The organism is Caulobacter sp. P4_E5, from assembly GCF_056401555.1.
This window is the reverse complement of the sequence record NZ_JBFUJD010000001.1, coordinates 1-114,821: the sequence shown is the minus strand read 5'-3', so window position 1 is coordinate 114,821 and position 114,821 is coordinate 1. Positions and strand designations below refer to the sequence as shown.

Genomic DNA, 114,821 nt, shown 5'->3' with positions numbered 1-114,821 from the left:
GGTGATGTCTTCCTCGTCCGGCAGGAACCGCGCGATCTGCAGCGTCGTGGTGCCGGAATCCAGCATGATCGAGTCACCGGCCTTGACCATGCCGGCGGCCAGCTTGCCGATGCGTTCTTTTTCCTCGGTGTGGCTGACGCGTTTGGTCTCGATGGCCGGCTCGACACTGGCGTTGACCACCTCCGAGGAGATTGCGCCGCCGTAGGCGCGCGTCGCCACGCCGCGCTCTTCGAGGTAATGCAGATCCTTGCGGATGGTCTGCATCGACACTCCGAACTGTTCGGACAAGGGCGTGACTTGGACGCTGCCGCGGGCTCGGAGCATGGCCGTGATTTCGCGCCGGCGTTCGGAGGTGTCGCGCATCACCTTTACGGAGCCATCCGCCATAAACTGCATCTCCTGACCGGCCGCTGCTAAGCGGAGGGGCTTTCGTTATATCGCGCAACGGCACGCCGTTTAAGCACTTCATCGTCAATAGTAGGACAAAGCTGTCGATCTCGCCTCACAGCACGGCCATTTCAACGCTGCCCGGTTTCGATTCGATAGGACCAAAGGAGAACAGGTCCGCAAATCCTCCGGCGGCCCAGCCCTTTTGTGAGCCCGTCTACCGCGCCTCGCCATCGTCGACGCCCGCCTCGCCGCACGGTCAGGCCACGATATGCGACCGAGGAGGATATCCCTTCCTCCTGCGGCAATGTCAAAGCCGCGCCATCTAACGACGGCGCCGAGGACGAAACTGCGCCACCCCGAACCAGTCCGATCACTCGGCGAGCAACTGGAAGACGGCCTTCAGCAAGATCTCGGCCCGGTACGGCTTGGACACGTGAAGGTCGCCGCCAGCGGCCAGGCAGGCCTGCGTTTCGATCGCGCTGGTGTTAGCGGTCAGGCAGATGATCGGCGTGCGCACGCCGTTCTCCTGTTCGGCCCGTCGGATTAGGGCCATCGCCTCAAGACCGTCCATGACCGGCATCTGGATGTCCATCAGGATCAGGTCGAAGGTCCCTGCCCGGGCGGCCTCCACCGCCGCTTGGCCGTTGTCGACGATCGTCAGATCCGCGCCGATCGGCTCTAGGATCATCGCGACCACCTTCTGGTTGGTGGGATGGTCCTCGGCGAGCAGAATCCGGGGCGACCGCTCAGCCTGGGCGACCCGGGGCGCCGCCTTGGCGACGTCGTCTGAACACACCTGGCCCGAGGACGTCAGCGGCACGAAGACCACGAAGGCCGAGCCCCGGCCGATCCTGGACCGCACCGAGACCCGTCCGCCCATCAGCTCGAGCAACGACTGGCAGATCGCCAGGCCAAGGCCGGTTCCGCCATGCCGGCGGGTCGTGGAGGCGTCGGCCTGTTCGAAGGGGCGAAACAGCCGCAGCGCCTCCCGCTCGTCGAACCCCGCGCCGGTGTCGGAAACGACGAACCGCAGGCCGTGCTCCGCCGGTCGCGCGGTGAGGCGCACCTGGCCTCGCGCCGTGAACTTCACCGCGTTGCTCAGCAGGTTCGACAGCACCTGCGTCAGCCGCGTCTGGTCGCCGAGATAGAGAGCGGCGGCCGCGGGGCTGACCCGCCAGCTCAGGGCGATGTCCTTGGCCGCGGCGGTCGCGGCGTGCAATTCGGCGACGTCGCGAACCAGGTCGCGCAAGACGAAAGGCTCCGCCTCCAGGCGCATCTGGCCTGCCTCGATCTTGGCGGTGTCGAGCACGTCGTTGACCAGGCGCTCCAGCACGCGGGCCGAGGACACGATCAGCTCGGCCATATCGCGGCTCTGGTCGGTGGCCTGGCGGTCGCGCAAGACCTCGCCGACGGCGATAACCCCGTTCAGCGGCGTGCGCAGCTCGTGGCTCATATTGGCCAGGAACCGGGCCTTGGCCGCAGCGGCTTCCTCGGCCTTGGCCAAAGCCGCATCGCGCGCCGCCTCGTTGCGGTCGAGCCGTTCGATCAGGCTGATCACGCGCCAGTAGCCGAACACACACACCGCCATCAGCAAACCGCCGATCAGCAAGAGCAAGGGTGCGGCATGGGCCAGGATGGTCAGTCCCGGCTTGGCCGGCCGCCAACGGATCACCGCCAGCGCGCGGCCATCAGGGCCGCTGAGCGAGACATAGGGCTGGACCGGATCTTGCGCCGAGGCCAGCCGCGCATCGGCGATCAGCAGGTCACGGCCAAGCTCGTCCACCACGGCGGCGACCTTGCGACCGGAAACCACGACAGGATCGAAGCGCCCAGGCGTGACGTGGACGAGATCTTCCGGAACGATGGTCGCCGCCGACACGGCGTAGAGCACGCCACCCGCCTCGACGAAGGCCTGACGGGTCGCGACCGCGTCCAAGCCGATCTGCGCAGCGCCCTCCCTGGCCTTGGCCGCCGCGCCCCGCGCGCGAACCTCGGCGACCAAGGGGGCGACCGCGTTGGCGAAAGGCCGCTCGCGCTCGAGCGACACCGGCTCGCTGTCGCGCGAGGCATAGGCCAGGACGCCGTCAGCGCCATAAGCCAGAGTGACATTGTGCTTCATGTAGTCGGCGTAGTAGTCGCCGAAATTGACTTGCGCCCAGGCCCAGTCCTTCCTGGCCATGGCTACGCAGGCGTCGTTCCAGACGCTGGCGGAGACGACGTTCTCGCGCAGCAGCTCCAAGGTGCGTTCCGCGCGGCGCGCCACCAGGCGCGTCTCGGTCTGCTGGTGCGCCGCGTCGATGGCGCGCACCGCATACGCCGCCAGCGCGGCGACTCCGGCCAGGACGATAAGCGCCGCCAAGAAGCCGCCCGCGACAATTCGTCTCAGCTGCGCGCGGTTATTTACTGAACTTGGCGCCATTCTCCCCCCGGAGACGCAGTCAAACACGGACTATGTAACAAGACTCTAAACCTTTTGACCACTGGAGACTTTTATCGACGCCACAACGATACTTTAAGAGCTCCCATCCCTATTGGCGTCGAGGAGGATTTTTGCATGTCACTGAAGCATTGGTGTGCGGCTGGCGCCGTCCTTTTGGCGAGTCTGGTCGGCAATACAACCAAAGCCGCACCGGTTGGCCTGGAGGCCAACCTGACGGCGACGTCGGACTATCGCTTTCGGGGATTGTCGCTCTCGGACCGAAAGCCGGCCCTGCAGGCGGACTTGACGGTGAGTCACAAGAGCGGCGCCTACGCCTCCATCTTCGCCTCGACGATCGATGAATACGGCCAGGACGCCGACGGCAAGGGCGCGACCGTCGAGCTGGACTACACGGCTGGCTGGACCTTCTCCGGCGCGGGCCTGGACTTCGATATCGCCGCCTCGGCCTATACCTACCCTGGCGGCGTGGGCGTCAACTATGTCGAGCTGCCGGTGCAAGCCTCCAAGACGGTCGGGGCCTGGACCGGGTCGACGGGGTTCGCCTACGCGCCCGAACAGCACGCGCTCGATCACGACAATCGCTACTTGTGGATCGGTCTCGATTACGAAAGCCCCGCCCTGCCCGTGGCCCTGTCCGCCCGGCTCGGGCGAGAGGATGGCGCCTTCGCCGACCAAAAGACGGATTGGTCGCTCTCGGCGAGTCGGACATTGGGCCGTCTGCAGGCCTCGGCGACCTATGTCGACAGCGATCAAGGCGGCGGCGGCGTTGTGCTGTCGCTCGCGGGCCGGTTCTAAGACGCGCCCCCGGGCGGTTCCAACAAGTCGAAGTCGCGCCATGAGCGAGCAAACCGGACGCGCGTCCGTGAGCTCTGGGACGGGCTTCAGCGAGCGGTCGGTTCGGCCATGAGCGCAGACTTGCGACGCCGCTCGAACGGCGCTGAGACCATCGCGCGCCTTACGCGTTCCTGCGTCAGGCGTGCGGCGAGGCCAAGGTAACAGATAGCCATGCAAAAGATCGTTTTCGGGGTCCTGATCGCCTTCGTCTTGGCCCCCTTTCCCGCCATGGCCCAAGGCGTGTTCAATATGGGCGTATTGACCAACAGCCTTTCCCAGGGTGCGAACACACAGTCCGAGACCGCTCGTGCCCGAACCAGCCAGATCTTCCGCCCCAAGGCCCAAGGTCCTCAGAACCATGCCTCCGATCCTGCGGCGCTCGTCTATCGGCCCAGCATGGCTGTGCGAAAGCGCAACATGGCGCAGATCGTCGAGCGACTTCGCCGGGTGGATCCGGTCACCGCAGCCGACATGCAGCGCACCTTCGCCAGCCGCGATCCGATCGCCGAAATGGGCCGTCTGATGCAGCCCGTGGGGCTCAATCCCGACAATGTCGCCGACGCCGTCGCCACCTATCTGGTCACCGCCTATTATGGCGTGCGCGGATCGACCGAGGGGGAGCCCGCCGAGTTTAAGGCGGTGAGCGACCAAGTCGGCCGCGCACTCAGCGCCGATCCGGCGTTCACGGGCGCCAGCGACGCCTTCAAACAGGAGATCGCCGAATCCATGCTCGTGCAGGCGGTGCTCGCCAACCAGGCCGTCCAGGCGGCGCAAAAGCAGCCTTCGGCGATGCCGGCGATCAAGGCGGCGATCGGCCAAGGAACTCGTGCAAGCTTTGGAATGGACCTGACGCGAGTTCGCCTTGGGCCGCACGGCCTTCGATAGGAAACCCAGAGAACCTCACGGTTCGCCATGCGCCATAATCGGACCTTCGCTCGTCTCCGAGAAACGGACCTTGCCGAGCGTGACTAGCGGCTACGTCTTTCGAAACACGAGTAGCAGGTTGTTCGCGGGCATGGTGAGACGCTCGGAAAGGCCAAGGCCATGGGTAGCCGCCAAGGCGACCAGATGGTCCAGGTGGCGAATTCCCCACTCGACATTGCGTCGCCTCAGACTCTGATCGAACTCGATGTTGCTGGGCGCTGTCGGCGTGTCGCCCTCGATGAAGGGGCCGTACAGGAACAGGCCGGCGCTCGGATGCAGCACCCGCGCAGCGCCCGCCATCAGGCCGGCCGTGGCCGTCCACGGCGAGATATGGATCATGTTGATGGCGAGGACGGCGTCGGCTCGTTCGACGGGCCAGGTGTCCGGTCGCGACGCATCCAGCATCAGCGGACACAGGAGGTTGCCTAGACCGGCATGCTTGCGCCAGGCGGCTATGCTATCCAGAGCCCCGGGATCAGCGTCGGTCGGCTGGTATTGCAGCGTGGGCAGCGCTGCAGCGAAGTGAACTGCGTGCTCGCCAGCGCCCGCCGCAACCTCCAGCACCAGACCGTTCTCTGGCAGGCGCGTCCGCAGGATCTCCAGAATGGGATCGCGGTTTCGGGCCGTGGAGGGGGACGCACGCGCGGCGGGAAACAGGGGATCGGACATGCCGACAATCTGAAGGCTTCGGCGGCTTGGCGCCAGAAGCGGACGCTGGCGCTCCTCCAGGAAGAAGACGCTAGCAAGAGACCGTCGCCCCTTCGCCCGAGCCTAAGCCAGTGACCTGGCCCCTTTAGAGGTCGATTTGCTCGGACAGCCGCTGGCTGGCGTGATCAGAACCGGCTTCGCCGGCTGCGCGCGCGACGCGGGGCGCCGGCTAGCTTGGCGCGGTGCTGACCGGCTTGCGCCCTCGCCCCGACCCAGGGATTCGCGACGATCACCAATGACCAAGGCCGCATGGGCTGTCCGCATCTACGCCTGACGATCGAGCCGCCCGATCAGCAAAAGTTGGCGGAAAAGGCGGAGGTCACTCGTCCCAATAAAGAGGGGCCAGATGTCGGTTTGCCCCATGAGACGAGTTGGGCGAATGGGCGAGACTGTCAGAATAGACCGCCGAGGCTTCCTATTGTCGGCATCCGCCGTCGCAGGGGCCACGGCAGTAGGTTTCGGAGGTCTTGGCGCGCAAGGTCTGGCGGCGACACCGGTCGCCACCCGCTATAATGCGACCTCTGAAGGGATCGTAACGCGGGGCGGGCCTCGGTTTGGCAACCGTCCGCTTTATGGCGATCATCGCGCCTTCACACTCATGGCCGGAGACAGGCCGCTATTGCGCCTGATGCAGCCGCCCCACCCGCTCGGCGCTTTGCTGATCGGTTGGCGTGCGGCGGACAACACCGCCTGGCTGCACGATTTTGCCACGATTGACGCGATTTATGACGCTGGCTTGATGCGGTGGCGCTTGAGCGACCCACGCTTCCCCGGCACGCGCATAACTGTGACCGCCGTCACCCTTTCGGGCCGTGATGGCATGATCATCGAGATCACCGCCGACGGCGCAGCGCCTGACGCAGAGGCGGTTTTGATGCACGGCGCGCTGATGACGTTCAGCCATCCCAATCTCTTGTGGGCGGCAGATCCAGGGCTGCATCCCTCAGTGCAGGTGGCGACCGACAATCACCAGACTGACAGCGGCGTTCCGCCCGAACTCAACGACCTCGAGGCCGCATTCCATCCCGCTAACGCCGCCGGAAACCGGGTCGATGTAGCGGCTACGGAAAACTTTGCGGTGTCGCACAGCGAAAAACGCATCGGCACACGGGGCGTGACGAGCCGCCCCGGTCGCTTCGACGCTCGAAACGCCGACGCGTGGCGAGATCCCGACGCGCTGCTCGCTTCTGWGGCCGGACCGCGCCCGGTCGTCGCGGGCGCCGTTCCGATGGCGGAGGGGCCTCTTTATGTGGTCATCGAGGCCGCTCAGGCCGGTGCAGCCCCCGCGGGCGTGCCCACAAAAGGTTCTCCCACCAAGGCCGTGGTCGCTACGGAGCCGCAACCAGCGCCGCTGGCGCCTGAAACATTGCCAGCGGTGTTCGAGCGGGCGCGCGACCGTGTGGAGACCGTTGCGCGCCGCGTGACTTGCAGGACGCCTGACGCACAGATCGACGCCATGCTGCCCGCGGCGGCCGCCGCCATAAACGCCATCTTCTACGACCCCCAGATGGTCCACGGCGCTATGGCGTGGAACGTCCCGCTCATCGGCTGGCGTAGCTTCTATGGTTCGACATGCCTTGGCTGGCACGAACGACTCCTCGCCGTCGCCCGCTACTACCTTCCGACGCAGAAAACCGACGGACCGGACGCCGTCCTTCAGGATCCCGAACGCCGGCTGTCACTGCCTGCCGAGAACAGCCGCTTCTACGGTCGCGGGCGGGTGTCACAGGACCAGAACTTCTACAACATGCAGTCCGTTTTCTTCGACCAACTCATCTATGGTTGGCATGCTTCGGGTGATCCAGAGCTCGAAAGGCTGCTGCGCCCGGCGCTCGACCTGCACTTAGAATGGATGGGAGCCTGTTTCGACCCTGATGGAGACGGGCTCTACGAAAGCGCCCTCGACATCTGGGCAAGCGACTCGATCTGGTATTCGGGTGGTCCGACGCCCTATGCATCGGCCTACACGTGCCGCGCTTTCGACGCCGCCGCAGTCCTGGCGGATCGCGCCGGCGATAGGGGGCGGGCTGAGGCGCATCGGGCCAGCGCCGCGAAAATTCGGGCCGCGATACGCGACCGATTGTGGAACGCGGCTGCTGGCTGCGTCGGCGAGTATATCGAAGCCCTAGGCCATAGGCGTCGGCATGACGACACCAGCCTCTATTCAATCGCCACATCGATCGACAGCGACGTGGTCGATGCCGACATGGCCGCGCAAATGATAGATTACTCACAGTGGGCGCTTGAACGCGTGCCCATGCCGGCCGGCGGTGAACAGTGCTACACGACCAACTTCGTGCCCCACGTCTGGTCCGTTCGCGAAGCCGATACTGCGGACACCCTGCACCTGGCGCTCGCGGCTTGGAAAGCGGGCATCGATGACGACGGCTGGCGGCTGTATCAGGGCGGTTTTCGCCAGTCTGCCTTCGCCGCCTCGACGCCAGGCGCAATCATGTGCGAGCCGCCTGGCAAAAAGTACGCCTCGGTCGACTTCTCCGATTCGACAAATATGTTCGTGCGCGCGACCATTGAGGGACTGTTTGGCTATCGCGCCAATCGCGCCGAGGGCGCCGTCGCGGTCGCTCCGCGCTTCCCGGCAGAATGGGACCATGCCACGCTCGATCACCCTGATGCGAAGATTCACTTCGAGCGTAGGGGCGGAGTCGACCGTTACACGGTGACGCTGCCGCAGCCTGCGCGAATTACTCTCAGCGTCCCGGTTCGATCCACCCAGGCCGTTTCTGCTCGCTATCTCGCGCACGGCCATATGGAAGCGAGCTTCGGCGCGCCGCGGCTAGTCTCCACCTCTCCCACAGCGGTGTCGCGCTGGCGCGTTGAGGTTCCGCACGCCTCAACGTTCGAGGGTTCTATAGGGACATTGACCCAAGCGAGCGAAACAGGACTGGTCAAGCTATCAGCTCAGGGCGGACGGATTATCCGGTTTGAAGATCCGCAAGGTGTGCTCGAAGGCGCGCGCCTCGCGAACGGAACCATCGTCGCACGGGTGCGCCCCGGAGTGACCGGCCGCCACGCTGTTCTGGCGGAGGTTGCTGAGGGCGGCGCACATTGGCGTCAGATGCTGCGGCTCGATATCCCCGCGGCAAAGACTCCGCCCGCCACATTGCCCAAAGCTGATGCATGGCAACCAGTGTCTATCGAACTCGACGCTGATCTTCGTGCGATTTATCAGCAGAAGTATCTTTCTCCGCGACCTGACGTCATCTCCGCGCAGATCGGCGTAGACGGTTTTTCCTGGTGGACYGCGACCTTCTGGGACATCAATCCACCCAAGATCGGGGTGGGGCGCATCCCCGCCGATGGTCGAATGACCGCAAGCAACGGCGTACCGTTCATCTTGCGCCCTGGCAAACACAACATTGCCTTTACTTCATTTTGGGACAATTGGCCGACCCGGCGCGCCTTTCCTGTCGGACAAGGTGGGAGCCACATCGCGCTATTGCTATCGGGCGCCACGAACCAGATGCAAACAGGTATCGCCAATGGTCGGGTGGTCATCCGTTACGCCGATGGCGAGGAAGACCGCCACGATATCCACCATCCCAACGACTTCTGGGACGTTGGCGGCGATTACAACTACGAAGTCGATAGCTTCTCCCTGCCGAAAACGCCGCCGCCAACGCTGGCGCTGGACGAAGGTAGTCGCGCCGTGGCGTTCGTTAGACCCCTGCGTAAGGGCACGGTTCGTGAGATCGAGATTGAAACGCTCTCGATGGAAGTCATTATTGGCCTAATGGCGCTCTCAATCGCCACCTAGGACCGAGAAGACCCATCGTCACGCCGTTTACGGCGCTCATAGTGAAGCAGGGCGGGTTGCGGCCGCGAAAGCAGGCCCTTTCGCAGCAATCGGCAGCGCGGCCGCTCGCTGATCGCCGCACGATTGGTCATCTCTGGCGAGCGGGTCATATCTGATGGCCAGTATTGGCACATCGAAGTTTAGAGCCCCTCCCCGTCCGCAGAAGTCGTCTTCAGAAGTTGCTTCACCCTAGCCCCAATCGTCGCCGTTCCTACTCGGAGGCGAAATAGGTTCCCGCTCCCTGCTTGCGCTGGATGATCCCCTCACGCTCCAAATCCGCCAGAGCTTTGCGGACCGTCACGCGCGCCATCCTGAGCTCTTGCGCCAAGCGCCGCTCGGTCGGCAGCCGAACCCCGCAATGGGGCGCTTCGATCTTGCGGATGATGTCCGCCAGCTGCCGATAGAGCGGACGCAGGCGATCAGATCGCACCAGGCCCGCGCGCGCGAACGCCAAGTCGATGACGACGGAGGTGTCAGTGGGGGCGGCCTCTGCAAGGACCGCCTCCGCCAAAGTGCTTCCATCTTCGGCTCCGAGCGCTTCGACCCGCTTGGGGGTCAATCGACCAAGATGGATCACGGAGGGCTTCCCCCGGAGCCTTGCTTGCGCGCGCCCCGGACCATCACCGACCCGGCCAGCCGTGAAAATCCGCCATCGGCGAAGAGGGTCAGGTTCGACTTGTCGACGCCGTAGTACCGGAAGCTCAGGGCGCGAAAGCGATTGATGTAAAGAACCCCCAAGCCCAGTTTCGGGTCGATCACCAGGTCAACCACGTAGCGGCCGTCGGCCGTTCTCGGAAAGGCCACCCGCGGCGCGTTGGCGCCTTGCCCGCGATAGAGGAACGCGGCCTCGCCCTTGGCGGTGTCCAGTTCCAAGACGCTCTTGCCGCTCTTCCCCGCGTCAAAGCTGACGCCGAAGCGGTCCCCCGGCTTGACCGTGATATCGGCCCTGGCCACCAGCGCCTGGTCGGCGGGACCGATCAGCGTTTGCGTCGAAGAGATCTTGGCGCGTTCGGTGGAGAACTGGCCGGCCACGGCGTCGGGCAAGCTGACGGCCAGGACGCCAGGTCCTGCCCGACGGACCGCATGAGCGACCAGATCGCCGCCCCAGACCAGGTCTCGGCTGTCCTTGTGCAGCTCCTTGTGCGCCACCCAGCCGAACAGCAGCCGCTCACGGCCCGTGCCAGCCGTACGGCCCGCATAGAAGGCCCGCCCATCCAGGCCGTTGAAGCGTCCGTACTCATATTTGCCATCACTTTTCGGCGCGGTGAGATAACGGACCAGTCGATATTCTTCGCGTTGATCGGAGAAGACGATGAACCAGTCATCGCCCTCGGAAAAAAGGTCGGGCACTTCCAGATTGAGCGGCGAGCGTTCCGAATAGAGCGGCGCGGCGGCGGTCCATTTGATGAGGTCGGGCGAGGTATAGAGGGCGATGACCGCATCGAACTTCTGGCGCGACGCCAGGACCATCCAATAGGCCCTGGCCTGGGGATTCCAGAACACGAACGGGTCGCGAAAGTCCCGCTGATCATAGGTCGGCTTGCCGGCGAACGTCGCCTGCGGATCCTTGACCCATGGTCCGGCCAGGCTGGCCGCCCTGGCCACCATGGTCACCTCCATGGGCGCGCCGTTCGGATCGTGCCCAGTGTAGAAGAGGCGATAGCCGCCGGCCGGGTCGGCGATGACGCTGCCGCTGCCGGTCCAGACGTCGGGCGAGCCCTGCTCGCCGACCTTGACCGCCTCGATCGGCTTGGACCAGGTGCTCAGGTCGGAGGTCTGCGACATCCACCAGGGATGACGCCCCTCGTTCTTGAGGTAGAAAATCGAATAGACGCCGTTCTCGTAGTAGGGATTGGGATCACCGATCCCCTCCGGCCCGCCGGCGAAATAGACCGCGCCGTCCTGGGCGGTCTGTGCTGCGGGCGTTTGAGCTTGAACGGCCGCCGGCGTCACGGCCAACAGGGCCACGCCGAGCATTGACGCGAGCATCGCGACGCTCCTTGGCTGATCAGAAATGCAAATCCGCCGCCTTCAAGGCTAAGCGGTCATGGCGGCCACTTGGAGACGGGGAGCGCCTTGGCGCGCTCCCCGTTCAGACCGCCCAGGCGGCCGTCGCGCCTACATCTTGAAACGCAGGCCCAGGCTGATGTAGCGGCCCTCGACGCGCAGATCGCGGCCGAAGGATTGGGTTTCGCTGTAGTTGCGGTAGGTCTTGAAGGGCGTGCCGAGAATGTTGCTGACGTTGCCGACCAGCGTGAAGCCCTTCGAAAGCTCATACGACGTCGACAGGTCCAGACGATTCACGGCCCGCGTGAGCTGGCCGGCATAGAGCTCTTCGTTGGTGTTGCGGTTGTAGTTGTCCACGTACTCGGAACGATGATTGTAGGAGAGGCGCGCGGCGAACGGGCCCTTCTCGTAGAAGCCAGTGAGATTATAGGCCCACTTGGACACGCCGGGGATCTTCACCTGGCGCGCGGACTCGCCCAGCGTCTGGGGCAAGGCATAGGTCCCGTCCAGATAGGTCAGGTTGGTCTGGACGCCAAAGCCCGACCACCAGCCCGGCAGGAAGGTGAAGAAGGTCTGGAAGTTGGCTTCCGCCCCCAGCACCCGGCCCTTGCCAGCGTTCTCCGGCCGGCTCAGCTGGATCAGGCCGTAGGTCGGATCGGTGACGTCGCGGGTGTAGTAGCTGATGAAGCCGTCCAGATCGTGGTAGAACAACGCCAGCGTCGCCGAGCCGCTCTTGGCGAAATAATACTCGAACGAGGCGTCGTAGTTGATCGATGTGAGCGGCTTGAGGTCAGGATTGCCGCCGCTGCCGGTGGCGGTGTAGTGCGGAGCAGCGCCGTCCAGACCGGTGCTGTTGATGGTGATGTTGAGCGAGGGGTTCAGCTGCCCGAAGCTTGGCCGGGTTCGCGTCTTGTTGACCGCCAGGCGCAGCTGGAGCTCGGGCGTAAATCGGATGCGCGACTGGATAGACGGCAAGACGTCGACATAGTTTTGCGACACTGACCGCGGGACGATCTGGGCCGCGCCGTTGGCCCCGGTGACATTGGAGAAGCCGGAATACTGGCCGTCGGTGTTGACGACGCGAACCCCGACCGTGCCGTCCACCGGATAGACGCCCAGATCGAACTGGTACTTGCCCTGCACATAGGCTGCGTAGGTGGCCTCCTTGGCCGTGAAGCCGCCCAGCGGGTTGTTGGGAATCTCCGCGGTGGCGTAGTTGGCTTGGCCCGTCAGGTCGAAGGCGCGCTGGCGCAACGCCTCGTCATTGTCGCGCATGGCGTCCCAGGTCGGCATCAACCACTGCCTGAACTGTTGGCCGTCGTCGCCAAAGCCGTTGGAGATCATCTCCAGCGCCCCGGTCGGTAGGCTCGCCAAGGGAATGTTCAGCGGCGCGGTGTAGGCGTAGCGGTCGTTGTTCTGGGAGCTTGCGTCGCGGTCGCTGGCGCGCACCCCGACCTTGATGGTCGGCAGCCAGGAACTGTGGGTGTCCCAGTCCAGGTCCAGCCGTCCTTGGACGCCGTCGCCCTTTTCGACATAGTCGCGCTGGTAGAGGCCGCGCCAGACATAGTTGGCGGGATTGGCGATGTCATAGTCGCCCAGATTGAAGATGGCAGTCCCGGCGACGTCGAACTGGACGTTGATGGTCGGCGCGCTGGCCAACTGGGCGTCGATATTGACCTGGTTGGACTGGTATTTGCTGGAGGTGTAGGCCAAATCGCCCGACACCACGGCGCGCTCGCCCTTCCATTTGAAGCCGAGCGCGCCCTGGTAGGTGTTGGTCTTGTCTTCCTGGGCCTTGCGCCAGAATTCCGGCACATAGCCGCCGGTCTTGGTGAAGCTGGCCGCCTTCAGCGGCTCGCCTTCGACCAGGACCACGTTGCTCAGGGTCGGTGAAACGCCAGCCAGGTCGGGTCGCTCGAAATTGACGTTAAACGCGTCGGTGGTGACGTCGCCCCGGTAGGCTTGCCAGAGCCCTTCGGCGTAGAGCTCCAGCTTGTCGTTGGGGCGCCATTGCAGAGTGCCATTGAAAGCGGGGCGATCGCGCACGCCCTTTTCATAGAAGTTGCCGGCATTGGCCGGGAAATTGAACATTCCCACGCCCGGCGTCGCCACCTTGACGGGATTGCTGGGGTTCCAGGCCATCGGCGTGATGATCGCGGAGTCGGCGTAGCGGTCCGCGTTGCGGTAGGTCATGCGAACGAAGCTGACATTGGCCAGGGCGCCGATCTCGCCAATGGCGGTGTCCCAGCGCTTGGTCACGACGAGGTTGGCCGAGGGGTCATAGGCCTTGGATTGGGTGTTGTACGACCCGCGCACTTCGCCCGCGATCTCGGTGTCCTTGACGTCGAAGGGCCGGCGCGAGCGCAGGTTGATCAGCCCGCCAAGGCCCGGCTCGATCAGGTCCGAGGTGCCGGACTTGTAGACCTCGATGCCGGCGATCACGCCGGCCGGAAAGTCCTGCATGTGCAGCGAGCGGTCGTTGGTCGTGAAGAACTCACGGCCATTGAAGGTGGTGGCGACGTCGGGAAGGCCGCGCACCAGCACCGTGCCGGCCTCGTCGTTGTAGCGGGTGACCTGCACGCCGACGACGCGCGAGAGGGCTTCAGAGGCGTTGTTGTCCGGCAGCTTGCCGATGTCCTCGGAAACGATCGCATCGACCATGGCGTCGGAATTGCGCTTGACCTCCTGGGCCGAGCCGAGGGCGGCGCGGAAGCCGGTGACCACGACCTCCTCGACCGTGGAGTCGTCGACCGGCTTGGCGGGCTTGTCGTCGGCCTGCTGGGCGAAGGCCGGCGAGACGRCCAGCAACGTCACCAGCGACGCGGAACAGAACAGGCCGCGAATGGTCCTAGGCATAGTGTTTCCCCTCTTTGTTTGATTGTTTTGGTCGATATCGCGAGCGCTGGAGCGCGAACCGGCGCCTGAAGGCTGCGAGACTGGCGGCTGCATGTTCGGCGCGGCCAAGATCGCCGTGAGCGTCCGGCGCGGCCGCTGGCGAACAGCGCAAATCCTTCGTCGGACGGACGACTTCACCGGTTTCATCCCCTGGATCACAGCGTGCTTTCACGCTTGCGGCCAAGCATCGCCCGGCCACTAAATCTAGAAAGGTGATTTAGTTCGGTCAAGACGAAATCGTCGCTTCCAACTGGCCCTTCGGTAGAATTTTCACCACAAAAACAAAGGCTTGATGGAGTCGCACGACAAAGCGGATCGGGCGTGCAGGACGCCCGATCCGTAATCGGGAAGGAAGCCGCTCAAACAGCTGGACGAGCGCTGTCCGACGGCTGGTCGGCTCTCGCCGAGGGATGGAGCCTGGCGAGAGCCGCCAAGCGCGATGGGGTTGCGTCTCCTGAGGGGGATTAGGCCCGCCAGGAGGATCGCGTCATTTCTTGCGCGGATCCGAAAGCGTCCATGCATCGAGCGTCTCGACCGTCGCCTCGCCGCCGCGCGCCGAGATCGACCAGGAAAGCTCGCCGCCGCCGCGGAAAAAGCGGTCGGTGATCGTGCGCGCGCCGTCGTTCACGTAGAGCTCGATGATCGATTCATCGACGAACAGGTGAAGCTTGACCTTGCGCCCCTTGAGGTYCACCGGCGCGATATGGCGGTCGGGGAAGCCCTCATGGAAACTGGGGCCCGAACGGGTCCGGTCGACATAGACCTCGCCCGTCGGCGCGGTGACGCCGACCAGGGTCTGATAGCCTTGAGCGTCCTTGATCGCGATCTCGACCTGCTCGCTGGAGCCGGTGTCCAGATCGATCACCAGTTCAGCCCGGCCGCCCTTGACGGGCAGCGGCTGGGACGCCTCGCCTAGCTTGAGGCTCTTGGCGCTGCTGTGATCACGCCTTAGCGCCTCCGCCTCCGCCACCGGGGCCTGGTAGAGCCGGTAGCCCTCGGGCGTTTTGCGTAGGGACAGCGAGCGCGGGAGGCTCATCAGGCCGCGATTGGGATAGGTCGGGATCAGATTGGCGTAGCGCCAGTTGTTGGCCCAGCCGATCGCGATCTTCCGCGGGTCCGACTTGGGCAGGTCGTTGTAGGTGACCGCCGCATAGTAGTCGGCGCCCCAGTCGAGCCATTGCGGATCACCGGTCCAGCTGGGGTCCAGGGTGAAACGCTGGCCGTCGAAGTCGCCGACGAAATACTGCATCCCCGACCCGCCGTTGACCGAACTGTCGCCCAGGCTGATGGCCAACACCCAGCGCTTCTCGCCGGGCTTGCCGCCCTCGACCGGCAATTCGAAGATGTCCGGACATTCCCAGTTCTTGCCGCGCGCGCCGGTGGGCCCAAAGCTGCTGGCCATCGTCCAGCTCTTCAGGTCGCCGGACGTCCAGACCAGCACCCGGTTCTCCGCGGCGATGACGGTCAGCATCACCCAGCGCTTGGTGACTTCGTGCCAGAAGATCTTCGGGTCGCGAAACTCCGTCGAGCCGATGTCGAGCACCTTGCCGTGGGTGGTCCAGGTGCGGCCCTTGTCGTTGCTGTAGGCCAGATACTGCGACTGGATCCGGGTCTTGGTGTTGTGGCCCGTGAAGAGGGCCACCAAGGGCGGCTGACCATCCTTGCCAAAGCCGCTGGTGTTGTTCCAGTCGACCACCACCCCGCCCGAGAAGACCTGGACGTCGGTCTCAGGTATCGCCACCGGCAGTTCCTGCCAGGTGACCAGGTCGCGGCTGACCGCGTGGCCCCAGCTCATATGGCCCCAGCGGTCGCCATAGGGATTGTACTGGTAGAACAGGTGGTACTCGCCCTCGTAGTAGACGAGGCCATTGGGATCGTTGTTCCAGTTGCGCGCCGGCGCGAAGTGGTAGCCTGGGCGGGCCTCCTCGGCGCGGACGGACGGGGCCAGGGGCGCGGTGCAAAGGGCGGCGAGCGCGACGGCGAAAAGTTGACGGCGCATCAGTGGCCCCTCCGAACGTCCATGTCCTCGAGTGCGACGCCGTTGGTCTCAGGCATCACCTTCCAAACCCAGAAAAACTGCAGGAGCATCATCGCGCCGAAGAAGGCGAAGACCCAGCCGCCGACACGGGCGGCGAAGACCGGGAACGCCCAGGTGATCGCCGCGGCCATCACCCAATGGGTTGTGCTGCCCAGCGCCTGGCCCTTGCCGCGCACGGCGCTGGGAAAGACTTCCGAGATGAACACCCAGATCACCGCGCCTTGCGAGATGGCGAAGGCGGCGATGAAGCCCAGCAGGCCCAGAAGCACCAGCGCGCCGTTGGGATGGGCGCTCTCCAGTTGCAGCCCCACGAGGATCAAAGCCACGGCGGTGGCGACCGAGCCGAAATAGAGCAGCGGCTTGCGGCCGAAGCGATCGATCAGGAACAGCGCCAGGATGGTGAAAACGAGGTTGGTCCCGCCCACGGCCACCGACTGCAGGAGGGCGCTGTCGGCCCCTGCCCCGCCCAGTTCGAAGATGCGCGGCGCGTAGTAGAGCAGCGCGTTGATGCCCGAGAGCTGATTGAACATGGCGATGGCGATGGCGCAGCCCACTGGCGCAGAATAGGCCGCCTGGAAGAGGCTCGGCTTGACCTTGCCCGCGTCGCGATCGGCCGCCACGCGCATCTGCACCACCTCGCCGGCCGGATCGTGGAAACCCAGCCGGGCCATGACGCGGCGCGCTTCCTCATCGCGGTCTTGCACCACCAGCCAACGCGGGCTGTCGGGCAGGACGAAGGTGACCAAGAGGAAGAGCACAGAGGGAACCGCCACGATGCCGAACATCCAGCGCCAGGCGACATCAGGCGGCGCGAGGCTGGCGATCGCGTAGTTGGACAGGAACGCCAGCAGGATGCCCAGGACGATGTTGAGCTGGTTGAGCGCCACCAGGCGACCACGCACATGGGCGGGCGAGACCTCGGCGATGTAGATCGGCGTGACGACCGAGGCCGCGCCGATAGCCAGGCCGCCCAGGAAGCGGAAGCCGATCAGGCTGTACCAGTCAAAAGCCAGGCCCGTGCCCAGCGACGAGATCACGTAGCAGATCGCCACCGCCAGCAGCATGGGCTTGCGGCCAAAGCGGTCGGCCGGGGCGCCGGCGATCAGCGAACCGATCACCGTGCCGATCAAGGCCGAGGCGACGGTGAAGCCCAGCGCACCATCGCTCAGGGCAAAGCGGCTCTGCAAGGCTGCGGTCGCGCCGGAGATGACGGCGGTGTCGAACCCGAAAAGCAGGCCGCCCAGGGCCGCCCCCAAAGCGGAGAAAACCATCACCAGGGAGACCCTGGATCGAAGAGGCGGCGCAAGCGCGGTGTCGGTGGTCGTCATGGTCAGGAGACCTTCGCGAGGGTGGAAGCGGCGTTCTGTTGCGCGCCAATGGCCCAGTGCATGGGCCATTGGCGGGTGATCGTACGATAGGCGATGGCCAGGGCTCCGGTCAGGCCCGCCGAGTCGCCGGCGCTGGGCGCGGCGACATAGGTGTTCATGTCCAGGCCCGCGACGCTGGAGTCGTAGCCGGCTAGTTGGCGCTCCAGCGACGCGCGAACCTGTTCATGCATGTTGACCGGCTGCATGACGCCGCCGCCGATGATGATGCGATCTGGACGGACGATATAGGTCAGGCTGGCGCACAGGCCGGCGACGTAGTCGGCGATGATGCCCCAGGCCGGGTGGCCAGGCGCAAGCTGCTCGGCCGGCACGCCCCATCGCGCGTGAATGGCCGGCCCGCTGGCCAAGCCTTCCAGGCAGTCGCCGTGAAACGGACAGATGCCGTCGAAGGCCTGGTCTCCCACAGCCCGCGGCAGACGAATGTGACCCGCCTCCGGATGGTTGGCCCCGCCATGCGGCGCCCCGCCGATCAACAGACCCACCCCGATACCGGTGCCGATCGTCACGTAGCAGAAGGTGTCCAGGCCGCGCCCGCTGCCGAACAACAGCTCGCCGACCGCGGCGCAGTTGACGTCGGTGTCCAGCGCCATGGGCACATCGAGGGTTTGGCGAAAATGACCAAGCAGATCGACCTGACTCCAGCCGACCTTGGGGGTGGAAGTGATGGAGCCGTAGTCGGGCGCCGTGGCGCGAAGGGAAAGCGGCCCGAAGCTGCCGATCGAAAGCGCCGCCAACGGGCCATGTCGCCCTTGGGCCCGGCCGAAGAAGGCGCTGGCCGCGCCMAGCGTCTCCTCTGGGGTCGTCGTCAGTATGCGGATCTGATCGAGCACGACGCCATTCTCGTCGGCCACGCCGCACAAGAACTTGGTGCCGCCCGCTTCGATGCCGCCGAACAGATTGGGTTCCGCCATGGACTGCTACTCTTGGAAAAAGATCGGATTGGTCGACGGCAGCGCCAGCGCCCCGCGCAGGACGCGCCGGCGCGGGCGAATGCATCGTCAGCGCTGGACGCCGAGCAAGGTCAGGCCTTGGGGCGACGTCGCGCTGGAAGGCAATGGTCGGCAGGTCGCAGCGGGGTACGCCGCGCCGCGCATCGGGACGTGTCGAGAGCCATCATTTCCTCCCAGGCGCCTTGGCGACGCACTGCGTCGCATGGCGACGTTATGAGACTAAATCTAGTTATGTGATTTAGTCTGTCAACGAGGAAATCGCCGAGCTTAGTTTCCGTCGCCTTTCAGCAGCGATCCGAGGTTGGGACTGTAGCTCGCATAAAGCGGCAGGAGCCCTGCCCCCACCGCCGGCGCGGCTTCGCGGAGAGCCCCGATCAGAAGTTGGGGCTTGAAGAAGTCTATCGGCGCAGTCGCGGCGATGTTGGCCTTAACCCGGTCGGCGAGCGCCTCAAGCATGCCGGCGTCCAGCGCGCCGCTGAGAATGATCGCGTCGAGATCCAAAAGGCTGTTGGTGCTCAGAACGACGAAGGCGAGCGCCTCCGCGCAGGTCGCCAGCCACGTCTCGCGGGCCACCTCGTCGTTTCCCGAACCCAGGGCGGCCTCCAGGCTGTAGAGGGACGCCCGATGCAGCAGGAAGTCCTGCCCGTTTTCGCCCGGGACCGGCATCGACGCCAGGGCCGCAGCGTTGCCGTGGCGTCCTTGGTGGATCTGGCCACCGATCACCAGCCCGCCACCGACGAAGGCGCCGATGTGAAAGTAGAGATAATTTTCGACCCCCAATCCGACGCCGCAGAGCAGTTCGGCGAGGGCCGCGGCATTGCCGTCGTTCTCGAAAAACACAGGGCAGTTCAGGTTCGAGCGGAAGGCGTGCTCGACGTCATCGCCGCTCCAGTCGCGGGCCTGAGCCACCGAAACCCCGATCTCCTCGCGCCAGGCGCCGATGAACCAGGGCATGGCGATGCCCACCCCTAGGAAAGCGTCTCGTTGTTCCGACTTCAAGGCCGCCAACTGGGCCCGCGCGAACTCGGCGACTTCGTCGATGACCACCGATCGGTCGGGAAAGGCCATGGCCCGCGATTGGGTGGCCAAAACCACGCCGTCGAAATTCAGCAGGACGCAGGTGAGCCGGTCGCGGCCGATCTCCACGCCGATTGTGTAGCCGTTTTCGCCATTGATCTTGTAGATCGTGGAGGGCTGTCCCATGCCGCCCGTGCGGCGGCCGGCGACCACGAGCAGGCCATCGGCTTCCAAATCCTCCACGATGCGAAGCGCCGCTTGCGGAGACAGGCCGGTTATCCTGGCGAGCTCGGCCTTCGAAGCTCCATTCAACCGGCGGATCGTGGAGAGCACCAGACGCTCGTTGTAGCGGCGTACGCCATTGGAATTGCTGCCGCGCGCCATGAAAACGGATGCTCTCTACAATCTAGTGAGTGACGATCGGCGGGCTATCTTTGGGCGCCGGCACATCAAACGAGTGGAACACCATATCGGGCTGGCCGTCGGTTTCTCCATCCTCCCGGCTCGCCCGTCATAGTATTTCGAGATTCGAGCCGACCGAAAGCGCAGTCTTGTCCGGCTAAGCCGCGTTATCTCTGCATTCGGCTACCCCCTGCCCCGATCCTGGCGCGGCGACGTCGCGCCAACTGCTGCCGTTGCCCCACCTCCAAGAACTAGACGTTCGGGGCCTGGGCGAGGAGATCGTCTCTAGTCTCGGTGTGGAAATCACGCTCCGGCGATTGAACGTATGTGCTTCGCTCGATTACCTTGTCTCGTGGTGAAACGGTGCGTGCATTTTGACGCCAGCCAGGCAGGCACGTGATCGAAAGGAAACGCGGGTGGATTGGAGTGCAGAAGTCGAGAAGCTTCGCATCGCAACCATCGCAGCGGTCGACGCGCTGGTTCCATTGCTCAAGGGCCAGAGTCTCTACGCGATCTGTCTTCAGACCGCGGATGACGGAATGAGCGTTGGGCTTTGCGCCAATACCGAAGAGGGGTACGCCGAGAAGTGCTCCTCCGAGGCCGAGATCGAAGACATGACGCCGGAATACTCGGCCTATCTACGCTGGGCGCCCGCCGAATGGAGGTATGAGATTTTCGGCGACGAGTTTTTTGTGGATATCAATCGCGACCTACGGGCATCGAGTGCGAGTTCGAACAAAGAGTTCAGCAGCTATTTCGACCACCTGATCGAGGCGATGGCCGATGCGCTCGCCTACCTACGAGCCCAGCGGGCTCAGGTTCTCGAGGGCGTTACGCTATTCGTGACGATCTCCGACAGCGACGAGTCTGCAGCGGTCGAGCAGAGGTCAGTCCAGGGCCTGAATCCACCGCCCCTCGCCTACCAATTTGGCCGGCCCGTGGAATAGGCGGCGTTACAACACGCTACCTCAGGCGTCGGCACACAAGCGCCATGTGCGGACGTTGGCTCACCTCCAGGAACGCGACGCTCAACATGCACGGCCGACGCGATGATGAGAGCGCTATCGAGACCGTTCCGCCCGGTCGTCGATCCATTGGAGGATGAGATCCGCGATCTGCAGGTTGTTCCTGTCCTGCATCAGCATGTGGCTATTGCCTGCGATACCCTGCTCGGCCGTCGCGGTGATGTCGACCTGCCCGCTGGCCGCCTTGATGCGCGTGGCGTCTTCATGGCGGCCTCGGCGCTCGGATCACCGATCAATTGGTTCTTTGAAGGCCTGCCGCACGACGACACACCCGCGCGGAAGCCCCTTGCCAACGTCCTGGCCATGGATGAATTCCTGACGAGCCGGGAGGGTCTCGAATTGGCAAGCCTGCTGTCGCGCGTGCCGGCCGCCCAGCACCGGCGGCTGCTTCAGCTCATCCATCTCCTAGTGGCCGCACCAGAGGCTGAGGCTGAGGCCGTCTACAGTCGCCGGGATACATAAACCTCGTCGCGCGCCGGCTCGGTGGTGAAAACCTCGGCGCCAAGCAAGGCGTTGCGGCATCCAGCAGCGCTTCTGGGTTGCAGCAACACGGGAACACTCGCAAGCTGACGCTTGAGGAGGCGATACTAATGGACCCACTCAGCGCAGCGGCCCTAGCGGCGCTCCTCTCCCTAAGCCGGGCCGTGCTTCGGCGGGTCGATGTCTCGGCGCTGCTAGAGCAGTTACCATTGGATGCGTTGCCGTTCGAGACGCCTCTCGACCTCGATAAGCTAGTGGATACCGCAGCGGGCGGGGTCATCGGAAACCGGGCAGATGGGCTTCTGGTCAAGGTCTTTGGCGGCGCGGCGAACAGCTTCATCGGCAACCTGCGTGAGCCGAAGAACCACGATTTGTTGATCGGCCTAGCCAACGCCCACGCTCGCGCCTTTCGCTACTACACCCGCACGCTACGCCAAGAGGCGACAACGGCTCCGCAGCGCGCCATCGCCTTGAAGGTCAGTACGCTCAATCCAAAGGGCCTGCTGAACGCTGAAACAGTCTGTCGGCAAGTCGCCGAGTTCGTCCCGTCGTTGATCGCTCAAGCCGGCCCCATGGGCGAGGATATTCGCCAGCGCCAGATGCTTAGGGCGGTCGTGGGACAGATCACGACCTGGATCGAGACTGAAATCGGTGAGGCGCTGCCGGTCACCTTCGCTGCCTGGTTAACCGAGACGAGTCCACGCGGGCGCTCCTCGTGGCGCGACAAGTTCCAGCTCTATCTCAGCGAAAGCCTCAAGACCGAACCCCGGTACGAGCGGATCTTCTTGGCTAGCAACCTATCGGAGCTCCTCCAGCGCACCATTACCTTGCAAGAGATCGCCAACGACTTGCACGAGGGCATGCAAGCCACGCTCAAGTCGGTGCATCGGGCCGAGCGGGAGATGCAGCGGACGGGGGTGGCGATACGCCTTGCCAGTGTCGAGATGCGCGAGGCGAATGCGGAAGTTCGCCTGGTTGGCGCGCGGATGGACGCGGAAAGCCACGCCAATGACCAGCGACACGAAGCGCTAATGGAGGAAATCAGCAAGCTGCAACGCATGGTGCAAGTCGGAGTATTGTCGACTGCACCAGATCCTACGCCGATTTCGGACTCAGCGTCCGAGGCGCACTTGGAGCGCGTGCGGGGTATTGTTCGCCTCGCCAGCAGCGGATCTGATCGCCTGGACGCAGCGCCGATGGACGAACTGCTCAACTGGCTATGGATCTGGCTTCCAGGTGCGCTGGCTGCGATCGATCGCACATCGGGCGAGGGCCGTGTCGTACGGAGACAGCGTCTCGACTGGCTCGACGCCTATGTCGCCGACCGGCGGTCGCGGTCCAACAACCCCTACAAGGGACTGGCGGCCTATGGGCTCGACGACTGCGACCATTTCTATGGCCGCGACGACGAGGTCCGTGCGGCACAACGCGCCCTGCAGGACATGCTAGACCACGGGAACACGCCGGCCGGCCTCTGCGTCACCGGCCGGGCGGGAAGCGGAAAATCCTCCTTCATGCGCGCCGGGGTCCTGGGCAACCTGGCCAGTATTCGCGCCGATGTGCGCATTGTCCTGCTCAGCCCCGGCGTATTGCTGGAGCAGCGTGACCTGGCCAGCCTACTGCTCGACGCCGTCATCGATCAGACTGACCTTCCAATCCTGGCCCAGGCGGTCAAACGCTGCGCGCGCGAAAGCGGCCCCGCAGCCGTTATCCTGGTCTGCGATGCGATCGCCCTGGCCTTGAAGACGACCGGCCACCGCCTTGTCTTCGCGTTTGACCAGCTTGAGGAAGTGGTCGACCACTGGGCAAGCGACGGTGACGATCATCTCGCCGGCCGGCAACGGTGGGCGACTCTATTCGAGTTCATGGCGACACTCGCGGTCCGACGCCTGGGCGCGGTCGTCTATACTCTCGAGACCAATCGCCTTTCCTTTATCCGTCGTTGCAGCCTGGCGCCTGAGTTCACTCCCGGGCGGGTAGCGACATTGGACATGGACGCCAGCAGCGAGGCGCTGTTTACACAGATCATCGAGGGACCGTTCCGGGCGGCTAACTACCCCCTGGCGCCTAGCCTGGGCCAAGCGCTGCGGGACGAGATCGCAAAGCTCAACGCCGATGCGCCGGCCTCCCGACACTTAGCAGTCTTGCCCTTGTTGTCCCTAAAGCTCGCCAAGCTCTTTGAGCAAGTCGACAGCTGCCTAGCGCCGACGGCGCCGCAAGCGCTGATGACCACGACCCCTGAAGACGACAAAAGCGGCTACCTTCGCTTCGCAGACCTTGGGCAGTTAGGCCGCGATGGCGGCGCCTTCGACCTGTCGCTGAGCCATGAGATCTCCGACCTGGCCCGTGAAGCCTGGCGTCGGGCTACCAAGGGACGGCCGCCCAGCGCCAACGACCTGGACTTCTTCCTGCCTTTCGTGGGCCTTGCTGGACCTCGCGACAATCCACTCGTGCGCCTGAAGCTCGTTCCCGAAGGCATGCTCAAGTACGCCGGGCACAAGTTACAGGCCTTCATCCGGGCGCGGCTGATCACCGTCACCAACGGCCACTGCCGGCTCGCGCACGAGGCGGTAATCCGGAGTTGGGACCAAACCCGCGACTGGCTCGTGCGGCGCGAACCGTTGTTGCGTTCCGAAGAAACCCTTCGTGAGCGGGCTAGGCTCTGGGACAATCAAGGATGCCCCGCGGTCGGCGAAGCCACGCCCGAGGCGCTCTCGCAGGCGGGCGAGGCGTTGGCGGCGTACCGCCATTTTTGGACGCATCCGGAGACCCCGCTTAGCACTGAGGATAGGCTGCTCAGGAACTATTGCGCCGCCCACTTCGCGTCGGCGCCGCATGCGCGCGCTCAGTTCGGGTCCACGATCGGGATTGTCCTGGCGGTGACCTATGGCCTGGCGGAGACGGTGGAGCGCATGCTCGACACAGACTCTCAGGCGGTAAATGCGCTGTGGGGGCCGGCGGAAAGCACACCGCTGCACGCAGCGGTGTCGGCCGATCCTTCGATCTTTTCCTTGTTGCTGGCCCGTGGCGCGGACCCAACCGCCAAGGACCGCGACGGCTGGACCCCAGCGGCAACCACGGTCTGGTGGGGTACGAAAGAAAACTTCGAGCTCCTGTTAGCCTTGGCGCGAGATGACCTCCTGGACAGCCAGGGGGGCACCCTGCTCCACGACTGTGCGAGCGCGGGACGCGTTGATCTCGCGCGAAGGATGATAGAGTCGGGCCGGCTATCGCCAACCAAGCCTCGTGGCGAGAGCGGCTTGCTGCCTGTTCATTTGGCGGCCTATTTCGGCCACCTCGCCGCGTTTCGCTACTTCGCCACATTTGGCGACCCCATGACTCCCGACGCGGATGGACGTAACGCGCTCCACCTCGCCGCCGCCAACGATCAAGTCGCGATCGTCGAGTTCATTCTCAAGAACGAGAGCTATGCGGCGCGGGCGGGTGAAACCGACTGCCAAGGCTACAACCCGCTGCACCTCGCCTCAACTCAGCACGCGACGCGGACTGTAGCGCGCCTGTTGCGCGAAACGGATCTCAACATCCCCGTCGCGGAGCCTGGCACGCCTCCTGGCGCGACCCCGCTGATGCTCGCCATCGCCCAGTCCAGCTTGGCCGACCGGCAAGACGATATCGATCTGCTCGAGACCGTGACCTTGCTGCTGGCCAGCAACGAGACCGACGTCAACGCGCAAGATCGACTGGGAGAAACCGCCTTGAGCATGGCGGCAAAGCTACCCCGGGTCGAGCAGCTGGTCCTCAAGGATGACCGGCTTGATTGGACAACTTCAGGGAAAGACGATGAGACGCCGATCGAGATCGCCATCCGCCGTCGTCTGTGGCAAGTCGTTCGCGCCATGCTGGCGCGCAGGCAGGCGCCCCCGCTGGCGCGCAGCCCGCTGGCGGCGCTAGCGGCGTTGCGCTCGCCGCCAGAAGATGTCGTCGAGACGATGCTGGCCAACTGGCCGCCAACGCGCGAAGTTGCCGAGGCCCTGCTGGCAGAGGCTGTGGAGCAAAACAATGTGCGCTTTGGCAGCCGGCTTCTCGACTGGGCGCCGGGCGCAGACAAAGCCGCCGAGTTGCTCTGGAAGGCGGCAAGCCAAGCCTATCCATGCGACGTGGTCGAGAAGATCAAGAGCCATACCCCGCGCGGCTGGGCCACCCCGTACTGGGCTGGATGGACAGTCTTTCACCGTCTCTGCGCGGCTCAACTTACCGGCGCGCTCCTACAATATGGCCTCTGGCCGCCCCGTCGCGCCCGAACGCTCTGGCGTAGCCGCGACCTATTCGGCCAACCGCCAAGCCGCCTGTTGTCGCCTGCGTCGCGGGCGCAACTGGGCGCGCGCCCCGCACGGCGCGATCAGCCAGTCGCAGGCGGCTGGGATAGGCGCTTAGGTTGGCGGAAGGCTCGGCCGGGTAGTGTTGTCGATCGATCGGCCCGCGAGCAGGATTGGTGGGACCGGCCTGGCACGCGCATTGAGGTCGCGACCTTGCCCTTCTATCCGGCGCGACAGGCGTGCGTGGCGCGCGTCACCGAAGTCGCCGACGGGACAAGAGAGCAGACCCATTACATCGTCGCCGGCCGGGAATGGCGACGATTGGCCAGCAATATTGCGTTGGTTCACCAGACCAACCAAGATGTGAGCCTAGACTTGTACAGTCTCGACCTTGACGCGGCGCGCGACTACCTGCGCTTCTTCTGCTTCTTTCTCCGCGGCCCCGAGGGACCATTCTTGTTCTTGGAAGCGGCGGCGTTGGTCATGCCGCCGGGCCTGCCGACAGACGAGAAGGCGCTGATCGCACGCCTCGTAGCCCCGCCGTTGGTGATCCGTGATGAAGCCAACAAGCGCTTCGTGGCGGCCGTAAACCTCGTCTATGACGACGTCGTCTTCGCCTGCGACTTCGCGGTCACAGCCAACGGGAAGGTCAAGATGTGCCATAATAGCATTATCGCCTCGAGCCTGTCGGGCTCGTTTTGGCGGCTCTGCGAAGAAGACACCCAGCGCCTGCGCGCTATTCGCGAAAATAGCTCCCTTGATCCAAGGCAGACAAGCCAAAGCGCCGCAAGTTCGTCATATTGAGGCCGACCGCCTAGGCAGTACAGGCCGCGATGCCAATGGCGAGACGATGGATGCCCAGCTATCGCAACGCCGCGATCTCCAGTTCGTGCATCGTTCGTCCCGCTCAACACTGCAGGCGATCGGGACGCCCCTGCCTAGTCCAAGAAGAGTCATCTCCGGTCGTTGTCGGAACGGCGCGTCGTGGATTGATCCCGCGCATATTCAAATCAATCGTGACGGATTGAAAATCTACGCTCGACAAAGCCGGGCGTCCAAAGCCGCGCRAGATACCGTCAGTTCGGTGGCTCTAGCGGTCACACCTGGGCGTAGCTCAGGTGATCGGCAAGCGTCTTTAAGTATTCAGCGACATGATCGCCTCATTGATGATCCGTGCCGGATCATCAATAATCTCAACAAGATATTGTTTTTAGGCCTCTTTTTTCACCCTTCACTCCCATTCGATCGTGCCAGGCGGCTTGGACGTGACGTCGTAGACCACGCGATTGACGCCGCGCACCTCGTTGATGATGCGCGTGGCGGTCTTGCCCAGGATCGGCCAGGGGAACTCGAAGAAGTCGGCCGTCATACCGTCGGTCGAGGTGACCGCGCGCAAGGCCAGGACGTTCTCATAGGTGCGGGCGTCGCCCATGACGCCGACCGTCTTGACGGGCAGCAACACGGCGAAGGCCTGCCAGATCTGGTCATAGAGGCCGGCGTTGCGGATCTCTTCCAGATAGATGGCGTCGGCGTCCTGCAGGACCTTGACCTTCTCGGGCGTGATTTCGCCCGGGATGCGGATGGCCAGGCCCGGACCGGGGAACGGGTGGCGGCCGACGAAAGCCGGGGCCAGGCCAAGCTCGACGCCCAGGGCGCGGACCTCGTCCTTGAACAACTCGCGCAGCGGCTCGACCAGCTTCAGCTTCATGTAGTCCGGCAGACCACCGACATTGTGGTGGCTCTTGATCACCGCCGAGGGACCGCCGCGGGCCGAAACGCTCTCGACAACGTCGGGATAGAGCGTGCCCTGGGCCAGGAACTGCGCACCATCGATCTTGGCGGCTTCCTTGTCGAAGACCTCGATGAACAGGCGGCCGATGGTCTTGCGCTTGGTCTCCGGATCGCTGACGCCCGCGAGCTCGCCCAGGAACAGGTCGCCAGCGTCCACGTGGACTAGCGGGATGTTGTAGTGGTCGCGGAATAGAGTCACGACCTGGTCGGCCTCGTTCTTGCGCAGCAGGCCCGTGTCAACGAACACACAGGTCAGTTGGTCGCCGATGGCTTCGTGGATCAGGACGGCGGCCACCGAGCTGTCGACGCCGCCCGACAGGCCGCAGATCACCTTGCCAGTCCCGACCTGGTCGCGGATCTTCTGGACCATCTCCTGGCGGAACGCCGCCATGGTCCAGTCGCCCTTCAGCCCGGCCAGGGCCAGGAAGTTCCTGTAGATCCGCGAGCCGTTGACGGTGTGGACCACCTCGGGGTGGAACTGGACGGCGTAGATCTTCTTGGCGTCATTGGCGATGGCCGCGAACGGCGCGCCGGTCGAGGTGGCGACGACCTCGAAACCTTCGGGAATAGCGGTGACGCGGTCGCCGTGGCTCATCCAGACGGTTTCCAGCTCGCCGACGCCGGCCAGGCCCTGGAACAGCGGATTGACCTTGCCGATGGTCAGTTCGGCGCGGCCGAACTCACCCGCGTGACCACCCTCGACCTTGCCGCCCAGCACGTCGCATAGCAGCTGCTGGCCATAGCAGATGGCCAGCAGGGGCACGCCCAGGTCGAACAGCTTGCGGCCGATGCGGGGGCTGTCTTCCTCAAGCACGCTGGCCGGACCGCCCGACAGAATGATCGCCGACGGCTTGTAGTCGTCGACCAGAGCCTCGGCCTTGTCGAACGGATGGATCTCGCAATAAACGCCCGCCTCGCGCACCCGGCGCGCGATCAGCTGGGTCACTTGGCTGCCGAAGTCGACGATCAGGACGCGCTGGTGGTGGGTTTCGGTGGTCATCGGCGGGTCTCCAGCGGTCGGTCGGTTATTGCGATCAAGGCGTGTACGAGGCGCGCTCCAGCACGGCGGCGAAGAAGCCGTCGGTCCCAGCGCGATAAGGGGTCAGGCGCAGATAGCCTTCGGAGGTGACGTGCTCGACGCCCGCGAGAGCGATCGGCTTCACGGAGAATTCGGGATGCCGCTCGAGGAAGCCGGCGACGCGGTCCTCGTTCTCGTCGACCAGCAGCGAGCAGGTCACATAGACCATGCGCCCCCCGGYCTTCACGAAGGTCGAGGCGTCCTCCAGTACGCTGTCCTGCTCGATCTGGCGCTTGGCCAGTTGGTCGGGCGACAAACGCCATTTCGCGTCGGGGTGGCGGCGCCAGGTGCCCGAACCGGTGCACGGCGCGTCGACGAACACGACGTCGATCTTGCCTTCCAGGCCTTTCAGCGGCTGGGCCTCGATCGGCGAGCGGATCTGCAGGTTGCGGACCCCTGCCCTCTGGCCGCGCCGGATGGTGTCGGCCAAGCGCCGGGCGTCGCTGTCGTGAGCAAATATCTGGCCGGTGTTGCCCATGGCGGCGGCCAAGGCGAGGGTCTTGCCGCCCCCGCCAGCGCAGAAGTCCAGCACCTGCTTGCCCTTGACCTCGCCCGCCACGGCGGCGGCGATCTGGGAGCCCAGGTCCTGCACCTCGAACCAGCCCTTGGAAAAGGCCGGCACGGCCTCGACGGAGGGCGTGCGGTCGGCCGCGGCAGGCGCGGGGATGCGGAAGGCGGTCGGCAGGATCCCGGCTGGCGCCGCGTGGATCGGCGCCAAGGCCTTGGCGGCGCGCTCGGCGTCGGTCTTCAGGGTGTTGACGCGAAGATCGACCGGCGCGCGTTCGGTCAGGGCCGCCATCTCGACGGCATGATCGGGGCCCAGGGCGCGGGCCAGGCGATCTTCCAGCCAGTCCGGATAGTCACCGGCCACCGGAGCCGGGGCGCCGTCCAGCGTGACGGGAGCGGCCAGGCGCTCGTGCTCGGCGTCGGTCAGGGCGCCGAAACCGTGCTCTTCCGAAGCCGCTTCGGCGATGCGCTCGGGCGTCCATTTCCAGCTGAAGGCCAGCACGCCCAGCATCACGCCGCGCGGGCTGGCATCCCCCATCATCCAGCCCAGCGAGCGCTTGCGGCGCAAGCCGTCCAGGACCAGGCCCGAGACAAAGGCGCGATCCTTCGAACCGGCGTAGCGCGCGGCCTCGCCCCAACGCTTAAGGGCCATCTTCGCCGGAAAATGCCGCGCCTCGATCTCGGCCAGAACCTCGATCGCCGCTGAAACCCGCCCTCCGTCGCGCATCAGACCACCAGGGCCGCGAGCAGCAGCAGGATCCCGACCAGGGAGGCCAACCAGACAAGGCTGCGCGCCATCGGCACGCCAAACGCATAGAGCGGGACATAGACCGCGCGCGCCACGACATAGATCACCGAACCATACGCCGTCAGCGCTCCGAGCCGGCCGCCCAAATAGTCGATGACCACCAGGGCCACGAAGAACGGAAAGGTCTCGCGGAAGTTAGCGAAGGCCCGTTCTAGCCGGCCGGCGACGCCGGTCAGCACGACCGGCTCGTCGCGCGGGCTGATGTTCCACTTCAAGCCGCGCTGCGGCTGGGCGGCCGCGGCCGCCCACAGGAGGTGGATGATCCCGATGATCACCGCCACCGCCACCATCTGCAGCTCGAAGGCCATTCGCATCGACTAGACCGCGCTCGGGTAGTTGGGCGCTTCCCGGGTGATCATCACGTCATGGACGTGGCTTTCACGCAGTCCGGCGCCGGTGATGCGCACGAATTTCGCGCGCTTCTGCAGCTCGAGGATGGTCGACGCACCGACATAGCCCATGGCCGCTCGCAGACCGCCGACCAATTGGTGCAGCACCGGCGAGATCGGGCCCTTGAACGGGGTCTGGCCCTCGATGCCTTCGGGCACGAGCTTGAAGCTGTCCGTCACTTCCTTCTGGAAGTAACGGTCGGCCGAGCCCCGGGCCATGGCGCCCACCGAGCCCATGCCGCGATAGCTCTTGTACGAGCGGCCCTGGTACAGGAACACCTCGCCGGGCGCCTCTTCGGTGCCCGCGAACATCGAGCCCATCATCGCGGTCGAGGCCCCGGCCGCGATGGCCTTGGCCAAGTCGCCCGAATATTTGATGCCGCCGTCGGCGATAACCGGCACGCCGCTCTCGCGACCGGCGCGCACGGCTTCCATGATCGCAGTCAACTGCGGCACGCCCACGCCCGCGACGATCCGGGTGGTGCAGATCGAGCCTGGGCCGATGCCGACCTTCACCGCGTCAGCGCCGGCATCGATCAGGGCGCGAGCGGCGTCGTAGGTGGCGATGTTGCCGGCTACGATCTGGACGCGGTTGGCTTCGCGCTTCAGGCGCGAGACCGCCTGGGCGACCTGGCTGGAGTGGCCGTGGGCGGTGTCGATGACGACGACGTCGACGCCAGCGTCCACCAGGCCCATCGAGCGCTCGAAGCCGGCGTCGCCGACGGTCGAGGCCGCGCCGACCAGCAGGCGACCCTTGTCGTCCTTGGCGGCCAGGGGGTGAGCCTGGGCCTTTTCGATGTCCTTCACCGTGATCAGACCGACGGCGCGGTAGGCGTCGTCGACGACGATCAGGCGCTCGATCTTGTGCTTGCGCAGCAGTTCGCGGGCCTCGCGCTGATCGACGCCTTCGGCGACGACGATCAGGTTGTCGCGGGTCATGATCGCCGAGGCCGGGACGTTGGCGTCGCTCTCGAAGCGCATGTCGCGGTTGGTGACGATGCCGACCAGCTTGCCACTGCCGCGCTCGACCACCGGGAAGCCCGAGATCTTGCGACGGGCCGTGATCTCGCGGATCTCGGCCAGGGTGGTGTCGGGATGGATGGTCAGCGGATTGATGACCATGCCGCTTTCGTAACGCTTGACCTCGCGGACCTGGTCGGCCTGCTCCTCGTTGGTGAGGTTGCGGTGCAGGACGCCCAGACCACCGGCTTGCGCCATGGCGATGGCGAGGCGGCTTTCGGTCACCGTGTCCATCGCGGCGGACACAAGCGGAATGTTCAGACTGATTTCACGCGTGAACCGAGTCTCGGTCGTCACCTGGGTAGGCATGACGTCGGACGGGCCGGGTTCGAGCAAAACGTCGTCGAAGGTAAGCCCTTCGCGAATCTCCATCGGAGTCTCCATTTTGCGGCGCGGGTATAGCGGCGGGAGACCCGAATGGGAAGGGCCAAAAGCGGCGCTCGGCCGACGATCAGTTCGCGCTGGGATCGGCGGCCACCGCTTGACCGGAAAGGGCGCGGTCGGGCCGGACCCCTTCGATCGTTCGCCTCAGCCAGGCGCTGAAAGGCTTTTCGAACCATCGATAGCTGGCATAGCCCGCCGCGCACGAGGCGACGACCACCGCGAGACAGAAGGCGACCGGCGAGAGGCCGCCAACCAGCTTGAACAACAGTGACACGACCAGGCCGTGCAGGAGGTAGATCGAATAGGACGCATCGCCCAGGATCTTGAGCACGGGGATCTCGGCAAGACTCCCCCTCGCCTCCAGCATCACCGCGCCGGCGACCGTGGCCAGGGCCGGCAGCCCCCAGAGCAGTGGGCGCGTCAGGGGCGAAACCTCCGCCCGCAGCAGGTGTTCGACGACCAGCGCGCCGGCGCCTAACGCCAGCATCGTCGCCGAAACGGGAGTCGGCGCGACCAGGCCGCGCCGCCAGACCTCGGCCAGCACCGCCCCGGCCAGGAACTCCAGTATCAGAGGATCGGTATAGGCGACCAAGACCGGATTTCCCCAGACGACCACCGCCCGCGACGCGACCAGCCCGATCATCGCCAACGCCATGACCGGCAAGCGCCAGGATCGCCGGAGCAGCAGGCATCCCGCGAACAGGACGTAGAACGCCATCTCGTAGTTCAGGGTCCAGCCCGGGACCAGCACCGGAAAGATCCCGCCGTGCGGATTGCGATACGGGATGAATAGCAGGGATCGAACGACCGAAGCCGCATCCACGATCAGGTTGGGGAACACCTTGCCCGGCAGCAGGACCGCGCAGGCCGCCATGAACAGCGTGACCAGCCAATAGAGCGGCGCGATGCGGATCGCCCGCCGCAACAGGAACCGCCCCGGCGCGCTCTCGCGGTCCGAGATCGTCCACATGATGAAACCGGAAATGACGAAGAATATGTCCACGCCGGCCGCGCCGATCCCGAACGGAACATCCTGGCGCGACAGGGCGTGGTGCAGCACCACCATCAGGGCGGCGACGCCGCGCAAGGCCTGCACCGATCGCAGGGTTCGCAATCCACGCGCTCCGAAATAGCGCCCCCGTCCTCAGTTCGCGAGCGCGGCGCGGTCGAAGTCAAGCGGAGCCATGACGAGTTTCTCCCGGCGCCGCTTTGATCAACGTCCCCGGAACCCCGTCGCCACCAGAAACACCTCGGAGCTATCCGCGCGGCTGGCCTTGGGCTTGTAGTGGACGACCTTGTCGAAGTTCTTTTTCAACCGGGCGATGACGTCGGCCGTCTCGCCGCCCTGGAAGGCCTTGGCGACGAAGGCGCCGCCGGGTTTCAGCACGTCGATCGCGAACTCGGCTCCGATCTCGATCAGGCCGACGATGCGCAGGTGGTCCGTCTCGCGGTGCCCCACGGTGTTCGGCGCCATGTCGGACATCACCAAGTCCGGCGCGCCGCCCAGCAGCTCCAGCAGTTTCGGCGGGCAGTCGTCGTCGGTGAAATCCATCTCCAGGATGTGGGCCGGGGCCACCGGATCGACCGGCAACAGGTCGACGCCCACCAGGTCGGTCACACCGCGCTCGACGGCGATCTGCAGCCAGCCGCCCGGCGCGCAGCCCAGGTCGATGACCTTTGCGCCCTTCTTGAAGAAGCGGAATTTCTCGTCGATCTCGCTGATCTTGAAGGCCGCGCGGCTGCGATAGCCCAGCGCGCGGGCCTTGGCCGAGAACGGGTCGTTGATCTGGCGCTCCAGCCAGGCCTGCTGGCTGGGCGTGCGGCCGTAGGCGGTCTTCAGCCGGGCTGGCTTGGCGCGCCCGCCTTCGTTGCCCCCGGACGGCGGCTTGACCATACGCTTGCGGGGCGGTTCTTCGTCGCTCATGCGGCTTCCGGCTTCTTCGAGGCGCCGCCGCGACGACGCCGGCGCGGGCGTCGCTGCTGATCGGACATCAGGGACATCAGGAGCCCCTCTCTAAGCCCTCGGTCGGCGACACGCACGCGCGAACATGGCCACAGCTCCTGCACGGCCCGCAGGATCGCCGCGCCCGCTAGTACGAGATCGGCCCTGTCCGCGCCGATGCACGGCTCCTGCGCTCGCTCGACGGCGGTGAGGCCCAGCAGCCGATCGGACGCCGCGTCACAATCGGTCCGGTCCATCCAGAGGCCGTCGACGACGTTGCGGTCGTAGCGCGGCAGGCCCAGGTGCAGGCCGGCCAGGCTGGTGATGGCGCCCGAGGTTCCAACCAGATGCGCCCTGCCCTCGGCGAAGATCTGGCGCATCGGCTCGGCGTGCGGAAAGGCCTCGATCCTTGCCTTGACGTCGTCGACCATGGCTCGGAACCAGCGCTCGTCGGCCCGCTCGCCCTCCGGAAAGCGCTCGGCCAGGGTGACGACACCCACGGGGATCGACAGCCAGGCCTTGATCGGCAGTTTCCAGGCGGCGAATTGGCGCGGCTTGGCGTCGAGGCCGCCGCCCTTCAGGTCGACCCAAGAGAGCTCGGTCGAGYCGCCGCCGACATCGACCACCAGGGCGGCGTCCTGCTCGCGGTCGAACAAGCTCATGCAGCCGGCGACGGAGAGCTGGGCCTCCTCGCGCGGACTGATGATCTGCAGCTTGAGGCCGGTCTCCTCGTGGACCCGGCGCACAAAATCGGGGCCATTGGTCGCACCCCGACAGGCCTGAGTGGCCACGGCCTTGACCCGCAGCACCTTGCGGCGGCGGATCTTCTCGGCGCAGACCTTCAGGGCGGCCAGCGAACGGTCCATGGCCGCTTCGGACAGCTGGCCGGTCTGCGATAACCCTTCACCCAAACGCACAATGCGGGAATAGGCCTCGACGACGCGGAATCCTCGCGGCGTGGGCGTGGCCACCAGCAGGCGGCAGTTGTTGGTCCCCAGGTCGAGCGCCGCGTAACACGCAGACTCTTCCGGAGACCGCCGGCGCCGACTCAGGGAGGCGCCGGGCGCGCGCGGCGCCTCCGACATGGTCTCTACTACCTGTCTCGCAGACGCCGCAAACGCGCGACGCCTCACTTCGAGTCGACCATAGCATGGTGTTCGCGCGCCGGAAGGCGCCCGCTTGTCTTCCGGGTTCGGAGGTCTATCCGTTCAGGTTTCAGTCAGGTGCGCCTGCTATCCTTAACGCCATGGATTCGAGACTCGCCAAATTCGCGATCGGACAGGTCGTCAGGCACCGCATCTTCCCGTTCCGGGGCGTGGTGTTCGACGTCGACCCCGTGTTCGCCAATACGGAAGAGTGGTGGCAGTCGATCCCCGAGGACATCCGGCCCAAGAAGGATCAGCCCTTCTACCATCTGCTGGCCGAGAACGACGACAACAGCTACGTCGCCTACGTCTCCGAGCAGAACCTGCTGCCCGACGACAGCGGCGAGCCGGTCGGACACCCGCAGACCGCGGTGATCTTCGAGTCGTTCGATCACGGGCAGTACAGGCTTCGCCCCCGGATCTCCCACTAGCTAGAACGTTCATCCGCCGATCCGCCCTTTTGGCGCAAACTCCGAACAGCTTTTGCGAAATTCGGGGCGTAGCGTCGTTGCATGAGCGGAGATGATTTTAGCAACGGGCCGCCCCCGGGCGCTCGCCCCGATTGGACGATCGACCAAGGCTGGGAAAGCTATTCCCAGGCCGAGCACGACGTCTGGATCACCCTGTACGAGCGTCAGGCCGACATGCTGCATGGCCGCGCCTGCGACGCGTTCCTGCGCGGCTTGGACGCGCTGGACCTGCACCGCACGGGCATCCCCGACTTCAATCGCATCAACGAAGAGCTCCAGCGCCTGACCGGCTGGACCGTGGTGGCGGTGCCAGGCCTGGTGCCCGACGACGTATTCTTCGACCACCTGGCCAATCGCCGCTTTCCCGCCGGCCAGTTCATCCGCAAGCCGGACCAGTTGGACTACCTGCAGGAACCGGACATCTTCCACGACGTCTTCGGCCACGTGCCGATGCTGACCGACCCGACGTTCGCCGACTACATGCAGGCCTACGGCCAAGGCGGCCAGCGTGCCTTGGGTCTGGGCCGCCTGGCCAACCTCGCTCGGCTCTACTGGTATACGGTGGAGTTCGGCCTGATGAACACGCCGGCCGGCCTGCGCATCTACGGAGCCGGCATCGTTTCGTCGCGCGCGGAGTCGATCTTCGCGCTGGACGATCCCTCCCCCAACCGCATCGGCTTCGACCTGGAGCGGGTGATGCGCACTCTCTACCGGATCGACGACTTCCAGCAGGTCTATTTCGTGATCGATTCGATCCAGACCCTGCAGCAGGTCACTCTGCGTGATTTCGGCGCCCTCTACGCGCGGCTGGCCGGCGCGACGGACATCGGCGTCGCCGAGATTGCTCCCGGCGACGCCGTCATCACGCGTGGCACCCAGGCCTATGCGAAAGCCGGCGGACGGCTGGCGACCTTCTCGGCCGGCTGACCTTTCAGGCCGAACAGGATCCGCACGCCCGGGATGCGCCGCACGATCTCGTAGGTCGCGAAGCAGCCGGCGAAGGTGGCCACGACCAGGATGGCGCCCTCCAGCCCCTGGGGCAGGCCCAGCTTGGCCAGGTGATGGGCCATGACCACGATCAGGGTCTGGTGCACCAGGTAGAACGGGAACACGCCCAAGGTCAGGTAGCGCAGCGCCGGTCCGCCCTTGTTGGCCAGGTGCTTGGCGCCGAAGCCCAGGATGGCGATGATGGCGCACCAGGTGTCGGCGGCGAAGACGAAGCGCATGGCGAGCTTCAATTGCGGCGCCGGGATCGGCGTGTCGTTGCGATAGGTCCAGACATAGGCCGACCAGCCAACCCAGGCGACGACGGCGACGGCCAGGGCCGGCCAGCGGGCGGCGGTCAGGCGGTCACGCAACGCTTCCGACTTGGCTAGGCCAAAGCCCAGTAGGAAGGCGCTGAACGAGACGGCGTGGACATAGTGGTCGCCGACCAGGGCGTGGGTCTCGCCGAACTTGGCGTAGAGCGTGGCCCGCAGCATGCCCAGGAACAGCACCGGCCAGACGAACAGGCCAACGCCCTTCAGCAGCCACTCGGCGGCGGCCTGGATGTGCTGGCCGGCCTTCTTCCAGACCAGCAGCATGACGGCCAGGACCAAGGTGTAGAACAGCAGATAGGCCACGAACCACATGTGGTTCCAAGTCGGCGTGATCAAGCACTCGCCGTCGGTCCAGCACCAATGGCCCGAGGCCGTGACATAGCGGAGCCAGAAATGATCGACGGTCAGGGCCGTGCCCGGGTGAGCGGCGATATATTCGGCGACCTGATAGTACGACTGCGGCGGCACGATCACGAACATCGCGAACAGCAGCGGCGGCAGCAGTCGCGCGATCCGCGACACCGTCAGCTTCCCGACCGGGGTCTTGTCGGCCATGAACCGCGTCGCCGCGCCCGAGACCAGGAAGAGCAAGGTCAGGCGCCAGGGATTGGTCATCAGCATGAAGGGCATCAGGCCCTCCACGATATGCGGGGTCTTCACGTGCCATTCCCACGGCACATAGAACATGCCGGTGTGATAGAGGATCAGCAGGAAGAATGTGCCGACCCGAATCCAGTCGAGGTCGTAGCGGCGGTCGAGGGGTAAGGCGGTCGTGGTCATGAAGAGGCGTCCGGCTTGAAAAGCGATGCTGACGACGTGCCCCACGCCGCGCCGAGCGGCCAGGCGCCCCGGGATCAGCGGCCGCTGCCTGGGACGACCGGAAAACCACCAGGGACGAACGGCGGTCTTTTCGGGATGACCGGCGAAGAGCGCCTTTGGCTGGGCCGGGCCTGGATTCTCGGCGCGTGCCTGATCAGCTCGATCGCGGTCGTCAATGTCCTGACCATCCAACACGATGCGCCCAAGTTGGGTGTTCTGCCGCCGACGATCTGGGAATCCAGCAGCGCGTTCGTCACCCTGGCGATCTTCGCCCTTCCCGCCGGAATGGCGCTGTGGATGATCCGAGCGCGGCCACGTTGGTGGGTCGCGATACCGGCGCACCTACTGGCGGTGTTCGTATACTCGGTGCTGCATGTCTCGGGTTTCGTGGCCCTGCGCAAGCTGGCCTATGTCGCCTTGCTGCACGAGCGTTATGTGTTTGGACCCCTGTCCACCGAGTTCCCTTACGAATTCCGCAAGGACATGATGGCCTACGGGCTGGCCTCGATCATCTATTGGCTGGCGCTGCATAGGGGCGGCCAAAAGGCCGCGCCCCAGACTACGGCGACCCTGCCGCCCACCTTCGACATCCAGGACGGCGGGCGAATGATCCGCGTCCCCGTAGCCGATATCCTCGCCGTGCGCTCGGCGGGCAACTATGTCGAATTCGTCTTGGCCGAGGAGCGCCGGCCGCTGATGCGCTCGTCGTTGAGCGCGGTGTCGGAGCAGTTGACCGCCCACGGCTTCGTGCGCAGCCATAAATCCTGGCTGGTCAACAAGGCCCGGGTCACGGGTCTGAAGCCGGAAGGCTCGGGCGACTACGCCGTGGAGCTCGGCGATCTGGAAGTCCCGCTATCGCGACGTTTTCCCGAGGCGCTCGCGGCCCTGAGAGGCTAGAGCAGCAGCCCCATCAAAATGTCGTCCTCGAACCGGCCGTCCGGCAGTCGCCCGCGCGCCAACTGCCTCCCCTCATGCTGGAAGCCGAGTCGCTCATACAGCCGCACGGCGCCGGGATTGCCCGCGCCGGCCGCGAGCTCGATGCGCAGGATCGGCGGATCCATTGTCCGCGCCTTGGCGATCAGCGCCTCGAACAGCTTGGAGCCGATCCCCTGCCCCTGCCGCTCCGGATGAACGGCCACCGTTAGCCCGCCGAGCACGTGGGCGAAGATCGCCGGACTCTCGCGCCTGGCGTGGATCTCGCCGCAGACGAAGCCATCGGGTTCAACCGCGACCAGACAGATGTCGGCCGCGATCGCGCCCTCGGCGTAGGCGGGTGTGACCTCCTCGGGCGCGCGGGCCAAGGCGCCCGGCGTGATCGCGGCGGCCTTGTGCAGCGCGACGATGGCGTCGCGGTCGCCGGAAGCGGCGGGGCGGATCGAGAAGCTCACGCATCCCTCTGGAACGGATAGAAGTCGCCGCCAAGGTCAAGGATCCGGGTCAGCTCGTCCAGGGCCTCGCGACTCTCGATCAGCAGATCGGGATCGGCCAAGTCGGCCGGGGCCAGGCGGTCGCGGTAGCGGCGCGTGATCCAATCGGCCAGCAGGGTGTGCAGGCCAGGCAAGAATCGTTGAGCTGGGTTGACGGCCGCCAGCTCGGCCTCGGTCAGCACCACGCGCAAGCGCAGGCAGGCTGGGCCGCCGCCATTGCGCATGCTCTGGCGGACATCGACATACTCGACCCGACCGATCGGACCATTCGACGTGGTCAGGCTCTCGGCCACCGCGAAGGCGCGCGGGTTGTCGCGCGTCTCGGCCGGCGCCAGCAACAGCAGGCGATCTTCGCCGGGTACGACCAGCAGTTGCGAGTTGAACAGATAGCTGGCCACCAGGTCGGCCATCGGCAGGTCGGCTTCCGAGACCTCGACGAAGACCGGCTCGAACAGGCCGTCGGCCGCGGCGCGGACCTGACGCTCCATCAAGGCCCGGTCCTCGAAGGCGCGTTCGTGGAGGAACAGGCATTCGCGCGTGCCGACGCAGACCACGTCGTTGTGAAAGGCCCCGCCCTCGATCGCCGCCTTGGCCTGCTGAGGAAAGACCGGCCTGGCCGCGCCATGGCGGCGCTGGATCGCCTCGAACGCCTCGCGGGTCTGACGCGCCGGAAATCGGCCGTCCCAATGGACCCAGGCTTCACGGCCCCAGACGAACAGATTGACGCCTGGGTCTCCATGTTCGCCACAGAGCCTCACATGGTTGGCCGCGCCCTCGTCGGCAAAGTGGGGCTGGGCCGGTAGCGAGTCGTGAACGGCGAAACGGGCCTCGTCCGGGAACAGGCGGCGCAGGGCCCGCGTGGTCTGTGGGCCCTCCAGGCTGCGATGCAGGTTGGTCAGCAGGTTGGCCGGTGTGAAATGGACCCGACCGTCGGCCGTATCGGCGCTGGGGGTCACGGTGGCGGCGTTGGCGGCCCACATCGACGAGGCCGAAAAGGCGGCGGCGGCCAGGGCCGGCGCGTCCTTCCAGGCCTGTTCGATCACCGCCTCTTCGGAACCGGAAAAGCCCAACGACTTCAAGAGACCTACAGCCGGACGCTCATGCGGCGGCAGCACGAACTGCGCAATGCCCAGGTCAGAGAGCCGGCGCATCTTGGAGAGGCCCTCCAGCGCCGCGTCGCGCGGGTTGGAAACCTCGCCGGCGTTCCGGGTGCTGGCCAGATTGCCAGGCGAGAGGCCCACATACGAATGGGTCGGCCCGACCAGGCCGTCGCAATTGGCCTCAACGGCCAAACTCATGACCGCAGTCCCTTGATATCCTTCAGGGTATCGGTCACTGCCTCGGCCTCGAAACTGGCGACCGGATAGGCGCAGTAGTCAGCGGCGTAGTACGCGCTGGGCCGATGATTGCCCGAGGCCCCAAGGCCGCCGAATGGCATCGAACCGGCCGCGCCGGTGGTAGGCCGGTTCCAATTCACGACTCCCGCGCGGATGCGGTTCACGAACTGGTCCCAACGCCCCGCCTCGTTGGAAATGAGGCCCGCCGACAGGCCGTAACGGGTGGCGTTGGCCGCCTTCAAGGCGTCGTCGAAGCTGGCGACACGCCGCACCTGCAGCCAGGGCGCGAACAGCTCCTCGTCGGGCGTGTCGACGCCGGTGACATCGACCAAGCCCGGGGTCACGAACGCCTCGCCTAGCCCCCCGACCGAGCCCAGCGGCCGGATGCGTTCTCCACCCATGGTGTCGGCGATCGCGCGCGCGGCGTTGGCGGCGCGAGCCGAGATCAGCGGCCCCATGAAGACCTCACCCTCGCCGTTCCAGGGACCGATCGTCAAGCGGTCGGCTAGGGCCGCCGTCGCCTCGATCACCGCGCGGCCCGAGGCGTCGTCCGACACGATCAGCCGCCGCGCGCACGAGCAACGCTGGCCAGTGGTGATGAAGGCCGACTGCACGACCAGGGCCGCGACCGCCTCGGGATCGCCCGCGTCCCAGACCACCAGCGGATTGTTGCCGCCCAGCTCCAGGGCCAGGATCACGTCGGGGCGATCGGCGAAGTGGCGGCGGAAGAACGTCCCCGCTGCGGCCGAACCGGTGAACAGCAGGCCGTCGATCTCTTGATTGATCAGCGCCTGTCCGGCCTCGCGGCCGCCCTGGACCAGATTGATCACGCCCGCCGGAACACCCGCCCCCTCGAAGGCTTCGACCATCAGTTGGCCGGCCAGGGGCGTCTCCTCCGACGGCTTGAACACCACCGTGTCGCCCGCCAGCAGGGCGGGCACGATGTGACCGTTGGGCAGATGGCCCGGGAAGTTGAACGGTCCCAAGACCGCCATCACCCCATGGGCGCGGTGGCGCAGCACGGCGCGGCCGAACGGCATGGCGTTTTCGGTGACGCCGGTGCGCTCGTCATAGGCCTTGATCGACAGGTCGACCTTGCCGGCCATCGAGCCCAGCTCCGCCTTGGTCTCCCACAGCGCCTTGCCAGTCTCGCGGCTCATGGCCTCGGCGAAGGCGGCGGTGCGCTCGACCAGGATCTCCTTGTAGCGGCGAAGAACGGCGATCCGCGCCTCGCGAGGTTGATCCGCCCATCCCGGGAAGGCCCTGCGCGCGGCCTCGACGGCCTCGGCGACGTCGGCTTCGCTGGCTGTCGCCTCGCGCCAGACGACTTCGCCGGTGGCCGGATCGGTCGAAACCAGCTCCGCGCCCCGGCCCGAGCGCCATTTCCCGTCGATATAGAGACCGTCGCTCATGCCTTCACCCGCACCATGTCGCCTTCCGTGAGCCGCAGGGCTTGCGCCGCCTCGCGTCCCACGATCGCCATATCGCCATCGATCAGCACCGGCGCCCGGACGGCCCGGAAGGCGCTGATCGCGCCGGTGGAGATCAGCGCTTCCTCGCCAAAGGCGTCTTCGCCGAGTTTCAAACGTAGGCGCCGGGCCTCACGCACCGTCTTGATGTCGTCGCGCCGGGCCGCGACCGTCGGGCCGGCGTCGAAGATGTCGATCAGGCCCTCGTAGCGGAAACCTTCGGTCTCCAGCATGGCGCGCGCCGCCTCGCCCTCGCGGTGTACGCGGCCCAGCGCCTCGCGCGCCTCGCGCGGCAACAGCTCGGCATAGATCGGATGCCGAGGGGCCAGGTCCAGGATGAACTGCCCGTCGGTCGAGGCGCTCATCCGGTCGGCCTCGTCGAATTCGAGGCGGAAGAATTTGCTGGCGACATGGTCCCAGAACGGACACGAGCCGTCCTCGTCGAACCAGCCCCGCAGCTCGGCCAGCACCATCTCGGCGAAGCGCTGCGGCTCGAGGCCGATCAGCATGTAGCGCGACTGGGCCAGCAGCCGCCCTGCCCCGCCCTTGCGCCGTTCGGGCCGCAGGAACAGCGACCCGACCTCCGACCAGCCCGCGCACTCGTTGACCAGAACGAGGGCTCGGTGGTCGAAGCGTTTCTCCAGGGTCGGAGAAGACTGGGCGAGCGTCACCACGCGGAACGAAAAGTGCGGCCGCTTGAGTCCCACCCCCGCCTTGACCCCCGCGACGCCGATAACGTCGCCGGCGTCCAGGTCCTCGAGCATCAGGGTGTACCAGGCCTCCGGCGCGGCGACGCCGGCCTGGAAGCTGGCCTCGGACAGCGCCAGCCGCGATCGCAGGGTCGGCTCGTCCTCCGGCAGGCTGGTGAAGCCGCGCCCAGACAGGACGGCCAGCTCCATCAGGGCGTTGAAGTCAGCGGAGCCAGCGGGACGGACGACGAGCATTCAGCGGGACTCCTCAAGAGCGCCCATCTGGGCGCGGATCGCTCTGGCGTCGATCTCGCCGCTAGCCAGCTTCATCAGGATCAAGGCCGAGAGCTGGGCGCGTTCGACGAAGCTTTCGGGCCAGGCGTGCTCGGCCTCACTATGGATATCGCCGCCGCGCACGCCCAGGGTGTCGACATTCGGCAGGCCCGAGGCGAACAGGTTGTTGCCCTCGCAGACGCCTCCGGAGGGCTTCCAGGCGATGTCCTGGCCCAGCAAGGCGCCGACATCCTTGACCGCCCCGAACAATCGCTGCTGAGCAGCGTTGAACGGCTTGGCTCCGCGCGTGATCAGGCCGTGCAGGTGAGCGTGGAGGTCGTCGCCGACCTCCGACACGATGCGCGCGACCCCGGCCTGGAACCAGGCGGCGGCCTCGGCGTCAGGGAAACGGACGTTGAAACGGACCACCGCCACGTCCGGCACCATGTTCAGCGGCGCGCCGCCGTCGATGCGGGCGACATTGACGGTAACGCCGTCGCGCTGACCGTTCAGGGCGTGGAGCTTCTCGGCCGTACGCGCCGCGCCGATCACGGCGTTGCGCCCGGCGGCGAAGTCGCGCCCGGCGTGGGCGGCGCGCCCGTGGATGACAATGTGGAAGTTGCCCGAGCCCTTGCGCGCCGAGGCCAGGGCCCCGTCGGCCAAGGCCGGCTCATAGGTCAGACCCACGTGCCCTTGGCGAGCGAAGTCGGCCAGGATCGGCCCGGAGGCGATCGAACCGATTTCCTCGTCCGGCGACAGCAGCACGCGGTAGCCCAGGTTCGCCGCTTCAGGACAACGCTCGAAGGCCTCCAGGGCGGCCAGCATCACTGAGATCCCGCCCTTCATGTCGGCGATGCCCGGTCCATGCAGCGCGCCATCGGGGCGCGTGCGGACGACCTGGAACGGGCTCGTCTCGGGATAGACGGTGTCGTAGTGGCCGGTCAGCACGACCTGGACCGGAGCCTCGGGGCGCACGACCACGGCCAGGGACGGCGGATGGTGAAACTCGCTCTCGCGGCCGTCGGCGCCGACCTCGCGCGATGGCGACAGTGGGATCTCAATCGGCGCGGCGGGCAAGGGCGCGGCGGCGTCGAGCAAAATTCGCCTCTGACGCTCCAACCCGGCCAAGTGCCGGCTGCCGGAGTTTACGGCGCACCAATCCACGGCGCGGTCGACGATCTGGCCGCCGTCGCGCGCGATACGATCCAGAACCGCGCGATCTTCCGAATTGAGACGCATGATAGGCTGGTCCTCCCTCAGTCATGATAACCAAGGGCCGCGGGTAAATCGTGCTCACCTCGGAGGAGGTAACCGGGGGCCCGCGCAACAGCCTTGCTTCCTTAGTAGTCCTTTCGCCAACGGACGGAAAGCTTGGCGTCGTTCTGACCGCCGATCCGCGAGACCAGCGACAAGGTCCGGCGAACTCGCCATTCGACCTGAGCCGCAGGGCCTTCACGGCCGCCGCCGATGATCTCGACATAGACGTCGTCGGTCACGTACTTGCCGCCCGACACGGTCATGCCCGTGGCGCTTTCGGCGAAAGCCAAGCGGTCGAGGCGCGCGAAGCTCCGCAAGTTGCCGATCACGTCGAAGCCTCCGCCGCCCGCCATCGAGGCCAGGGCCGAGGCTAGCTGGGCGGCCTCGATCGGCGACAGCTGGGCGGCCGATGAGCCGAACAACACCTGGCTAAGCACCTCGTCGCTGGGCAGCTCGGGCTTGGAGGTCAGGGTGATTTCGGGCTTGGCGGCCGTCCCCTGGATCCTGACCACCGCCGTCAGCGAGGCGTCCTCCCGGCTCGCCGACAGATCCAGGCGGATGCGGTCGAGCTGGCTGGACAGATAGACCGTCCCGTTCTGGTCGAATTCGAACCGCTTGCCGGCGAAGTCGTATTCGCCGCGCACCACCCGCGCGACGCCGCTGAGCGCCGGGGCCAAGGATGTGCCGCCGACGTGGGCGTCCAGCGACAGCTCGACGTCCAGGCCTCGTCCGCGCACGAACACCCGACGCGACGCCTTCAGGTCGAGGTCGAGGATCATGCCGCCGGTGGTCGGGCGGCGCTGTAGCCCCTGGTCCAGGTCCTGCGGGCGGTTGCGCTCGACCACGTCCATGGCGACGACGCCGACCGGCGTCTTGCTCTGGGCCGAGACGTCGGCGCGGTCGATGGTCACCGCGCCCGTCAGCTTGATCTTGCCGTCGGCGGAGCGGTTGATGCTGGTCTGGCCGGTGGCGACGGCCGAGGCTAGGTCGTTGTCGATCAGGCGGAAGCTCTTCAGGTCCAGCTTGAAACTGCCGACGCCGTCGCGGGCCAGGCTGATCCGCCCCGCGCCCGAAACCGAGCCGCCCTGCCCGTCCTCGCCGATGGCCTGGCTGACGTCGATGGCGTTGTCGGCCAGGGCCGCGCGCAGGGTGACATTGCGCAGGCGAAGGCCGCTTTGGCCGTCCTCGAAGCCGCCGTTGTCCAGGGTCGCTTGGCCGATCAGGCGCGGATCGGCCAGGGTGCCGCCCAAACTGGCCTGCAGATTGATACGGCCCGACAGCGACCGCTCGGGGCCTAGCAGCAGGTCCCACAGCGGCTTGATCTCGCCCTGGGCCGAGAACTGACCTTGAACGCCACGCTTCTTGTCGACCATCAGACGCAGCGGCCGGGCAGAGGCCTCCACGGGAAGCACCAGATTGGCTTCGGCTTTCAGACCCTGACGGTTGTCTCCATCGGCGATGATCGTCAGCTGCCTGTCGGTCAGCTCGCCATGCACCTTGGCGTTCAGGGATTGCTCGACCTTGGAGCCCCGTTCGCGAGCGTTCGACAGCCGCATGGTGAAGTCGCCGCCCAGGGTCTCGCCCTGGCCGTGGAGATTGAACGAACCGTCGATGTCGCCGTCGAGATCCGGATCGAAGGCGGTCAGGGTCACCCCGGCCAGCTCGGCCTTCAACATGGCTGTAGCCCCGCCGATATCGGCGTCGATATCCGCGCGGCCCTGGTCGATCGCCAGGCGCAGGCGGGCCTGGGTCGGACCGTCACCAAACCGGACCTTGGCCGCCTCGCGGGTCTTGACCTCGGTGCGTCCCATGCGGCCGGCGGCGTTCAGGGTCAGGTCGTAGAGCTTGCCCGTCTGGGCCAGTTCGCCGGTCCCGCCGAAGCGCCAGCGTCCTCCAGGGGCCTCGCCGCGCGCGTCGATCGAAAGCGGCAGGCGCGACAGCGGCCCGTCGGCCTTGATCCGCGCCGAACGGACCTTCCAGGCGCCGGTGGCGACGTCCTCGGCGGTCAGGTCCAGCGTGGCTGTGGCCGCGCCACCGCCGGGCGCATCGACCAGCTTGGCCGAGCCCTTGACCTGGCCTTGAGGGAGGAAGGCGCCGGGACCGATCGCGACGGTCAGATCGGCGGTGGCCGGCAACCCGTCCCGCAGGCTCATCGCGCCCTTGGCCTTGGCTCCGCCGGCGTCGACGTCCAGCTCAGTGAGCTCAATGCCGCCCGGCGAGAACCGGAAGGCCGTCCGTCCGCGCGCCGGACCGTAACCGCTATTGGCCTGCAGCGCCGCGACGCCATCCGTGGCATTGGGGCCATGGGCGAAGGTCAGGGTCAGGTGCGCCTTGGTCAGGGGCAGCCTGGGCAGGTCGATGGAATCGAAGTCGGCGTTCAGCTCGGCCTTCGGCGCCGACAGCGTACCGCCGACGTGACCATCGCCCGCCGCCTTACCGGCGATCTCCACCGGGCCGGCGCTGAACGGACCGGACGCCGTCCAATCGAGCTTGAAGTCCAGACCAAGGCCCTGGGCGACCATCTTGCCCGCGCTTCTGAGGCTGGCGGCGCTGCCGTCCAGCTTGGCGTCAGCGACCGTCAGCACGCCGTTGTTCCAGCTGGCCTTGCCGTTCAGACGCGGCGTCGCGCCCAACAGGCGGTCGATCTCGGCGTAGCCGGTGGCGAAACCCGCCGCCCGGCTGTCGACAGTGAAGCTCCAGGGACTGTTGGCGAAGCTGGAGGCGGTCCACTTGGCCGTGACCGAGCCCTTGGCCCCGGGCCGCACCGGACCCAGGCTGGCCACCCTCATTTCGCCGTCGAACGACAGGCCGCCCAGCACACCGCGCTCGCCCTTGCCGGTGACGACGAGGTTGGGCGCGTCGACGCGGGCCGAGCGGATCAGGAACCGGCCACCCTTGATCCGCGCGCCCTCGAAGCTGGCCTTGGGACTGGAGCCCAGCACGGCCAGCAGACCCGTCCCGCCGCCGCCCGAGGTGGCGGCCTGGGCCTTGATCTCCAGTTCGCCCTTGGCCCAGCGGACCATCGCCGGTCCCTTGGCGCGCTTGAGGCGATAACCCAGCAACTCCATGTCGACGACGTCGATGTTGCCGTCGATCGAGAAACCGCCCTCCTCCAGACGGAAGACGCCATCGGCCAGGCCGCGTCCCATCTGGGGGATGGTGACGATCCGCTTCAAGGCGCCGACTTGGGCGCTGAAGGCGATGCCGTCCGGACCGGTCCGCTTCTTGGCGAGATCCGCGAGACCATGGCCGTGCAGCGTCAGGTTCTGGGCTATGATCGCCAAGTTCAGGTCCGACAGTCCCTCCCTGCTCGTCTTCTTCCCATCGAGGGTGAAGTCAGCTTGCGGCCCGAACATTTGGGCCAAACGCCGGGTCAGGGTCGAGGCCTCGAGGTCGATGCGGCCGCGCGCGGAGCCGCCTTCCGGCGTCCAGGCCCCGTCGGCTTGCAACGGGGTCGTGTTTCCGGTGCGCGCCAGGACGTTGAACGACGCGCGGCTGGTCGTGCCGTTCGCCTTGGCCTTCAGATCGAACGGACGATCCGCCGGCAGACCCAACGCGCCGGCGATAGCGCCGCCGTTCGCCTCGGTGGCGTCGGCCATCAGGCGTAGGCTCTTCGAACGACCCAGGTCGAAGTCGACGTTCAGGTGGTCGCCCACATGCAGGCGCGAGGCCACCGCCAGCTTGCCCTTCTGACCGCCCTGCCTCGCCATTTCATAGTCGCCCGTGACGTCGAAGTCGCCGTCCTTGCCGCTGAACGCGGGTCGGGTGATCAGGCGCAGGGTGAAGGCGTCGAGATCGACTGACACTGGCGCCGCGCTGGACTTCGGTCCCTTGGGCGCCATGGTCGGCCGGCGCAGCACCAGGACATCGCGGGCGTCGACCCGCTCGGCGTGGAAGCGGCGGCCGAACAGCTCGGTGGGTCGCCAGGCGACGCGGATGTCGTGCGCCTCCAGCCAGACGCCCTTCTCGTCCGAGATGGTCAGGCGGCGAACGCCGAAATCCTTCCAGATATCGCCCGACAGGCCTTCGATGTGCAGTTTGCCGATCCGGCCCAGCTTCAGGCCGGAGGCGCGCGCCTCGAGGAACATGCGGCCCTGCGGGGTGATTGGGGCGAAGCGCAGGCCGCCCGCCATGACGATCAGAATCCCCGCCAAGATCGCCGAGACGATCAGCAGCCAGCCGCCCCACCCGACCTTCTTGGCGGCCTGAACGGCCGTTTCGCCCGCCGCTTCGGCGGCATGAACGACCGTTTCGGTCAGGTCAGGCTTGTCGTGCTCCCCGCTCAAAAGCTTTGCCCGATGCTGAGATAGATCTGAAAGGCCGGGTCGCCCGACCGCTTGCCCAGCGGCACGGCGATGTCGGCGCGGATAGGGCCGAAGCCTAGGTCATAGCGGACGCCGAAGCCCGCGCCCGCCCGGAAGTCCTCGCCCCTGGGCGTCTTGTCGGTTCCGATGGCGCCGGCATCGATGAAAGCGACGCCGCTCCAGTGATCGGTGACCCTCTGACGTAGCTCGAACGACGTCTCGACCAGCGAAACGCCGCCTTGGGGCGTGTTGTCCGACAAACGCGGACCAATGGCCTGATAGGAATAGCCCCGCACCGARCCCCCGCCGCCGGCGTAGAACCGCCGCGAGGCCGGCACCTCGGGGATGCCCCCGCCGACGATCGCGCCTAGTTTCACCCGCGCCGCCAGCACGGTGCTGGCGAGCTTGCCGAACGGCAGATAGGCCGAACCCTGGGTGGTCAGCTTCAGATACGGCAGGGTCGTGTCCCCGACGACATAGGTCGGCTCGCCCCGAGCCTCGAGGCGCCAGCCGCGTTTGGGATCGAGGATGTTGTCCGAGAAGTCCCAAGCGTAGGCCGCCAGACCCGCGACGGTCGCCAGGTTCAGTTTGCGCCCCGCGACCAGCCCGTTGCGGCCGACCTGCTCCTTGGTCTGCGACAGGTCCAGCGACACGCCGAAGGTGCGGTAGGCCGTCGTCTGGCGTCGCTTGGTCAGGTCCACCCCGACCGTGGCGCCGGTTTCATTGTAGGCGTCGGTGTCGTTGCGGAAGATCGAAGAGTTGAGCTTCAGGGTCTGCTGCGGCCGCCGCCAATGCGGCAGCGAGATTTCCCCGCCCAGGCGCTGCTCCAGCTTGGCGAACTTCAGAGCGTAGGTCGTGGTGTCGGCGCGCTTGAACCGATTGTAGCGGCTCCACCGCAGATCGACGCCGCCGCCCTCGCTGGTGGAGTAGCCGACGCTGGTTTCGATCGTCCGCGACCGGCGATCGGACAGGGTGATCACGACCGGTCGCAGCCCCTCGGGCGTGGCCTTGTCGGGTCCGGCCAATGAGACGGAGATCGAATCGTAGACGGCGGTGTCGCGCAGGCGGCGCTCCAGTTCCGCGACGTCCTCGGGGTCGTAGACATCGCCCGAGCGCCAGGGGGCCAGGTGATTCACCCAGGCGGAATTGGTTCGCCCCTTGGTGACCACCTCGATCCCGTCGAGATGGACCAGCTCGCCGGCGACGATCTTGAAAGCCGGACGGACGGTGTGGTCTCCGTGATCGACGATGACCTCACGCGGCTCGGCCGCCGCGTCGGCATAGCCCAGCTTGGCGACCTGGGCGACAATGCGCCCCTCTGCGCCGACCACGTCGGCGGCGCGGCCCGGCTCGCCCTCGGTCAGGCGCATGGCCGCGGCGGCGCGCTGGCGGACGCCTTCGTCGGGCGGCGCGCCGGACCAGTCGATGCGGGGATCGGCGATGACGAACACGGGGCCAGGCGTGACCTTGACGACCGCCCGCGGCGGCTCGCCATCCAACACGTCGGGCTCGACGGTGTAGGCGTAATAGCCCTCGGCGCGCAGCACGGCGATCGAATCCTCGCCAGCCTGACGGGCTCGGCGACGAGCCTCGGCGCGGCTTTGGGGGGGATGCTTGGACTGGGTCAGAGCGCGCTGGATGGCCTCGCGCAGAGCCCTGTCCTCGACGCCCTGGATCTGAGCCATCGGCTCGTCGGCCCAGGCGGCCGAGGCCGTCAGGAGAGTCGCCGCTGTCAACGCCAGGGAAGTCCGCCCAAGCACCAAATCACGTTCCCCGCGCGAAGCGCCCCCGCCCCTGCTGTAGTCTGGGGTTTGGCCTCTGTCACGACCGGAATTGCAACGACCCGAGAGCAAGCGGCGCTTCTCAAAGCAGGCGAAAGGCGCCCAAATGCTGGGCAGCCGTGCGCATCTACGCGGCGAATGTCGAATTCGGCGCGCGGGCCCTGCGCGACGTTCTAGAGTTGGGACGGCGCGGCCCCCTCGGCATGGCGTCCAAAGCGAAGAGAAACGTGGAAAAAAGCGTGGCGGCGAAGACCCAGACCCTTGTGGATGCCCCGACCCTGCCGATGACGGAGGCGGCTTACCTGCCGGGCGTCGCCTATGACGAGATGTTCACGCCCGAGGGCGAGGTTCGTTCGCACTACGATCCGCTGCACGCCCGCATGTCGACCCTGGGCGCCGAGGAACTGGCGGGCCGCCAGCGGACCCTCGAGCGGTCCTTCCTGCTGCAGGGCATCACCTTCACCGTCTACGGGGCCGAGAACACCACCGAGCGGATCATCCCGACCGACCTCTTCCCACGCATCATTCCCGCCGACGAATGGAAGCGAATCGAAGCGGGCCTAACCCAGCGCCTGCAGGCGCTGAACCTGTTCCTGGCGGATATCTACGGCGACCAGCAGATCCTGATGGATGGCGTGGTGCCGCGCGAGCTGGTGCTGGGCGCGCCGTCGTACCGGCGCGAAATGCAGCACATCTACGTGCCCCACAAGGCCTACGCCAACGTCTGCGGCAGCGACCTGATCCGCTGCCAGGACGGCCAGTTCGCGGTGCTGGAAGACAATCTGCGCGTCCCGTCCGGCGTCTCGTACATGCTGGCCAATCGTGACGCCGCCAAGCGGACCTTCCCCGGCACCTATCGCGCCGCCGGCGTGCGGCCTGTCGAGCGCTATCCCGACCTGCTGCTGGCGACGCTGAAGAGCATGGCGGCCGACTGGCGCGGCGATCCTCAGGTCGTGGTGCTGACGCCCGGCGTCTACAACAGCGCCTATTACGAGCACGCCTATCTCGCGCGCCTGATGGGCGTGCCGTTGGTCGAGGGCCGCGACCTCGTGGTGCACGAGAACATGGTCTACATGCGCACCACGACCGGGATCCGTCGGGTGGATGTGATCTATCGCCGGGTCGACGACGACTTCATCGACCCCCTCACCTTCCGGCGGGACTCTTCGCTGGGCGCGGCGGGCCTGTTCAACGCCTATCGCGCCGGCAATGTGGTGATCTGCAACGCCCCCGGCACCGGCGTCGCCGACGACAAGGCCGTCTACGCCTACGTCCCCGACATCATCCGCTACTATCTGGGCGAGGACGCGATCCTGCCCAATATCGAGACCTTCCTGTGCCGCGAGTCCCGGCAGTTGGGCCATGTGCTCGACAACCTCGACAAGTTCGTGGTCAAGGCCGTCGGCGCCTCGGGCGGCTACGGCATGCTGGTCGGGCCGCACGCCAGCCAGAAAGAACGCGACGACTTCGCCGAGGCCATCAAGGCCGATCCCGACAACTACATCGCCCAGCCGACGATCCAGCTGTCGACCGCCCCTTGCCTGGTCGACGGCCGCATCGAACCGCGCCACGTCGACCTGCGGCCGTTCATCCTGTCCGGCGAGAAGACCATCGTCACGCCCGGCGCCCTGACGCGTGTGGCCCTGAAGCGTGGGTCGCTGGTGGTCAATTCCAGCCAAGGTGGTGGTTCCAAGGACACCTGGGTTCTGGCCGAGGAGAACGGCTCTAACGGACACTCGAATGGCAACGGGAGCGTCCGCCCATGATGCTCGCTCGCGTTGCTGACAGCCTCTACTGGCTGGGCCGCTATATCGAACGGGCCGAGCACCTCTCGCGCCTGTCCAGCGTCATGCTGAACGCCACCCTGGACCAGACGGACTCCGGGACCCACGCCGTGCAGATCGCGTTGGCCGCCGTCGGTGAGCCGAGCGACGGCGCCGACGTCGGCTCGTTCGAGGCCGCCCACGCCCTGGTGCTGAACCGCGGGGATCCCAACTCGGTGGTCTCGTCCCTGGCCCGCGCCCGCGAAAACGCGCGCCAGGTTCGCGACCAGATCACCACCGAAACCTGGGAACGCCTGAACCTGTTGTACCTGAAGGTCACCGACGCGAAGGCCGCCAAGGACTTTTCCCACGGCTCGGACACGTTCCTGCACGACGTCATCGCCGACCTGCACCTGTTCAAGGGCGCGGCCGACACCACCATGAGCCACGGCGAGAGCTGGCGGTTCATGATGCTGGGCATCTACATGGAGCGCGCCCAGCTGCTGTCGCGCCTGCTGGAGGTATGCTTCGCGGAGTCGCCGATCCATGGCCGGATCGACGATCACGTCGCCCTGGTCAGCGTGCTGCGCATGGCGTGCGCTCTGGAACCCTATCTGCGCGTCTACACCGCCGAGATCGAGCCCCGGCACATCCTGGAGTTCCTGGTCTTCGACGAGGACTTCCCACGCTCGATCCGTTTCGCCACCGCCCAGATCGAGCAACACCTTTCCGCCCTGGCTCGCCGCGTCGCGACCAGCGAGCGCGCCGGTCCGGAACGGCTGGCCGGCCGGCTCAAGGCTCGTTTGCAGTTCGCCGATGTCGACGAGCTGGAAGCCATTGGCGCCGGGCCGCTGCTGACCACTGTCGTCAACGAATGCGCGCGCATTCACGAGGCGATCTACGAAACCTTCGTGGCCTATCCGCTCGAAATGCGCCTCCCGGCCTAGGACGAAAAACAGTGCTGCTCGAAATCCGCCACGTCACCCAGTACCACTACGAGCGCCCCGTCCGGGAAAGCCTGATGGAGCTGTGGATGCAGCCCCAAAAGACCGCCCGCCAGCGCCTGGTCAGTTTCGAGCTGGACCTGGAACCGGCGGCTCAGGTGTTCTCCTACGCCGACAGCTTCGGCAACGCCGTCTACCACTTCGACGTCCCCCAGCCGCACGACAAGCTGACCATCATCGCGCGCTCGGCGGTCGAGACCGAGCCGACCGGGGAGCGACCCGAGCAGCTGGACATGGGCGAATGGGACCGCCTGCGGAGCGAGTTCGTCCGCGGCGAATGCTTCGATTTCCTGAGGCCGCACGGATTCGTCCAGACGACCGACGCGCTGCGGACCTTCATCAACGAGCACGACCTGGACGCCCTCAAGCGCAAGGATCCGCTGACCGCGGTCCGCGCCCTGTCGGAAGCGATCTATCGCGCGTTCGAGTACCAGCCTGGCGTGACCGACGCCGACAGCCCGATCGACCTGGCGCTGAGCGCGGGGCGCGGGGTTTGTCAGGACTTCGCCCACATCATGTTGGCGGTATGCCGCGCGTGGGGCATCCCCGCGCGTTACATCTCCGGCTACCTGTTTACCGACCGCGACGCCGGTGACCGCTCCGATCCCGACGCCACCCACGCCTGGGTCGAGGTCTTCCTGCCCAGCTTGCGCTGGGTCGGCCTGGACCCGACCAACAACATGATGACCTGCGAGCGGCACGTGGCCGTGGCGGTCGGCCGCGACTATGCCGACGTCACCCCGTCACGCGGGGTCTACAAGGGCGACGCCGAGAGCCAGCTGGCCGTGGGCGTCACCGTGCGCCGAGCCCGCGCCGCCTTGGCCGAGCCAGAATTCCTGCGCATGGCCCGTCCCAGCTTCGCCGGCGGCCGCCGTCGTCCCGACGCCGCCTTGAAGCAAGAGCTGCATCAGCAGCAGCAGCAGCAGCAGCAGCAATAGATCTACTGCAGGATCTCCGGAGGCAGCGTCGCGGCGAACCGCCGCGCGATGTCCAACGCCCCAGCCGCGCCGCCGGCCCGGGGGCCGATGCGCTCGGTCTGCAGGAACTGCACGCCGGCTTCGCTGCCCGAACGCCAGACCACATGGGCCAGGTGCACCCGACGGCCGCCGGCGTCGACGAAGACGAACTTGTCCGGCGGCGCGGCGATGCCGGCCGTCGACAGCCGAGCGCCGCGTTCGGCGACGTCCAGCAGCGAACACTTCCACGAGCGCGGATCATCCACGATGTAGATCTTGCGCGCCGCCGGCATCCGAGGATGCGAGCGACGCTCCGCGCCCGAAGGCTCGACCATGGACATAGGCCTCTAGAACTCCCGCCGAGTCGGAACCGATTTTAGCGCAAGCGAAGGGGGTTCGCCCCAACGCCAAGCGCTGTTCGTCCGGAACCGGTTTAACGGACAGAAGCTTAGGCGGCGTAAACGTGAGCCTTACGAGCGGCGATCTTCACCGTGCCCTGGAAACGAGCGGCCTCGGCGCGGGAGGCGCTGATCTCGATGTGGCGTCCGTCGGCGGCGGTGGCGTTGACGGTGGTCAAGGCCCCCTGCACGTGGGCGCGGTTGATCCGCACCTCGAACCCGCCATCGTCCAGCACGAAATCGTGCGGCCGGACATAGGCCGTCGCCGAACCCTCGCGGACGTCCGAGGCCGGCAAGCCCAGGATCCCGGCGCTGAACCGGCCGCCGCTGACCTGGCCCTCGAAGCAGTTGGCTTCGCCGACGAAGCCGCAGACGAAGGCCGTCTCGGGCTGATCATGAACCTGGTCGGGTGTGYCGATCTGCTCGATCTCGCCCTTGTTGAGGATGGCCACGCGATCGGCCAGTTCCAGGGCTTCTTCCTGATCGTGGGTCACGAAAATGGTGGTGACGCCGGTGGCGTCGTGCACCCGGCGCAGCTCACGGCGCAGCGATTTGCGGACCGTGGCGTCCAAGGCGCCGAACGGCTCGTCCAGCAGCAGCACGCTGGGCTGCACCGCCAGGGCCCGCGACAGGGCCACGCGCTGGCGTTGGCCGCCCGAGAGCTGCGAGGGGTAGCGCTTGCCCAGGCCGTCAAGCTCGACCAGCTTCAAGAGATCCTCGACCCGCTGGGCGATTTCGGCCTTGGACGGCTTGTCCTTGCCCTTCCGGACATCGAGGCCGAACGCGATGTTCTTGGCCACGGTCATGTGCTTGAACAGAGCGTATTGCTGGAACACGAAGCCCACGCGGCGCGCGGCGGCCGAGGCGAAGGTCACGTCCTCGCCGTCGAACAGCACCTGGCCAGCGTCAGGGAATTCCAGGCCGGCGATCGTGCGCAGCAGCGTCGTCTTGCCCGAGCCCGATGGGCCCAGCAGGGCCAGCAGCTCGCCGTCGGCGATCTCGAGGTCGACCTTGTTCAGCGCCGGATAGCGCCCGAACTTCTTTTCGACGGAGCGGATGGTGATGGTCATGGCCGTTTAGTCCGTTCAGTGTCCGCCGCGCCCGCGCATGCCGGGCGCGCCGACTTCGAGCGCCGTCTTCAGCACCAGGGTCACCACGGCCAGAAGGCACAGCAGGGCCGCGACGGCGAAGGCGCCGACGAAGTCGTACTCGTTGTAAAGGATCTCGACGTGCAGCGGCATGGTGTTGGTCAAGCCGCGGATGTGGCCGCTGACCACCGACACCGCGCCGAACTCGCCCATGGCGCGGGCGTTGCACAGCAGAACGCCGTACATCAGGCCCCAGCGCACGTTGGGGGCGGTCACCCGCCAGAAGGTGTAGAGGCCGGAGGCGCCCATCGAGACGGCCGCCTCTTCCTCACTGGTCCCCTGCTCCTGCATCAGCGGGATCAACTCGCGGGCCACGAACGGGAAGGTCACGAACACGGTGGCCAGCACGATGCCGGGCACGGCGAAGATGACCTTGATGTCGTTGTCGACCAGATATTCGCCGAACCACCCCTGCAGACCGAAGATCAGCACGTAGATCAGGCCAGCCACCACGGGCGACACCGAGAACGGCAGGTCGATCAGCGTGATCAGCAGCGCCTTGCCCGGGAATTCGTACTTGGCGATCGCCCAGGCCGCGCAGAGGCCGAACACCGCGTTGAACGGCACGGCGATCGCGGCCGTGATCAGGGTCAGCTTCACGGCCGCCAGTGCGTCAGGGTTGTTGACGGCCTCGAGGGCCGGACCAAGCCCCTTGCGCAGGGCTTCGACGAACACGGCCGCCAGCGGCAGGATCAAGACCAGGGCCAGGAAGGCCATCACCACGCCGACGATCAGGACCTTGGCCCAGGTCGGATCATCGACGGCGCGGCGATGCCCTTTCATCGAATTCTGGACGGCAGCCATCAGTCGAACCTCCGCGCCCAGGCCTGGATGGCGTTGATGACCAGCAGCATCGTGAAGGAGACGGCCAGCATCACGACAGCGATCGTGGCGGCGCGGGCGTATTCGAACTGCTCCAGCTGGATGATGATCAGCAGCGGCGCGATCTCGGACTTATAGGGCATGTTGCCGGCAATGAAGATCACCGAACCGTACTCGCCCACCCCGCGCGCGAACGCCATGGCGAAGCCGGTCAGCCAGGCCGGAGCCAGAGCCGGCAACACGATCCGCAAGATGGTGTCGATGCGGTTGGCGCCCAGGCTAGCGGCGGCCTCCTCGACATCCTCGGCCGCGTCGCGCAGCACCGGCTCGATGGTGCGCACCACGAACGGCAGGCCAATGAAGATCAGGGCGATGGTGACGCCGACCGGGTTGTAGGCGGCCTTGATGCCGAGCGGCGTCAGGAACTGCCCGACCCAGCCGGTGGGCGCGTAGAGGGTCGCCAAGGCGATGCCGGCCACGGCGGTCGGCAGGGCGAACGGCAGATCGACCAGGGCGTTGACCACGGTCTTGCCCGGAAAGTCGTAGCGGACCAGGGCCCAGGCGGTCAGCACCCCGAACACCCCATTGATCACCGCCGCCACGAAGGCGGCGCCGAACGTCAGGCGATAGGCGGCCATCGAGCGCTGGGAAGTCGCCACGGCCCAGAAGTCGGCCGGCGATTGGTGGGCGGCCTTCAGGACCACGGCGCTCAGCGGGATGAGGACGATCAGCGACAGCACCGTCAGCGTCACGCCCATGGTCAGGCCGAAGCCCGGAATGGCCGAACGCCTACGGAAAAAGGGCCGCTTGCCCGTGGGCGGCGGCGCGGACGACCGGCGCACGGCGGTGTCGGCGGTCATCGTCTGATCGTCGTCCAGGGTCCGGGCTCGCCACATAGCTCAAGGCAAAGATGAACGCGCGAGACCGGATCGAGGTCCCGACGACGTCGTGGAAACTGAGCCGCTTAAATCTCTACCGGGGCAATGGGGCAAACGAGAAAAGGCGGATGGGGGTGGGAGAAAAACTGGCCGACCAACCGCGCGCCGCGCATATCCCTAGCGGTCGCATTTCCAGACGAAGTTGGTCGACTTCTCGGCCATGGTCGCCTCGCACGTCAGCGTAACGTTCTTTTCGCCGTTATAGCCAAGCTTTGAAACCTTGGCGAAGCCCGTCAGTTTGCGGCGTTCCGTCCTTACGAGTTGCACCTCGTGCACTTCCAGCCCCCGGGCCGACAGCTCGTTCGTGATCGTCTGTTTGACGCCAGCCACGCCCTCCTCGGTGAACTGCGGGCCGCATCCGGCCAGGCACAGGCACGCCAACAATATCATTCGTTTCAAGATCACCCCCGGGGAAACCAAGCTCGACGGACTCGAGCGACGTCGGCCCGGGAGCGCCGCGATCTTCTCTAGAAAGGCATGTGAATGGCAAGTAGCTCGGCCGACTGCCGCGACGGAGGGCGCAGCTCATGGTCAACGATACTTGGAGAATTGGTAGGCCGGGTGGGGTTCGAACCCACGACCATTCGATTAAAAGTCGAATGCTCTACCACTGAGCTACCGGCCCGCTCACGATCCGGCGGGGACCGGGGGAAGCGGCGCGGACCATAGTCGGGGGTCTTCCGCGTCGCAAGCATGGTTTCGCCGTTTTTCCGGTGGATGACGCCTAAGCTGTGGGCGGGTTAGGGTGAGTCATGCGTGGAACCTTGCTTTTGGCGGCCTTTTGCGGCCTGGGCCTGGCCGGAACGGCCCTGGCGCGGCAGCAGGAATCGCCGCCGCTGCTCGGCGCGACGCCTGCGAACGCGCCTCAGGATTCGCCCGTCCAGCCGATCGACCCGGGCCGAATCAGATCGACGTCCGAGGCCAACCGCGAAGGCATCACCGGCGCCATGCAGGCGCCGCTGCGCGACGTGAACATCGTCCGCACCAAGATCCCTCGCGTGCTGCTGGAGGCGATGGACGATCCCTATCAACGGCCAGCGAGGGCAAGTTGCGAGGCCCTGATCGCCCTGGTCCAACCATTGGACGTGGCTCTGGGCGAGGACATCGACCGCAATCCGCCGGGCGAGAACGAGGACCTGATGGACCGGGGCCGCAAGGCGGCCGGCGGCGCGGCCCTGGGCGCGGTGGCCAGCGCCGCGCAGGACATGATCCCGATGCGCGGCTGGGTCCGCAAGCTGACCGGGGCCGAGCGCCACGATCGCCTGGTGCAGAGCGCCATCGCCTCGGGCGCGGTGCGGCGGGCCTATCTGAAGGGCCTGGGCGAGGCGCGCGGCTGCAATCCACCGGCCACGCCCCAGCACAAGCCGCCAGCCGAACCGCCAGTCGTCGATCCCGGCATGCCGCCGCCGCGTGATCCCTATGGCCCGCGCAAGCCGCGCTTCCCGATCAACAAGCAGGAAGCGCCGACCGTGCCGCAAGGGCCTCGCTACTGAGGCAGGTGCCGGGCCGCGAAGTCGCGGCGGAACTGCTCGAAGCGCCCCTCGGCGATCGCCGCGCGCATGGCGGCCGTCAAGGCCTGGAAGAAGGCGATGTTGTGCCAGGACAGCAGCACCTGGCCCAGGATCTCCTCGGCCTTGAACAGGTGCCGCAGATAGGCCTTCGAATAGTCGCGGCTGGCCGGGCAGGCGCTGTCAGGGTCCAGCGGCGTGTCGTCCTCGGCGTACTTGGCGTTCTTCAGATTGATCGCCCCATCCCAGGTCCAGGCCTGGCCGTGGCGACCCGAGCGGGTGGGCAGCACGCAGTCGAACATGTCGACGCCACGCGCCACGGCTTCCACCAGGTCGATCGGCTTGCCGACGCCCATCAGGTAGCGCGGGCGATCCTCGGGCAGCAGGCCGGGCGCGTAGTCCAGAACCTCGCACATGGCCGCATGACCTTCGCCAACCGCGAGGCCGCCAATCGCGTAGCCGTCGAAGCCGATTTCGCGCAGCCGATCGGAGGACTCGCGACGCAGGTTTTCGAAGGTCGAGCCTTGCTGGATGCCGAACAGCACCTGACTGTCGCGGGTCCCGAAGGCGTTCTTCGAGCGCTGGGCCCAGCGCGCCGACAGCTCCATGCCCTTACGCGCCCTCGCCTCTTCGGCCGGCCAGGCCACGCACTCGTCCAGTTGCATGACGATGTCGCTGCCCAGCAGGTCGGCCTGGATCTCGATCGAGCGCTCGGGCGTCAGCACGTGCTTGGAGCCGTCGATGTGGCTGGAGAAGGTCACGGCCTCCTCGGACAGCTTGCTGATGCCCGACAGGCTCATGACCTGGAAGCCGCCGCTGTCGGTCAGGATCGGCTTGTCCCAGCGCATGAACCTGTGCAGCCCACCCAGGCGCTTCACCCGCTCAGCCGAGGGCCGCAGCATCAGGTGATAGGTATTGCCCAGAATGATGTCGGCGCCGGTGTCCTTAACCTGGTCGACGGTCAGGGCCTTGACGGTCGCGGCGGTGCCGACCGGCATGAAGGCGGGGGTGCGAATGTCGCCGCGTAGCGTCTTCAGGACGCCCGTGCGGGCCTTGCCGTCCGTGGCGTTGATCTCGAAGGGAAAGGCGGCCATCAGGAAGTCTCGTCTTTGAACAGCAGGCTGCCGTCCCCGTAGGAATAGAAGCGATAGCCCGTCGATATGGCGTGTTCGTAGGCCGCGCGCATCGTCGCCCGGCCGGCGAAGGCGCTGACCAACATGAACAGGGTCGACTTGGGCAGGTGGAAGTTGGTCATCAGCACGTCGGCGGCCCGGAAACGATAGCCGGGCGTAATGAAGATGGCGGTCTCGTCGGCGAACGGCCGCACGATTCCGTCCTCGCCCGTGGCGCTCTCCAGCAAGCGCAAGCTGGTGGTGCCGACACAGACGATCCGGCCGCCGGCGGCGCGGACGGCGTTCAGGGCGTCGGCGACCTCAGCGGTCACCTCGCCGAACTCGGCGTGCATCTTGTGTTCGGAGAGGTCGTCGGTCTTGACCGGCAGGAAGGTGCCCGCGCCCACGTGCAGGGTCACAAAGTGTAGCGACACGCCCTTGGCCTTCAGGCGCTCCAGCAGGTCGGGGGTGAAGTGCAGGCCGGCGGTCGGGGCGGCCACCGAGCCGTCCTCGCGGGCGTAGACGGTCTGATAGTCGGCGCGGTCGCGCTCGTCCTCGCCCCGCTTGGCGGCGATGTAGGGCGGCAGCGGCATGTCGCCATGGCGGGCGATGCCGATGTCGAGGTCGGGACCGGACAGGTCGAAGGCTAGCAGCACCTCGCCGCCCTCGTGCTTCTCAGCGACCGTGGCGTCCAGACGATCGAGTTCGCAAGCCCGGTCATCCCGTGATCCGAATACCACCCGATCGCCGACCTTCAACCGCTTGCCCGGGCGCATGAAGGCGCTCCAGCGGCTGGGCGAGACGCGCCGGTGCAAAGTAGCCTCGACCGCCACGGGCGTACCGTCAGCGCCGCCGGTCGTGCGGCCCTCGCGTAGGCCGGACAGGCGCGCGGGGATCACCCGGGTGTCGTTGAAGACCAGGGCGTCGCCAGGGCGCAGGAAGTCGGGAAGCTCGCGAACGACATGGTCGGCGAGCGCTTGCCCGGGACGCACCACCAGTAGGCGCGCGGCGTCGCGGGGCTCGGCCGGGCGCAAGGCGATGCGGTCCTCGGGGAGGTCGAAATCGAAGTCGGATAGGCGCATGGGCGGGCTTCAAGCGCACGATGGACCTGGAACGTCAAGACATACGCCGTCGCGCGAGCCCGGTGGACAACCTGGGCGGGACTATCACATGGTTCAGGATAACGAGATTCTTCGGGGGAAGACCGCCATGAAACGCCTGCTTATCCCGGCGCTCGCGCCGTTGCTGATGCTCGCCGCCTGCGAACAAAAGGCTGCCGCGCCGGCCGCGCCCGCGAAACCCGCCGAAGAGCGGACCGTGGCCACTTCGATCACTCCGCCGGGCGCGGACGCGCCAGCCGCCAACTTCCAGCACGATCCTAAGCTTGACCTGACTGGCTTCTATTTCACCGAGACGCCGGTCCAGCAGGGCAATTGGAAGCTGACGGCGCTCAGCATCGGCGGCCCGTCGGACTTCGCGGCTTGGGAAGGGGGCAAGCGCGCCGAGCACTACGGCCCGATTTTCCTCACCTTCGAGGATGTCACCAGTCCGAGCGCCGAGAACGAGCTGGGCCAGGTCAACCATACCGTTGAACTGCGCCTGATGCCGAACAGCTATCGGGTCGACAGCCACGAGATCCTCTATCGCGCCAACGACCCACGTCTGGGCGAAGTGGTGCTATCCGGGACAATGGACGTCGCGAAACTGAACGCCGCCAAGACCGCTGGGCCCAACGGCGGTGCGCAGATCGTTCTGACGGGCGGCCTGCAGGTCGGCGCTCAGCGGATCCGCAACATCAGCTTCTTCTATCATCCTGGCGAGTGATCCCTCTTTTCCGGCGTTGAGGCGTGCTATGGGCGGCTCATGCGCCTGATCGTCCAGCTTCTCAGCCTTCTCGTTCGCGGCACGGCCTTGATGCTGGGCCTGGTCGGGGCCGGCATGGCCATCGCCTGCCTGGGCGGGGCGTTCAGCGACCGTCTGGACGCCTTCACCCACGCCGCGCCGCTGTGGCTGGCCATGGGCGTCGGCGCGGTGGTGCTGGGCGGTCTGTTCGCGCGCGATGGCGAACGCTGGGTCATGGTCGGACTGGGTGCGACGACCCTGGCGGCCTGCGCGGTGCTGATGTTGCCCGAAGTGATCGCCGCCTGGCGCTTCAAGCCCGCGACCGTCGCGGCCAGCGACCTGAAGATCGTGCAGTTCAACGTCTGGCACGAGAACCGCACGCCGGAAAAGAGCCTCGACTGGATCCTGGCGCAGGACGCCGACGTCGTGGTCCTGGAGGAAGGCGGCGGCGAAGCGTTGGCGATCGTAAAGGCCTTGCGCGCCGCCTATCCATTCGGGTCTTGCGACAAGGGGGCCAACTGCGAAACCTGGATCTTCTCGCGCAAGAAGATGACCGCGCGCGGCGGCATCCAGCCGGATAAACCCTATCTCTCAGCGGCCTGGGCGACGCTGGCGGATCCGAGGGGACCGTTCACGGTCGTGGGCGTGCATTACACTTGGCCCATTCCCGCCGGACCTCAGCAGGCTCAGGGCCGCAAGCTGGCGCAGTTGGTCGGCAGGTTCGACGGCAAGAACACGATCCTGACCGGCGACTTCAACTCCACGCCGTGGTCGTTCACTTTGAAGCGTCAAGACAAGACTCTGGGTCTGAAACGCTGGACCCGCGCCCTGCCCTCGTGGCCGGCCGGCAAGTTCTCACGCGTGATGGCCGCTCCCTCCCCGTTCCTGCCGATCGACCACGTCTATGCGGGCGATGAGTGGCGCGCGGTGAAGATCGAGCGAGGTCCAGCCCTGGGCTCGGACCACCGTCCGGTGGTGGTAACTCTGCGGCGAACCCAGAAATAAAAAAGCCCCGGATCACTCCGGGGCCTTTCTGATCTTATCGTCGAGTCTTTAGGCGTCGGCGGCGATCTTGGCGCTGACGATCTTGCCCGGTTGACGCGGCGGCTCGCCCTTCGGCAGGGCGTCGACATTTTCCATGCCTTCGACCACCTGGCCCCATACGGTGTACTGACGGTCCAGGAAGGTGGCGTCGTCGAACACGATGAAGAACTGGCTGTTGGCCGAGTTGGGATCGGGCGTGCGCGCCATCGAGCAGACGCCGCGCACGTGCGGCTCGTCGCTGAACTCGGCCTTCAGGTCCGGCTTGTCCGAACCGCCGCGGCCGCTGCCCGAAGGATCGCCGCCCTGGGCCATGAAGCCCGGAATCACCCGGTGGAAGACGACGCCGTCGTAGAAGCCCTCGCGCACCAGTTCCTTGATCCGGGCGACGTGGCCCGGCGCCAGGTCGTGGCGAAGCTTGATCGTGACCGGGCCGGTCTCGAGGGTCAGGATCAGGGTGTTTTCGAGGTCGGCCGACATGGTCTTCCTTTAGGGTGCGGAATGATTGATCGCGCTTCTAGCGCGGATTACGCCCACCTGTGAACCAAGTCGCGTCCGAAAACGGGAAATGCTCAGCGAATCTCGACCGGCAGGTCGATATCGCACACCGAGAAGTCCGCGCCTTTCAAGGCCCGCAGGCGCTTGGTTTCGGCGGCGAACCAAGGCCCCCTCGGATCGACGACGCGAACCTTGGGACGTTCAGATTCCGGAATATCCGATAGAAGGCGAACCTTCTGCATCAAGTCCTGCGGCGTCAGGAMTGGCTCGCCGGTCTTGATGGCCCGCACGACGTCCAGGCCGCTGATCACGCGACCGAAGGCCGTGTAGCGCTTGTCCAGCGACGGATAAGGCTGGCGCATCAGGAAGAACTGGCTGTTGGCCGAGTTGTTGTCCTCGTCCCGCGCCATGCCGAGCACACCAGGGCAATAGGTTCCCCAGGCCGAAACCTTCTTGTCGCTGGTCATGTCGCTCCAGCTCCAGGCCTGGCTGACGACGGGCAGCGATTTTAGATAGCCGACCTCCAGACCAGCGGGCGCGGCCATCGGCACGAACCCCGTCTCGGCGGAGCGGCGGAACGTAAACTCGGCTTTCAGGTTAGGCTTTTCCGACCCGCCCTCGCCCGTATTGCTCGGATCACCGGTCTGGGCCATGAACTTGTCGATGACCCTGAAGAAGGTGCGGCCGTCATAGACGCCAGTCCGGGTCAGTTCCAGCAGGCGCGCCACGTGGTTCGGCGCGACCTCCGGGATCAGCTCGACCAGCACGCGGCCCTTGTTGGTGTCGATCACCATCATCGTCTCGGGCGCTGGCGTCCGCCAACCCTGCTCGGAAGGCTTGGCCGCAGCCGTCGCCGCGAACGCGGGAGCCGAAATCGCCGCCAGGCAGAGCCCAGCCAGAAGCGCGCGCGAGCGGATCATGTCACTTCACCTGCCGTCATTTCACCTGAACCGGGACGTCGACATCGCAGTTGGTAAAGCCGGCGCCCAGCTCCCCCTGACGCTTGGTCACCAGCGCCTTGAAGGCGGCCGAGCGGGTGTCCATGACCTGAACCGAGGGGCGCTTGTCGGCCGGCAGGTCGGCCAGCAGTTTAACGCTCAGCATCTTGTCCTGAGGATCAGGCACGGGCTCGCCGACCTTGATAGCGCGCGCCACGTCGACGCCCTGCAGTACGCGGCCGAAGGCGGTGTAGGTCTTGTCCAGCGAGGCGTTGGCCTGGCGCATGAAGAAGAACTGGCTGTTGGCGCTGTCGGGATCGCCGGCGCGAGCCATGCCCAGCACGCCGGAGCAGAAGTTGCCCCAGGTCGCCACCTTGCGGTCGGCGGTCATCACCGCCAGGGCCGAGGGTTGGCTGGTCACCGGTAGGACGCCGACCCAGCCGGACTCGTTGGTTCCGGCCTTGAAGCTGGCGCCCAGCGGGGTATCCGCGCCGCGGCGGAAGGTGAACTCGGCGGTCAGGTTCGGCTGGTCCGAACCGCCGACGCCGGTGTTCTGAGGGTCGCCCGTCTGGGCCATGAAGTCGCTGATGACGCGGAAAAAGGTCAGGCCGTCGTAGAAGCCACTCTTGACCAGCCCCCGCACGCGCTCGACGTGGTTTGGCGCGGCCTGCGGATAGAGCTCGGCGATGATCCGGCCCTTGTTCGTTTCGACGACGATGACGTTGTTCGGGTCCGGCGTGCGCCAATCCGAGACGGTCTGGGCCGAGGCCGCCTGAACGGAGGCCGTCATAGCGGCGAGCGCCAGGGCGGCGGCGGTCGTGGCGAGCTTCATCGAATTCCCCGAACAAATAGGTCGGGGTCGGGCGTAGAACGCCACGGCCTCCCCGACAAGTGCGGCGATGTTGAAGCGCAGGATTTCGGCCGGATAACGGCGGCGGTTCGGGATGCGACTTCGAGAACGACGCCACATTGTAAACTTCAAACGTGGCGACACCTCTCCTTGGCCGGGAAAGGCAGCTGGACGGCCGCTGCGGGGATGCTGATGGGTGGGTTTGGAGAAAATATAGTTTTCACTCGCAATTCATTGATCGACGTGAGAGTATCCCTTATCGACTTGCGCTTTGGCTTCGGTTGCTCTCCACGCTTGATCTTCGGATTGAGTGCCGGGCCCACCAAGAACCTCTCCGACATTTTGATCTCACGCGCCGTTCGGTGCGCGCGAGCCTTCGTGATAAAAGAGATATTCCTATGAATACCGGCACCGTGAAGTGGTTCAATTCGACCAAGGGCTTCGGCTTCATCCAACCCGACAATGGCGGCCCGGACGTGTTCGTCCACATTTCGGCGGTTGAGCGTTCGACCCTGGGCTCGCTCCAAGAAGGTCAGAAGCTCAGCTACGAGCTGGAGCGCGATCAGCGCAGCGGCAAGATGTCGGCGGGCCAGCTCCAAGCCGCGTAAGACCAAGGCTAACGTCGGAGCCAGCGGCTCAGGACGTAGCTTAGGATAGGGGGCGGCGGGCCTGGCTCGCCGCCTTTTTTCACATTTCGAGGAAGGCGATGACCCCATCGACCATCGAGCGCGCCTATGCGCTCGCCCGCTCCGGCAAGTACGCGACCGTGGCCCAGCTCCAACAGCGACTGAAGGAAGACGGCTGTCACGCCGTCGAAGCGCTTCTCGCGCCGCGTTCCATCAAGAGCCATCTGGAGGCCATCTGCGCGGCGTCCTCGAGGGCATTGCTCGTTCAGGGCTGAACGACGCGCTCACCCGCGACCATAGAGGCGAGGCGAACGGACGGAGAGCGCTCGGCGCCTGTCCGCCGCCGACGCCGAGATAGCGGGATGCGCGATACGCCGCGCGAAGCGCGAAAGTTAGAGTCCTAAGCGGAGAAGAGCCCTCGGGCGAAAATCATGACCGTTCAGAACGATCTCGACCTCCCTCACCTCATCGCCGATCTTCAAGCCCGGTCGATCATCCACCACCACATCATCATGCAGCTGGTGCGTCGCGAAGCGGCGGCCTCCGGGGACACGCGCAAGTATCTTTCGGATCTCACGGACGATCTGACGAGGATCACCGACGAAACCCTCCCGCTCGACGACACGCGCGCCGCGGCGATGAGCATGCGTGACTATCTCGATGACTTCCTCGTCAGGGCCGGGACCTGAACCTGGTCGGCGCTCAGCGGGTCTCCTGGCCAGCCTGATCCGAGAGCGTCACGAGCCGCTCAGCCCCGCTTCACCTTGACCAGCAACTGCTCGGCCACGCCGGCCGGCACGAACTTGGAAATGTCGCCGCCCAAGGCGGCGATCTCCTTGACCAGACGCGAGGCGATCGCCTGGTGTCGCGGATCGGCCATCAGGAAGACGGTCTCGATCTCACGATCCAGTTGCTGGTTCATCGCCGTCATCTGGAATTCGTATTCGAAGTCGGCCACGGCTCGCAGGCCGCGCACGATCATCTGGGCGTTCACGTCCCGCGCGAAGTGCATCAGCAGGCTCTCGAACGGCCTGACCTCGATCTGCGCGATGTTGGTCAGGTGCGCCGTCTCGCGCTCCAGGATGGCCACCCGCTCGTCCAGCGAGAACAACGGCCCTTTGCCGATGTTCACCGCCACCCCGATCACCAGCTTGTCGACCAGCTTCACGGCCCGCCCGATGATGTCGAGGTGGCCATTGGTGACAGGATCAAAAGTCCCCGGATAAAGCCCGACCCGCATGCAACCCCCTGCTCTAAGGTTCGAGGGTTACAGGGTCTCTTCCGCCCCGCTGTCCTCGCCCTGGTTATCGTCCCCGCCGGAATCGGCGAGTCGCTCGACGCTGACGACATGCTCGTCCTGCGCAGTGCGGAAGATGGTTACGCCTTGAGTATTCCGCGCCGCAACACGAATTTGCGAAACCGGCACCCGGATCAGCTGCCCCTGGTCCGTCACCAGAAGGATCTGGTCGCTTTCGTCGATCGGGAACGAGCCCACCAGACGACCACCGCGCTTGCTGAGATCCTGAGCGGCGAGCCCTTGACCGCCACGGCCCGTGCGGCGGAAATCATAGGCGCTGGTGCGCTTGCCGAAGCCTTCCGACGACACGGTCAGCAGGATTTCCTCCGCCGCGCCCAGTTCGGCGATGCGTTCCGGCGTCAGAGTGGTTTCGTCGCCGTCTTCCTCGCCCTCCTCCGCCGCCACTGGGGCGTCATCACCCTCCTCGCCGACCGCGCGCAGCATGGCGCGCTGGTGCTTGAGATAGGCAGCGCGTTCGGCCGGGGTGGCGTCGACGCTGCGCAGCACGGCCATCGAGATGACCTGATCCTCGCCCGCCAGCCTCACACCCCGCACGCCGGTCGAATCGCGGCTTGCGAACACGCGAACCTCGTCGACCGAGAAGCGGATGCAGCGGCCCGCCGCCGTGGTCAGCAGCACGTCCTGGTCGGCATTGCAGACGGCAACGCCGACGATCCCGTCGCGCCCCCCAAGTTCATTGGGATCCAGCTTCATGGCGATCTTGCCGTTGCGGCGGACGTCGACGAAGTCGCTAAGCTTGTTGCGACGCACGCTGCCCGAGCGGGTGGCGAACATCACGTCCAGGCCGCTCCAGGTGGCCTCATCCTCTGGCAGGGCCAGGATCGAGGTGATGGTCTCGCCCGGCTCGATCGGCAGCAGATTGACGAACGCCTTGCCGCGCGAATTGGCGACGCCCTGCGGCAGGCGCCACACCTTCATCTTGTAGACCTTGCCGCCCGAGGTGAAGAACAGCAGTGGGGCGTGAGTCGAGGCCGAGAACACGCGGGTGACGGCGTCCTCGGTCTTGGTCGCCATGCCCGACTTGCCCTTACCGCCCCGATGCTGGGTGCGGTAGGCGGCCAGCGGCGTGCGCTTGACGTAGCCGCTCATGGTGACGGTGATCACCATGTCCTCGCGGACAATCAGGTCCTCGTCTTCCATGTCCGCGTCGCCGTCCACGATCTGGCAACGGCGCGGAATGGCGAACTTCTCGCGGACCTCGACTAGCTCTTCGCGGACCACGGCCATGATGTTGGAGCGGTCGGACAGCAGCTCGAGGTAGCCGCGGATGGCCTCGGCCAAAGCGGTGGCCTCGTTGCCGATTTCGTCGCGGCCCAGGCCGGTCAGACGCGACAGAGTCAGGGCCAGAATGGCGCGGGCCTGCTCGTCGGTCAGGCGGATCAGGCCGCCGTCTTCCTTGAGGGTGCGCGGGTCGGCGATCAGCTCGACCAGCGGCAGCATGTCGCCGGCCGGCCAGGACTTGGCCACCAGGCGTTCGCGGGCCTCGGTCGGATCCTTGGACGAGCGGATGATGTGGATGAACTCGTCGATATTGGCGACGGCGATGGTCAGGCCGACCAGCACGTGGCCGCGGTCACGAGCCTTGCCCAGCTCGAACTTGGTCCGCCGGACGACGACTTCCTCGCGGAAGTCGATGAACAGCTTGACCAGCTGGTGCAGACCCATCTGCTCGGGACGACCGCGGTTCAGGGCCAGCATGTTGACGCCGAACGAGCTCTGCAGCGCCGTGAAGCGGTAGAGCTGGTTCAAGATCACTTCGCCCGAGGCGTCGCGCTTCAACTCGACCACGATGCGCATGCCGTCGCGGTTGGACTCGTCGCGGATGTCGGCGATGCCCTCGATCCGCTTCTCGCGGACCAGCTCGGCGATGTGCTCGACCAGGTTGGCCTTGTTCACCTGATACGGGATTTCGGTGATGATGATGGCTTCGCGGCCGGCCCGGATTTCGTCGACGCTGGCCACGCCGCGCATGATGACCGAGCCACGGCCCGTCAGCAGCGCCTGGCGCGGGCCGGCGCGGCCGATGATCTCGCCACCGGTCGGGAAGTCGGGGCCGGGCACTATATCCAGGAGTTGGTCGGTGGTGACATTCGGGTCATCGATCACCAGCAGGCAGGCGTCGATGATTTCGCCGAGATTGTGCGGCGGGATGTTGGTGGCCATGCCGACGGCGATGCCGCCCGCGCCGTTGACCAGCAGGTTCGGGATCCGCGCCGGCAGAACGGTCGGTTCCTGCTCCTTGCCGTCGTAGTTGTCGGCGAAGTCGACCGTGTTCTTGTCGAGGTCAGCTAGCAACGACATGGCCGGCGGGGCCATGCGGCATTCCGTGTAGCGCATGGCCGCGGGCATATCGCCGTCGACCGAGCCGAAGTTGCCTTGGCCGTCGATCAGGACAAGCCCCATCGAGAACGACTGGGTCATCCGGACCAGGGTGAAGTAGATCGAGGCGTCGCCGTGCGGGTGGTACTTACCCATCACGTCACCGACCACGCGGGCCGACTTCACGTATGGACGCTCCGGCGTCTGGCCCTGCTCGTGCATCGAGAACAGCACCCGCCGGTGCACGGGTTTCAGACCGTCGCGCGCGTCCGGCAGGGCGCGGCTGACGATCACGCTCATCGCGTAGTCGAGATAGGAACGGCGGAGTTCGTCCTCGATATTAATCGGGGCTACATCCCCGCGAGAACCGTCGGCGGGGATCGTGGTGTGTTCGTCGCTCAAGGGAATTTTTCGCCGTCAGAATCGGACACGGAACAGTCTGAAACTGTTAGCATTGGGACGTGGAAGGCGCCACCTTTCCGGCCGCTTCATCCCCTGCTGTTGGCTTGAATCCGAAGGAAAAACGCATGATCCGCCTCCCCGCCGCGACCGCGCTTAGCCTCGCCGCCCTGATCGCCGCCTCGCCCGCCCTGGCCCAGACCTCCGCGACCGCCGTGGTGAAGACCGGCGACGGCAAGGACGCCGGCGTGGTGACGCTGACCGAGGCCCCGCACGGCGTGCTGCTGAAACTGGAACTGAAGGGCCTGACGCCCGGCTGGCATGCGACCCACTTCCACGAAAAGGGCGACTGCGGCGCGCCGGACTTCAAGTCGGCCGGCGCCCACGTTCACACGGCGGCCACCACGGTCCATGGCCTACTGAACCCGGCCTCGAACGACAGCGGCGATCTGCCGAACGTGTTCGCGGGCGCCGACGGCGCGGCCACGGCCGAGGCCTATTCGACCCTGGTGTCGTTGAAGGGCGCCGGCGGCCGCCCCGCCCTGCTGGACGCCGACGGCTCGGCGATCGTCGTCCACGCCAGCCCCGACGACCACAAGAGCCAGCCGATCGGCGGCGCCGGCGCCCGAGCCGCCTGCGGCGTGATCAAATAGCCTAGACGGTTTCGGCCAAGGCCGCCTCGGCCTTGGCCCTTTTCTCGGTCAGGGCGACCAGGGCCACGCCGACCATGGTCGCCGCGCCGCCGATCAGGAGCTGGGTCGATAGCTTGTCACCCAGGAACAGCACCCCGATCGTGCAGGAGACCAGCGGGGTGAGCAGGAAATACGGCGTCACGCGCCCGGCCTCGCGCCGCTGGACCAGCCAGAAAAGCAGGGCGCTGGCCCCGATCGTCGAGACCACCCCGGCGAACACCACGCAGGCCCAGGCGATCGGCGGCGCGGCCTGGACCCTGGCGACGACGTTCTTCTCGAAGGCGAAGGACATCGCCATCAGGGTGGGCGCAGCCATCAAGGCCGTGATCGCCTGCACCTTGAGCGGCTTGGCGCCTGGCGTCATGCGCACCAGGACGGTAGCCAGGGCCCAGCAGGCGCTGGCGGCCACCACCAGGACGATGGCGGGCAGATCGCCGGCGGTGTGCGGGTCCAGGCTCATCCAGGCCACGCCGACGAAGGCGACCACCAGGCCCAGTACGGCCGGGATCCGCATGGTTTCGCCGATCAGCCGCCAGGCGAACAGCGCCGTGAGCGGGATCCATAGCTGGCTGGCCACCACCAGCGGGCTCAGCGACTTGCCCATGCCGAACGCCACATAGATCAGGCCGAAGTGGATGGGACCGGTCAGAACGACGATCGCCGCCAGCTTCTTCGGTTCGGGGAACGGCGGACGGATGAACGGGAACAGGAAAACCAGCGCCGCCAGGAAGCGCAGCCCGCCGACCGTCATCGCCGGCAGATAGTGGGTCGCCACCTTGGCGGCGGCGTTGTTGATCCCCCAGGTCAGGATGATCGCCAGGATGGCGAGATATTCCAGGACCGTGAGCGGAGACGACTTGGAGGACATGGCCGTGCTTGGACCAGACCCGGCCCCTCGGGTCAATCGACGCCGACCACCTTGCGGACAGCGGCTGTCAGCAGATCGAGATCGGTGTCCGGCGTCGTGAAAGCCGGGGTCAGATAGACGACCTTGCCCATCGGCCGGATCCAGGCGCCTAGCTCGGCGAAACGGGCGCAGAAGTCGCTCACCGGCACGGGCCCGTCGAACTCCACGACCCCGATCGCGCCCAGGCTCCGCACGTCGACCACGCCCTTCCCCGCCCGGCACGGTTCCAATCCGCCGGACAGCGCCGCCGAGACCCGCGCCACGTTCGCAGCCCACGTTCCGTCCTCGAACAGGTCCAGCGAGGCATTGGCAGCTGCGCAGGCCAGCGGGTTGGCCATGTAGGTGGGGCCGTGCATCAAGGCCGCGCCCGGGTCGTCGGACCAGAAGGCTTCGAACACCTTGCGCGACGCCACCGCCGCCGACAGCGGCAGGGTCCCGCCGGTAAGGGCCTTGGACAGGGTGACGATGTCGGGCTCGATCCCCGCCGCCTGCATGGCGAACAGCGTGCCGGTGCGGCCAAGGCCCGTGAAGATCTCGTCGAAGATCAGCAGCACGCCGTGCTTGTCGGCCAGGCGGCGCAGGGTTCGGAGCACCTCAGGCGGATGAAGGATCATGCCGCCCGCGCCTTGGACCAGGGGCTCGACCAGGATCGCCGCGATCTCATGGCCCCTCTGGGCCAGCAGGGCGTCCAGCGTGGCTTCGCTCTCTGCGCCTCGCGGCAGATCGGCGATCACTTGGTCGGGCATGACTCCGGCGAACAGGCTGTGCATGCCCTCCTCCGGGTCACAGACCGTCATCGTCGCCAGCGTGTCGCCATGATAGCCGCCCCGGAACGCCAGGAACTTGCTCCGCCCTCGAACCCCGCGATTGATCTGGAACTGCAGCGCCATCTTCATGGCGATCTCAACCGAGACCGAGCCGCTCTCGGCGAAGAAGACATGGTTCAGCTCGCCCGGCAGCATCTTCGCCAGACGCGCCGCTAGCCGATAGGCCGGCTCGTGCGCCAGGCCGCCGAACATCACGTGCGGCATCCGCTCGATCTGCTCGCGCAGAGCGCCCGCGATGTGGGGATGGTTGTAACCGTGGCAGGCCGTCCACCACGAGGCCAGGCCATCCACCAGCTCACGCCCGTCCGCCAGCACCAGGCGCGAGCCCCGGGTCGCCATCACCGGCAGCGGCGGTCGCGCGGTCTTCATCTGGCAGTAGGGCCGCCAGACGTGCGGGGCGCCGGCGGTCAGCCAGTTCAAATCAGTCATGACTGTTTCCGTTTGCGGACTCGGGGCGCATTGCCTATGCCCGCCGCCCAGCGGCCGCAAAGGGAAACGACATGCAAAGCCTCGACGCCTTCGCCGGCGAGAAGCTGGCGGCCCTGGACGCCAAGAGCCTGCTGCGCCGCCTCAAGCCCACCCGCCGCCACGACGGGGCCGTGGTCGAGCGCGACGGTAGGCGGCTGATTTCGTTCTCATGCAATGACTATCTGGGCCTCTCGCAGCATCCCGCCGTCCGCGCGGCCGCGGCCGAAGCGGCGCTGAACTATGGCGCGGGCGCGGCGGCCTCGCGGCTGGTCACCGGCGACTACCCGCTGCTGAGCGATCTGGAAAAGCGCCTGGCGCGCCTGAAAGGGACCGAGGCGGCCTGCGTGTTCGGCTCCGGCTATCTGGCCAATACGGGGGCGATCCCAACCTTGGTCGGGCCTGGCGACGCGATTTTCGTCGACGCCCTGGCCCATGCCTGCATTTGGGCCGGCGCGCAGCTGTCGGGCGCCAAGATCATCAAGTTCGGCCATAACGATGTCGCCGACCTGGAACGGCTGCTGTACGCCGAGCGTCCCCTCGTCCGCCGCGCCCTGGTCGCGACCGACGGCGTCTTCTCGATGGACGGCGACATCGCCCCGCTGGACGTGCTGTCGAACCTCTGCGCGCGCCACGACGCCTGGCTGCTCAGTGACGACGCCCACGGCGTTGGAGTACTGGCCGAGGGCCGTGGTTCCGGCGCCCTGTTCCAGGACGCCGACATCCCGCTGCAGATGGGCACGCTCTCCAAAGCGCTGGGCTCGTACGGCGGCTACCTGTGCGGCTCCCAGGCGGTCGTCGACTTGCTGAAGACCCGCGCCCGGACCCTGGTCTACGCCACCGGCCTGCCGCCCGCCTCGGCGGCCGCCGCCTTGGCGTCGCTAGACATCATCGAAGCTCAGCCGGCGTTGACCGCCCAGCCGGTAGCGAAGGCCCGCCTGTTTACCCGGCGCCTTGGCCTGCCGGATGCGGTCAGCCCGATCGTGCCGGTGGTGCTGGGAAGCGCCGACGCCGCCCTCGCCGCCTCGACCGCGCTGGAGGCGCAAGGCTTCTTGGTCGTGGCCATCCGCCCGCCGACCGTGCCCGAGGGCACGGCCCGCCTGCGCGTGGCCTTCAGCGCCGCCCATGACGACGCCGACGTGATCCGCCTGGCCGACGCGATCGCCAGCCTGCGCAGGATCGCCGCGTGACGGCGCTGTTCGTTGCTGGAACCGGCACGGACCTGGGCAAGACCCACGTCGCCTGCGCCCTGCTCCGGGCCGCTCGGGCGCGGGGCGCGACGGTGGACGCTTTCAAACCCGTGGTCAGCGGCTTCGATCCAAACGCGCCGGAGACCAGCGACCCCGCTCGCCTCGCCGCCGCCCTAGGCCGACCGCACGATTGGGCCAGGGTTTCGCCCCGCCGCTATCGCGCGCCGCTGGCGCCGAACCTCGCCGCGCGGCTGGAAGGCGAGACCTTGCTGATGGCCGATCTCGTCGCCGATTGCCAAACCTGGCTGGCTGGCCGCGAGGTCGATTTCGCCCTGATCGAAGGCGCGGGTGGGGTGATGTCGCCGATGACCGACGACGCCACCAATCTCGACCTGATGGCGGCCCTCGGCTTGCCGGTCCTGCTGGTCGCCGGCAGCTATCTCGGCACGGCCAGCCACCTGCTGACCGCGCTGGAGGTAGTTCGAGCGCGCGGTCTGCTGGTCGCCGCGATCATCGTCAGCGAGAGCCTCGACGCGCCCGACTTGGGTCAGACCGCCGAGATGCTGCGGGCATTCGAGCGAACCGCGCCGATCATCGTGGCGGCGCGGGATACGGACTGGGACGCGAGCGAACTGGCGGAACTGTTGCTCGGCTGAAGCGCCCTGCCCGCCCTACTTCTCCAGCCGCGCCACCAAGCTGGACGTGTCCCAGCGACTGCCGCCCATGGCCTGGATCTCGGCGTAGAACTGGTCGATCAGGGCCGTGCTCTCGAGCTTGGCTCCGTTGCGACTCGCCTCTTCCAGGGCGATCCCGAGATCCTTGCGCATCCAGTCGACCGCGAAGCCGAACTCGAACTCGCCGCGCGCCATGGTCGGCCAGCGATTTTCCATCTGCCACGACTGGGCCGAGCCCTTGGAGATGGCGGCCAGGACGTCGTCGGTCGGCAGGCCGGCGCGCTTGGCGAAGTGCAGCGCCTCGGCCACGCCTTGGACCACGCCGGCGATGGCGATCTGGTTGCACATCTTGGTCAGCTGGCCTGCGCCGACCTCGCCCATGCGGCGGACGGCCTTGGCGTAGACCTCGATCACTGGAAGGACGCGGTCGTAGGCGACCTGTTCGCCGCCTGCCATGATGGTCAACTGGCCGTTCTCGGCGCCAGCCTGGCCGCCAGACACCGGGGCGTCGACGAAGAACCGCCCACCCTGGGCCACCAACTGCGCCATCTCGCGGGCGACCGTGGCCGAGGTGGTGGTGTGGTCGACGATCACCGCGCCTTCCGCCAGGGCCGGCAGCGCCTGCGCCACGACGTCGCGGACGTCGTTGTCATTGCCCACGCAGAGCAGAACGACGTCCACGCCGGCCACGGCCTCAGCGATGGTCTCGAAGGCTTGCCCACCATGCTTTTCGGCCCAGCGCCGGGCCTTTTCCGGGCTGCGGTTATAGACGGCGACCTCGTGGCCAGCGGCCTTCAGGTGGCCCGCCATCGGAAAGCCCATCACGCCCAAGCCGATAAACGCCGTCTTCATGCCGCTGCTCCACAAAACAGGATGTGGGATTACGCGTCCCTCGCGGTCTTCGGCAACCCCATCTTAACGTCCTTTGGGCAGGTTGCGACCTTACGGTTAAGCAGGCTTAAGCACGATGGCGGTCAACAGCGAACAGCCGATCATCATTAAGAAGATCAAGAAGGGCGGCGGTGGTGGACACCACGGCGGCGCCTGGAAGGTCGCCTATGCCGACTTCGTGACCGCGATGATGGCCTTCTTCCTGCTGATGTGGCTGTTGAACACGACCAGCCCGGAGCAGAAGCAAGGCATCGCCGACTATTTCGCGCCCGCTTCGATCTCTTCGACCACCAGCGGATCGGGCGGCATCCTGGGCGGCACGTCGCTGGGCGACGATGGCGCTAAGGCCGACGGCAAGATGTCGGTGATCCAACAAATGGCGCCGGAAGCTCCGGACAGCGTCAGCAAGGATGGTCAGAGCACCAACACCGCCAGCCTCGACTCGGCCAGCGAGCAGGCCCTGCGCGACGCCCTGGCCAAGAAGGAGCAGGACAGCTTCGCCTCGGCCGCTCAGTCGCTGCGCCAGTCCTTGCAGGACATGCCGGAACTGGCCGAGCTTTCGAAGCAGATCCTGATCGATCAGACCCCGGAAGGCCTGCGCATCCAGCTGGTCGATCAGGAAGGCCGGGCGATGTTCAAGGAAAACTCCAAGGAGCCGAACGACCGCGCTCGCATCCTGCTGCGCGCCGTCTCCAAGGTGATCACCCAGCTGCCGAACCGCGTGACCATCTCGGGCCACACCAGCGCCAACGCCTTCGGCAAGAAGCAGGACGGCGACTGGTCGCTGTCGGCCCAGCGCGCCGACGCCTCGCGCCAAGTCTTGCGCGGCGCCGGGGTCGACGACGACCGCATCTATCAGGTGTCCGGCAAGGCTAATTCCGAACCGCTCTACGCCGACGACCCCACCCTGGCGGGCAATCGCCGGATCTCGATCATCCTGTTGCGCGAAAAGCCCGTCCTGCCAGATGGCCTGTAACGGGGCAGCCTGTGACCGTTAGCCGCGCGGGCCCTCCGTTGAGCTTGCGCAACTGAACGGTATGCCCCCTAATCTCGTTCAGGGCAGACGATGAGCTGAAAGGGGCCAGGGCTAAAGTGACGCAGCATTTTCCGACGCGACAGCTTCGGTTCTTCCTGACGGCGCCCACGCCATGCCCGTACTTGCCCGGTCGCGAGGAACGGAAGGTGTTCGCCCACCTGCCGCTGTCCGACGGCCCCACAGTCAATGACAGCCTGACCCAGGTTGGCTTCCGCCGCTCCCAGAACATCGCCTATCGCCCGGCCTGCGAGACCTGCCGCGCCTGCCAGTCGGCCCGCGCGCCGGCCGCCGACTACGTGCTGTCGCGCTCGGAGCGGAAGGTCCTGAACCGCAACGACGACCTCGAACGGCATCTGGTGGAAGCCGAGGCCACGCTGGAGCAGTTCGAGCTGCTGCGGCGCTATCTGCTGGCCCGCCATGCCGACGGCGGCATGGCCGAGATGACTTGGCCCGACTACGTGGCCATGGTCGAAGACACCGCGGTCCGAACCCACCTGATCGAATACCGCCGCAAGTCGGAGGACCGCGGGCCCGGCGACCTGGTCGCCTGCGTGCTGGTCGACGTCCTCGCCGACGGCCTGTCGCTGGTCTACAGCTTCTACCAGCCCGATCAGGTCCGCCGCAGCCTCGGCTCGTTCATCATCCTGGATCACATCGTCCAGGCCCAGCAGGGCGGCCAACCCTATGTCTATCTCGGCTACTGGGTGCCAGGCAGCGAGAAGATGGCCTACAAGGCCCGCTTCTCGCCGCTGGAGATCCTCAAGCCCGGCGGCTGGTCGCTGATGTCGGCCCGCGAGCGTGGCGCCCGCCCGCCCAGCATGCGCGGCGGCGCCAAGGATCCTTGCGACCTACCGCTCAGCGACGCCGAACCGGCGGAGATCGAGGACTTGGACTAGCGCCGCGCTCACCGCGCGAAGCTGACGCCCCCGTCCACCGTCACCGCCGAACCCATCACGTAATCCCCCGCCCGCGAGGCCAGGTAGATGGCCGCGCCAGCCATGTCCTCGTCCTCGCCGATACGGCCCGCCGGGATCGCCTTGGCGACCGCGTCGGCATGGTCGCGGGCGACCTTGTTCATGTCCGAGGCGAATGCGCCAGGCGCGATGCAGCTGACGGCGATGTTGTCGGCGGCCAGGCGCAGGGCCATGCGCTTGGTCATGTGCAACAGGCCGGCCTTCGAGGCGCCGTAGGGATAGGTCTCGTCCTTGGTCACCGACTGGCCGTCGATCGAGGCGATGTTGATCACCTTGGCGACATGATCCTTCCCCGCCGCGCGCAGCTGGGCGATCAAGGCCTGGGTCAGGAAGAAGGGCGTCTTCATGTTGAGGTCGACGGTCTTGTCCCAGCCGACCTCGGGGAACTCGTCGAAGGTCGCGCCCCAGGCCGCGCCAGCGTTGTTGACCAGGATGTCGAGCTTGGCTTCGCGCTCCTTGATCCGGTCGGCCAGGCCCTGAATGCCTTCCATGGTCGAGATGTCACCTGGAAGGGAAATGCACTCGCCGAACTCCGACAAGGCCTCGGCGGCGGCGTCGCACGCGGCGGCCTTGCGGGCGGTGATGAAGACGCGCTTGGCGCCGTAGACGAGGAAGCCCTTGGCGATCATCGCGCCGATACCGCGCGAGCCGCCGGTCACGAGCGCGACGCGGCCTTCCAGCGAAAAGAGGTTCTGCATGGTCGTATGTCCTCTAGAAGCCGCGCGCGGCGGCCAGGGCGCCGAGGCGTCCGGTGATGTCGTGGAACTGGGCGACGGTCTCGTCGATGATGTCTCGGGCCGTCTTGATCTCGTCGATCAGGCCGGCGGTCTGGCCGGCCAGCGCGGGCGCGGCCTCCATGTCGCCGCCGAAATAGACCTTCAGGATGTTCTTCAGCACGTCGGGCGGCATGACGCCGGCGTCGAAGATCTCCTTGGTGCGCTCGGACTTGAGCGCCCGGATGCAGGGGCTGGCCTTCTTGTTCAGAACCCAGGTGCCGGTCTCTTTCGCCCCCGTGATCGCGGCCTTGTAGTTGTCGTGCACCGGGCTCTCGGCCGAGCTGACGAAGCGGGTGCCCATCTGGATCGCCTCGGCCCCCAGGGCGAACGCCGCCGCCATGCCGCGCCCGTCGCAAATGCCGCCGGCCGCGATCAGGGGCACGTCCACCCTGGCCCGGATCGCCTGCAGTAGAACCAGGGTCGAGACCTCCTCGGGGTTCTTGAAGCCGCCGCCCTCAGCGCCCTCGACCACCAGGCCGTCCACGCCAGCCTCGACGCATTTGACCGCCGCGTCGAGCGTCGGCACGGCATGGTAGACGACGATGCCGGCGTCCTTCAGGGGCCCGACGAACTTGGCCGGGCTGCCCGCCGACGTGGTGACGAATTTCACGCCGCTCTCGCAGACGAAACGCAGCATGGCGTCGTCGCGCAGGAACAGGATCGGCAAGTTCACCCCGAACGGCAGGCCGCTGTCGGCCATCTTGGTGATCTCGGCCTTGCAGTTTTCGGTCTCGCCCGAAGACGTTTCGATTATCCCCAGGCCGCCCGCGCGTGACACCGCCGAAGCCAACGGATAGCGGGCGATCCAACCCATCGGGGCCTGGATGATCGGGTACTTCGCGCCCGTATGGGCCAGGACGCGGTTCATGGGATCAGCAACACCCGGCCGACGGCCTGACGACTCTCGATATAGGCGTGGGCGGCGGCGGCCTCGGAGAGCGGGAAGGTCTTGTCGATCACCACCTCCAGCTCGCCCTTGGCGGCCCGGTCAATCATGTCCTGGATCAGGTCGTGGACCCGGTCGGTCATGATCTCGGCCCCGAGGAACACGCCGGTCAGGGAGCGGTTGCCGCCCATCAGCGACGACACGTCGACCTTCATCGGCTCGCGCCCGGCGTTGCCGACCAGCGAAACCCGGCCACGATAGCCGAGCGCGCCGAGACTGCCCGCTAGCGTCGCGCCACCGACCGGATCGACGACAAGGTCGACGCCTTTTCCGCCGGTCAGCTTCATCACCTGCTCAACAAGGTCGTCGCGGCTGTAGTTGATCCCGTGGTCCATGCCGAACACCTTCAGGCGTTCCAGCCGCTCGTCGCTGGAGGCCGAAGCCAGCACGGTGGCGCCCGCTTGCTTGGCCAGCTGGATGGCGGCAATGCCCACCGCGCCCGCCCCGGCCTGAACCAGAACGGTCTCGCCGGCCTTCAACCGTCCCGCGCCGAACAGGCACTCGTGCGCCGTGCCGAACGGCACCGGAATGGCCGAGGCCTTTTGGATGTCGAAGCCGTCGGGGACCGGCCAGGCGTTGCGGGCCGGAACCGCGCGCAGCTCGGCGTGCGAGCCGAAGGCGTTCACGGTGACGACCCTTGTCCCGACCTTCAAGTGGCTGACCTCGGCCCCGATCTCGACGATCTCGCCGGCCGCCTGATAGCCGACGATGTGCGGGCTGTCGGCCATCTGACCGCCGCCGCGATTGAGCGTGTCGCCGCCCTCGATGCTGACCGCCGCAACGCGGATCACCACGCCCTGCGGATGGACCACCGGATCGGCAACATCCTCGTAGCGGAAGACGTCCGGCGCCCCGGTCTCGTAATAGACAGCGGCCTTCATGGCGTTTCTCCCTGTTATTCTTGTGGGCCTTAAAGGCTATTTCTTGGGATCGACGAGGGCGTCGTAGACGAGCTTGGCGCTGTCCTTGTCGATTTCCTTAATCGCAGGGTCGCCGTCCTTGTTGAGGACGTGGATCATGCCCAGGAAGAAGAGGTCGTTCTTGGGATCGATCCAGAACCAGGTGCCGGCCGCGCCGCCCCAGCTATAGGTCCCCTCGCCCTGCGGTCCCGCCTTGGCGCTGTCCAGCACCACCGCGAAGTCGAGGCCAAAACCCCTACCCCGCCCCGAGTTGAACGGCGGAACATCGGAATTCATGATCGCGTCGCTGAGCATGTTGGTCCGCATCAGCTTGACGGTTTCGGGCTTGAGGATGCGCTTGCCCTCCAGTTCGCCGCCGTTCAGCAACATCTGGGCGAAGCGGGCGTAGTCGGCGTTGGTCGACACCAGGCCGCCGCCGCCAGAGGCCAGCGCAGGTGGCTTGGAGATGTCCAGCACCATGAAGCCCTCGGCCGGGACCAACTTCTGGGCTTTCGGCGCCCAGACGTAGAGCGAGGCCAGGCGATTGGCCTTCTCGGTCGGGAGCCAAAAGCCGGTGTCGGTCATCTTCAAGGGCGTGAAGATGCGCTGCCGCATGAAGTCGCCCAGCGATTGGCCCGACAGCTTCTCGACGATCAAGCCCTGGATATCGACCGAGACGCTGTACTTCCACCGCGTTCCGGGCTGGGCCACCAGCGGCAGGGCGGCGATCTTCTGGACGAACTCCTGGCTCGATTTGGCGCCCAGCACGCCGGTCGAGACATAGGCCTTGTCGATCGGATTGTCCGGGATCAGGCCGTAGGCGAAACCGCCCGAATGGCTCATCAGCTCGCGCATGGTCGGCGGGCGATCGGCGGGGACGGTGTCGAACGAGCCGTCGGCGTTGACGCCTTTGAAAACCCGCAAGGACGCGAACTCGGGGATGTACTTGCTGACCGGGTCGTCCAGCTTCCACCTGCCCTCTTCGTAGAGGATCATCATAGCGACGCCCGTCACGGGCTTGGTCTGGGAGTAGATGCGGAAGACCGTGTCCTTGGTCATCGGCGGACCTTCAAAGCCCTTTTTGCCGTGGACCTCGTAGTTCACGACCTTGCCGTGACGGACCAGCATGGTGGTGACGCCCGGCAGATGACCGGTGTCGACCAGGCCCTGCATGTGGGCGTCCAGCTTCTTGAGACCCTCGGCAGAAAAGCCGGCGCTCTCCGGCGCGGCCGCGGTGATCGCCGCCTTGGGCTTGGCCAGGGCTACAGAAGAGCCGCCCCCGAGCAGCGTCGCGGCCAACGCCGCCGCGACCAGTTTGCGAAGCACCAACACGCCCTCCCGAACAAATGTTTGAGACGACCTTAGAGCGCGTATCCTTGTCTTGAAACCCGCTTTTTCAGCGAGCGCCGCATATCTGCGACCCCACGAAGGTTACAGCTTTTTCATGCATGGGCGGGTTGATCGAACAGCGTTCATGTATATTTCTTACTGCACAAGCGATTACGAAATACGGGAGAGCGCCGTCATGGCCACGATCGACAACCTGGTCACGATCTACCGCAATGTTCATCGCCTGCCGGCGAACTCGGATCTCCCCGCCAACGCCTGGAGTCAGCTGACCCTGATGGCGCAAGGCATCGATATCGCGCGCGGCGGCCAGTTGGCCGGCGACCTCTGGACCTATGCCGGCGCCGTGCGCTGGATCCAGGATAGCGCCAAGGCGACCACCGAGGTGGCGGTGATGTCCTATGGATTCCTGACCGACACCGCCCTTGGGACCGCGGGACTGGACTATCTGGTCTCGGCGACGGGTGGCAATCCGAACAATCTGAACAGCGCGTATTACGCGAGCTTCAGTCTCGAGAACCGCTACATTAATTTCGCGACGAACCTGATCAAGAATGGTGAAGGCCGTGACGCCTTCGTCGCCGCGTATGGCGAGAACGGCTCGCCCATCAACACCTTCCAAAAGACCTATCTGAAGCTATTCGGCGTCGAGAAGACGCTCGACGAGATCCTCGCCATTCTGAACGAGCCCGTGCCGGATGGTCATGGCGGAACCTACGCCCGCATCGCCTATTTCGAAGCGATTGGCGGCGACGGCTCCTTCGGCATCGGCACACGCGCGGCCATGGTCGGTTGGCTGATGGCCGAGGCGGTGAAAGCCGACAAGGGCCCCTATGTGGAGGCTATGCACGCCTATCTCGCCGACGTCGGCCTGGACGGCAAAGCGACAGCGTTGCCGGCCTTTCTCTCGACCTACGGCAAGGGCGGCGACCATGCCCCGGGCGGCGCCGCCGATCCGGGCCTGCCGGGCGAGACCGCGCGCTTCGCCCACGATTGGAATGTCGACGCCTTCAATCAGGAGCCCGACGACAACACCCACGTCCTGGCCAGCGACGGCAATGACGTGATCAAGCCGGCGATTGGCGACCAGGGCGGTCTCGACGCCAATCGTCATATCCGCACCGCCGCCGGCAACGACATCGTCGTCGTCGACAATGGCGTCATGCGTGGCCTCATCGACACTGGAACCGGCAATGACGTCATCTTCCTCGAGAAGCTGGACGGGCGTGTCATCACCGGCGCTGGCCACGACAAGATCGACATCGGTTCTTTCGCCGACCTGCATCTGACCAGCGGCAAAGCGACGAACATCGCCTTGATCGAGGATTTCCAGAAGGGTTTCGACCAGTTGGGCTTCGCCGGCGTGGTCGGACCAGGTGAGAAGAAGCAGATCGTCTTCATCGCCACAGCCACGTTCGACGACGCCCTGACAGCCTATGCCGGCCTGACCGCCGCCAATAGCAACACGGTCTTCGAGTGGAATGGCGACACCTACGTCTTCCACCAGAACGCCACGGCCGGCGTCGACGTTGGCGACGGCCTGATCAAGCTGGCCGGCGTCACCGGCGTGACGGTCGGCAAGGGAACCGACGCAGCCGACATCCTGTTCGCGGCCTAGAACTTCAGCCCTTCTAGGATCGTGACGGAGCTCCCCTCGCCAACGCGGGGGGAGCTTTTTCTTGGCGCTTTAACGCGCCGCCGTCTTGATGGGCGGCTTAGCCGGCTGCTGACCCGGGACCACCAGCGGCGGACGCTCCAGAGCCTGGTAGACCAGAGTGCGCGACTGGGCGTCCAGACCCGAACCGACCCCACCCAGGCGCTGGATCATGCCGACGAAGAACAGGTCATTGACCGGGTCGATCCAGAACCAGGTGCCGGCGCTGCCGCCCCAACTGACCGTGCCGGGTCCCACCGGCGCGCCCGAGGCGGCCGGGTCGACGGCTACGGCCATGTCKAGGCCATAACCCATGCCGGCGGCGAACGGGAATGGCTTGGGTCCCGGCTTCAGCACGCCCGCCGTGCCGTTGGTGGTGACCACGAAGCCGGATGGCAAATGGTTCTGGGTCATCAAGGCCACGGACTCAGGCCTGAGGATCCGTATGCCGGAAAGCTCGCCCTTGTTCAGGATCATCTGGGCGAAGCGGGCGAAGTCGCCGGCGGTCGAGACCAGCCCGCCGCCGCCCGAGGGCGCGGCCGGAAGCTTGCTGACATCGCGCCACGCCCCCTCGACGGCTGGGACCAGCTTGCCGGTCAGCGGATCGGCGTCGTAAAGCGCCGCCAGCCGTCCCAGCTTCTGTTCGGGCACGTAAAAGGCGGTGTCCTTCATGCCGAGCGGCGCAAAGATGTGCTCTTCCATGAACACCGGCAGGCTCTCGCCCGATAGTTTCTCGACGATATAGCCCTGGATGTCGGCGGCGACGCTGTAGCGCCACAGCTGCCCCGGCTCGGAGAACAACGGCAGGCCGGAAACCTTCTGCACCAAGTCGTTCAGCGACGCCGACTGCAGTACGCCGGCCCGGTAATAGGCTTGGTCGGCCGGGCTGTTAGGGTCATCGGCCAGGCCATAGGCGAAGCCGGCGGTATGGGTCATCAGCTCGCGCATGGTCGGCTGGCGCGAGATCGGGGCCAGAATCGGCTGGCCGGCCGCGTCGACGCCAGCGGCGATGCGCAGATCAGCGAACTCGGGTACGTACTTGCTGATCGGATCGTCCAGCTGCCAGAGACCCTGCTCGTAGAGGATCATCATGGCCACACCGGTGACCGGCTTGGTCTCGGACCGGATGCGGAAGATGGCGTCGAACGGCATCGGCTCGGCGCCGAGGGCGCGATGGCCAAAGGCCTTGGCGTGCACGATCCGGCCGTGCCGGGCCAGCAGGGTCACACCGCCGGCGATCTGGCCGTGGTCGACCATCACCTGCATATGCTCGTCCAGCCGTTTCAGGCGCTCGGCGCTGACGCCGGCGTCCTCGGGCTTGGCCCTGGGCAGGGCCAGAACGGGCGTGGCGGCGACGGCCGCGAAGCCAAAGACGCAGGCCAGCAGGCTCAGCGCGCGGCGACGCAGCCGTCCCGTCCTCATTTCGGTTTGAACCGCTTGCTGGTCGGGAAGCCCTTGGGCGCCAGCTTGCCGGCCCCGGCCCGACGGCCGGCCCATTCCTTCCACTCGGCCCACTCGCGGCGGCGGCCGGCGGTGTCGATCCAGAAGGCTCCGGCCTCGGCGTTGAACGACAGGCCATCGCGCAGGCCGCCTTCGCGGTAGGCCTGCAGCTTGACGCCCTTGCCGCGCGGCATCTCCGGCAGCTCTTCCAGCGGGAAGATCAGGATCTTGCCGTTGTCGCCGACCACTGCGAACTGGTCGCCGACGGCCTCCAGGCAGAAGGCCGCGCCAGCGGCGTCGACGTTCAGGACCTGCTTGCCGGCCTTGCGGTTGGCCAGGGCTTCTTCCTCGGGCATCAGGAAGCCATAACCCAGTTTCGAGGCCAGAATGCGTTTGCGGCCGGCCTTGAACGGGAAGACGTCGATAATCTTCACCTTGTCGTCCAGCTCGATCATCATCCGCACCGGCTCGCCATGGCCGCGCGCGCTGGGAAGCTTGTCGCAGCCCAGCGTGAAGAAGCGGCCGTCGCTGGAGAAGATCAGCAGCTTGTCGGTGGTCTCAGCCGGCACCAGGAAGCCCAGCTTGTCGCCTTCCTTGAACTTCAGCTCGGACGGATCTTCCACCTTGCCCTTGGCGGCGCGGATCCACCCGCGCTCGGACAGGATGATGGTGATCGGCTCGCGGACGATCAGCGCTTCGATCGCCGCGTCGGCGTCGACGACCGGGGCGTCTTCGAAGATCGAGCGCCCCTTCACGCCCGTCGGACGAGCCTTGTCCAGCGGATGCTTGATCTTCAGCAGCGAGGCTCGGACCTCCGACAGACCCACACCGACCAGCTTCCACTGCTTGGCGTCGCTGGCCAGCATGGCCAGGATGCCGTCGCGCTCTTCCACCAGTTCGGCGTGCTCGCGGCGGATCTCCATCTCTTCCAGCTTGGCCAGTTGGCGCAGCCGGGTGTTGAGGATGGCGTCGGCCTGGATCTCCGAAAGGGCAAAGGCCTCGATCAGCTTTTCCTTCGGCTTGTCCTCATAGCGGACGATCCGAATGACCTCGTCGAGGTTCAGATAGGCGACCAGCAGGCCGTCCAGGATATGCAGACGGGCTTCGATCTTCGCCAGGCGGTGACGGGCCCGGCGGGTCAGCACTTCGCGGCGGTGGGCCAGGAAGGCCATCAGGGCCTGCTTGATGCCCATGACGCCTGGCGTGCCGCGCGCGTCCAGCACGTTGATGTTGACCGGGAAGCGGCTTTCCAGCGCCGAGAGCTTGAACAGGCTCTCCATCAGCACTTCGGGCTCGACGTTCTTGGACTTCGGCTCGAGGACCAGGCGGATGTCCTCGGCGCTCTCGTCGCGGACGTCGCCCAGCAGCGCGGCCCTCTTGCTGTCGATCAGGTCGGCCAGCTGCTCGACCAGGTCCGACTTCTTGACCTGGTACGGGATCTCGGTGACCACGATCTGGTAGGTGCCGCGACCGGTGTCCTCCTTCTCCCACTTGGCGCGAATCCGCACGCCGCCGCGACCGGTCTCGTAGGTCTCCAGCAGCGAGGCGCGCGACTCGACGATCACGCCGCCGGTCGGGAAGTCCGGGCCCGGGACCTTTTCCAGGATCTCTTCGGTCGTCGTATCAGGATTGGCCAGCAGCAGATGGCAGGCGTCGATCAGCTCGGCGGCGTTGTGCGGCGGGATCGAGGTGGCCATGCCGACCGCGATGCCCGACGAGCCATTGGCCAGCAGGTTCGGGAAGCCCGACGGCAGGACCAACGGCTCCTCGTCCTGGCCGTCATAGGTCGGCTTGAAATCGACCGCGTCCTCGTCGATGCCGTCCAGCAGAAGCGTCGCCGCTTCCGTCATCTTGCACTCGGTGTAGCGCATGGCCGCGGCGCTATCGCCGTCGATATTGCCGAAGTTGCCCTGCCCCTCGACCAGCGGGATGCGCTGCGAGAATTCCTGGGCCAGGCGGACCAGGGCGTCGTAGATCGACTGGTCGCCGTGCGGGTGGAAGTTACCCATCACCTCGCCGACCACCTTGGCGCATTTGCGCGCCGCGGAGTCGGGGTTCAGGCGCATGTTGCTCATCGCGTACAGCACGCGACGGTGCACGGGCTTCAGGCCGTCGCGCACGTCGGGCAGCGCCCGCGAGCCGATGGTCGAGAGCGCATAGGCCAGGTACCGCCGCGACAGGGCTTCCGTCAGCGGTTCGTCGAGGATGCGATCGCCGTCGTCGGGACCGCCGGGAGGAAGGACAGGCTTGTTCATCGAGGGGATTCGTACTCCGGGTCACGACCCTAGCAGAAATCCCCCCGACGATTCGACCGGTTAGGCCTGAACGATCCCCGGTTTTCCGGCCTCCAGCGCCCATTTCGCGCGGGTCGACAGCTTGCCGTCGCGCCGGGTGACCGCGTCCAGCACCTTGAACTCGGTGACGAAGGTCTTGGGCGTCACGTCGCAGATCGCATAGCCGCGCTGGTTGTTGTTGAACTTCAGGATCGGATTGGCCGCCTGGATCTTCTTGAAGTCGTCGCGCTGGTCGACGCCGTCGCCGCCCGAGGTGATCGAGGTGATCACGAACTCCGAGGCGATCGGCGCGCCCTCGTGCTTGGCGCCGTCGACATAGAGCTCGCCGGCGAAGTTCTGGTGCTCGTCGCCGGTCAGGACGACGACGTTGCCGACCTTGGCGTCCTTGATCTTCTGGAGGAGACGGCCGCGCGGGATGCGGTAGCCGGCCCAGCTGTCCGGATTGACCACCACGCCGGGGCCCGGATCACGGTCCAGGTCCATCATCATGACCTGCTGGGCGATGACGTTCCAGGTCGCCTTGGATCCGGTCAGGCCGTCCATCAGCCACTTTTCCTGGACCTGGCCGACCACCTCGGCCTTGGGCGAGACGACGGCGTCGCACCAGGTCTGCTTGTCGTTGCACGGCTGGTCCGTGCGGAACTGGCGGGTGTCCAGCAGGTTGAGATTCAGGAGCTGGCCGTAGGCCGCGCGGCGATAGATCTGCAAGCTAGTCCCGACCGGGAAGCTCGACGCCCGCAGCGGCATGTTCTCGTAATAGGCCTGGACGGCGGCCTGGCGGCGCAGGTTGAAGATCTTCGGGTCAGTGCCGTCCTGATCGATGTCGCCGACCCAGTTGTTGTCGGTCTCGTGGTCGTCCCAGACCACGAACCAGGGCGCGGCGGCGTGGGCGGCCTGCAGGTCGGCGTCCATCTTGTACTGGGCGTAGCGGCGACGGTAGTCATCGAGGCTGTAGATCTCGCCGCCGAAGTGCTGGCGGACGTTCTCCACTGGGCCGCTGGACGTGTTCGAGACCCGCGCGCCGCGGCCTTCGTAGATGTAGTCGCCGTAGCAGAACACGAAGTCCGGATTGTCTTCGGCCAGCCGGCGATAGGCCGTGTAGTAGCCGCCTTCGTAGCTCTGGCAGCCGGCGACGGCGAACCGGACGCGATCCAAGGTCGCGCCCAAAGCGGGCGTCGTGCGAGCTCGCCCAGTCAGGCTGCGCTCCTTGCCGACGGTGAAGCGATACCAGTAGTCGCGGCCGGGCTGTAGGCCGGCGACCTCCACATGGACGGCGTGACCCAGCTCCGGCGGCGCAATCGTCGTCCCCTTGGCGACGATGTTGCGMATGTTGGGAGCGTCGGAGACTTCCCAATCGACCGCCACCGGGGCCATCGGCATGCCGTAGCCAATCTCGAACGGCTCGGGGGCCAGGCGGGTCCAGATCACGAAGCCGTCCGGCGATGGATCGCCCGAGGCCACGCCCAGCTGGAAGGGATAGGTCCTGAACACCGCCTGGGCCAGGGCCTTGCCGCTGTCCAGCGGGATCGACAGCGCGGTGACGGCGGAGGCGCCGAAGACGGTCAGCAGCCGGCGGCGGCTGAAGGCGTAACGGTCGAGGACGGACATGGCTGAACTCCGGCGGAACGGGAGTCCGCCGATAGCTCGGCTTTGTGACGGTTCTTAAAGCCGCCCGGCTTCGGTCAGGCGATCCAGCAGCCAGATCCGCGCCGGCGGCAACGGCTTGTTCAGCGGGCCGAACACGAACTGCTCGAGGAAGTGACCGGTGATGTCGAGCCCCGCCTTCACGTCGCCGTCGGCCAAGCCGCCTTGCGAGGACAGCATGAACGGCGGCAGCGGCAGCAGCTTGTCGTGATACGGCCGCCCAGCGTCGCGGCTCACGGCCCGGCCCGTGCGCGGACTGACATAGACGAGGTCGTCGAAGCTCCCCGTGGCCGCGCATTTGGAGAGGTCCAGACCAAAGCCCAGCTCCTGCAACAGGCCCGCCTCGTAGCGAACATAGACGGCCGGCCAGATGTCGGGAATCTCCAGAACCCGGATCAAGGCCTCCAGAGCGTGGAAGGCGCCAGGATGGGCTTCGCGCTCCGGCAGAGCCGCGGCCGCCACGGCGGCGGCGGCCGACAGGCCGGCCAGCGCCAAGCGGTCGTCGAACAGCGACGAAGGCCCCTCGCCCATCGGCTCCAGGGTGGCCGCGCCCATCTGCTCGGAGACCCGGGCGCGATAACGGGCGATGACCCGCGCGCCCGGTTGCAGGAAAGGCTTCATCCGCCGCGAGGCCGCGCCGGCCACGTGAGCGACGAACTTGCCGCGATCCTGGGTCAACAGCTCGACGATCGCGCCCGTCTCGCCATGCGAGCGGGCCGAGAGGACGTAGGCTTCGTCCTCCCACTCCATGCTCAAGCGGGCGTACCCCAGGCCACGACCTTCTCCAGCACGGGCTTCCAGTCGGCTTCGACCGGCAGGCCGATCACGTCGCGCAGGGTCGCTTCCAGCTCGCTCACCGACAGGTCGCGTAGCTCGACCACCGCGCCGGTGAGGTCGCGGTGGGTGAAGCGGTTGTTCTTCAGGGCGTAGCGCGCGGTCGGCGTCGTGCGCCCCACCGTCATGCTCCAGGTGAAGTGCGAGCTGGGGTGGGTGTAGGTGAAGTAGTTGGCCTGCTCGTAGTCGATCTCGGCCCAGCCGCCCTTCGAGACCTGGTACAGCGGCGCCCAGCGGCCCGAGAGATCGGCCTGGACCTGGCGCTCGGCCACACCGTTCGTCTCCGTGTCCACGATGCGGAACTTGCCGTTCGGCGTGTCCTGAACCGCATCGGAGAACAGGCGCAGCGGGGCTGTCAGCACGCAGCCGCCGAAGCCGGCGTCGACCAACCAGGTCTCGCCGTCCAGCTGCACGCCCAACACCTGATGCGAGCGCGGACGCGGCGGGGCGCCTTCGGGGACCATCCATTGAACACGGGCCATCAGGCCCTCGACCTGGAAGCCCAAGGTTTGCAGCACGCGCTTCAGCAGGCCGTTCTGTTCGTAGCAGTAGCCGCCCCGCCCGGCGCCGATCAGCTTGGCGTCGATGTCGGACGGCGCGAGGCTGATCCCACGGCCGAGCAGGACGTCCAGGTTCTCGAACGGAATGGCGTCCGGATGCTTCTGAGCGATGGCGCGCAGAGTCGCCATCGTGGGGTCCCGAGGGCCGTCGTAGCCGATGCGCTTGAAGTAGGCGTCCAGATCAACGACGGCCGCAGGAGCATCAAACATCGAAATCCAATCCGATATCGGAGAAGAGACCCCGCTCTTCGGCCCAGTTCTCCTTGACCTTCACGTGAAGGAACAGGTGGACCTTACGATCGAGGATCTCGCACAGCTCCTCACGTGAGGCTTGGCCGATCCATTTCAAGGTCTGGCCGCCCTTGCCGATCACGATGATGCGCTGGCCTTCGCGCTCGACCAGGATGGTCTGCTCAATCCGAACGCTGCCGTCCTTGCGCTCCTCGAAGGCCGTGGTCTCGACCATGGCGGCGTAGGGCAGCTCTTCGTGGACGCGCAGATAGACCTTCTCGCGGGTGATTTCGGCGGCGAGCAGGCGGGCCGGCAGGTCGGCGGTCTGGTCTTCCGGATAGAGCCAGGGCCCTTCCGGCATCATCGAGACCAGCTTGGCGGTCAGGTCCTCGACGCCCGCGCCGGTCGAGGCGCTGATCATGAAGACGTCCGTATAGGCGCCGGTGTCGAAGAAGTCCTTGGCGACCGACAGCAGGGTGTCACGCTTGACGCCGTCGATCTTGTTCAGCGCCAGGATGACCTGGCGATTGGCGGCCTTCAGGCCCTCGATGATGGTTTGAACGTCCTGGGCCGAGCGGTACTCGCCGGGCGTGGCCTTGTCGGCGCGGCTGGCCAGCTCGGCCTGGACGTCGACCAGGTGGACGGTGGCCTCGGCGTCTTCGGAACCGGCCCAGGCCGCGCGGACCATGGCGCGGTCCAGGCGGCGGCGCGGGCTGAAGATCCCGGGCGTGTCGACGAGCACGATCTGAGTGTCGCCCTCCATGGCGACGCCGCGCACGGGAAAGCGGGTGGTCTGGACCTTCTGGGTCACGATCGAGACCTTGGCCCCGACCATGCGGTTGACCAGGGTGGATTTGCCGGCGTTCGGCGCGCCGATGATCGCCGCGAAACCGGCGCGAGTTTGGGAGGTGGTGTCAGTCATTGCGCGTGCGTGTAGCACCGATGGGGGTTCGGGGGTAGCGAGGCGCAGCGCGGGCGGCATGGAGACAGGACGCGATTGCTCCGAGGCTCGACCATACCTATAGATTTCAACGAAAGGTGGAGTGCATGAGGCGCTCCCGTGTAGCGTAGAGTTCCATGGCGCCCATTATTTTCCGGCGAGCGGCCAGCCTGCTTCCCCCCGCCGTTCGACGCGCCGCCTCGGGAGCCTATCTCGATCTGGTCAGCCTTCCAGCGCGCATCACCAACCCCGATCGCCGGCAGGATCCGTGGCAGATGATCCACAATGTCGGCGGCGGCGATTTCGCGACCGCGGGCCGACATAACCTCGACCTCTTGAAGACGTACGCGGGATTGACGACGTCGAGCAGCATTCTGGACATCGGCTGCGGCACCGGCCGCATGGCGGCGCCGCTGGTGGACTTTCTCGATCCGGACGCCGGTTACGTCGGTTTCGACATTTCACGATCGGCGATCGAAACCTGCAACCGTCATATCGGCTCCAAGCGCGCTGACTTCAGGTTCGTCCACGTCGATGTCCGTAATCGCGAGTACCGCTCGTCCGGCGCCATCGAGGAGACCGAGCTCTCGTTTCCCGTCGCGGACAACCAGATCGACGTCGCCTTGGCCACTTCGGTGTTCAGCCACATGACGCTGGACTCGATCGGGCACTATCTGGCGGAGACGCACCGGGTGTTGAAGCCAGGCGGCCGGTTCATGTTCACCGCCTTCGCCCTCACCGACGAACGCGTGACCGACATCCAGGCGGGTCGAGCGGCCCTGGACTTCAAGCCCTGGCAGGGCGGATCGATGGTGATCGATCCCAAATCCCCGGAACGGGCGATCGCACACCGCCTCGAGGCCTTGGAGGCGGCGGTGAGCACCGCCGGCCTGCAGCTGCCCGACGGCGTGCGCTACGGCGGCTGGTTGCCGCCGACGGCCTATTCGGGGGGGCAGGACCTTTTCGTCGCCGTAAAGCCCGCCTCTCAGGCTTAGGGCCCTACTCCGCCCCTTCGCGCTCCAGCAACGCCTTGGCGGCGGCCTTCTCGGCCTCCTGGCGGGACTTGCCCTTGGCGATGGCGGGGTCGACGCCCTTCACGGCCACCTCGACGGTGAAGACCGGCGCGTGGTCGGGGCCGGCGCGGTCGAGCACGCGATAGGTCGGCAGCGGCCGGCCCTGGCCCTGCGCCCATTCCTGCAGCGCGGTCTTGGAATCGCGCGGACGCCCCTCGCCCGCCTTTTCGAACTCGTCGGCCCATAGCGCGAGAAACACGCGACGCGCCGTGTCGAGGCCGCCATCGTGATAGAGCGCGGCCATCAGGGCCTCGGTGGCGCCGGCCAGGATCGATTCCGTTTCGCGGCCGCCGATCTTGCTGGACGAGGCCGAGAGGCGCAGGGCCGGGCCCAGCTCGGCCGCCTTGGCGACACGGGCGCAGGTCTCGCGGCTGACCAGGGCGTTGAGGCGCGGCGCAAGCTCGCCTTCCTTGGCCTTGGGGAACCGCTGGGCCAGGGCCTCGGCGGCCAGCAGGCCGAGGACGCGGTCGCCGATGAACTCCAGCACCTCGTTGTCGCGGACCTTCTTGGCCCCGTCCCCGACGCTGGCGTGCGTCAGGGCGCGTTCCAGCAGCTCGCGGTCGTTGAACCGATGACCGATCCGGCGCTCCAGGTCGCCGACGGCGGCGACCCGTCTATCCATTGCTCTGGATCACTTCAGCACGTGGAAGAAGCGGCTGGGACGCGCGTTCAGGAACCACGTCCACGGCTTGAACAGGCTGGCCTCGGCATTCCACGACAGCAGGATGATCTGGGCGCGGCCGACCAGGTTCTCGGCGGGCACGAAGCCGACGCCGACCTCGTCGCCGATATATTGGTCCAGCTCGTAGTCCCACTTGCAGGCGCTCTCGCGGAACGGCGAGACGCCCGGATCGAAGCGGCTGTCGGCCGAGTTGTCGCGGTTGTCGCCCATGAAGAAGTAGCAACCGGCTGGCACGGTATAGACGCCGGTGTTGTCGCCGCGGCTGTCGGGGCCAAAGTCCTGGGTGTTGTACTGGCGGCCTTCCGGATTGGTCTCCTGGAAGCGCTGGACCTGCTGGGTGAAGCCGTAGCCGGTGTCGACCAAGGCCGGAGCTTGCTCCTTGCGCGGCAAGGCCTTGCCGTTGATGTAGACCTGACCGCCGCGAACCTGGACCTTGTCACCGGGCAGACCGATCAGGCGCTTGATGTAGTCCGTGCGGTTGTCGCGCGGCAGCTTGAACACGATGATATCGCCGCGCCGGGGAGCGTGACCCAAGATCCGGCCCTTGATGATCGGCGGGCTGAACGGGATCGAGTGTCGGCTCCAGCCGTAGCTGAACTTCGACACGATGATGTAGTCGCCCTGATACAGGTTCGGCTCCATCGAGGCCGACGGGATCGTGAAGGGCTGGAACAGCAGGACGCGCAGCACCAGGGCGATGCCCAGGGCGTAGGCGACGGTCTTGATGATCTCGATGAACTCGGCGACGACGCCCTTCTCTTCGGGCGGCGTGAGGTCGTCGGCGGCGTCGGTCATGCGGGCGCGGGGCTCTGTATTGGCTTGGTCGAGAGACCTTGTCTGGCCTTGCTAGACGGGCCGAGGGTCCGGAGCAAGTCGGAGCGAGGCCCTAGCTTGCGCTCATGGCCGGACAATGGCGCCGCTTTCGTCCGTGGCGGGTATGGCGGCGGGCAGCGCCTCGATGATCACGAAGGCCTGGGCGTAAGGGTGGTCGTCGGTCAGGGACAGGTGGATCACCGCCTCCATGCCTTCGGGGGTCATCGCCTTGAGGCGCTCCAGCGCGCCGCCGGTCAGGGCCATGGTCGGCTTGCCCGACGGCAGATTGACCACGCCCATGCCGGCCAGATGCACGCCACGCTTCAACCCGGTGCCCAGCGCCTTGGAACAGGCCTCCTTGGCCGCGAAACGCTTGGCGTAGCTGGACGCGCGGTCTGGCTTGCGCTCGGACCGCTTTCGCTCGATCTCGGTGAAGACCTTGTTGGTGAAACGGTGGCCGAACCGTTCGAGGGACTTCTCGATCCGGCGGATGTCGCACAGGTCCGAGCCGATCCCGACGATCACGCCGCGTTCTCCAGCCTGGCCGCGTCCATCAGAACGCGCATCCTTTGGATCGCCTGAGGCAACCCGACGAAGATCGCCTCGCCGATCAGAAAGTGGCCGATGTTCAGCTCGGCGATCTGCGGAATGGCGGCGATCGGCTTGACGGTGGCGTAGTCGATGCCGTGGCCGGCGTGGACCTCGAGGCCAAGATCGGCGGCCAAGGCCGCGCCGGCCTTCAGGCGTTTCAGGATCGCTTCGGCTCGCGCGGTCTCACCCGCCCTCGCAGCGTCGCAATAGGCGCCGGTGTGCAGCTCGACGACCTGGGCGCCGGCCGCGACCGAGGCGCGGATCTGGGCGGGGTCGGCCTCGATGAACAGCGAGACCCTGGCGCCGACGGTCCGCAGGCGCGCCGTGGCTTCGGTGATGCGGTTATGGCCCTTCACGACGTCGAGGCCGCCCTCGGTGGTGACCTCCTCGCGGCGCTCGGGCACCAGGCAGGCGGCGTGCGGCTTGGCGCCAAGCGCGATGCCGACCATCTCGTCGGTCACGGCCATCTCGAAGTTCAGCGGCTTGCCGCGCTTGTGGCAGAGGTCGGTCAGGACGGCGATGTCAGCGTCGCTGATATGGCGGCGATCCTCGCGCAGGTGAGCGGTGATGCCGTCGGCGCCGGCGGCCAGGGCCAGTTCGGCCGCACGTACGGGCTCGGGATAGGAGGAGCCGCGCGCGTTCCGGATCGTCGCCACGTGGTCGATGTTGACGCCCAGACGCAGCATGGCTCAGCCTTTCAGACGACGAGAACCCGGATCCTCGATCGGGATCGCGGCCAGCTCCGGCGGCAGGGCGTCGGCGGGATAGGCCGGCACTTCCAGGCTGCACAGCGAGATCAGCGGCACGCCGACATCGACCTTGCCGCCCGAGCGGTCGACGATGCAGGCCGCGGCCACGACGTCGCCGCCGGCGGCCTTGATCGCCTCGATGCACTCGCGCGACGACAGGCCGGTGGTGACGATGTCCTCGACCATCACGACCTTCTGCCCCGGCTCCAGGTGGAAGCCGCGGCGGAACTTGAAGCCGCCGCCCTCGCGCTCGACATAGATCGACGGCACGTTCAGGTGACGGGCGGTCTCGTAGCCGGGGATGATGCCGCCGACGGCAGGCGATACGGCCACGTCAACCTGACCGACCTGGGCGATGATCTTCTCAGCCAAGGCCTTGCAGAGCCGCTCGCAGCGCTCGGGGCGCATGAACACCAGGTTCTTCTGCAGGAAGACCGGGCTGTGCAGGCCGGAGGACAGCACGAAGTGGCCTTCGCGCAAGGCGCCGGCGGCGCGGAATTCGTCGAGGACGTCATCGTTGGTCATGAGCGCTGGATATAGAGCAGGAGCCTGAGTCTTCAAACGGCGGCTTGCCTCCAAAGGTCGTTTCGGGCTTTACCGCGCCCATGACCGGACAGATCCCCGAAACCACGCAAAGGCCTCGCGTCGGCTGCGGCGCGGCCATTCTCGACGACCAGGGTCGGCTGCTGCTGGTCAAGCGCGTCAAGAACCCCGAGGCGGATCACTGGGGCGTGCCCGGCGGCAAGCTTGACTGGGGCGAGGCGGCGCGGACCTGCGCCGAGCGCGAGATCGCCGAGGAGCTCGGGATCGTCATCCAGGCGGGTCGCGTCCTGGCGGTCACCGACATGGTCGCGCCGGACTATCACTGGGTAGCCATCACCTACGCCGTTGACGCCTTCTCCGGCGAGCCGTCGATCCAGGAAGATCACGCCCTGCACGAGTGGGGCTGGTTCGCATTGGACGCCCTGCCCTCGCCGCTGACGGCCTCGACGCAGGACGCCGTGGCCGCGTTGCAAGCGAGGCCCTAGGAGCCTCGGCGGCTCCGGCCCGTTTCCTGATCACTGGAAGTGAGAAGGAGGCCAGCAATGCCCCACCAGAATACGCAATCGTCCCACGCGACGGCTCAGAACAGCGTCACCGGCCAGACGCCCGGCAATGGTCGCGCCGCGGAAGAGCAGCGCTCGGTTCGACCGGAACCCCGCTCTTATGCGGCCCCCGACGTCGCCGACTCCACCCTGGCCGCGCCGGCGGCGGGCGAGATGGCCGACTACGCCGATGAGGGTGACGCCTTGGGCATGGACGATGTCCAGCAGGGCGGCAACCACACCCGCCGGCCGGTCCGCACCGAAGCGAAGGGGAGCCAGGGGCCAAAGACCCTCCGGGCGAACCGCAGGATGGTGAAGTCAGGGTCGCCGGACCAGGGAACCCATTAGGCGAACACCGCCTAGCCGCGCGTCCGGTCCACCGTTTCGACCGACGGGCAGGCCCGCAGGGCGGCCGAGATGTTGGTCAGGTGCTTGGCGTCGCGGACCTCGACATCGATATCGGTGTCGAAGAAATCGCTCTGCCGGTGGTGCATGCGCAGATTGACGATGTTGCCGCCGGCCTCGCCGATGATCGTGCAGACCTGGCCCAGCACGCCGGGCGCGTTCTGGATCGTGGCGTGCAGGCGGGTCAGCGAGATCGTCTGGCGCTCGGCTTCGGGCGTCCAGTTCAGGTCGCGCCACAGCTCCTCGCGGTCCTCGAACTCGGCCAGGCGCGGGCAGTCGATCGTGTGGACGTCCAGCCCCTCCCCGTCCTCGCGCAGGATGCCGACGATGCGATCGCCCGGCACGGGGCTGCAGCAGTGGGCGAAGTGCAGCGACACGCCCGGCGTCAGTCCGCCGCCGCGCACATACAGCGTCGCGCCCTTGCCGCCCTCGATCTTGCGGCGCGCCGTGGCGGCCTCGCGATCGGCGTCCTTCATGCCCGGATAGGCGGTCTCCAGCACCTGGCTAGGCGAGATGCGACCACGGCCGACGGCGTCATACAGCGCCTCGTCGGCGTCCAGGGCGAAGCGCTCGAGGATCGGCCGCAGCGACACGTCCTTCAGCTTCTTGCCGGCGCGTTCGAAGACCTGCTCCAGCAGCGCCTTGCCCAGGCGCAGGAACTCTTCCTTCTCGGCCTGGCGGATGTGGCGGCGGATGGCCGAGCGCGCTCGGCCCGTGACCGTCAGCGAACGCCAGTCCGGCGGCACCACCGGCTTGGAGCCGCGCACCACCTCGACCACGTCGCCATTGACCAGCACCGTACGCAACGGCTTCAGCTCGCCATTGACCTTCACGCCGATACAGGTGTCACCGACATCGGTGTGGACGGCATAGGCGAAGTCCAGCGGCATCGCGCCCCGCGGCAGGCTGACCAGCTTGCCCTTGGGGGTGAAGACGAACACCTGGTCGAGGAACATCTCGAGCTTGGCGTGTTCGACCAGTTCCTCGGAGTCGCCGCCGTGCTCCAGCACCTGGACCAGCTGGCGCAGGTTGGCCAGCGGGTCGCGGCCGCCGGCCGCCTCCATGCCTTCGAGATCCAGGCCGTAGGAGGCGTCCTTGTAGCGGAAGTGGGCGGCGACGCCCTCTTCGTTGACGCGGTCCATGGACTCGGTGCGGATCTGCATCTCGATGCGCATGCCGCGCGGCCCCACGACGGTGGTGTGCAGCGAACGGTAGTTGTTCCGCTTCGGCGTCGAGATGTAATCCTTGAAGCGGTCGGGGACACTGGACCAGGCCCGGTGCACGACGCCCAGGGCGCGATAGCAGTCCTCTTCGCTGTCGACGATCACGCGGAAGGCGTAGATGTCCGACATCTGCGAGAAGCCGATCGATTTGCGCTGCAGCTTGCGCCAGATCGAATAGGGCGACTTCTCGCGGCCGAAGACCCGGGCCGGCAGGTTGGAGGTCTCCAGACGGGCCGCGATCTCCTGGCTGACCATCGCCACCGCCCCGCCCTGCTCTTCGCGCAGCGAGTCCAGACGGCGCATGATCGCGTCGCGGGCCACGGGATTGGTGTGCTGGAAGGACAGCTCCTCCAGCTCGACGCAGATCCTGTGGCAGCCGATATTGCGGGCCAGCGGCGCGTAGATGTCGCGCGTCTCGCGGGCGATCCGCTCGCGCTTGGCCTGGTTTTTGATGAAGTGCAGCGTCCGCATGTTGTGCAGACGGTCGGCCAGCTTCACGAGCAGGACGCGGACGTCCTTGGAGATGGCCAGGATGAATTTGCGCAGGTTCTCGGCCTGGCGCATGTGCTCGGCCTGCAGCTCGAGCTTGCTGAGTTTGGTGACGCCTTCGACTAACTCGCCGATCTCGTCGCCAAACAGCTTGGCGATCTCTTCCTTGGTGACCGGGGTGTCCTCGATCACGTCGTGCAGCAGGGCCGTGACGATGGTCGCGGTGTCCAGCCGATACTCGGTGAGGATGCCCGCCACCTCGATCGGGTGGGCGTAGTAGGGGTCGCCGCTGGCGCGCGTCTGGCTGCCGTGCATCCGCATGGCGTAGACATAGGCGCGGTTCAGCAGCGCCTCGTCGGCGGTCGGGTCGTAGGCGTGAACCCGTTCGATCAGTTCGTATTGGCGGAGAAACTTGCGCGGTTTGACCGCGGGAGTCTCGACGGCGGGAGCCGGAGACGAAGACGCGCCCGATTCGACATCGGGCGCGCGTTCAGGCGTAGCGGTGTTTGGAGCCGCTTCTAGGATCAGAGGGTCTGCGCCTTCGGGGCTCAGTACCGCTCCTCCTGACCACCATCGCGGTCGCTCTGCAGCGCGCGAACCAGTTCCAGTTCGCTCATCTGCATGTGGCTCGGATCAGCCAGCAGGGCCAGGGTCTCGGCCTCTTCCTCGGCTTCGGTGTGCTCATCGACGCGCTGCAGCGTGCTGATGAGGTGTTCCTTCAGGGCCTCGTGGTCGATCACGTCGTCGGCGATCTCACGCAGGGCGACGACGGGGTTCTTGTCGTTGTCGCGATCGACCATCAGGGCCGCACCGGCTGAGATGCCGCGAGCGCGATGCGCCGACAGCAGGACCAGCGAGAAACGGTTCGGAACCTTCTCGACGCAATCTTCGACGGTGACGCGGGCCATGAGTTCCTCGGGCTGCCGATTAGCAAACGCAAAATAGGCTTCCGTGCGGCGACACGCAACGCCGCGCACGATGTTCCAGCTTTCGCGAGGGGGCGCTTATGCCTCCTTCGCGAGTCAAAGTCTAGAGTGACTCTGCTCCCCCGCGATGCGGGGGAGCTGTCGCGGAGCGACTGAGGGGGCTAGCTGGACGCGGGCCGAGATGGCCCCCTCCGGCCCTCTGGGCCACCTCCCCCGCATCTGCGGGGGAGGAGACAACCATCACCACACCTTCACCCGCTTCTCGGGCGCCAGGTACATGGAGTCTCCCGGCTCCACGTTGAAGGCCGAGTACCAGTCGTCGAGGTTCCGGACCGTGAAGGCGCGATACTGGTCAGGCGCGTGGCCGTCGGTGATCAGCTGCTGACGCAGAGCCGCCGGGCGCGAATAGCCCAGCCAGCTCTGGGCGTAGGCCAGGAAGAACCGCTGGTCGCCGGTCATGCCATCGATCACCGGCGCGGGCTTGCCGCCCAGCGAGGCGTGGTAGGCGTCCAGCGCCGCGCCGAGACCGGCGACGTCGGCGATATTCTCGCTCAGCGTCTGCTTGCCGTTCACCGCCAGATCAGGGAACGGCTTGTAGGTATCGAACTGATCGGCGAGCGACGCACCCGCCTTCTGGAAGTGGTCGAAGTCGGCCGGGGTCCACCAGTTGCGCAGACGACCTTCGCTGTCGAACTGCGCGCCCTGGTCGTCGAAGCTGTGGCTGATCTCGTGGCCGATCGTGGCGCCGGTCGCGCCGTAGTTGGCGGCCGCGTCGTTGTGCAGGTCGAAGTTCGGCGGCGCCAGGATGGCGGCCGGGAAGTTCAGGGCGTTCAGCATCGGCAGGTTCACGGCGTTGACCGTCTGCGGCGTCATCACCCATTCGCCGCGATCGACCGGCTTGCCCAGCTTGGCGAGGGCTGTGGCGTAGTCGAACGCTTCCGACCGCTGCACGTTGCCCAAGGCGTCGCCGCGCACCACCGCATAGCCCGAATAGTCGCGCCACTGGTCGGGATAGCCGACGCCGACCTTCAGCACCACCACCTTCTTGCGGGCCTCGGCCTTGGTGGTCGGGGCCATCCAGTCCAGGCCGTCGATGCGCTTCTCGAAAGCGACCTTCATGTTGTCGACCATGGCCGTGACCTGGGCCTTGGCCTCGGCCGAGAAGTACTTGTCGGCGTAGAGCTTGCCGACCGCCTCGCCCAGCACGGCATTGGTCGAACCCACGGCTCGCTTCCAGCGCGGCGACAGGGCCGGCGTGCCCTGCAGCGCCTGGCCGTAGAAGGCGAAACGCTCGTCGACGAACGCCTTGGACATCACGTTGCTGTAGTGGTCCAGCAGGTGGAAGGTCAGATAGTCCTTCCAGGTGTCCAGCAAGACGCCGGCCACCGCCTTGCCAAGGCCGGTGACCATGGTCGGGTGCCAGACGATGAAGCGCGGCTGGCTCGACAGCTTGGCGGCGGCGAAGAAGGCGGCCCAGTCCAGGCCGGGCGCCTTGGCCACGAAGTCGGCCGGGGTCCAGCTGTTGTTGGCCTTCTGCACGTCGGCGCTGTCGGCCCGGGTTCCCGAGACCTGGGCTAACTCAGTCTCCAGCGCCACGATCGCCTTGGCCTTGACGGCCGGGTCGGCCACGCCGCCCAGGGCCAGAATCTTCTCGACGTGGGCCAGGTACTTGGTCCGCGCCTCGACCATCGAGGCCTTGTCCGAGACGTAGTATTCGCGGTCGGGCATGCCCAGGCCGCCCTGCAGCAGGAACGGCGCGTACTTGCTGGTGTCGTCGAACGACGGCGAGACCCACAGGCCCAGCACGTTGTCGGTGTAGAAGTCGGTGGCGTTCAGGGCGTCGACGTCGGCGCGGATGTTGCCGCCCAGCACGGTCGCCAGCTGCTTCTTGTCCTTGATGGCGGCGATGCGGGCTAGGTCGGCCTTCAGCGGCGTCAGGCCCTTCGCCTCGATGGCCGCCTCGTCCATATAGCTGGCGTAGTAGTCGCCGACCTTCTTGCCGTCGCCGGCGCCCCCCTTGGCGGCGTCCTGGATCAGGTCGACGGTGCGCTTGCTGGCTTCTTCGGTCATCACTGCGCCGATGCCATAGCGGCTTCGGTCCGGGGGGATCGGGTGGGCCTTGATCCATGCGTTGTTGGCGTAGGTCCAGAAGTCGTCGCCCGGCTTGATCGTCTTGTCGATCGAGGCCAGGTCGACGCCGCTCTTGGTCTGAGCCAGGGCGGCGGGAACGGCGGTCAGCAGCGCGCAAGCGGCGGCGCAGGCGAGCAGCGAGCGGGTTAGTTTCATCGAACCAATCCTGGAAGCGGCCCAGGCAGGGGGTCGCCTGATGCGGAAGTTTGGCCGGACTATGGGCGCCGCTGGACCCGATCGGGGATTAAACTTTGGCAATGGAGCGCGCGTCGCGCCCCACCTTGGCGGTCGCGGCCAGACGGAACGCCGGCTCGCCGCTGACCGGATGGATCCAAGCCGAGGCCAGCTCGGCCAGCGGCCCCATCACGAACAGACGCTCATGAGCCCGCGGATGCGGCACCCAGACGTCGTCGTCCAGCACCGTCCGTCCATGCGCCACGAGGTCGAGATCCAGGGTGCGCGGCGCGTTGGCCTCCCCCCTCGCCCGCCCGAAGCGCTCCTCGACCCGATGCAGGGTCCGCAGCGTCTCGTGGGGCGAAAGGTCGGTCCGGACGATGGCCACGCCGTTCAAATAGTCGGGCCCGGACGGGTCGGGCCAGGCGGCGGAGGTCCACCAGGTCGACCGCGCGACCAGCGCCACCCCTTCGCCCGGCAGCGCGGCCAGGGCGGCTTCCAACAAGGCCTCGCGACTCGTATAGGCTCCGGCCAGATTGCATCCGAGCGCCACGATCACGGCCTCGTCCAAGTCATTTTGAGCGACCTGATTTTTCAAGGGATTACCGTGACCTTCTATCCGACCGACCGCATCGCCCTGTTCATAGACGGGGCCAATCTCTATTCCGCCGCCCGGGCGCTGGGCTTCGACATCGACTACCGCAAACTGCTCGACGAGTTCAAAAAGCGCGGCGTCCTGATCCGGGCTTATTATTACACCGCCATCGCCGAGAACGACGACTATTCGCCGATCCGGCCGCTGGTTGACTGGCTGGACTATAACGGCTTCACCCTGGTGACGAAGCCGGCCCGCGAGTTTACCGACAGCCAGGGCCGCAAGCGCTGGCGCGGCGACATGGACATCGAGATCGCCGTCGACATGCTGCAGATGGCCGAGACCGCCGACCACCTCGTCCTGTTCTCGGGCGACGGCGATTTCCGCGCCCTGGTCGAGGCCGTCCAGCGCAAGGGTCGCCGCGTCACCGTGGTCTCGACCATGAAGAGCCAGCCGCCGATGACCAGCGACGATCTGCGCCGCCAGGCCGACAACTTCGTCGACCTCTCGGACCTGAGCGGCATCATCGGCCGCCCGCAGCGGATCCAGCCGCGCCCGGCGCCGGACAGCCGCACCCCGGCCGAACACGAAGCCGACGACGAGTACTGAGATGAGCCAGACTTCCAACATCGCCGGCGAGGTCGTTCCCAATCCCGCCGAACCGCCGCGCGACTGCCCTCTGTGCCCGCGCCTGGTGGCCTATCGCCGCGAGAACCAAGCGCTGTATCCCGACTGGTTCAACGGCCCCGCCCCGTCGTTCGGCGACAGGGACGCGCGCCTGCTGGTGGTGGGCCTGGCTCCCGGCCGCAAGGGCGCCAACCGCACCGGCCGGCCGTTCACCGGCGACTACGCCGGGACCCTGCTCTACGAGACCCTGATCAAGTTCGGCTTCGCCACCGGCAAGTTCGAGGCGCGGCCCGACGACTCCCTGAAGCTGGTCGGCAGCGCCGTGACCAACGCCGTCCGCTGCGCCCCGCCCGGCAACAAGCCCGAGACCTCCGAGGAGAACAACTGCCGCCCGTTCCTGACGGCGCGGCTGGAGATGTTCCCCAACCTGAAGGCCATCGTCACCCTGGGCGATGTCTCCCGGCGCAACATGCTCAAGGCCCTGGGCCTGAAGGCCTCGGCCGGCATCCCCGGCCACGGCTCGGAATTCCAGGCCGGCCCCTATCGGATCTTCAACAGCTATCACTGCTCGCGGCTCAACACGAACACCGGCCGCCTGACGACGCCGATGTTCGAGGATCTGTTCGCGCGGGTGAAGGCATATCTGGACGAGACACCCTAGCGGGCCTTCATCCAGCCGGTATCGCCCAGCCAGTTGATCAGCAGGTTCGGCCAGCTCTTCAGCGAGGCCTGCTCCTTGCGCAGGCCCATGTTGAACGCGTGGCCGCCGGCCTGGAACAGGTGGAGCTCGACCGGAACCTTGGCGGCGCGAAACTTGGGCAGCAGATCCGCCAACGGCGCCGAGCAGCACTCGTCGTCGTTCGCGGCGATCATGAACGCGGGCGGCGTATCGGCCGGGACCTTGTCGGGAACGCCCAGCGGCCCGGGATAGACCAGCACCTGGAAGTCCGGCCGGGCGCTGACCTCGTCGATGGCGTCGGTCTTGGGGTCTTTCGCCCCGCCTTGGTAGATTTCCAGGTTCACCAGCTCGCCGCCGGCCGAAAAGCCCATCAGGCCGATCCGCTTGGGGTCGATGCCGAACTCGGCGGCATGGCCGCGCACGTAGCGAACCGCCCGCACGGCGTCCTGACGGGCATGGTCGATCGTGTACGGCGAGCCCTCCTCGCGGAACAGCCGGTACTTCACGACGAAGACCGCCACGCCCTTGGGGTTCATGACCTTGGCGACGTCGTCGCCTTCCGAATGGATCACTAGCAGCCGATGACCACCGCCCGGCAGCACAACCAGCGCCGCGCCGTTGGCGACGTCCTTCGGCGGCAGATAGGCCGTGATCGAGGGGTTGTTGACGCTCTTCAGCCAGTAGTCGGCCGCCTGCTCCGGGATGGCCTTGCGGCTCTCGAAGCCCGGCGCGCCATTGGGCCATAGCGGGATCTGTTGCTGAGCCAGAGCCAAACCTGGCGCCAGCAGGGCGACGACGAAGACTAGAGCCCTCACAGTTTCACCGTTCGACCTTCACGCGCGGCCCGATAGATGGCCTCGATGACCCGCAGGTCCTTCAGTCCTTCCTCGCCCGACACGATCGGCTCGCGACCCGTCAGGATGCACTCGGAGAGATGGTCCAGCTGAGCCGAGAATTGATTGGTCTTGGTCGGCGCGGGCTCGCGGGGCGCGGGCGGACCGCCCAGCTGGGTCCGCATCGACTGTCCTTGATAACTGGTCGCCGGATCGATCTCGACCCAGCCTTTCGGCCCTGTCACGCGGTAGCGGTTGCAGTTGGCGCTGTAGGCCGACACGCAGTTGGCCGTCGCGCCCGACGGGAACAGAAGCTGGAAGTTGATGATGTCCTCCACCTCCTTGAAGCGCGGATCCGAACGGTCGGTGGACTCCAGGGCGTTGACGGCCACGGGCTCTTCGCCAGTCAGGTAGCGGGTGGCGTTCAAACTGTAGATGCCGATGTCCATCAGGCTGCCGCCGCCGGCCAGGGCCTTGTTTAGCCGCCACTGCTTGGGATCGCCGATCGTGAAGCCGTGGTCGGTCACCACGGTGCGGACGGGACCCAGCGCGCCGTCGCGGATCAGCTTGATGGCCTCGATATTGTGGGCTTGAAAGCGGCTGCGATAGCCGATCATCAGCTTGCGGCCGGCGGCCTTGCAGGCGGCGATCATCGCTTGGCAATCGGCCGCCGTGGTCGCCATCGGCTTCTCGCACATCACGTGCTTGCCGGCCTTGGCCGCCCGCTCGGTGAAGGTCCGGTGCAGGCTGTTGGGCGTGATGATGTAGACGATATCGACGTCGGGATTGTCGGCGATCCGGTCGAAGGTCTCGTAGCTGTAGCGATGGCTTTCCGGGACCCCGTACTGCTCGCCGAAGGTCTTCAATTTCTCGGGCGTGCCGCTGACCAGGGCGACGAGGCGCGACTGCTCGCACTCGGCGAAGCGCGGCATGATGATCCGGGTGGCGTAATAGCCCAGGCCCAGGATCGCGTAGCCCAGCTTACGGCCTGGTTCGGCCGCGCGGACGCCGAGCGGCAGCGCGGTGACGCCAGCCGCGAGACCGGCCGCGAGGAAGGTTCTTTTGCTGATCGGGTCCATGATGTCCTCCTACCAAGCTGAGCTAGACGTCCTGGTGCGCACCCGCGCCAGGACGTGGTTGGATGTCAGGAACAGCGTCTTGCCGTCCTCGCCGAACGTGCAGTTGGCGGTCGGGAAGCCTGTTTCGATCACGCCCAGCAGCTTGCCCTCCGGCGTTAGGATCAGCACCCCGCCGGGCCCGGTGGCGAACAGCCGTCCCTTGGCGTCGACCCGCATGCCGTCCGGCAGACCCGGACCGCCGGCCTTCTGCAACTCGGTGGCGTCGAAGAACAGCTTGCGGCTGGTCGGCAGGCCATCGCTGCCCAGGTCGTAGGCCATGATCACCGGCCCTTTGGGATCCGAGACGGCGACATAGAGACGCTTTTCGTCCGGCGACAGCGCCAGGCCGTTCGGGAAGGTCAGCTTGTCATCGACCACCGCCACCTCGCCGTTCGGATGGCGCAGATAGACGCCGTTGAACGCCAGCTCCTTGATCGGCGAGGCGTCCAGCCCCTCCAAGCCGTAGGGCGGATCGGTGAAGTAGAGCGTGTCCTTCAGCGCGCCCCGCCGGGCGGCGATGACGTCGTTGGGACTGTTGAAGCGTTTGCCCTGGAAGCGGTCGACGATGACCGTCTTCTTCCTGGTGGCCAAGTCCAGCTTGGACACCGCTCGATTGCCGTGGTCGCAGACCAAGACCTCACCGGCCGAGTTCCGGGTCATGCCGTTGACGCCGGGTTCGCGGAAGTCCTTGGTCGGCGGGCCATCATAGCCGGACGGCTTGAGGAAGACGGTCTTCCCGTCCTTCTCGCTCCACCGGTAAATCGTGTTGCCCGGCACGTCCGAGAACAGCAGGTAGCCGCCGTCTCGAATCCAGACCGGCCCCTCGGACCAAGTCATGCCGTCGGCCAGCTGTTCGATCGCCGCGTCCGGCGCGATGATCTCGTCCAGTTCAGGAGACAGGCGACGGACGCGCCCGATGTGGGGATAGGCGGGAGTGGCGGCTTCCGCGGTCATCGATCGTCCTCCGGCGATCAGGGCGACGCCTGCGCTCAGCACGGCGCGTCGGGTGGTCATGGCGGATCTCCGCTTCTTGATTGGCCCAACCTGGTAAGGCTCGGCCCTAGAAATCATGACAGCGATGTCACCGCAACCATGGTGCGACTAAAGTCGCACACGCGGCACGGCGTCCAGCCAACGGGCATAGGCCGCCTCGCGCTCGTGTTCCTTCATCCCCGGCGTCAGCGTCTCGGCGGCGGGGCTGACTTCGGCGGCTTCCTCGACCGAGGCGTAGAGCCCCGCCCCCACTCCGGCGAACAGGGCCGCGCCCAGGGCCGTCATTTCCTGGTAGCTGGCCCGTCGCACCGGGACGCCCGTCAGGTCGGCCAAGCGCTGGGAGAACCAGGCGCTTTTCGACATGCCGCCGTCGATGCGCATCTGCGCGGCCTCGCCGAACGCCGAGGGCGCGTCGGCGCGCATCGCCTCGATCAGGTCGCGGCTCTGCAAGGCGCAGGAATCGAAGGTCGCCGCGGCGATCTCGGGCAAGCCAGCGTCGCGGGTCAGACCGAAGATCGCGCCGCGGGCGCCGGCGTCCCACCAAGGCGCGCCCAGGCCGGTGAAGGCTGGAACGACGACGACGCCATGGTCGGCCCTGGCCGCCCGCGCCAAGGCCTCGGCGGCGCGAGGACCGCCGGTGATCCCCAGCCCCTCGCCCAGCCATTGGATCGCGGCGCCGGCGACGAAGATCGAGCCTTCCAGGGCATAGGTCGTCCGCCCGTTCACGCGCGCCGCCACCGTGGTCAGCAGGCGCGAGCGCGAGATCGGGCGTTCCTCGCCGGTGTTGATCAACATGAAGCAACCGGTGCCGTAGGTGGCCTTCATCTGGCCTGGCGCCACGCACCCCTGCCCCATCAGCGCCGCCTGCTGGTCGCCGGCCACGCCCCGGATCGGGACCTCGCGTCCCAGGATCTTGGCCTCGGTCGCGCCGTAGTCGTCGACGCAATCCAGCACCTTGGGCAACAGGGCGCCCGGCACATTGAAGAGATCCAGCATCTCGGCGGACCAGGTCTGGGCGGCGATGTCGAACAGCAGGGTGCGCGAGGCGTTGGTGGCGTCGGTGGCGTGCACCGCCCCGCCGGTCAGCCGCCAGATCACCCAGCAATCCATGGTGCCGGCCAGCAGTTCGCCCGCCTCCGCCCGCGCCCGGGCGCCCGGGACCTTGTCGAGGATCCAGGCGATCTTGGCGCCCGAAAAGTACGGATCCAGCAGCAGGCCGGTGATCTCGGTGACGCGCGGCTCGTGACCCTCGGCCTTCAGTTTGGCGCAGACGTCGGCCGTCCGGCGGTCCTGCCAGACGATCGCGGGATGGATCGGCCGCCCGGTCGCGCGATCCCAGATCACCACCGTCTCGCGCTGGTTGGTGACACCGATCGCGGCGATATTGCCGATCCGACCCGAGGCCTCCACGGCTTCGCGCAGCACCGCCACGCAAGCCGCGTAGATTTCCTCGGCGTCGTGCTCGACCCAGCCGTCGGCCGGATAGCTCTGGCGCAACGGCCGCGAAGCCTCGGCCAGGGGTTGGCCGGCGCGGTCGAACAGGATGGCCCGGGTGCTGGTCGTGCCCTGGTCCAGGGCCAGGATCAGATCTTGGGTCACGTATCCTCCGCTCACGCTTGCGACATCTCGACGCGATCCAAGGCGTCCGCGTCCTTGCCCTGTTTAAGCATGTTTTCATTTGGGGCCGGCAAGGTCATCCTCATCGGGTCTTCCGGATTCGAGGAGGCTGGTCATCCAAGCCGTCGAAATCGCTTCGCTCATGAAGCTGGCCCGCAGTCGCGAGGCCGGAGATCGCGAACGGCTGCTCACCGGGATCATCGATCTGTGCGAGGCCGGCCAGGCCAGCGGCGAGCCGACTCATCCCGACATCCAGGCCCTGCTCAATTCCATCTTCATGACCCTGGTGGTCGAGGCCGAGCGCGACATCCGCCACCGGTTGTCCGAACGCCTCGCCGACGCCGAGTGGGCGCCTTCGGCCCTGATCAACATCATGGCGCTGGACGAGATCGAGATCGCCCGACCGATCATCGCCCGCAGCCCGGTGCTGCAGGATCACGACCTGATCCGCTTGCTGGTTCAGGCCACGCTCGAGCACCAGATCGAGATYGCCCGCCGTCCGAGGCTGCCGGCCCCGGTGGTCGAGGCGATCCTCAACCGCGACGAGCCGGCCGTGCTGACGGCCCTGGCTTCGAACGACACGGCCGAGATCTCGCCCGACGCCCTGGGCCGTCTGGTGGACCGCTCGCGCGAAATCGTCGCCCTGCGCTCGCCCCTGGCGCGCCACCCCAGACTTTCCAGCGAGTTGGCCGAGCAGCTCTATCTGCTGGTCGGCCGCACGCTTCGCGACGCCCTGACCACTCGCTTCAGCCTCGATCCGACCAAGATGCAAGCCGCGGTCACCGAAGCCCTGCGCGCGTCGCATCGCGGCGACTCCGACAGCGAGGTCGGCCCGGTCGAACTGGACGAGGACCGCGAGGAGATGGAGCGCTCTCTGATCGAGAAGCTCGACTCCGCCGGACAGCTGAGACCGGGCTATCTGCTGCGTGTGCTGCGCGAAGGCCGCCTGCAGCTGTTCGTCATGGCTTTGGCGCGTCTCGGCAAGTTCGAAGCCGCTCAGATCCGCCGCGCCATCGACAGCGCTCGTCCTGAACTGCTGGCCCTGGCCTGCTCGGCCGTGGGCATCGACCGCAGCGTGTTTCCGACCATCCTGGAGCACGTGCGCCAGCTGAATGGCGGCCGTCCGGGCGGCGGCGAAGAAGGCGTGCGGCGCGCCGCCAGCGCCTTTGGTCCGTTCACCCCGGACATCGCCGGCATGGCGTTCCGGCAGGCTGTCGGTTCGGCCTAAGCGGTCGTTTGACAAGCGGGCGGGCTTCCCGCCTTTTGGCCCCATGTACCAGCCGCAACCGTTCGTGACTCGCCTTTCCTTCAAGGCCAGCGACCGGCCCGAAGCCCAGGAAGCGCGCGAACGCCTGACGGCCCGCTATGGCGACGTCGGCGAGGAGAACGCCCAAACGATCGTCGCGCTCGGCGGCGACGGCTTCATGCTGGAGACCCTGCACGAGGCGATCGCTAGCCAGACGCCGATCTACGGCATGAACCGCGGCTCGGTCGGCTTCCTGATGAACGAGTACAGCGAGGACGGCCTGCTGGAGCGGATCAACGCCGCCGAACGGGCCGTCATTCATCCGCTGGCCATGGTCGCCATCGACTCGCGCCGGACCCAGCACCGAGCCCTGGCGATCAACGAGGTCTCGCTGCTGCGCCAGACCCGCCAGACCGCCAAGCTGCGCATCTCGATCGACGGCAAGGTGCGGATGGGCGAGCTGGTCTGCGACGGGGCCCTGCTGGCCACTCCGGCCGGCTCGACGGCGTACAATCTGTCCGCCCACGGGCCGATCATCCCGATCGACGGCCGGGTCCTGGCCCTGACCCCGATCAGCGCCTTCCGTCCCCGCCGCTGGCGCGGGGCCCTGCTGCCGCAATCGGCCCGGGTGACCTTCGAGATCCTGGAGGCCGACAAGCGCCCCGTCAGCGCCGTCGCCGACAATTTCGAGGTCCGCGACGTGATGGAAGTCCACATCTCCGAAGATCGCGGGACTTCGCTCGCCATGCTTTTCGACGCCGGTCGCAGTCTGGAAGAAAGAGTTCTGGCCGAACAGTTCTCCGCCTGATTTGCCCCCTGAGACGTTGGGTCGCAGAAACCCTGGTCTCATTCAATATTAACGCCTGCTATGTTAGCGGTTCCCAACTATCCGCCGCTGGGGAGGCGACCCGTGACGAATAAGACCACCGCTGAGGTGATCCAGGTGCCGAACATGCTCAAGCTCAAGGTTGGCGGGCGCGGCGGCATCGACATGGCCGCGATCGCCAAGGCCGAGGCCGCGCTGAAAAGCCTGTCCGGCAACTTCGCCCAGTGGCTCAATGACGAGATCGTCAAGCTGGAAGCCGCCCGCCAGGCCGTGCGCGCCGAAGGCCTGACCGCCCAGACCGTCGAGACCCTGTATCTGCGCGCCCATGACCTGAAGGGCCTGGGCGCCACCTACGAGTTCCCGCTGATCACCCGCTTGGCCGCCTCGCTGTGCAAGCTGATCGACGACCCGGACACCCGCCTTTCGGCGCCGATGTTCCTGGTCGACGCCCATATCGACGCGATCAAGGCCTGCGTCCGCGACGACATCAAGGTCGACACCCATCCCGTGGGCAAGGCGCTGATCACTGAGCTGGAAGCCCGGGTCGCCGACTATCTCGGTAGCGCCGCCTAAGCTTCAAGTAAGGCCGAACAGGCCCTTCAGGTACGGGTTCAGCATCCGGCCCTCCGGATCCAGCTCCTGGCGCACGGCCAGGAAGTCCTTCCAGCGCGGATAGATCGCCGCCAGCTGTCCGCCGTTCAGCGTGTGCAGCTTGCCCCAGTGCGGCCGGCCGTCGTAACGGCGGAAGATCGGCTCGATCAACTGATACAGGAAGCTGAAGTCGTCGCGGTAGTAGGCGTGCACCGCCACCGAGCCGCGCGGTCCGCCCTGGAACGGCGACAGCCAGGCGTCGTCGGGCGCGATGCGGCGCGCCTCGATCGGGAAGAAGACGTCCGGCCGCTCCGTCTCGATGACGCGAACGACCTCGGCCAGCGCCTTCAGCTGGTTCTCGACCGGCAGGTGGAACTCCATCTCGTTGAAGCGCACCGGCCGTTCGGTCGACAGCAGCTTCCAGCCTTCGTCGACGGCGGTCTCGGGCTTGGCGCTCGACAGCAGCGCCTTGGCGGCGGCCTTGCGCAGCAGCGTGGCGAAGCCTAGCAGGTTGCGCAAGCCGCGCAGGGCTTCGAGGAACTCGGTATCCTGGTCAGGTCCCCGCGCTTCGACGGGATCGTCGGTCTCGTCGTGGCTGATATTGGCCGCCAGCCCCGTGAAGGGCACGGCGTAGAATTCGAAGTTGCGGTGCTGGGCCCAGCGCTGCTCGGCCTTGGCCAGCGCTTCCTCGAACGGTTCCAGCCAGACGCGGCGGCGCAGGCGGCGATTGGCGCTGGTTCTCATCCGAACCTGGGTGATCACGCCCAGCGCGCCCAGCGAGACGCGGGCCGCCTGGAAGACTTCGGGGTTCGTGCTTGCGTCGGCGTCGATGACCTTGCCCGAGGGCGTGACCAGGCGCAGGCCGGTGACGTCGCCGTGCAGCGCCCGGATAGTCTGGCCCGTGCCGTGGGTGCCGGTGGCCAACGCCCCGCCCAGCGACTGCTTGTTGATGTCGGGGAGGTTCGGCAGCGCCCGTCCCTTTAGCGCCAGCAGCGGCCCCAGGGCGCCCAGCCGCGTGCCGGTGCGGATGATGGCCTCGTCGCCCTCCCAGCCGACGATCCCGGTCATGGCGTCCAGCGAGACCAGGGTCCCGTTCGTCGGGACCAGGGCGGTGAAGGAATGGCCGGCGCCCACCGGACGAACCGGGGCCTGGGCGACCTTGAGGATCGTGGCCAGTTCGCCCTCGTCCTTGGGGGCCAGGCGGGTGGCAGGATAGGCGTGCTGCACGCCCGACCAGTTGCGCCACAGGAGCTTGCCCTGCGGATCGACCGAGGCCGGCGACGACGGTTCGGGCTTGTCTCCGGTGGCGACGACGTAGGCCGCGCCCGCGCCGCCGGCGACCACCGCCGCTCCCGTCCCGCCCGCGATCAGCGCCCCGCGCCTGGAGATCATGCCGCCCCCTCTTACTTTTCTCTTGGAGCATGACGGGCGCCGAAACCGCTGACACTTTCGGCTGTCATGCTCTCTATTTCGCGGAGTCTTCGCGCCCCGCCATGAAGCGTATCAGGGCCTGGAAATCGGCGGAGGTGCAAGTCGCGCACTGGCCGGTGGCGGGCATGGCGTTGAAGCCCTGCACCGCGTGGTCCAGCAGCACGRCCTCGCCCTGCTTCCAGCGCGGATCCCAAGCGGCGCGGTCATGGACCAACGGCGCGCCCGTGCCGGGAATGGCGTGGCAAGCGTGGCACGAGGTCTCGTACAGCGCCGATAGGCGAGCGTCGGCCGGGCGCAGGGCCAGGGCCTGCTCGGGTGTCGGGGTCGGCGGCGGCTTGGCCCCGCAGGCGGCGAGGATCAAGGCGGACGCGGCGAGCGTCAACGCCGTTTTTCCCCCAGCCGCTTTCACTACGCGATCCCCGACAAACGCTTGGCCGCCGTCAGCGTATTGGCCAGCAGGCAGGCGATCGTCATCGGCCCCACGCCGCCGGGCACCGGCGTGATCGCGCCGGCCACGGCCTTGACCTCGTCGAAGGCGACGTCGCCGACCAGCCGGGTCTTGCCGGCCGCGGCGGCTTCGGGGTCACGGGCTGGGAAGCGAGTGATGCCGACGTCGATGACCACCGCGCCCGGCTTGATCCAGTCGGCCTTGACCATCTCGGCCCGGCCGACGGCGGCGACGACGATGTCGGCCTGGCGGACGATCGCCGGCAGGTCCTGGCTACGCGAGTGGGCGATGGTCACGGTGCAGTCGGCGGCCAGCAGCAGCTGGGCCATCGGCTTGCCCATCAGGTTCGAGCGGCCGATGACCACGGCGTTCTTGCCCTTCAGGTCGCCGACCACGTCCTTCAGCAGCAGCATGCAGCCTAGCGGCGTGCAGGGGGTCAGGGCCGGCAGGCCGCTGGCCAGACGACCGGCATTGGTCACGGTCAGGCCGTCGACGTCCTTGTCCGGCGACAGGGCGGCCACGACGTCCATCTGGCTGATGTGCGGCGGCACCGGGAACTGAACCAGCACGCCGTGGATCTTGGGATCGACGTTCAGCTTGGCGACCAGGGCGAGCAGGTCGTCCTGCGTGGTTTCGGCCGGCAGGCGGTGGGTCTCGGAGTACATCCCCGCTTCCTGGGTCTGCTGCCCCTTGCTGCGGACATAGACCTGGCTGGCCGGGTCCTCGCCGACCAGCACCACGGCCAGGCCCGGGGTGATCCCATGCTCGGCCTTCAGGGCGGCGACCTCTTGCGCGACCTTGGCCCGCAGATCGGCCGCGAAGGCCTTGCCGTCGATGATCGTCGCCTGGGTCATGGGGGTTCTCCTGCCTGGCCCGTCCCTAGCGGCTCGTGGCATGGCATGCAACGTCGAGGACTTGACCCCGCCGCGCCTCGGGCGTGTCCTCCGGCCCTATGACCCAAGCCTTCCCGACTCCCGCCGCCCACGTTCGCGAGGTGCTCGCCAAGCTGGGCGTTCCCGCCCTGCCCGCCGACGGCGGCCAGCCCGTCCGCGGCCCGATCGACGGCGCCGTCCTGACCCATGTGGCCTATGACGATGCCCGCGAGATCGAGGCCAAGGTGGCCGCCGCGTGTCGGGCCTTCGAGGCCTGGCGTGTCGTGCCCGCCCCGCGCCGGGGCGAGCTCGTTAGGCTGTTCGGCGAGGAATTGCGCGCCGCCAAGGCCGACCTGGCCGCCCTGGTCACTCTGGAAGCCGGCAAGATCGCCTCGGAGGCGGCCGGCGAGGTCCAGGAGATGATCGACATCTGCGACTTCGCCGTCGGCCTGTCGCGCCAGCTGCACGGCCTGACGATCGCCTCCGAGCGACCGGGCCACGCCATGCGCGAGACCTGGCATCCGCTGGGCCCGGTGGCGGTGATCAGCGCCTTCAACTTCCCGGTCGCGGTCTGGGCCTGGAACGCCTGCCTGGCCCTGGTCTGCGGCGATCCGGTGATCTGGAAACCGTCCGAGAAGACGCCGCTGACCGCCCTGGCGACCCACGCCATCCTGCAACGCGCCCTGGCCCGGTTCGAGGACGCGCCAGAGGGCTTGGCTTGCGTCGTCCAGGGCGGCCGCGACGCCGGCGAGCGCCTGGCCCGCGATCCGCGCATCCCGCTGGTCAGCGCCACCGGCTCGACCCGGATGGGCAAGGCGCTCGCGCCCCTGGTCGCCGAGCGCTTCGGCCGCTCGATCCTGGAACTGGGCGGCAACAACGCCATGATCGTCACGCCCTCGGCCGACCTGTCGCTGGCCCTGCGCGCCATCGTCTTCTCGGCGGCCGGCACGGCGGGCCAGCGCTGCACCAGCCTGCGCCGGCTGATCGTCCACGAGAGCCTGGTCGACAAGGTCGCCGACGCCGTCGAGGCGGCCTTCCAGCGCCTGCCCGTCGGCGATCCGCGCCAGGCCAAGACCCTGCTGGGCCCGCTGATCGATCGCGCCGCCTACGAGGCCTTCGTCGAGGCCATGAACCAGGTCCGGGCCGAGGGCGGAACGGTCGGCGGCGGCGAGCGCCTGCTGATCGACGAGCATCCAGACGCCTTCTATGTCCGCCCGGCCTTGGCCCGGCTGCCGGTCCCCGCGCCGTGTCTGCGGCGCGAGACCTTCGCTCCGCTGCTGCACGTCGTTGCGTACGCGGATTTCGACGAGGCGGTGGCGATCCAGAACGACGTCCCCCAGGGCCTGTCCTCCTGCGTAATGACCAACGACGTCCGCGAGGCGGAAGGCTTTCTGTCGGCGGCGGGCAGCGACTGCGGCATCGCCAACGTCAATATCGGCCCTTCCGGCGCCGAGATCGGCGGCGCGTTCGGCGGCGAGAAGGAGACTGGCGGCGGCCGCGAGAGCGGCTCCGACAGCTGGAAGCAGTACATGCGGCGCCAGACGGCGACGGTGAACTATTCGGGGGCCCTGCCGCTGGCGCAGGGGGTGCGGTTCGACTTGTAGGGCCCCCTCCGCGCCTGCGGCGCTCCTCCCCCGGAGGGGGAAGAAGGCAGTGTAACCCTTCCGCCCCCTCCGGGGGCGGACGACCACGCSGAGCGTGGTCAGGTGGGGGCAAGTGACATCGTCCTCACGCGGCTCGCCGCTGAAGGGATGGAAAGGGACGCGGAGCGCCGGACGACGTCCGGAGTGTGTTTGAGTAGTACCGTTTCGACGAAGCCAGACGCTCCGCGCGACCGTTATTCGCCAGCGTCCCGCCGGGTGGCCCTGTTCAGGCCTTACCGGGACCCGGGYTCYTCCGTTTCCGGAAGATCCCAGAGRTCGAGGGAGACGGGCCAAAAGGCCAAGACACGCCCCTTGATCCTCGACCACGCCGACGGCGGGCGGGCCTGGCAGCGAAACCAGGTCCCCGGACCGTCCGAGTATCCCCCTCGGACCTTCACCGCTCGATCRCCCCCCGCCGCCGCAATCGGTCGCTGGCCATGCGCCCTTTCCTCGCGACGAGGTG

Annotated in this window: 97 protein-coding genes, 1 tRNA gene and 3 pseudogenes (1 of these 101 running past the window's edge); 34 read left to right on the top strand and 67 right to left on the bottom strand. The window is 66.7% G+C overall.

Annotated features, from left to right (window positions below):
- Window positions 1-387, bottom strand: the start of a protein-coding gene (gene agaR, locus AC1DSO_RS00505; RefSeq protein WP_477066959.1) for a transcriptional repressor AgaR. It extends 408 nt beyond the left edge of the window; the window shows 387 of its 795 coding nt (coding positions 1-387); its start codon is at window positions 385-387; its stop codon lies off the left edge, out of view.
- Between the two features lie 373 nt (window positions 388-760).
- Entirely contained in the window at window positions 761-2,749 is a 1,989-nt protein-coding gene (locus AC1DSO_RS00500) for a hybrid sensor histidine kinase/response regulator (RefSeq protein WP_477066958.1), read from the bottom strand.
- Between the two features lie 195 nt (window positions 2,750-2,944).
- On the opposite strand from AC1DSO_RS00500, the gene AC1DSO_RS00495 reads away from it, so the two are divergent.
- A complete protein-coding gene (locus AC1DSO_RS00495; RefSeq protein WP_477066957.1) occupies window positions 2,945-3,625 on the top strand; it encodes a TorF family putative porin in 681 nt (226 codons plus the stop codon).
- A 267-nt stretch (window positions 3,626-3,892) separates the two neighbouring features.
- Window positions 3,893-4,549, top strand: coding sequence for a DUF6683 family protein (locus tag AC1DSO_RS00490; RefSeq protein WP_477066956.1), 657 nt, complete (start codon window positions 3,893-3,895; stop codon window positions 4,547-4,549).
- Window positions 4,550-4,639: 90 nt separating this feature from the next.
- Here AC1DSO_RS00490 and AC1DSO_RS00485 read toward each other — a convergent pair whose 3' ends face one another.
- On the bottom strand, window positions 4,640-5,257 hold the full coding sequence (locus AC1DSO_RS00485) for a DUF938 domain-containing protein (RefSeq protein ID WP_477066955.1): 618 nt from the start codon (window positions 5,255-5,257) through the stop codon (window positions 4,640-4,642).
- Window positions 5,258-5,924: 667 nt separating this feature from the next.
- Here AC1DSO_RS00485 and AC1DSO_RS00480 point away from each other — a divergent pair.
- The gene (locus tag AC1DSO_RS00480; protein WP_477066979.1) at window positions 5,925-9,071 is read left to right on the top strand and encodes a DUF4450 domain-containing protein; all 3,147 of its coding nucleotides are present in this window, start codon (window positions 5,925-5,927) and stop codon (window positions 9,069-9,071) included.
- A gap of 250 nt (window positions 9,072-9,321) precedes the next feature.
- Here AC1DSO_RS00480 and AC1DSO_RS00475 read toward each other — a convergent pair whose 3' ends face one another.
- The 7 genes from AC1DSO_RS00475 to AC1DSO_RS00445 form a co-directional block, all read right to left on the bottom strand.
- Complete coding sequence (locus AC1DSO_RS00475; RefSeq protein WP_477066954.1) at window positions 9,322-9,687, bottom strand: GntR family transcriptional regulator; 366 nt, start codon at window positions 9,685-9,687, stop codon at window positions 9,322-9,324.
- Window positions 9,684-11,099 (bottom strand): hypothetical protein, encoded by a 1,416-nt coding sequence (locus AC1DSO_RS00470; RefSeq protein WP_477066953.1) that lies wholly within the window; start codon window positions 11,097-11,099, stop codon window positions 9,684-9,686. Before AC1DSO_RS00470 ends, AC1DSO_RS00475 begins: the two co-directional genes overlap by 4 nt.
- Window positions 11,100-11,228: 129 nt before the next feature.
- Window positions 11,229-13,973, bottom strand: a complete 2,745-nt coding sequence (locus AC1DSO_RS00465) for a TonB-dependent receptor (protein WP_477066952.1) — start codon at window positions 13,971-13,973, stop codon at window positions 11,229-11,231.
- A gap of 526 nt (window positions 13,974-14,499) precedes the next feature.
- Window positions 14,500-16,011, bottom strand: coding sequence for a glycoside hydrolase family 32 protein (locus AC1DSO_RS00460; protein WP_477066951.1), 1,512 nt, complete (start codon window positions 16,009-16,011; stop codon window positions 14,500-14,502).
- Window positions 16,011-17,321, bottom strand: coding sequence for a sugar porter family MFS transporter (locus AC1DSO_RS00455; RefSeq protein WP_477066978.1), 1,311 nt, complete (start codon window positions 17,319-17,321; stop codon window positions 16,011-16,013). The genes AC1DSO_RS00460 and AC1DSO_RS00455 overlap by 1 nt, the downstream gene beginning before the upstream one ends.
- A gap of 59 nt (window positions 17,322-17,380) precedes the next feature.
- Window positions 17,381-18,349: an ROK family protein gene (locus AC1DSO_RS00450; RefSeq protein WP_477066950.1), complete on the bottom strand. Its 969-nt coding sequence runs from the start codon at window positions 18,347-18,349 to the stop codon at window positions 17,381-17,383.
- 306 nt (window positions 18,350-18,655) lie between these two features.
- Complete coding sequence (locus AC1DSO_RS00445; RefSeq protein ID WP_477066949.1) at window positions 18,656-19,789, bottom strand: ROK family protein; 1,134 nt, start codon at window positions 19,787-19,789, stop codon at window positions 18,656-18,658.
- Window positions 19,790-20,223: 434 nt separating this feature from the next.
- Here AC1DSO_RS00445 and AC1DSO_RS00440 point away from each other — a divergent pair, with 434 nt between their 5' ends.
- The 3 genes from AC1DSO_RS00440 (at window position 20,224) to AC1DSO_RS00430 (ending at window position 26,393) form a co-directional block, all read left to right on the top strand.
- Window positions 20,224-20,754: a DUF4303 domain-containing protein gene (locus tag AC1DSO_RS00440; RefSeq protein ID WP_477066948.1), complete on the top strand. Its 531-nt coding sequence runs from the start codon at window positions 20,224-20,226 to the stop codon at window positions 20,752-20,754.
- Between the two features lie 147 nt (window positions 20,755-20,901).
- Window positions 20,902-21,294 (top strand): hypothetical protein, encoded by a 393-nt coding sequence (locus tag AC1DSO_RS00435; protein ID WP_477066947.1) that lies wholly within the window; start codon window positions 20,902-20,904, stop codon window positions 21,292-21,294.
- 128 nt (window positions 21,295-21,422) lie between these two features.
- A complete protein-coding gene (locus AC1DSO_RS00430; protein WP_477066946.1) occupies window positions 21,423-26,393 on the top strand; it encodes an nSTAND1 domain-containing NTPase in 4,971 nt (1,656 codons plus the stop codon).
- 427 nt (window positions 26,394-26,820) lie between these two features.
- Here the strand turns inward: AC1DSO_RS00430 and guaA are convergent, their stop codons facing one another.
- The 7 genes from guaA to AC1DSO_RS00395 all read right to left on the bottom strand — a co-directional run bounded on the left by guaA (window position 26,821) and on the right by AC1DSO_RS00395 (window position 34,593).
- Entirely contained in the window at window positions 26,821-28,380 is a 1,560-nt protein-coding gene (gene guaA / locus AC1DSO_RS00425) for a glutamine-hydrolyzing GMP synthase (protein ID WP_477066945.1), read from the bottom strand.
- A gap of 34 nt (window positions 28,381-28,414) precedes the next feature.
- Window positions 28,415-29,692: an RsmB/NOP family class I SAM-dependent RNA methyltransferase gene (locus AC1DSO_RS00420; protein WP_477066944.1), complete on the bottom strand. Its 1,278-nt coding sequence runs from the start codon at window positions 29,690-29,692 to the stop codon at window positions 28,415-28,417.
- On the bottom strand, window positions 29,692-30,087 hold the full coding sequence (locus AC1DSO_RS00415; RefSeq protein WP_477066943.1) for an MAPEG family protein: 396 nt from the start codon (window positions 30,085-30,087) through the stop codon (window positions 29,692-29,694). Before AC1DSO_RS00415 ends, AC1DSO_RS00420 begins: the two co-directional genes overlap by 1 nt.
- Before the next feature lie 3 nt (window positions 30,088-30,090).
- Window positions 30,091-31,554 (bottom strand): IMP dehydrogenase, encoded by a 1,464-nt coding sequence (guaB, locus tag AC1DSO_RS00410; protein WP_477066942.1) that lies wholly within the window; start codon window positions 31,552-31,554, stop codon window positions 30,091-30,093.
- Window positions 31,555-31,633: 79 nt separating this feature from the next.
- Window positions 31,634-32,680 carry an acyltransferase family protein gene (locus AC1DSO_RS00405; RefSeq protein WP_477066941.1) on the bottom strand — a complete coding sequence of 349 codons (1,047 nt, stop codon included), beginning with the start codon at window positions 32,678-32,680 and terminating at the stop codon, window positions 31,634-31,636.
- Window positions 32,681-32,779: 99 nt separating this feature from the next.
- Window positions 32,780-33,490, bottom strand: a complete 711-nt coding sequence (locus AC1DSO_RS00400; protein ID WP_477066940.1) for an RlmE family RNA methyltransferase — start codon at window positions 33,488-33,490, stop codon at window positions 32,780-32,782.
- A complete protein-coding gene (locus AC1DSO_RS00395; protein WP_477066939.1) occupies window positions 33,487-34,593 on the bottom strand; it encodes a Ppx/GppA phosphatase family protein in 1,107 nt (368 codons plus the stop codon). Before AC1DSO_RS00395 ends, AC1DSO_RS00400 begins: the two co-directional genes overlap by 4 nt.
- Before the next feature lie 161 nt (window positions 34,594-34,754).
- Between AC1DSO_RS00395 and hspQ the strand changes: the two genes are divergently transcribed.
- Together hspQ and phhA are read left to right on the top strand one after the other, a co-directional pair.
- The gene (gene hspQ, locus AC1DSO_RS00390; RefSeq protein WP_477066938.1) at window positions 34,755-35,084 is read left to right on the top strand and encodes a heat shock protein HspQ; all 330 of its coding nucleotides are present in this window, start codon (window positions 34,755-34,757) and stop codon (window positions 35,082-35,084) included.
- Window positions 35,085-35,165: 81 nt separating this feature from the next.
- Window positions 35,166-36,050, top strand: coding sequence for a phenylalanine 4-monooxygenase (phhA, locus tag AC1DSO_RS00385; protein ID WP_477066937.1), 885 nt, complete (start codon window positions 35,166-35,168; stop codon window positions 36,048-36,050).
- Here phhA and AC1DSO_RS00380 read toward each other — a convergent pair.
- The gene (locus AC1DSO_RS00380) at window positions 36,005-37,222 is read right to left on the bottom strand and encodes an acyltransferase family protein (RefSeq protein ID WP_477066936.1); all 1,218 of its coding nucleotides are present in this window, start codon (window positions 37,220-37,222) and stop codon (window positions 36,005-36,007) included. The two genes, phhA and AC1DSO_RS00380, sit on opposite strands and share 46 nt — an antisense overlap.
- A 135-nt stretch (window positions 37,223-37,357) precedes the next feature.
- Here AC1DSO_RS00380 and AC1DSO_RS00375 point away from each other — a divergent pair, with 135 nt between their 5' ends.
- Complete coding sequence (locus tag AC1DSO_RS00375) at window positions 37,358-38,158, top strand: LytTR family DNA-binding domain-containing protein (protein WP_477066935.1); 801 nt, start codon at window positions 37,358-37,360, stop codon at window positions 38,156-38,158.
- Here AC1DSO_RS00375 and AC1DSO_RS00370 read toward each other — a convergent pair.
- The 7 genes from AC1DSO_RS00370 to AC1DSO_RS00340 all read right to left on the bottom strand — a co-directional run bounded on the left by AC1DSO_RS00370 (window position 38,155) and on the right by AC1DSO_RS00340 (window position 49,780).
- A complete protein-coding gene (locus tag AC1DSO_RS00370; protein WP_477066934.1) occupies window positions 38,155-38,649 on the bottom strand; it encodes an N-acetyltransferase family protein in 495 nt (164 codons plus the stop codon). The two genes, AC1DSO_RS00375 and AC1DSO_RS00370, sit on opposite strands and share 4 nt — an antisense overlap.
- Window positions 38,646-39,986, bottom strand: coding sequence for an N-succinylarginine dihydrolase (gene astB / locus AC1DSO_RS00365; protein WP_477066933.1), 1,341 nt, complete (start codon window positions 39,984-39,986; stop codon window positions 38,646-38,648). The genes AC1DSO_RS00370 and astB overlap by 4 nt, the downstream gene beginning before the upstream one ends.
- The gene (astD, locus tag AC1DSO_RS00360) at window positions 39,983-41,437 is read right to left on the bottom strand and encodes a succinylglutamate-semialdehyde dehydrogenase (RefSeq protein ID WP_477066932.1); all 1,455 of its coding nucleotides are present in this window, start codon (window positions 41,435-41,437) and stop codon (window positions 39,983-39,985) included. Before astD ends, astB begins: the two co-directional genes overlap by 4 nt.
- Entirely contained in the window at window positions 41,434-42,438 is a 1,005-nt protein-coding gene (locus tag AC1DSO_RS00355; RefSeq protein ID WP_477066931.1) for an arginine N-succinyltransferase, read from the bottom strand. Before AC1DSO_RS00355 ends, astD begins: the two co-directional genes overlap by 4 nt.
- The gene (locus tag AC1DSO_RS00350; RefSeq protein WP_477066930.1) at window positions 42,439-43,695 is read right to left on the bottom strand and encodes a hydrolase; all 1,257 of its coding nucleotides are present in this window, start codon (window positions 43,693-43,695) and stop codon (window positions 42,439-42,441) included.
- Window positions 43,696-43,796: 101 nt separating this feature from the next.
- Window positions 43,797-47,888: a translocation/assembly module TamB domain-containing protein gene (locus AC1DSO_RS00345; RefSeq protein ID WP_477066977.1), complete on the bottom strand. Its 4,092-nt coding sequence runs from the start codon at window positions 47,886-47,888 to the stop codon at window positions 43,797-43,799.
- A 107-nt stretch (window positions 47,889-47,995) separates the two neighbouring features.
- A complete protein-coding gene (locus AC1DSO_RS00340) occupies window positions 47,996-49,780 on the bottom strand; it encodes an autotransporter assembly complex protein TamA (protein ID WP_477066929.1) in 1,785 nt (594 codons plus the stop codon).
- Between the two features lie 257 nt (window positions 49,781-50,037).
- On the opposite strand from AC1DSO_RS00340, the gene AC1DSO_RS00335 reads away from it, so the two are divergent.
- From AC1DSO_RS00335 to AC1DSO_RS00325, 3 genes are read left to right on the top strand one after another with little or no spacing between them, the layout of a single operon-like run.
- On the top strand, window positions 50,038-51,564 hold the full coding sequence (locus tag AC1DSO_RS00335; protein WP_477066928.1) for a circularly permuted type 2 ATP-grasp protein: 1,527 nt from the start codon (window positions 50,038-50,040) through the stop codon (window positions 51,562-51,564).
- Window positions 51,561-52,508 carry an alpha-E domain-containing protein gene (locus tag AC1DSO_RS00330; protein ID WP_477066927.1) on the top strand — a complete coding sequence of 316 codons (948 nt, stop codon included), beginning with the start codon at window positions 51,561-51,563 and terminating at the stop codon, window positions 52,506-52,508. Before AC1DSO_RS00335 ends, AC1DSO_RS00330 begins: the two co-directional genes overlap by 4 nt.
- 11 nt (window positions 52,509-52,519) lie before the next feature.
- On the top strand, window positions 52,520-53,503 hold the full coding sequence (locus tag AC1DSO_RS00325; protein WP_477066926.1) for a transglutaminase family protein: 984 nt from the start codon (window positions 52,520-52,522) through the stop codon (window positions 53,501-53,503).
- Window positions 53,504-53,505: 2 nt separating this feature from the next.
- Here the strand turns inward: AC1DSO_RS00325 and AC1DSO_RS00320 are convergent, their stop codons facing one another.
- The 6 genes from AC1DSO_RS00320 to AC1DSO_RS00295 all read right to left on the bottom strand — a co-directional run bounded on the left by AC1DSO_RS00320 (window position 53,506) and on the right by AC1DSO_RS00295 (window position 57,452).
- Entirely contained in the window at window positions 53,506-53,862 is a 357-nt protein-coding gene (locus tag AC1DSO_RS00320) for a PilZ domain-containing protein (RefSeq protein WP_477066925.1), read from the bottom strand.
- Between the two features lie 107 nt (window positions 53,863-53,969).
- Entirely contained in the window at window positions 53,970-54,989 is a 1,020-nt protein-coding gene (locus AC1DSO_RS00315) for a sulfate/molybdate ABC transporter ATP-binding protein (RefSeq protein WP_477066924.1), read from the bottom strand.
- Between the two features lie 15 nt (window positions 54,990-55,004).
- Window positions 55,005-55,850 (bottom strand): sulfate ABC transporter permease subunit CysW, encoded by an 846-nt coding sequence (cysW, locus tag AC1DSO_RS00310; RefSeq protein WP_477066976.1) that lies wholly within the window; start codon window positions 55,848-55,850, stop codon window positions 55,005-55,007.
- 20 nt (window positions 55,851-55,870) lie between these two features.
- On the bottom strand, window positions 55,871-56,749 hold the full coding sequence (cysT, locus tag AC1DSO_RS00305; RefSeq protein ID WP_477066923.1) for a sulfate ABC transporter permease subunit CysT: 879 nt from the start codon (window positions 56,747-56,749) through the stop codon (window positions 55,871-55,873).
- A gap of 195 nt (window positions 56,750-56,944) precedes the next feature.
- On the bottom strand, window positions 56,945-57,226 hold the full coding sequence (locus AC1DSO_RS00300; protein ID WP_477066922.1) for a putative periplasmic lipoprotein: 282 nt from the start codon (window positions 57,224-57,226) through the stop codon (window positions 56,945-56,947).
- A 151-nt stretch (window positions 57,227-57,377) separates the two neighbouring features.
- Window positions 57,378-57,452 (bottom strand) — tRNA-Lys (locus AC1DSO_RS00295).
- 127 nt (window positions 57,453-57,579) lie between these two features.
- Here AC1DSO_RS00295 and AC1DSO_RS00290 point away from each other — a divergent pair.
- Window positions 57,580-58,320, top strand: coding sequence for a hypothetical protein (locus tag AC1DSO_RS00290; RefSeq protein WP_477066921.1), 741 nt, complete (start codon window positions 57,580-57,582; stop codon window positions 58,318-58,320).
- On the opposite strand, the gene tgt is transcribed toward AC1DSO_RS00290, so the two are convergent.
- Together tgt and queA are read right to left on the bottom strand one after the other, a co-directional pair.
- Window positions 58,314-59,429 (bottom strand): tRNA guanosine(34) transglycosylase Tgt, encoded by a 1,116-nt coding sequence (gene tgt / locus AC1DSO_RS00285; RefSeq protein ID WP_477066920.1) that lies wholly within the window; start codon window positions 59,427-59,429, stop codon window positions 58,314-58,316. The two genes, AC1DSO_RS00290 and tgt, sit on opposite strands and share 7 nt — an antisense overlap.
- Window positions 59,429-60,529, bottom strand: coding sequence for a tRNA preQ1(34) S-adenosylmethionine ribosyltransferase-isomerase QueA (gene queA / locus AC1DSO_RS00280; RefSeq protein WP_477066919.1), 1,101 nt, complete (start codon window positions 60,527-60,529; stop codon window positions 59,429-59,431). The genes tgt and queA overlap by 1 nt, the downstream gene beginning before the upstream one ends.
- A 127-nt stretch (window positions 60,530-60,656) precedes the next feature.
- Here queA and AC1DSO_RS00275 point away from each other — a divergent pair, with 127 nt between their 5' ends.
- Together AC1DSO_RS00275 and AC1DSO_RS00270 are read left to right on the top strand one after the other, a co-directional pair.
- Window positions 60,657-61,271: a hypothetical protein gene (locus AC1DSO_RS00275; RefSeq protein ID WP_477066918.1), complete on the top strand. Its 615-nt coding sequence runs from the start codon at window positions 60,657-60,659 to the stop codon at window positions 61,269-61,271.
- 39 nt (window positions 61,272-61,310) lie between these two features.
- Entirely contained in the window at window positions 61,311-62,294 is a 984-nt protein-coding gene (locus tag AC1DSO_RS00270; RefSeq protein ID WP_477066917.1) for an endonuclease/exonuclease/phosphatase family protein, read from the top strand.
- A 48-nt stretch (window positions 62,295-62,342) separates the two neighbouring features.
- Here AC1DSO_RS00270 and AC1DSO_RS00265 read toward each other — a convergent pair whose 3' ends face one another.
- The 3 genes from AC1DSO_RS00265 to AC1DSO_RS00255 form a co-directional block, all read right to left on the bottom strand.
- Window positions 62,343-62,810 carry a peptidylprolyl isomerase gene (locus AC1DSO_RS00265; RefSeq protein WP_477066916.1) on the bottom strand — a complete coding sequence of 156 codons (468 nt, stop codon included), beginning with the start codon at window positions 62,808-62,810 and terminating at the stop codon, window positions 62,343-62,345.
- A gap of 92 nt (window positions 62,811-62,902) precedes the next feature.
- On the bottom strand, window positions 62,903-63,748 hold the full coding sequence (locus AC1DSO_RS00260) for a peptidylprolyl isomerase (protein WP_477066915.1): 846 nt from the start codon (window positions 63,746-63,748) through the stop codon (window positions 62,903-62,905).
- Between the two features lie 16 nt (window positions 63,749-63,764).
- A complete protein-coding gene (locus tag AC1DSO_RS00255; RefSeq protein WP_477066914.1) occupies window positions 63,765-64,598 on the bottom strand; it encodes a peptidylprolyl isomerase in 834 nt (277 codons plus the stop codon).
- Window positions 64,599-65,014: 416 nt separating this feature from the next.
- Between AC1DSO_RS00255 and AC1DSO_RS00250 the strand changes: the two genes are divergently transcribed.
- The 3 genes from AC1DSO_RS00250 to AC1DSO_RS00240 all read left to right on the top strand — a co-directional run bounded on the left by AC1DSO_RS00250 (window position 65,015) and on the right by AC1DSO_RS00240 (window position 65,931).
- Window positions 65,015-65,224: a cold-shock protein gene (locus AC1DSO_RS00250; protein ID WP_477066913.1), complete on the top strand. Its 210-nt coding sequence runs from the start codon at window positions 65,015-65,017 to the stop codon at window positions 65,222-65,224.
- 98 nt (window positions 65,225-65,322) lie between these two features.
- The gene (locus AC1DSO_RS00245; RefSeq protein WP_477066912.1) at window positions 65,323-65,517 is read left to right on the top strand and encodes a hypothetical protein; all 195 of its coding nucleotides are present in this window, start codon (window positions 65,323-65,325) and stop codon (window positions 65,515-65,517) included.
- Window positions 65,518-65,673: 156 nt separating this feature from the next.
- Complete coding sequence (locus AC1DSO_RS00240; RefSeq protein ID WP_477066911.1) at window positions 65,674-65,931, top strand: hypothetical protein; 258 nt, start codon at window positions 65,674-65,676, stop codon at window positions 65,929-65,931.
- Window positions 65,932-65,990: 59 nt separating this feature from the next.
- On the opposite strand, the gene coaD is transcribed toward AC1DSO_RS00240, so the two are convergent.
- Both coaD and gyrA read right to left on the bottom strand, forming a co-directional pair.
- Window positions 65,991-66,482: a pantetheine-phosphate adenylyltransferase gene (gene coaD, locus AC1DSO_RS00235; RefSeq protein WP_477066910.1), complete on the bottom strand. Its 492-nt coding sequence runs from the start codon at window positions 66,480-66,482 to the stop codon at window positions 65,991-65,993.
- A 27-nt stretch (window positions 66,483-66,509) separates the two neighbouring features.
- Window positions 66,510-69,281, bottom strand: a complete 2,772-nt coding sequence (gene gyrA, locus AC1DSO_RS00230; protein ID WP_477066909.1) for a DNA gyrase subunit A — start codon at window positions 69,279-69,281, stop codon at window positions 66,510-66,512.
- Between the two features lie 125 nt (window positions 69,282-69,406).
- On the opposite strand from gyrA, the gene sodC reads away from it, so the two are divergent.
- Window positions 69,407-69,931 (top strand): superoxide dismutase[Cu-Zn], encoded by a 525-nt coding sequence (gene sodC / locus AC1DSO_RS00225; RefSeq protein ID WP_477066908.1) that lies wholly within the window; start codon window positions 69,407-69,409, stop codon window positions 69,929-69,931.
- Between the two features lies 1 nt (window position 69,932).
- Here the strand turns inward: sodC and AC1DSO_RS00220 are convergent, their stop codons facing one another.
- Together AC1DSO_RS00220 and AC1DSO_RS00215 are read right to left on the bottom strand one after the other, a co-directional pair.
- The gene (locus tag AC1DSO_RS00220; RefSeq protein ID WP_477066907.1) at window positions 69,933-70,874 is read right to left on the bottom strand and encodes a DMT family transporter; all 942 of its coding nucleotides are present in this window, start codon (window positions 70,872-70,874) and stop codon (window positions 69,933-69,935) included.
- Window positions 70,871-72,133, bottom strand: a complete 1,263-nt coding sequence (locus AC1DSO_RS00215) for an adenosylmethionine--8-amino-7-oxononanoate transaminase (RefSeq protein ID WP_477066906.1) — start codon at window positions 72,131-72,133, stop codon at window positions 70,871-70,873. The genes AC1DSO_RS00220 and AC1DSO_RS00215 overlap by 4 nt, the downstream gene beginning before the upstream one ends.
- A gap of 71 nt (window positions 72,134-72,204) precedes the next feature.
- On the opposite strand from AC1DSO_RS00215, the gene bioF reads away from it, so the two are divergent.
- Entirely contained in the window at window positions 72,205-73,359 is a 1,155-nt protein-coding gene (bioF, locus tag AC1DSO_RS00210) for an 8-amino-7-oxononanoate synthase (RefSeq protein WP_477066905.1), read from the top strand.
- Window positions 73,356-74,015 carry a dethiobiotin synthase gene (bioD, locus tag AC1DSO_RS00205; RefSeq protein ID WP_477066904.1) on the top strand — a complete coding sequence of 220 codons (660 nt, stop codon included), beginning with the start codon at window positions 73,356-73,358 and terminating at the stop codon, window positions 74,013-74,015. Before bioF ends, bioD begins: the two co-directional genes overlap by 4 nt.
- A gap of 15 nt (window positions 74,016-74,030) precedes the next feature.
- Here the strand turns inward: bioD and AC1DSO_RS00200 are convergent, their stop codons facing one another.
- Window positions 74,031-74,885 (bottom strand): NAD(P)-dependent oxidoreductase, encoded by an 855-nt coding sequence (locus tag AC1DSO_RS00200; protein ID WP_477066903.1) that lies wholly within the window; start codon window positions 74,883-74,885, stop codon window positions 74,031-74,033.
- 115 nt (window positions 74,886-75,000) lie between these two features.
- Here AC1DSO_RS00200 and AC1DSO_RS00195 point away from each other — a divergent pair, with 115 nt between their 5' ends.
- The gene (locus AC1DSO_RS00195; protein ID WP_477066902.1) at window positions 75,001-75,900 is read left to right on the top strand and encodes a flagellar motor protein MotB; all 900 of its coding nucleotides are present in this window, start codon (window positions 75,001-75,003) and stop codon (window positions 75,898-75,900) included.
- 116 nt (window positions 75,901-76,016) lie between these two features.
- The gene (locus tag AC1DSO_RS00190) at window positions 76,017-76,856 is read left to right on the top strand and encodes an arginyltransferase (protein WP_477066901.1); all 840 of its coding nucleotides are present in this window, start codon (window positions 76,017-76,019) and stop codon (window positions 76,854-76,856) included.
- A gap of 8 nt (window positions 76,857-76,864) precedes the next feature.
- Here AC1DSO_RS00190 and AC1DSO_RS00185 read toward each other — a convergent pair whose 3' ends face one another.
- From AC1DSO_RS00185 to AC1DSO_RS00170, 4 genes are read right to left on the bottom strand one after another with little or no spacing between them, the layout of a single operon-like run.
- A complete protein-coding gene (locus tag AC1DSO_RS00185; protein WP_477066900.1) occupies window positions 76,865-77,632 on the bottom strand; it encodes an SDR family NAD(P)-dependent oxidoreductase in 768 nt (255 codons plus the stop codon).
- Window positions 77,633-77,645: 13 nt separating this feature from the next.
- Window positions 77,646-78,578: an NAD(P)H-dependent flavin oxidoreductase gene (locus AC1DSO_RS00180; protein ID WP_477066899.1), complete on the bottom strand. Its 933-nt coding sequence runs from the start codon at window positions 78,576-78,578 to the stop codon at window positions 77,646-77,648.
- Complete coding sequence (locus AC1DSO_RS00175; protein WP_477066898.1) at window positions 78,575-79,537, bottom strand: quinone oxidoreductase family protein; 963 nt, start codon at window positions 79,535-79,537, stop codon at window positions 78,575-78,577. Before AC1DSO_RS00175 ends, AC1DSO_RS00180 begins: the two co-directional genes overlap by 4 nt.
- Window positions 79,538-79,573: 36 nt before the next feature.
- The gene (locus tag AC1DSO_RS00170) at window positions 79,574-80,884 is read right to left on the bottom strand and encodes a serine hydrolase domain-containing protein (protein ID WP_477066897.1); all 1,311 of its coding nucleotides are present in this window, start codon (window positions 80,882-80,884) and stop codon (window positions 79,574-79,576) included.
- Window positions 80,885-81,080: 196 nt separating this feature from the next.
- On the opposite strand from AC1DSO_RS00170, the gene AC1DSO_RS00165 reads away from it, so the two are divergent.
- Complete coding sequence (locus AC1DSO_RS00165) at window positions 81,081-82,520, top strand: hypothetical protein (RefSeq protein WP_477066896.1); 1,440 nt, start codon at window positions 81,081-81,083, stop codon at window positions 82,518-82,520.
- Between the two features lie 69 nt (window positions 82,521-82,589).
- Here the strand turns inward: AC1DSO_RS00165 and AC1DSO_RS00160 are convergent, their stop codons facing one another.
- From AC1DSO_RS00160 to era, 6 genes are read right to left on the bottom strand one after another with little or no spacing between them, the layout of a single operon-like run.
- A complete protein-coding gene (locus AC1DSO_RS00160) occupies window positions 82,590-83,978 on the bottom strand; it encodes a serine hydrolase domain-containing protein (RefSeq protein WP_477066895.1) in 1,389 nt (462 codons plus the stop codon).
- Window positions 83,975-86,251 carry a DNA topoisomerase IV subunit A gene (gene parC / locus AC1DSO_RS00155; RefSeq protein WP_477066894.1) on the bottom strand — a complete coding sequence of 759 codons (2,277 nt, stop codon included), beginning with the start codon at window positions 86,249-86,251 and terminating at the stop codon, window positions 83,975-83,977. Before parC ends, AC1DSO_RS00160 begins: the two co-directional genes overlap by 4 nt.
- A 60-nt stretch (window positions 86,252-86,311) precedes the next feature.
- Window positions 86,312-87,898, bottom strand: a complete 1,587-nt coding sequence (locus AC1DSO_RS00150; protein WP_477066893.1) for an alkaline phosphatase D family protein — start codon at window positions 87,896-87,898, stop codon at window positions 86,312-86,314.
- Between the two features lie 54 nt (window positions 87,899-87,952).
- Window positions 87,953-88,684 (bottom strand): DNA repair protein RecO, encoded by a 732-nt coding sequence (recO, locus tag AC1DSO_RS00145; RefSeq protein WP_477066975.1) that lies wholly within the window; start codon window positions 88,682-88,684, stop codon window positions 87,953-87,955.
- A 2-nt stretch (window positions 88,685-88,686) separates the two neighbouring features.
- Window positions 88,687-89,538, bottom strand: a complete 852-nt coding sequence (locus AC1DSO_RS00140; protein ID WP_477066892.1) for an arylamine N-acetyltransferase family protein — start codon at window positions 89,536-89,538, stop codon at window positions 88,687-88,689.
- Window positions 89,531-90,481 (bottom strand): GTPase Era, encoded by a 951-nt coding sequence (gene era, locus AC1DSO_RS00135; protein WP_477066891.1) that lies wholly within the window; start codon window positions 90,479-90,481, stop codon window positions 89,531-89,533. The genes AC1DSO_RS00140 and era overlap by 8 nt, the downstream gene beginning before the upstream one ends.
- Before the next feature lie 155 nt (window positions 90,482-90,636).
- On the opposite strand from era, the gene AC1DSO_RS00130 reads away from it, so the two are divergent.
- The gene (locus tag AC1DSO_RS00130) at window positions 90,637-91,494 is read left to right on the top strand and encodes a class I SAM-dependent methyltransferase (RefSeq protein ID WP_477066890.1); all 858 of its coding nucleotides are present in this window, start codon (window positions 90,637-90,639) and stop codon (window positions 91,492-91,494) included.
- Between the two features lie 4 nt (window positions 91,495-91,498).
- Here the strand turns inward: AC1DSO_RS00130 and rnc are convergent, their stop codons facing one another.
- The 5 genes from rnc to pyrE form a co-directional block, all read right to left on the bottom strand.
- Window positions 91,499-92,194, bottom strand: coding sequence for a ribonuclease III (gene rnc, locus AC1DSO_RS00125; RefSeq protein ID WP_477066889.1), 696 nt, complete (start codon window positions 92,192-92,194; stop codon window positions 91,499-91,501).
- 9 nt (window positions 92,195-92,203) lie between these two features.
- On the bottom strand, window positions 92,204-93,049 hold the full coding sequence (gene lepB, locus AC1DSO_RS00120; protein ID WP_477066888.1) for a signal peptidase I: 846 nt from the start codon (window positions 93,047-93,049) through the stop codon (window positions 92,204-92,206).
- Between the two features lie 102 nt (window positions 93,050-93,151).
- On the bottom strand, window positions 93,152-93,592 hold the full coding sequence (gene acpS, locus AC1DSO_RS00115) for a holo-ACP synthase (RefSeq protein ID WP_477066887.1): 441 nt from the start codon (window positions 93,590-93,592) through the stop codon (window positions 93,152-93,154).
- Entirely contained in the window at window positions 93,589-94,344 is a 756-nt protein-coding gene (locus AC1DSO_RS00110) for a pyridoxine 5'-phosphate synthase (RefSeq protein WP_477066886.1), read from the bottom strand. The genes acpS and AC1DSO_RS00110 overlap by 4 nt, the downstream gene beginning before the upstream one ends.
- Window positions 94,345-94,347: 3 nt before the next feature.
- Window positions 94,348-94,932, bottom strand: a complete 585-nt coding sequence (gene pyrE / locus AC1DSO_RS00105; protein WP_056052385.1) for an orotate phosphoribosyltransferase — start codon at window positions 94,930-94,932, stop codon at window positions 94,348-94,350.
- A gap of 92 nt (window positions 94,933-95,024) precedes the next feature.
- On the opposite strand from pyrE, the gene AC1DSO_RS00100 reads away from it, so the two are divergent.
- Together AC1DSO_RS00100 and AC1DSO_RS00095 are read left to right on the top strand one after the other, a co-directional pair.
- A complete protein-coding gene (locus tag AC1DSO_RS00100) occupies window positions 95,025-95,435 on the top strand; it encodes an NUDIX hydrolase (protein WP_477066974.1) in 411 nt (136 codons plus the stop codon).
- 57 nt (window positions 95,436-95,492) lie between these two features.
- Window positions 95,493-95,840 carry a hypothetical protein gene (locus tag AC1DSO_RS00095; RefSeq protein WP_477066885.1) on the top strand — a complete coding sequence of 116 codons (348 nt, stop codon included), beginning with the start codon at window positions 95,493-95,495 and terminating at the stop codon, window positions 95,838-95,840.
- An 11-nt stretch (window positions 95,841-95,851) separates the two neighbouring features.
- Here AC1DSO_RS00095 and AC1DSO_RS00090 read toward each other — a convergent pair whose 3' ends face one another.
- The 4 genes from AC1DSO_RS00090 to folK all read right to left on the bottom strand — a co-directional run bounded on the left by AC1DSO_RS00090 (window position 95,852) and on the right by folK (window position 101,398).
- On the bottom strand, window positions 95,852-98,002 hold the full coding sequence (locus AC1DSO_RS00090) for a RelA/SpoT family protein (RefSeq protein WP_477066973.1): 2,151 nt from the start codon (window positions 98,000-98,002) through the stop codon (window positions 95,852-95,854).
- A gap of 155 nt (window positions 98,003-98,157) precedes the next feature.
- Window positions 98,158-98,517, bottom strand: coding sequence for a DNA-directed RNA polymerase subunit omega (gene rpoZ / locus AC1DSO_RS00085; RefSeq protein WP_047413437.1), 360 nt, complete (start codon window positions 98,515-98,517; stop codon window positions 98,158-98,160).
- A gap of 258 nt (window positions 98,518-98,775) precedes the next feature.
- Window positions 98,776-100,821, bottom strand: a complete 2,046-nt coding sequence (locus AC1DSO_RS00080) for a M13 family metallopeptidase (RefSeq protein WP_477066884.1) — start codon at window positions 100,819-100,821, stop codon at window positions 98,776-98,778.
- Window positions 100,822-100,909: 88 nt separating this feature from the next.
- Window positions 100,910-101,398: a 2-amino-4-hydroxy-6-hydroxymethyldihydropteridine diphosphokinase gene (gene folK, locus AC1DSO_RS00075; protein WP_477066972.1), complete on the bottom strand. Its 489-nt coding sequence runs from the start codon at window positions 101,396-101,398 to the stop codon at window positions 100,910-100,912.
- A 48-nt stretch (window positions 101,399-101,446) separates the two neighbouring features.
- On the opposite strand from folK, the gene AC1DSO_RS00070 reads away from it, so the two are divergent.
- A complete protein-coding gene (locus AC1DSO_RS00070; protein WP_477066883.1) occupies window positions 101,447-102,043 on the top strand; it encodes a LabA-like NYN domain-containing protein in 597 nt (198 codons plus the stop codon).
- Between the two features lies 1 nt (window position 102,044).
- On the top strand, window positions 102,045-102,722 hold the full coding sequence (locus AC1DSO_RS00065) for a uracil-DNA glycosylase (protein ID WP_477066882.1): 678 nt from the start codon (window positions 102,045-102,047) through the stop codon (window positions 102,720-102,722).
- Here AC1DSO_RS00065 and AC1DSO_RS00060 read toward each other — a convergent pair.
- The 4 genes and pseudogenes from AC1DSO_RS00060 to glpK all read right to left on the bottom strand — a co-directional run bounded on the left by AC1DSO_RS00060 (window position 102,719) and on the right by glpK (window position 107,283).
- On the bottom strand, window positions 102,719-103,555 hold the full coding sequence (locus AC1DSO_RS00060; protein ID WP_477066881.1) for an alpha/beta hydrolase: 837 nt from the start codon (window positions 103,553-103,555) through the stop codon (window positions 102,719-102,721). The two genes, AC1DSO_RS00065 and AC1DSO_RS00060, sit on opposite strands and share 4 nt — an antisense overlap.
- Window positions 103,552-104,755, bottom strand: a pseudogene (locus AC1DSO_RS00055) (Gfo/Idh/MocA family protein). The gene AC1DSO_RS00060 and the pseudogene AC1DSO_RS00055 overlap by 4 nt, the downstream one beginning before the upstream one ends.
- Before the next feature lie 14 nt (window positions 104,756-104,769).
- Window positions 104,770-105,528, bottom strand: a pseudogene (locus tag AC1DSO_RS00050) (SMP-30/gluconolactonase/LRE family protein); the annotation flags it as partial.
- A 264-nt stretch (window positions 105,529-105,792) separates the two neighbouring features.
- Window positions 105,793-107,283 (bottom strand): glycerol kinase GlpK, encoded by a 1,491-nt coding sequence (gene glpK, locus AC1DSO_RS00045; RefSeq protein WP_477066880.1) that lies wholly within the window; start codon window positions 107,281-107,283, stop codon window positions 105,793-105,795.
- A gap of 160 nt (window positions 107,284-107,443) precedes the next feature.
- On the opposite strand from glpK, the gene AC1DSO_RS00040 reads away from it, so the two are divergent.
- From AC1DSO_RS00040 to AC1DSO_RS00030, 3 genes are all read left to right on the top strand, one after another.
- Window positions 107,444-108,529: a DUF2336 domain-containing protein gene (locus AC1DSO_RS00040; RefSeq protein ID WP_477066879.1), complete on the top strand. Its 1,086-nt coding sequence runs from the start codon at window positions 107,444-107,446 to the stop codon at window positions 108,527-108,529.
- Between the two features lie 43 nt (window positions 108,530-108,572).
- Window positions 108,573-109,355: an NAD kinase gene (locus AC1DSO_RS00035; RefSeq protein ID WP_047413422.1), complete on the top strand. Its 783-nt coding sequence runs from the start codon at window positions 108,573-108,575 to the stop codon at window positions 109,353-109,355.
- Between the two features lie 102 nt (window positions 109,356-109,457).
- On the top strand, window positions 109,458-109,946 hold the full coding sequence (locus tag AC1DSO_RS00030; RefSeq protein ID WP_477066878.1) for an Hpt domain-containing protein: 489 nt from the start codon (window positions 109,458-109,460) through the stop codon (window positions 109,944-109,946).
- A gap of 3 nt (window positions 109,947-109,949) precedes the next feature.
- Here AC1DSO_RS00030 and AC1DSO_RS00025 read toward each other — a convergent pair whose 3' ends face one another.
- From AC1DSO_RS00025 to folD, 3 genes are all read right to left on the bottom strand, one after another.
- On the bottom strand, window positions 109,950-111,356 hold the full coding sequence (locus AC1DSO_RS00025; protein WP_477066877.1) for a D-arabinono-1,4-lactone oxidase: 1,407 nt from the start codon (window positions 111,354-111,356) through the stop codon (window positions 109,950-109,952).
- A 73-nt stretch (window positions 111,357-111,429) separates the two neighbouring features.
- Window positions 111,430-111,777, bottom strand: a complete 348-nt coding sequence (locus AC1DSO_RS00020) for a c-type cytochrome (protein ID WP_477066876.1) — start codon at window positions 111,775-111,777, stop codon at window positions 111,430-111,432.
- Between the two features lie 26 nt (window positions 111,778-111,803).
- Window positions 111,804-112,697 (bottom strand): bifunctional methylenetetrahydrofolate dehydrogenase/methenyltetrahydrofolate cyclohydrolase FolD, encoded by an 894-nt coding sequence (gene folD, locus AC1DSO_RS00015; RefSeq protein WP_477066875.1) that lies wholly within the window; start codon window positions 112,695-112,697, stop codon window positions 111,804-111,806.
- 98 nt (window positions 112,698-112,795) lie between these two features.
- Between folD and amaB the strand changes: the two genes are divergently transcribed.
- Window positions 112,796-114,319: an L-piperidine-6-carboxylate dehydrogenase gene (gene amaB, locus AC1DSO_RS00010; RefSeq protein WP_477066874.1), complete on the top strand. Its 1,524-nt coding sequence runs from the start codon at window positions 112,796-112,798 to the stop codon at window positions 114,317-114,319.
- A 139-nt stretch (window positions 114,320-114,458) separates the two neighbouring features.
- Window positions 114,459-114,603: pseudogene (locus AC1DSO_RS00005) on the top strand (hypothetical protein); the annotation flags it as partial.
- Window positions 114,604-114,821: the final 218 nt, after the last annotated feature.

Bases quoted from the DNA above. Each gene is read 5' to 3' on its own strand.
- AC1DSO_RS00495 (WP_477066957.1), top strand. From the start codon at position 2,945: ATGTCACTGAAGCATTGGTGTGCGGCTGGCGCCGTCCTTTTGGCGAGT.
- AC1DSO_RS00490 (WP_477066956.1), top strand. From the start codon at position 3,893: ATGGCCCAAGGCGTGTTCAATATGGGCGTATTGACCAACAGCCTTTCC.
- AC1DSO_RS00485 (WP_477066955.1), bottom strand. From the start codon at position 5,257: ATGTCCGATCCCCTGTTTCCCGCCGCGCGTGCGTCCCCCTCCACGGCC.
- AC1DSO_RS00470 (WP_477066953.1), bottom strand. From the start codon at position 11,099: ATGCTCGCGTCAATGCTCGGCGTGGCCCTGTTGGCCGTGACGCCGGCG.
- AC1DSO_RS00455 (WP_477066978.1), bottom strand. From the start codon at position 17,321: ATGGTTTTCTCCGCTTTGGGGGCGGCCCTGGGCGGCCTGCTTTTCGGG.
- AC1DSO_RS00445 (WP_477066949.1), bottom strand. From the start codon at position 19,789: ATGGCGCGCGGCAGCAATTCCAATGGCGTACGCCGCTACAACGAGCGT.
- AC1DSO_RS00430 (WP_477066946.1), top strand. From the start codon at position 21,423: ATGGACCCACTCAGCGCAGCGGCCCTAGCGGCGCTCCTCTCCCTAAGC.
- guaA (WP_477066945.1), bottom strand. From the start codon at position 28,380: ATGACCACCGAAACCCACCACCAGCGCGTCCTGATCGTCGACTTCGGC.
- AC1DSO_RS00415 (WP_477066943.1), bottom strand. From the start codon at position 30,087: ATGCGAATGGCCTTCGAGCTGCAGATGGTGGCGGTGGCGGTGATCATC.
- guaB (WP_477066942.1), bottom strand. From the start codon at position 31,554: ATGGAGATTCGCGAAGGGCTTACCTTCGACGACGTTTTGCTCGAACCC.
- AC1DSO_RS00400 (WP_477066940.1), bottom strand. From the start codon at position 33,490: ATGAGCGACGAAGAACCGCCCCGCAAGCGTATGGTCAAGCCGCCGTCC.
- hspQ (WP_477066938.1), top strand. From the start codon at position 34,755: ATGGATTCGAGACTCGCCAAATTCGCGATCGGACAGGTCGTCAGGCAC.
- phhA (WP_477066937.1), top strand. From the start codon at position 35,166: ATGAGCGGAGATGATTTTAGCAACGGGCCGCCCCCGGGCGCTCGCCCC.
- AC1DSO_RS00380 (WP_477066936.1), bottom strand. From the start codon at position 37,222: ATGACCACGACCGCCTTACCCCTCGACCGCCGCTACGACCTCGACTGG.
- AC1DSO_RS00375 (WP_477066935.1), top strand. From the start codon at position 37,358: ATGACCGGCGAAGAGCGCCTTTGGCTGGGCCGGGCCTGGATTCTCGGC.
- astB (WP_477066933.1), bottom strand. From the start codon at position 39,986: ATGAGTTTGGCCGTTGAGGCCAATTGCGACGGCCTGGTCGGGCCGACC.
- astD (WP_477066932.1), bottom strand. From the start codon at position 41,437: ATGAGCGACGGTCTCTATATCGACGGGAAATGGCGCTCGGGCCGGGGC.
- AC1DSO_RS00355 (WP_477066931.1), bottom strand. From the start codon at position 42,438: ATGCTCGTCGTCCGTCCCGCTGGCTCCGCTGACTTCAACGCCCTGATG.
- AC1DSO_RS00350 (WP_477066930.1), bottom strand. From the start codon at position 43,695: ATGCGTCTCAATTCGGAAGATCGCGCGGTTCTGGATCGTATCGCGCGC.
- AC1DSO_RS00330 (WP_477066927.1), top strand. From the start codon at position 51,561: ATGATGCTCGCTCGCGTTGCTGACAGCCTCTACTGGCTGGGCCGCTAT.
- AC1DSO_RS00320 (WP_477066925.1), bottom strand. From the start codon at position 53,862: ATGTCCATGGTCGAGCCTTCGGGCGCGGAGCGTCGCTCGCATCCTCGG.
- cysW (WP_477066976.1), bottom strand. From the start codon at position 55,850: ATGAAAGGGCATCGCCGCGCCGTCGATGATCCGACCTGGGCCAAGGTC.
- cysT (WP_477066923.1), bottom strand. From the start codon at position 56,749: ATGACCGCCGACACCGCCGTGCGCCGGTCGTCCGCGCCGCCGCCCACG.
- AC1DSO_RS00290 (WP_477066921.1), top strand. From the start codon at position 57,580: ATGCGTGGAACCTTGCTTTTGGCGGCCTTTTGCGGCCTGGGCCTGGCC.
- tgt (WP_477066920.1), bottom strand. From the start codon at position 59,429: ATGGCCGCCTTTCCCTTCGAGATCAACGCCACGGACGGCAAGGCCCGC.
- queA (WP_477066919.1), bottom strand. From the start codon at position 60,529: ATGCGCCTATCCGACTTCGATTTCGACCTCCCCGAGGACCGCATCGCC.
- AC1DSO_RS00275 (WP_477066918.1), top strand. From the start codon at position 60,657: ATGAAACGCCTGCTTATCCCGGCGCTCGCGCCGTTGCTGATGCTCGCC.
- AC1DSO_RS00270 (WP_477066917.1), top strand. From the start codon at position 61,311: ATGCGCCTGATCGTCCAGCTTCTCAGCCTTCTCGTTCGCGGCACGGCC.
- AC1DSO_RS00265 (WP_477066916.1), bottom strand. From the start codon at position 62,810: ATGTCGGCCGACCTCGAAAACACCCTGATCCTGACCCTCGAGACCGGC.
- AC1DSO_RS00255 (WP_477066914.1), bottom strand. From the start codon at position 64,598: ATGAAGCTCGCCACGACCGCCGCCGCCCTGGCGCTCGCCGCTATGACG.
- AC1DSO_RS00250 (WP_477066913.1), top strand. From the start codon at position 65,015: ATGAATACCGGCACCGTGAAGTGGTTCAATTCGACCAAGGGCTTCGGC.
- AC1DSO_RS00245 (WP_477066912.1), top strand. From the start codon at position 65,323: ATGACCCCATCGACCATCGAGCGCGCCTATGCGCTCGCCCGCTCCGGC.
- AC1DSO_RS00240 (WP_477066911.1), top strand. From the start codon at position 65,674: ATGACCGTTCAGAACGATCTCGACCTCCCTCACCTCATCGCCGATCTT.
- coaD (WP_477066910.1), bottom strand. From the start codon at position 66,482: ATGCGGGTCGGGCTTTATCCGGGGACTTTTGATCCTGTCACCAATGGC.
- sodC (WP_477066908.1), top strand. From the start codon at position 69,407: ATGATCCGCCTCCCCGCCGCGACCGCGCTTAGCCTCGCCGCCCTGATC.
- AC1DSO_RS00215 (WP_477066906.1), bottom strand. From the start codon at position 72,133: ATGACTGATTTGAACTGGCTGACCGCCGGCGCCCCGCACGTCTGGCGG.
- bioF (WP_477066905.1), top strand. From the start codon at position 72,205: ATGCAAAGCCTCGACGCCTTCGCCGGCGAGAAGCTGGCGGCCCTGGAC.
- AC1DSO_RS00200 (WP_477066903.1), bottom strand. From the start codon at position 74,885: ATGAAGACGGCGTTTATCGGCTTGGGCGTGATGGGCTTTCCGATGGCG.
- AC1DSO_RS00195 (WP_477066902.1), top strand. From the start codon at position 75,001: ATGGCGGTCAACAGCGAACAGCCGATCATCATTAAGAAGATCAAGAAG.
- AC1DSO_RS00185 (WP_477066900.1), bottom strand. From the start codon at position 77,632: ATGCAGAACCTCTTTTCGCTGGAAGGCCGCGTCGCGCTCGTGACCGGC.
- AC1DSO_RS00180 (WP_477066899.1), bottom strand. From the start codon at position 78,578: ATGAACCGCGTCCTGGCCCATACGGGCGCGAAGTACCCGATCATCCAG.
- AC1DSO_RS00175 (WP_477066898.1), bottom strand. From the start codon at position 79,537: ATGAAGGCCGCTGTCTATTACGAGACCGGGGCGCCGGACGTCTTCCGC.
- AC1DSO_RS00165 (WP_477066896.1), top strand. From the start codon at position 81,081: ATGGCCACGATCGACAACCTGGTCACGATCTACCGCAATGTTCATCGC.
- parC (WP_477066894.1), bottom strand. From the start codon at position 86,251: ATGAACAAGCCTGTCCTTCCTCCCGGCGGTCCCGACGACGGCGATCGC.
- recO (WP_477066975.1), bottom strand. From the start codon at position 88,684: ATGGAGTGGGAGGACGAAGCCTACGTCCTCTCGGCCCGCTCGCATGGC.
- AC1DSO_RS00140 (WP_477066892.1), bottom strand. From the start codon at position 89,538: ATGTTTGATGCTCCTGCGGCCGTCGTTGATCTGGACGCCTACTTCAAG.
- era (WP_477066891.1), bottom strand. From the start codon at position 90,481: ATGACTGACACCACCTCCCAAACTCGCGCCGGTTTCGCGGCGATCATC.
- AC1DSO_RS00130 (WP_477066890.1), top strand. From the start codon at position 90,637: ATGGCGCCCATTATTTTCCGGCGAGCGGCCAGCCTGCTTCCCCCCGCC.
- rnc (WP_477066889.1), bottom strand. From the start codon at position 92,194: ATGGATAGACGGGTCGCCGCCGTCGGCGACCTGGAGCGCCGGATCGGT.
- lepB (WP_477066888.1), bottom strand. From the start codon at position 93,049: ATGACCGACGCCGCCGACGACCTCACGCCGCCCGAAGAGAAGGGCGTC.
- AC1DSO_RS00110 (WP_477066886.1), bottom strand. From the start codon at position 94,344: ATGCTGCGTCTGGGCGTCAACATCGACCACGTGGCGACGATCCGGAAC.
- pyrE (WP_056052385.1), bottom strand. From the start codon at position 94,932: ATGACCAACGATGACGTCCTCGACGAATTCCGCGCCGCCGGCGCCTTG.
- AC1DSO_RS00095 (WP_477066885.1), top strand. From the start codon at position 95,493: ATGCCCCACCAGAATACGCAATCGTCCCACGCGACGGCTCAGAACAGC.
- rpoZ (WP_047413437.1), bottom strand. From the start codon at position 98,517: ATGGCCCGCGTCACCGTCGAAGATTGCGTCGAGAAGGTTCCGAACCGT.
- AC1DSO_RS00080 (WP_477066884.1), bottom strand. From the start codon at position 100,821: ATGAAACTAACCCGCTCGCTGCTCGCCTGCGCCGCCGCTTGCGCGCTG.
- AC1DSO_RS00065 (WP_477066882.1), top strand. From the start codon at position 102,045: ATGAGCCAGACTTCCAACATCGCCGGCGAGGTCGTTCCCAATCCCGCC.
- AC1DSO_RS00035 (WP_047413422.1), top strand. From the start codon at position 108,573: ATGTACCAGCCGCAACCGTTCGTGACTCGCCTTTCCTTCAAGGCCAGC.
- AC1DSO_RS00025 (WP_477066877.1), bottom strand. From the start codon at position 111,356: ATGATCTCCAGGCGCGGGGCGCTGATCGCGGGCGGGACGGGAGCGGCG.
- folD (WP_477066875.1), bottom strand. From the start codon at position 112,697: ATGACCCAGGCGACGATCATCGACGGCAAGGCCTTCGCGGCCGATCTG.
- amaB (WP_477066874.1), top strand. From the start codon at position 112,796: ATGACCCAAGCCTTCCCGACTCCCGCCGCCCACGTTCGCGAGGTGCTC.